Raw genomic sequence first — 94,756 nt, forward strand, 5'->3', positions numbered from 1 at the left:
TAATTTTGTCACCCGGCTCGATGAATAACGGAACCATTACTCTAGCTCCTGTTTCAACGATTGCATTTTTAAGGGCGTTGGTAGCTGTATTTCCTTTTACTCCCGGATCAGCTTCTATAACATCCAGATATACCGACTGTGGAAGTTCAGCGGAAAGAGGGGTTTCATCAACTTCTTTCAGAATGATCGTCACTTCTTCACCTGCTTTCATAAACTGGGAGTTTTCAATCATTTCCTTGTTCAGGTATAATTGAGAGAAATCGTCATTGTTCATGAAGTGGAATCCGTTTTCATCATCATAAAGATACTGGAACTTTCTGGTGATTACTTTTACTTCTTCAATTTTGTGTCCCGCAGAGAAAGTATTATCAATTACTTTACCGTTGGTTACCGACTTTAGTTTTGTTCTTACGAAAGCGGGTCCTTTTCCCGGTTTTACGTGAAGAAATTCAATTACTTTATAAATATCATTGCTGTACTCAATGCAAAGCCCTTTTCTGATATCGTTACTTGTTGCCATTAATAATATATTATTCTTTATTTTGTTTTAAAAGTAAGTACCCGTACATGAATATTGTCTACCAGCTGCTGGCCTAACCTGCCTACAACTTTGCCAGTCGGCGAAATATGTAAACTATTGGTTGGATTGTTAAACATTGCGTTATACCGGTTCAGCTGATCCACATTATTCTGAATCTCTGAATTGTTCTCATGTTTTTTAAAGAATGATTCTTTCTTCATGATTTTCCGCAAAGTATTATTGACATTATTTTTAGCAATACTGTCATTCTGCAGTGTATAGCTTTTCTCTATTGTCTGCTTCTTAGAATTGGACGGTTCAGTTTGCTGCCCGGCTATGATAGCTGAGAACAAAAAGGATAGTGCTAAAAATAAATTTTTCATAAGTGTGCGGGATTTTATTGTTTTATTTTAGCTGCTTTCTTTACCGGTTCCGTATCCTTTTACAATTCCTCTCGGAGAGTTTTGGATAAACTGAAGAATTTCGTCTCTTTCGGCTGTCGGAAGCATTTCTTTTTCAATATGGGAAATGGCCTGGGAAACGTTCATTTTCATCTGAAAAATAGCTCTGTATATTTTCTGAATTTCAAAGATTTTTTCATTGGTAAATCCTCTTCTTCTAAGTCCCACAGAGTTGATACCTGCATAAGACATAGGTTCCCTTGCTACTTTTACATAAGGAGGGATGTCTTTTCTTACGAGAGTACCACCGGAAATCATCACATGTTTCCCGATTTTACCAAATTGGTGTACAGCCGATAAACCTCCCATTACCGTATAATCTCCGATTTCAACATGTCCTGCAATACCGCAACCGTTTACAATGATGACGTGATCCCCGATCACACAGTCGTGTGCGATATGGGAGGTAGCCATAATAAGGCAATTTGCTCCTATCTTAGTGTATCCTAAGGCTTTTGTCCCTCTGTTTACAGTCACACATTCCCGGATTGTGGTATCATCTCCTATGATTACCTGTGTATCTTCACCATCAAATTTCAGATCCTGGGGGATCGCGGAGATTACCGTCCCGGGAAAAATTCTGCAATTCTTCCCTATTCTTGCTCCATCCATGATGGTTACATTAGGACCAATCCAGGTTCCTTCTCCGATTTCCACGTCCCCTGCAATTGTAGTAAAAGGCTCTACAATAACATTTTTGCTGATTTTTGCACGTTTATCTACGGCTGCTAATTGATGGATCATTTAATCAACTTTATTTTTTGCAACTTGAGCCATAAGCTCTGCTTCTACTGCCACTGTATCTCCTACATATCCGTACCCCTGCATATGAACGATACCTCTTCTGATAGGTTCTATCAATTCAATTTTGAAAATAATAGTATCTCCCGGAACTACTTTTCTCTTGAATTTCACTTTATCAATTTTAATGAAATAGGTAGAGTAATTTTCGGGATCCGGAACGCTAGCCAGTACAAGGATACCTCCTGTCTGTGCTAAGGCTTCTACCTGAAGAACGCCCGGCATTACAGGCTCTTTAGGGAAATGCCCTACGAAGAACGGTTCGTTCATCGTCACATTTTTCAATCCTACAACATGAGAATCTGAAAGCTCAAGGACCTTATCGATCAGTAGGAACGGAGGTCTGTGCGGCATAAGCTTCATGATTCCGTTGATATCGAAAACAGGTTCTTTGGTCAGGTCAAAATCAGGAACATTTTTCTTTTTCTGAAGTTTCCACTGGCGGTTCAGTTTTTTGGCAAACTGGGTATTTACGTAATGTCCCGGTTTGTTGGCAATTACCTTTCCTTTGATTTTTACTCCGGCTAAAGCAAGGTCTCCAATTACATCAAGCAATTTGTGTCTCGCGGCCTCGTTAGGATAATTCAGGGTAAGGTTATCAAGAATACCGTTCGGTCTGATAGACACATTGTCTTTACCGAAGGCTTTTTTCAGTTTTTCTGTGGTTTCAGGAGTAAGATCTTTGTCTACGTATACAATAGCGTTGGAGATATCTCCGCCTCTGATCAGCCCGTGATCGAGAAGCATTTCCAGCTCATGCAGGAAGCTGAACGTTCTTGCAGAAGAGATCTCGTCTTTGAATTCTGAAATATTTTTAAGGGTAGCATTCTGGGTTCCCAGTACTTTGGTTCCAAAATCTACCATAGTTGTCACTTCATAAGTATCTGAAGGAATAATGGTAATTTCTGACCCGGACGCTGGATCTGCATAGCTCAGTACTTCTTTGATCACCAGATATTCTCTTGCGACACTCTGCTCTGTCACACCTACACTTTCAATCGCTTCCACAAAGAATTTTGAAGATCCGTCCAGAATAGGCGGCTCGGAAGCATCCATTTCCATAATGGCATTGTCTATATCACATCCTACCAAAGCTGCCAGCAGGTGTTCGCAGGTTGTAATTTTAACACCTAATTTTTCTAATGTTGTTCCTCTTTCTGTTGCCACAACATAATTAACATCAGCTTCAACCTGAGGGTGCCCCTCCAGATCTGTTCTCACAAAAACAAAACCTGTATTTTCTTTGGCAGGCTTAATGGTAAGTTTTACTTCTTTACCTGTATGAAGACCAATTCCGGAAAGGGTTACTTCTTCCCGGAGTGTTTTTTGCATATCACTCATTAGTATTATCTTTTGAGGTATTCTCAAGATTATTTATTCTCTTTACAATTTCAGTGAAATTTCTGAAATGAACATAGTTTCTAAGGTAGTCATTATAACTGATCGCCGGAGATCCGTATAATGTTTCTTTATCATTAACACTGGAGTTCACCCCGCTCTGGGCCTGAATTTTAACCTGATTTCCGATTTTGATATGGCCTACAATGCCAACCTGTCCTCCGATCTGGTTCCAGTCTCCAATAGTTGTAGATCCTGCAATACCCGCCTGAGCTGCAATCACATTGTTCTGACCGATCTTCACATTATGGGCAATCTGGATAAGATTGTCGATCTTTGTTCCTTTTCCGATGATGGTAGAACCGATAGTTGCCCTGTCTATACTGCAGTTTGAACCAATCTCCACATCATCTTCAATAATTACATTCCCCAGCTGAGGTATCTTTTTAAACCCTTCCGGTGTCGGCTGAAAACCGAATCCGTCTCCTCCGATTACCGTATTGGAATGAATCACACAGTTATCGCCGATAATACAGTAGTCATAAATTCTGGCACCACTGTCTATTTTACAGTTTTTACCGATTTTCACCCCCTTACCGATATATACGTGCGGATAGATCTGTGAACCTTCACCTATTTTTGCTTTTTCCGAAACATAGGTAAATGCCCCGATATAGGCTTTGTCTCCAATTACAGCAGTATTGTGGATAGAGGAACCGTTTTCAATTCCCTCTTTTCGTCCCTGCATTTCCTGGTACAGGTTCATCAGGATCTGAAAAGACAGATAAGCATCCTTTACCACGATCAGGGTAGGATTATAAGTATTGTCAGCCAAAAGCTTTTCCGAAACAATGATAACGGAACATTTTGAGGTATCCAAGAAATGAGAAAACCGATCTTGTGCTATAAAAGAAAGATGTCCCGATTCCCCGTTTTCTATTGGTGAAACCCCTGTAATAACCGCGCTTTCGTCGCCTATTATTTTTCCGTCGATAAAACTTGCAATTTGCGAAGCTGTAAATTCCATATTCTGCAAAGATAAGAAATTCTGTAATTCGCAAACATTTTTTGGTTTTCTGAACGTGAATTTTAATAATATTTATGAAATTATTTGTGAAATATCTCTTGGGAAGTTTAAAATATACCGGGTAGTCTTATGTACCATCAGGCCTGATAAAAGCTGATCCTGGGATTCTTCCAGCCGTATTTTTTTTCCGTTTTTCTGGAGCAGATAAATAGGCTGTTTTTCGGTATCATAAGGCAGTAATTTCCGTTTAATTTCATGTACCAGTTCTTTTCCATTATCAATTCCGAAAAATTCATTGGTATTTTTCACTTTTTCCTCAATGAATTTCTGTTCAAACGGATGAGATGAGATAATGGTTTTCGGGAGGTTTCTCTGGGTTACACATTTACACCAGTATGAAAGGATAAAATCATCGGAATCCTGCCACAGTTTCATTGCCTGGATCACATCATTGTCATCAAGCTGCGTGAATCTGTAAATATCTTCATCTGTTGCTGAACTTTTTCCACGGTAAAGAAAGTACTTCAGATTTTCACCTGCCGGGAGTTCCACACCTTGTGAAACCAGATATTTGGCGCGCTCCAGAATCTTCACCAAAAGGAATTCCGCCAAAGCCGACGTTTTATGATAATACACCTGCCAGTACATGAACATTCTTGCCGTGAGAAAGTTTTCAATGGAATAAACGCCTTTTGCATCAATTACCAATTCACCTTCACCACAGACGTTCATCATAGAAATGATCCTTTGGGTATTAATATTTCCTTCGGAAACTCCTGTAAAAAAGCTGTCCCTTTTCAGATAATCAAGACGGTCTACATCCAGTTGGGATGAAATCAGCTGATTGAAAAATTTTCTGTGATATTTTCCCCGGAACATTTCAATTGCAACCGATAGCTGCCCGTTGAACACTTCATTCAGTTTATTCATCAGCAACAGTGACAGTTTCTCGTGATGCCAGTCGTCCATCAGCATACTTTCCAGCGCATGGGAAAACGGACCGTGGCCAATATCATGCATCAGAATAGCCAGCATCGCACCTTTTTCTTCTTCATCTGAGATTTCCACTCCTTTCTGTTTCAGTGTTTCCAAAGCTGTAAACATCAGGTGCATCGCTCCCAATGCATGGTGAAATCTTGTATGGGTAGCTCCCGGAAAGATCAGATTCAGAAGCCCGGTCTGCCCGATCCTTCTCAGTCTCTGAAAATAGGGATGTTCAATAACGTCAAATAAGATTTCGTAAGGGATTTTGATGAAGCCGTGAACCGGATCGTTGATGATTTTAAGCTTGTTCTGCATTGGAAACGTCGATATTAGTAAACAAAGTTAGGGATTTTAATTTTTAGGTATCATTAATTCAGCATTAAAAACCTTTTTGGCTGACTAAAGTCCACCTCTATTGAATAAATTCTACCAATTACATTAAAAGCTTTTTAAATAAAACATTACACTTAAAAAATGATTAAGTGTCAAAAAAACTTTTGTATCTGTTGTTGTTAACAATTATCTTTATAGTTTAATAATCTATTAGTCTTTCATGAGAAAACATCTGTTTTTCATCCTGCTTTTTACAGCACATTTCTTTTCTGCACAGATGTTATCTGAAACTCAAAAACTGGAATCGCTCTGCCGGGTATGGGGATTTTTAAAATACTATCATCCTCATGTTGCGAAAGGCAGTTTCGACTGGGACCGGCAGTTGCTCGAAAAAATAGATGAGCTGGAAACCGTTCAGAATAAAGCCCAGCTGAACCAGCTGTATTTTAACTGGATTAACAGTCTCGGAAAGGTTGATGAATGCCGGGAATGTATGAAAACAGGAAAGGGAAAAACCTATTTTCTCAAAAATTTCGATTTAAGCTGGATCAGAAACTCTGTCATTTTTAATGAACAGGTAAGCCTGCAACTGGCTTTTATTGAAAACAACCGGAATACCGGAAGCAATCATTATATAGGTCGGTACGGGAGAAAAGGATTCTTCAGACATGAGAATTCTTACGGATCGGAATATACTTCAAAACAGGTGAGCCTGCTGGAACTTTTCAGATACTGGAATTTTGTGGAATACTTTTTTCCTTATAAATATGAGACCGACCAGAACTGGAATGATGTTTTAACGGAAATGATTCCCAAACTGATCCGGGTAAATAATGACACTGACTACCATCTCACCCTTGCGGAACTCGTTACAAAAGCTGATGATTCCCATGCTTTTTTATTTTCACCGCTGATTACTGCGAATTTACACGGAAGAAAAAAGATCCCTGTACAATACAGATATGCAGAAGGGAAGCTGGTCGTAACGAAGATCAGTCAGAATTCTTTTCATGAAGAAGTTCCCCTGAAGCCTGGTGATGTGATCTATGATGTTAACGGGATGACGATTCCACAGATGATCAATAGTTTCGGAAAATATATTCCGGCATCCAATTCCTGGGGCAAAATCACCAAAATAAGAAATGTTTTTCTTTTCAGCAATAAAGATTCCATCCGGATTAAAATTGAAAGAAACGGACAAAATATGGAGATCGCTGCAAAAACCTACCTCTTCAAAGATATAATCCAGGAAAAGCCCGATGTTCCGGAAAAATGGAAGTTTCTGGATCCGGATAAGAAAACAGGATATGTACATATGGGCACCATCGAAAAAAAAGATCTTGATGAGATGTACCGAGAACTGAAAACCGGTTCTTCCATTATTTTTGACCTCAGAAATTATCCGAAACAGACCATTATCCCCTTAAGCCGGATGATTCTGCCCAAAAGAACACCTTATTGCCGGTTCAATTTTCCTGAAACAGACTACCCGGGAAAGTTTTATACGGCGGTCAACAGCATTGGCAAAAAAAATTCTGATTATTATAAAGGAAATGTCGTAGTTTTAGTAGATGAAAATACCCAAAGCCAGGCCGAGACCACAGTGATGATGTTGAAGCAGCATCCGAAGGCAAAAGTGATCGGAAGCAATACGTCAGGAGCCAACGGAGATGTTATCATGTTTAAAATTGCCGGGCTGGACACCTGTTTTTCGGGGCTGGGAGCCTATTATCCTGACGGAAGAGAAACCCAGAGGATAGGCATCGTACCTGAAATCATCATAAAACCTACGGTAAAAGGGATTCAGGAAGGAAGAGATGAAGTGCTGGAAAGGGCTCTGGAATATATAAGAACCGGACGTTAGGCTGGAAGGAAACCGGACGTTACCGGCGTTATTTTCATTTAACTAATATTTAACTTTTAATCTTTTGTTTTTGGAAAATTTTAAAAGGATTTGGTCAACATTTTGATACAATAATCATGTAAAAAATAAATTATGTCGGAAAAGATATTATGGATAGATGATGAAATAGATTTACTAAAGCCCCATATCGTATTTTTAGAAAAGAAAGGTTATCAGGTAACGCCTGTTAATAATGTAAATGAGGCTCTGGAACTTATGGATTCAGAAAAATTCGCTTTAACGTTAATTGATGAAAATATGCCCGGAATTTCCGGACTGGAAGCTATTCCTATGATCAAGGAGAAAGACAATGCTCTGAAGATCGTTATGGTGACCAAAAGTGAAGAGGAACATATTATGGAAGAGGCTATCGGGTCTCAGATTGCAGATTATATTCTGAAACCGGTAAATCCCAATCAGATTCTGCTGTCATTAAAAAAGAACCTTCAGCAGGACAATCTGGTGGAGCAGAAAACCATTTTACAGTACCAGCAGGAATTCAGAAACCTTTCTATGGAACTTTCCTATCTGAGAACCTACCAGGACTGGGCAGAGTATTATAAAAAGATCCTGAGCTGGGAAATCAAGTTCGATAAAGTTACGGATAACGAGTTTGCCGATCTTCTGCAGTCTCAGAAAGAAGAAGCCAACATTCAGTTTGCAAAGTTTATTGAAAACAATTACACAGGCTGGCTTACCGATCCGGACAAGCCGATTATGAGCCATACGCTTTTCAAAGAAAAAGTAAAGCCTGAAGTAGAGAAGGAAAAGGTATTGCTGCTCATGGTAGACAATCTCCGCTATGACCAGTGGAAGGTTATTGAACCTCTTTTTACAAAATATTACAATAAGGTATCAGAAGATTATTATTACAGTATTCTTCCTACTGCCACCCAATATGCAAGAAATTCATTTTTCGCGGGACTGATGCCGTCGGAGATTGAAAAACGTTTTCCTGATAAGTGGTTCAATGATAATGAGGAAGGGAATAAAAACGAATTTGAGCGTGATTTCCTTGAAGACCAGATGAAGCGTGTCGGGCTGGGTTCTAAATCGATGAAGTATCTTAAAGTTCTGAACGCCGATTTTGAAAGAAAGATCTACGATGATTTCAACCAGCATAAAAACAATGACCTTCTGGTAATCGTTTATAATTTCATTGATATTCTTTCGCACGCCAAAACAGACAATCATATTGTAGACCAGCTGATCCGTGATGATAAAACATTCAGATCCCTTACCTATAACTGGTTTGAGAATTCCTCTCTGCTGAAAATCATTAAAGCAGCCGCTGAAAACGGTTATAAACTGGTGATTACTACTGACCACGGAACTGTTTATGTAAAGAAACCGAGTAAGGTGGTGGGAGACCGGGAAACCTCTACCAACATCCGTTACAAAACCGGAAAGAGTTTAACGTATGACGACAGTGACGTGTGGGCTATCACTAATCCGGAAAAGCTATTCCTTCCCAAAGGAAATTTAAGTTCGAAGTACATTTTTGCCAAAAACAATATTTTCCTGGCTTATCCTAAGAATTATAATCACTTTGTGAATTATTATAAAGAAACCTACCAGCATGGCGGGATTTCACTTGAAGAGTGTATTATTCCGATCAGCATTTTAGAACCCAAATAGTTTTTTTCATAGTTTATTTAATTTTGGGTCTGAGGGCGGAAAAAAATCGAATGATTTTTTTCCGCCCTCATTTTTTATATTTTGTAAATTACCAAAATAATATTCGCAAAATGACCAGTTACGAAATTTTATTACAAAATCACAATATTCTCACATCAGTACAGGAATTGATACAGAGAAACGAAATTATTTCCGCAATAAAATTAGTAAAGGACAAAACAGGATTAAGTCTCAAAGAATCCAAAGATATCGTAGAAAACATCAGCAAATTTCCTTTTACTAAAACTTTTGATAACAAAGCTAGTCTTTTTAAAGACGAAATATCTGAAAATAATATCGGAGAAGAACTGAGCACACTTCTACATCAAAACAAAAAATTAGAAGCCATAAAACTGGTTATCGACAACACCGGAATGGGTTTGCGAGATGCCAAAAACTTTGTGGAAAGCATCCAGAAGAAAGAAACTATTTTCAACCAGGAATCAATCGAAAGATTTTCTGATATCAGTATAAAAATGACCAACACCAATGGGAATATTATCGTTAAGATAAAAGAAGGAAATCATCCCGAAAAAGTCGTTTATCCCAATGACCGGGATTGGAAAAAGGTAAAACAAATGCTTGGAAACAAACCTGAACTGATTCAATACGAAAATGAATTTCTTAATGGAAAACATCCTGTTCCGCAGAAAAAAAGCAATCTTTTCGTAGAAACAAATTCTTTTGGAAAATGGATTTTATTTCTTGTTTTATTTTGCCTTATTATGCTCTTTATTTATTTTTACGGCTCTTAAAAACTGGCTAATAAATCTTCTATTATTAATTTAAATTCAAAACGATTTATAATCATTAACTTATAAAGAGTACAATCTAAATATGAAATTAATTACATACAACGTCAACGGAATAAGAGCCGCATTTACTAAGGATTTTCTGGGCTGGCTGAAAACCGCTGATCCCGATATCATCTGCATTCAGGAAAGCAAAGCCGGAAACGATCAGATTGATATTGAAAGTCTTGAAAAGCTGGGTTATCACAGTTACTGGCATTCAGCAGTAAGAAAAGGTTACAGCGGAGTTGGTATTGCTTCCAAAACAGAACCTTCCCATGTGGAATACGGATGTGGAATAGAAAGCTATGATAATGAAGGCAGAATCATCCGTGCAGATTTTGACGGTTACTCTGTTATTTCCGTTTATGTACCTTCTGCCAGCAATATTGAAAGGCTGGATTTCAAAATGCAGTTTTGCCACGATTTTCTGGCTTATATCAAAGAATTGAAAAAGACCATTCCTAATCTCATTATTTCAGGGGATTTTAATATCTGTCACCAGGCAATTGATATTCACGATCCGGTTCGCTTAAAGAATGTTTCCGGCTTTCTTCCTATGGAAAGAGAATGGATGACCAGTTTTATTGATGAGTGTGAGCTTATAGACAGTTTCAGGTTTTTCAATAATGAGCCGGATAATTACACATGGTGGAGTTACAGGCAGAATGCAAGAGCCAATAATAAAGGATGGAGACTGGATTATAATTTCGCTACCTATTCCCTGAAAGACAAACTTTCCCGGGCGGTTATTTTAAAAGAAGCTGTACACTCGGACCACTGCCCTGCTCTTCTGGAGCTTGATGTGTAAAATGGTAATAACGATATACAAAAAGCCAGCTGAATCAGCTGGCTTTCTTAATTTAAATCATAAATTTAATCGACAATTTCATATTCCACCGGAATAGTACCGTGATCGGTATCTCCGATTTCATCGAACGCAGCTTTAGAAATATCTAAGGCTCTTGATGCATGGAAAGGTCCTCTATCATTGATCTTCACTATCACCTGTTTTCCATTGTTCAGATTGGTCACTCTAACATTGGTGCCAAAAGGAAGCGTTCTGTTTGCCGCAGTAAACTTTGAATTATCAAAGATCTCTCCGCTGGCTGTTTTTCTACCATTAAATTTATCGTGGTAGTACGATGCATAACTTGTTTTTTTCGCATCTAAGGTATTATTCGTAAATGAATAAATTCCTAAGGTTGAAATCATCATTATGATTACGAGAATGAATCTTTTCATCATTTTGAATTTTATTGGTTTTGACGGAGCAAAAGTATCAGGAATCTTTTAAAGTCCATAAGCGATTTGTTAAAAACCGTTAATTAAAACCAAATATTATGTTAACAACCACTGTAACTTCCTATTATTAGGTGTTTTAAAGAACATCGTTAAAAAGTGTTAAAAAAAATAGCAAAACGTTAATTTAATTAACTAATTTGTGCATAATTTCAAAAACAACAAAATATAAAATACTGTAAATCAACACATTAAAAAATCATCAAAAAAGTAAAATAAAAATTTACATTGACTTGTGAAGATGATAATGTTAAATTTTCTGCCCACCGGTAAGTTACTTATACCCTGTACTAAATAGCTTTAGAAAAGGGAATCAGAGCAAGAAAAGCTTTAAAAAATAAAATTTTTCCGGCCGACCCGTATAGAAATTTAACAGGTTAAAAACCTTCAGTTTTACCTATCCGATTCTTTTTCAGGAATATATTTGATTTAGGTATCAAAATTAGTACCAGAATGACAACCGGCTCAGTCATTCATCAATTCCATTTAAACTGACCCCGAATCCTATAAAGCATTAAATTATCCCATCACGGTTACAATGTACTTACTTTTCGCCGGGTTTAAAGAATGATTTCAGAAAGATTAGCCGTACCATGCAATAATTCCTGTTTTCCCGTTGATTTTATAGGTTTACTGATATATTCCGGCTAAAGCCGGCGGATTGTTTTTTTATTATTTCAGGCGGACTAAAGTTTCACCTCTGTTGAATATATTCTGCACATCATATATTCCCGAAGGCCAGACAAATGGTACATATTTCTTTGGTAAATAAAATTATGGACTTTTAGAAAGCTATTTGAAAAAGTATTTAACTTAAAGATTATTAAAGTGGCTGAAAACTTTTGTGCCTGCTGACTTCGTTGAACCTTCGGTTTATGATTGAAAAGAAATCATTGCTACGGGTATGCACGAATTTTTCTCAGATTTTACAGATTTACTGTATAAGCTTTGGCTAAAGCCGGTGGATTTTATTTTATTATTCAGGCGGACAAAAGCCCACCTCTGTTGAATATATTCTGCACATCATATACTCTCGCAAATCAGGCAAATAATGGAGATTTCTTTGATGTTACAGTTAAAATTATTTCCCGCAGACTTTCAAAAATTATACCGATTAAGAGTGTGAATACAGATCCGGAAGGTTGATCTTCTTACAAAAATAAAAAACCAGTGAGGAATCTCACTGGTTTTATATATTTATTAATGCTGATTATTTTGTGTACTCTACAATATAATCATAATTTCCTGAAGGATATACTACAGAAATACTAGGAGATCCTGTAATGAAGTTTCCGGTAGCTTTGTCATAAGAAAAAACGCTGTTTGCATAAACGTTATTGGTTCCTGCCTGGAAAATAGTTATTCTGTATAAACTTCCGCTAGAAGGAATTACAATAGCTCCTGAAGGGAAAGTTGGCGCTGTTGATGATCCACTGGCATTAAACGTACCTTTTCTTGCATATATGGGAGCTGAAGCAATTGAAGTATTAGTTAAAGTTTCAGCACTTGTAATATTTACTTTAGAAGACTCTCCTATTGGAAGCCATCTTCCTGTTGAGGTAGCATATCCATTAGCTGCCCCCCCCGTAGGATTAGAGAAATAATAATATCCAGGGGTAACAGCCTGTCCTCCTACACCGGAACCGGTAGCAGGTGTATTACCGGCAGTAGAGTTAAATACAATCATACCATCATAAGCAGTAGGGAAAACTCCTGCATTTGTTGTTTGGGTAGTAAATACAAAAGTGGTAAGGTTTGTTCTTGGGAAAACAATTCCTTTACCGTTACTTGTAGAGCCGTTAAACAATGGGGCAGATGCATCAAGGAATGCAGATTGTCCCGGAATCGTATTGCTTATTACGTTATTGGATTTAATCTGAGCAAAAGAACTTGCAGATGCAACCACTGCTGAGAACAAGATCGTTTTAATATATAGTTTCATAATGTGTCCTTATTTAAATTAATTATAATGAATTTAAGCTATACCAGTTAGTTCCATCACAAATATACTCCATAGCAACTCCGTTACCAAGAGGAGCTCCTGCAGATGTAGAATGGATTCCGGTTACACTAAATCCGGTGCCATCAGACACAGCATTGATAAACATAATACTTTTTCCATTTGTCTTTGTAAGGGTAGAAAGATCAAATGTAGTATTGCTGGTTACTACAATAGCATTACCTAAGTCAGCATCAGAGATTGCAGAACCTGTCTGAGTTCTCACTGTTCTACCTGTCGGGACAACAGCTCCACCACCGATAGGCTTCCATTCAGGGGAAGCAGGAATAGTAGCATCGAAATAATAGAATCCCGGACCGGTAATTTTTGCTTTTCTCGCACCAGATCCTGTTCCGGAAGTAATGTAAACAATTGCTCCGTTTTGAGCCGAACCGTAAGTACCTGCTGTATCATCTTTCGAAGTCAGCTCCGCAGCAGTCATTCGGGGAACGAGTAAAGCGTCAGGTCTTGCATTATCGGTAGTATTGGCTACTACATCCAGTGTTGACGCAGGTGCGGTAGTATTAATACCTACACGTCCTTGCTGTGCTTGGGAAAATGCCGAAAGGCAAACGAGCATTGTCGCTGTTAATAAAAATTTTTTCATAAGTTTTTAAAGATTTTAATTACATTATTTTTTCATCAATATTTCCAAATGGAAAATGTATCCCAACTTGCGCCCAAATTTCAGATTACAAAACACCTGATAACTCACTGTTTATTAACCTATATCATGGGTTGCCGTATGAAAGCATTTGATTTTAAAACATTGCTTATTGTGCAAATTTAAGATATAATTTTATAATTTATACATTTTATAGAAAAAAAATAGACTACACCTATTCAAAACCAACACAACAGTATAACAATCAATAAATTACAAAAATTAAGTATAAATTCAGGTGTGTTAAATTTTATTAATCCTGTAATTTATTGAACGATTTATTAATTTTTTAAATTTTTCTGTAAGAATTGATTAAATTAATTCACCATAAAGATCAAACTCTTCTGCCGAAGTTATTTTTACCATAGCAAATTCTCCAATGGAAATGTAGGTTTCTTCTGCAGGTACCAGAACTGTATTGTCTACATCAGGTGAATCATATTCTGTTCTTCCAATGAAATAATTACCTTCTTTTCTGTCAAAAATACATCGGAAAGTTTTTCCTACTTTTTCCTGGTTTTTTTCCCAGGAAATCTGCGACTGCAGTTCCATGATTTCTTCAACGCGGGCTTCTTTTACTTCCTGCGGAATATCATCTTCCAGCACATAAGCTCCGGTATTTTCTTCATGGGAATAGGTGAAGCAGCCTAATCTGTCGAATTTCTGCTCTTTAACCCAATCTTTCAGCTCCTGGAATCTTTCTTCGGTTTCTCCCGGATACCCTACAATTAAAGTGGTTCTGATGGCCATATCCGGAACTTTTTCTCTGAATTTTGCCAAAAGAGCATCGGTTTTCTCGTGGGTGGTTCCTCTTTTCATGGATTTTAAAAGATCGGAATTGATATGCTGAAGAGGAATATCTATATAGTTGCATACTTTAGGCTCTTCACGGATAATATCCAGTACATCTTCCGGGAATCCGCTAGGGAAAGCATAATGCAGACGGATCCATTCGATACCTTCTACTTTCACGAGTTCTTTCAGAAGATCCCCCAGTGCCCGTTTTTTGTAGATATCCAGACCGTAATAGGTAAGATCCTGAGCAATAAGAATCAGTTCTTTCGTTCCTTTTTTAGCCAGTTTCTGAGCTTCTGTCACGAGTTTTTCTATCGGTGTGGAAACGTGGCCGCCCCTCATCAGAGGAATGGCACAGAATGAACACGGCCTGTCACAACCTTCTGAAATTTTAAGGTAAGCGTAATGTTTCGGAGTGGTGGTAAGCCTCTCTCCTACCAGCTCATGTTTGTAATCTGCTCCAAGATGCTTAAGCAGTACAGGAAGATCCCTTGTTCCGAAATACTGGTCTACATCAGGAATTTCCCTTACCAGATCCGGTTTGTATCTTTCGGAAAGACACCCTGTCACAAAAACCTTTTCTACTTCTCCTCTGTTTTTGGCCTCCACATAATCAAGAATGGTATTGATGGATTCTTCTTTTGCATTATCGATAAACCCACATGTGTTGATCACCACGATATCTCCGCGGTCTTCATGTACCACTTCTTTCCCGTTGGCTTTCAGCTGGCTCATTAAAACTTCAGAATCATATACATTCTTGGAACATCCAAGTGTAACGACATTGATTTTCTTCTTCCCTACAGATTTTGTGCGCATCTTTTTGATTTTGAGTGTGCAAAGATACGAAATATTAAAAGAGTATGGATTAAAAAATAAAAACCACCTCACAGAGATGGTTTTCAATACTATATCTAGAAGTTACCTTCCGCGAACAGTGGTAAAGTTTTATCTTTTTCAGAAAGCTGTACTGCATCTGAAGGTAATTTCCAGTCGATATTCAGTTCCGGATCGTTCCAGATGACACTTCCTTCCGATTCTTTATGATAGAAATTATCACATTTGTAAGAAAAGATGGCGGTTTCGCTTAATACCGAGAAACCGTGGGCAAAGCCTCTCGGAACATACAGCTGAAGTTTATTTTCAGGGGTAAGCTCTATTCCGAACCACTTCCCGAATGTAGGGGATTCCCTGCGAAGATCCACGGCTACATCAAAAACTTTTCCTTCAAGGCAGGATACCAGTTTAGCCTGGGCATGTTCTCCTTTCTGCAAATGCAGACCTCTCAGTACTCCATAAGAAGATTTTGAAATATTATCCTGAACAAAATGACCGTTCATTCCCGTCAGTTCTTCAAATCTTTTTTCGTTATATTTTTCAAAGAAATAGCCTCTTTCGTCTTCAAAAACCGTAGGTTCAATAATGTAACAATCTTTTAAGGGAGTTTCTTTTATTTTCATTTTTTATATCTATAAATTATATTCTTTTTTCAGGCTCCATTTTAATCCCAGATAGAGTGCTCCTGCCGGGATAAATATAATCAAAATAACCGTCCAAAGCGGAAATTGTGAATGAATTAAAAATAAATTAACCACTAGCTGAGCCAGAGCATATACAGTGCTTATCACCAAATGGGAAACTTTTTTCTCATTCGCAAAAAGCTGGTAGAGATGTCTTCTGTGCGCTTCAAAAATATTTTCTTTTAAGAGGATTCTTTCAATAATCGTTAAGACCACTTCCATTCCGTAGATGGCCAGCAGCAGGATAAATTTATATTCCCCGGTTCTCATGATCAGCAGGGTAATCAGTCCTATCACCCAGAAACCGATTCCCATACTTCCGACATCACCGGCAAAACATTTGGCTTTTTTTCTGAAATTAAAGAACAGAAATACCAGACATGCCAGTACAGGATACAGGATAAAATCGCGATCTGTAAACTGGATGACCTCCTGGTTGATGTAGGCTAAGGAAGCCAGTGTAACCAGACTGTACATTCCGGTCATTCCGTTGATTCCATCCATAAAATTGTAGGCATTCAGGGTACCGATGATAAGGATAAACAGTATCGGCCACACCCAGAAAGGCATTAAAGTAAAGGCACCTGTGAAATACAGCAGCAGAACAACTGAAATCAGATGAACAGCCAGTCTTATCTTATTGGAAAGAGTACGGATGTCATCAATAAAACTTATGGTACATATGGCAAGAAGCCCAAGACCGAATGACCAGTAGTTTTCAACGGCTGAATTGAAGTTGAACAGAGTAAAAACAATGAATGCCACGGGAAAAATAATCCCTCCGCCTCTTAGGGTAATCTGTGTATGGGCACTTCTGTGATTGGGTTTATCTATGATATTGTATTTATCGGCTATTCTGAAATAGATCAGAATTGAAATAAATAATATCAGAGTGACGAGTATATATTCCATTATTTTTTGAAACTTTTAATAGTAAGTTCTAAACCTTCTTTTGCTGTTGAAGGCAATTGATCAATCTGTAAGGCCGTTTTTATCTTCTGATTGGAGACAAGCAGGTTATTGGTGAGTTTTTTTAATTTTTTTGTATTTAAAGGAAGCGGCAGGAAATCTCCACATTTTGCAATTCCTTTCACCAGAAATTTCGGAAGACTGATATTAGGAATCTTCAGATTTTCCACTTTTTTTATGACTTCAATAATTTCGCCGGTGGCAACAGTTTCATCATCTGCAATATGATAAATACCATTGTTTAAATTATGGTATTTCCGAATGATCTGCTTTATATAAAAGATAAAGTTACCGATAGAGATAAACGATCTTTCATTGTTGAACGAAGCCAGCGGATAGGGAATTCCTTTTGAAATGATCTTATACAGCAGTCCTAAGTTTCCTTTATCTCCCGGCCCGTGAACCATTGGCGGACGAATGATAATAAGCTTCTTATCATCCGGTAAGGTCTGTTTCAACAGCCACTCTTCGGCTTCTCTTTTACTTTTCCCGTAAAGTGAAACAGGATGACAGGGGTCTGTTTCCACTAATGGTTTAGCGGATTCAAATTCTTCCAGTGCGGCCAGTGAACTGATATGAATAAACAGTTCGGCATCTGATTTTCTGAAAGCATCAAAGAGGTTCTTAGCCAGTTCTACATTGGCAAAATAATAATCTTTTTCAGTTGCAGTGCCCTGATGATCATGTGCTTTTCCTACAAGATTAATAAAAACCTCTGTTTCTTTATCCAGATTTTTTTCCCATTCAGGATTCCGTAAAGAAATTTCCCGGACACTAAAATCCTGCTGTAAAGCGCTTACCAGATTTTTGCCGATAAAGCCGGAACTTCCAAAAACAGCTATTTTCATTTACCCAGAGCTTTAAGGGTTTCTTTATTGATTTTCTTTCTGCCGCTGTCAAAGAACCACCCCCATTTGTTAAAATAATAAATGGCAGACTGCATTCCGATTTTTGTAAGTCTCCAGGATTTATGGGAACCTTTTTCAAAATGGTGATAGATATGAACTTCGGGATAGTAAACGGTTCTGTACCCTCCGCTTATCAGCCTTCTGCACAGGTCTGTTTCTTCTCCGTACATAAAGATCCCTTCGTCAAAAAGTCCGATCTGGTGTAAGGCATCAAGTTTTAAAAACATAAAGCATCCTGAAAGATAAGGAACATCCATCACTTTATCGTAGCCGGTAAATCTCATTTCGAAGATTTCATTTCTTTTTTCAACCATTCCTTTGAAAGGGTTGAATCTTCGCCCGATCCAGTCGTAAGGGGTGGGTAATAATTTACACAGACGCTGTATTTTACCGTCAGGATAAAGCACCTTAGGCATTATATTTCCTATTTCAGGATTGTTTTTCAGGTAATCGACAAGTTTCTGCAGGGTTTTCTCATCAAAGTAAGCATCAGGATTAAGTACCAAATGATACCGGCTGTTTTTCTCCATTGCTTTTTTGATCGCAATATTATGTGCTGCACCAAATCCCGGATTGGAAGGATTAAAAATATATTCCACATTCGGATGGCTGGTAATGGTCTTCAGCTCATCCGTGGGAGAATTGTCTACCAGGTATAAAAACAGGGGAAAATCTGTTTCTGAATTGAGGAAACTGTCAATAGCTTCCAGAAGGATTTTCCGGTCATTTCTGTAGCAAACTATGCTGGCGGTTACAAACATTTAACTGGTTTAAAATTAAATAGATTTAAATACATCCAAGTATTTCCAGATTTTTTCAATCTACTTTCCCTTCTGTATTTTGGGCATAAGTTATTTATTCTTCAAATAATATGGGTTACCTGGATATAACAAAATCAAATCCATTAAAAAATTCTAACAGATTTGATTTGAGTTTTTAAGATGAAAACTTCAAAGCTACTTTTCTATGGCTTTAAATACTTACAATTAATCATTCAGGGGTACAAGAGACTGATTAATCTTTATTTTCATTATCATCTTTTTTCTTGTAAATGTGCTGTGTCTTTACAATACGCTTTCCTGTTACACTGCGAACAGTCTGGCGCAGCAGGGCATCAGCTCTCAGCAGAACATTTTTAACAGGCTCTTCCGGTCTTCCATAGAATGAAGTTACATGGAAATATTCTTCTTTTTCAGCTGGTTTCTGCGAGAAATAATAATTTGACACACAACATCTTTTATGATCAACAATCACTTTACTTACAGAATGGATTGATGTTTTATTGGTAATCATTAAAGCCAGACGGTTGAACTTTGAATGAATGGTTCTTTGCGGATGATCCATACCGTTATCCCACAGTTCCAGATTTCCTCCGTTTTTCACGTCCCAATCCGGTGTTACGTAATATAACAGATTAAGAACTCTGTAATTTTCGCGGTCGTTATCATGCGAATTATCCAGGTGCGGGTTAAGGAAATTTCCTTTAGCCATCAGGCTGATTCCTCCTGCGTATAAATTGGAATCGGGTGTCATTTCTTTAAGTCCTGTAATTTCTTCAACGATATCAATTACTCTTTGGTCCTGGAAAGCAAATACAATTTCTTCCAGCAGCGGATTGTATAAATCCATTTGTGCTGCAATTCTTTTATTTTCTCTCAAAGATTTATATGTCGTCATTTCTTCCGGTGTAGGAAAGGCATCATAAATTTCTTTCGCTACATCTTCCGGCAACAGATCGTCTATAACACATGAATTGATACGATCCGGTAAATTAAATTCTTTCTTGTATTCTTCTTTTTTTTCGGCTAACTTTTTTACGATCAGGTCAGCATATTCATTTCTTTTCATGCTTATTTTTTTTAAAATTCTTTTGATAAAATTAATCAAAAATATTATTCCTTTTGTTGACATTCTGATAAATCAAACCAGAGATTTATCATTACCAAAATAAAAAATAAAACTTCGATGTATGTTAAAATAATAATAAGTATTCAGGTAAAGACGAAAATGTCTTTATTCATTGACAATTTACAGGGATTTAAATACCTCCAGATATCTTTGGGCTCTTGTTCTGGCATTTCCAAAAACCTTCAGTCTTTCTTTTCCATTTTCAACCAGTTGTTCGGAGAGTTTTTCATCACTAGCTATTTGTATTAATTTTGATGCAATATCTTCCGGATCGAGAGGGTCAAAATAAAGGGCTGCATTTTCACAGATGGTTGTAGCAAATGAGTAGTTTGATGTCACAACCGGAATTTCCATTTTCATAGCCTCCGGATAATTCGCAGAAAAAGCCTCAATGAGTGTTGGTAAAAAGAGAGCATCAGATTCTGAATATAACTGCGGACAATCCTTTACTTCTATTCTTCCCAGATTGATTATCCTTTTCCTGGCTTCTTCAGTAAAGTTCTGTTCGTATATGGCAGGATCAACTGTAAGGATAAATTTAAAATCCTTTGGGAGATCTTTTTTATTCAGAATAGGGATTACTTCATTCAGTACCGTAAGGTTTTTATGGATCTGAAAAGAGGCTAAAGTCAAGAACCTGTATTCATTTTCTCCCGGTTCCGGCAACAGCTTCTTATTTCCCAAAGCACTTTCTGTTTCAAAATATTTATTGTATGTATTGCTTACGGTAAAGACTTTTGACCGGTCAACCTTTAAAAACCCGGAGAGTCTTTCGGACATATCTTCAGTTTCACAGACAAAATACTTTCCATTTCTTTTCAGGAAGAAACGGTGCATGATTTTGGTAAATTTTATCTGTAATACATTTTTAAACGGTATTTTTTTAAACAGAGGAGATTCCGGATAAACGAGATCCGACTTGGCAAATCCAGAAATATTTTTAGTTTTGGGTGTCCAGCATGCAGGTCCGAAAACCGTGAACATCACATCCGGACTGATCTCATTTTCCAGCTGTCTGAGCCTTTTTCTGATCGACCAGCCTTTTAATCCGTAGATGGGATGACCTTCAAATTCATAGAAGTGAAAATTATCCGGAAAGTCTTTTACATTAATTTCCTTTGAAACGGCCTGACCTAAAAAAACGTGATAGGTGTTTTCTGGAAAGGCAATACATTCATAAATAAATGAAACAGCTACCTGTGTAACTCCGGTCCCGCTTAATGTGGTTGTGTTAATAATTAAATTCATCTGGTGTGGTGATAGGGAAAGCCTTTAAAATTCTTCCAAAACTGATTTAATAATTGTTTTATTGTCTACCGCATTAAACAGAACATGGGAATTCCTGGAATACTGATCAAAGTTCTGATCAATATCAAGAATGATCTGTTTTATCTCTGCGGTATCATTGCTAGTACCAAAGATCTTGCCACAACTGAATTTCTGAAACGGAACAGACAGTCCGGGAATGTTGTTACCGATCATGGGCACGCCATATCCTGAATATTCAAAAATTTTATTGGGGGCACAGAAGATCTGGTTCAGCGAGATAGGATCATACATCAGGATCCCGATTCTTGCCAGTGAAGTGATATACAAATGCTGTGGCGAAGGGATAAAGGATATATGTACCAGACGCGGGCATATCTTTTTGTAATGGTCCAGCATCCCAAAATCACGTCCCATAATTACCGGAATAAAGTCATCTCCGAGTTCGTTTACCGCTTTAAGAATAAAGGTAAGGTCTCTTTCCGGGGAAATCAGTCCCTGGTAGAGTATTATTTTACGGTTGTTTTTTATCAGGCTGTCATACAGATCGGGATAACTGTCTTTCAGAAACTGTCCTGATGCTTTATTATCCAGCAGTTTATAAGGTTTATTAGGAAGAACGACAGGATATTGCGGAGGCTTAAACCACAGGTTGAAAATGGCCGCTCTGTTTTCTTCACAGACAATCAGCCTTTTTGAAGCCGGAATATATTTATTCAGGACATACCGGTAGAATGATGAATGGTCATACATCTCCAGGATATGCATTACATATTTGATCTGACTGAAAATATTACTGAAAAGTAATGGAGCCATACTGTCTGCGTCTACAAACCATACGATGCTGTCTTTATTTTCAGGCAGGGACAGTTCTTTCAGAACTTCTTTTCTGTATTTCAGCCAGGTTCCTAATTTTTGTGTTAAAGATCTTTTCTTCAGAGTAACAAAAGAACCGAGTCCCAAATCTTTAAATTCAACGCCTTTATTTTCAAAATCCTTCTTCCAATAATCATTTACGCCTAATGTTACCAGTTTAACAGAAACGCCCAGATCTACCAGATGCTGAATAACCATCTGGGTAGGCGGTTCATTTTCGATCGTATTTTTGTGAATGATTAAAACCTTTTTCATATGTATTCTTTTGTCATTTTTATATTTCAGGATCTATTCTATAAAGAAATAGCCTCTTCTCATTTATCTGAATCTGAATCTGTATTTTACGAACGGCTGAAGTATAAACAGGATGACCAGGAAAAAAAGTATAGGATAAAGCCCCTGTGTAATCCCGGCCAGAATATCTCCCCTAATGGTAAGCAGGGATCCCAGGAAACACAAAAGCGCAATCAGTAATGACACATAATTGTCGGATAATAAAAAGGTATCCACAACCTTTGTGAGTAATCCTGCATACAGTCCCATCAGCAAAGAATATAAAATAAGGCCCAGGATTCCCCCGTTTGCCCAGCCTTCTCCGGCTACCCCTGCTGCATTCGACCATTTGTGTTCTGCCAGATGCTGATAATCAAAATTCTGTCCTCCGAATTTCACTTCCGTTAAAGCGACCCCGAAACCCACAGGCTTATCTTTCCATAAACTTCGTGGGATGGGATTGAAGAGTACGGCTCTTAAAGTATAATCCAGAGGTAAAAAATCAACGGTTGAGCCGAAAGTATCTATACATTTGTTGTAATCCGTTAATAGCAGATCTCCCTCCACGGAATTGTATTCTTTCTGAGACTGTGAAAAATCCATCTCAGAAATGGTGGTCTGAAGCATTTCAAGGTTATCAATTCTTTTGTTCCGTATTGACGATAACGCCAGGAACATCAGTAAGACAATACCCGCCGGGAACAGAAACTTTATATTGAGAAATAATTTTTTAAAACCAAAACTATTATTCCGGATGCTTACAATGATATTGGCCAGAATAATAATAATCAGCAATGAGATAATGGCCCCTCTTGTTCCTCTTGGAAAGGCAGCAAGTGCTAAGGCAAAAAAGCTGAGGTTGAGGTATAAAGAAGAGGTTTTAAATCTTGCGTTATTATAACTTAAAACGAACAGTATAAGGGACGACAGCGAGTATAACGAAAAAAGAATAATGGTAAGGAATGAGGGCACATCTTCTTTCTCCGGCAACCTGGAATAAAACCGCGTAGCCGCCTTATCAAATGACCCGTAGAGCCATGTATTGAATGAAAAATCCAGAACAACATACAGCAGTACGATCAGAAACAGATAGAACTGCTGCCTGGGCAGCAGGGGTTTTATGGCAAATTTATGAAAGGCTGCATTCTTGTTATTAATAAAATTAACGATCTTTTTATGCGGTCTTCTCCGGACGATAAAAACTGTTGTCATGAAAATAATAAATGAAAGCAACAGCAAGAGTTCCTGATTTTCATCAAGTTCCAGGTCCTGTTTTATTCCGAAAAAGAACAGGAATATCATATTCATGCAAAAAAAAGGATCGGTAATTGCTTTAAATCCTTTGTTTACAACCGTTGCCAGCAAGAAAAATATTGCAAAATATCCTGCAAATGTCATTATTAATTTTTTAGTTTTTTAAGAAGAAATTCTATGATCCTGTCGCTGGATTTACCGTCACCATACGGATTATTGGCCTTTGACATAGAGTTGTAGTGATTCTCATCATCCAATAGCTGGGAAACCCCTTTAACAATCTTATCATACTGTGTTCCTACAAGCTGAACGGTACCTGCTTCCACAGCTTCCGGACGTTCGGTATTGTCCCGCATTACCAGAACAGGTTTTCCTAACCCCGGCGCTTCTTCCTGGATTCCCCCGCTGTCTGTAAGGACCAGATAGCTCTGCTTCATCAGATAGATAAAGGGCAGGTAGTCCAGAGGTTCAATGAAAAATATATTGTCCGGTTTGTCTTCTCCAAAAACCTCGTTAATAGGCTTTCTGACATTTGGGTTTAGGTGCATCGGATAAATAAAATCCACTGAAGGATACAGATTGGCCAAAGCTTTTAATGCCTTACAGATATTGATAAATCCTTCGCCGAAGTTTTCACGGCGGTGGCCTGTAATCAGAACGAGGCGTTTACCATCTTTCAGACGAAGATAATCATAGCCTAAGTTATTCAGCATTTCACCGATTTCCGCTGACAGCTGCCTGTTGTTTTCTATTTTCTGAACCACCCACTGCAGTGCATCAATCACCGTATTTCCTGTTATTGCAATGTTATCATCCGACACATTTTCATTCAGAAGGTTCCGGCGGCTAAGCTGGGTGGGTGCAAAATGATATTCTGCAATCCTTCCGGTCAACTGTCGGTTGATCTCTTCAGGCCACGGGCTGTAAATATTATGAGTTCTTAAACCGGCTTCTACGTGAGCTACGGGTATTTTCTGATAGAAAGAAGCCAGTGCAACGGCCATAGAAGTGGTTGTATCTCCGTGTACAAGAACCACATCCGGCTTTACTTCACTGAGTACATCACGCATTTTAACCAGCACAGTGGACGTTACGTCATATAAATCCTGTCCTTCTTTCATAATGGAAAGATCAAAATCCGGCACGATTTCGAATAATCTCAATACCTGGTCAAGCATTTCCCGGTGTTGCCCGGTAACACAAACAGAAGTTTCAAAGGTATCGCGGTACTGCTGGAATTTATTGACCAGCGGTGCCATTTTTATTGCTTCCGGACGCGTACCGAATACGATAAGAACTTTTTTCATATTAAATTATAATTTTAAAGGTGATAACCCCCTGTACAACTGAATGGATGAGGTAGCTCAGCAAAAATGCATAACTTAATCCCAACGCACCCAGATGCATATATTCTACAAATATATAAGCTATTGTAAGAAAACAGATTCCCCAGAACAGATTTACACCAAATCCGAGCCACATTTTGGCTTTACTGGCTATAACCTGCCCCAATACACTGTTAATCGTCTGAAGTATGGCAGCCACAAGCAGAATCCGTAGCGGAAGATAGCTGGTAAAACTGCTTCCGTACAGTTTAAGGATAAACGGTGCCAGAACTATAATAATCAGCGTTAAAACAGTTACTACAACACAGTTTACTAAAAGATTCAGCTTCAGCAGTTTATTATACTGTGTTCCGGAGTCTTCTGATAAGGTATTGGAAAGCATCGGTAAAATAATCGCTCCTATTGAATTGGGAATAAACAGCACCATCAGATACCATTGTTCCGAAACATCGAAAATAGCCATTTCTCCAAATCCGTTGGTTCTTACCAGTAAAGCTTTGCCCAGCCATATGACAGGCATTGCTACAAAGGTTGACAACATGGCGGGAAGAGAGAATTTTATAAAAATATTTTTTATTTCCGGGGTGAATGCTTTGATATTTTTAAATACGGAACCAAAATGCCTGTTGATGGAAATCTGATTAAGCCCTACGAATATAGCCGCTGAAATTCCCAGAAAAATAATGACTCCGTCTGCTCCCCAGAAATAGGCTCCGAGTATGATTAAAAAAAACTGGGCGACACCGTAAATTAAATTATTGATTCCTAATCTTTTGAAATCCTCAAATCCGGTTAAAGTTCCGCTCTGTGCGCTGGAAATCGTACTGAAGAAGAGGGCGATAACTGTCAGTTTCAATGAGTATGATAATTCCGGTGAACCAAAGGATGAATCGGAGATCTGCCTGTTAAAAAGAAGAACAACAACTGATATGACCAGTCCGAAAATTAAGGCTACCTGATTAGAAGCCTTATGGATCTGATACGCTTTTTCCCTGTTACTGTTCCTGTAATACGCCACATAGCGTGCCGCAGTAAGCCCCATCCCCATACTGGAAAAAACCATAAACATGGTAATGGTAGAGCGCAATACCCCTATTTTACCATATTCTTCTTTCCCGATAATCCTGGCTACAATGATAAAAGCGACCAGCATTAAAGTCTTACCGGATACTGTCCCGATCAAAGACCATGAAGCACTTTTAACAAACCTCTGAATATGTGGTAAAGCCAGTATATTATTTATTTTATTCTTCAATGTGTTCTGTTTGATTAACAAAGAGTGATAGATCTGTCTTAAAAATTATTAAAATGTTTTCCGCTTTATATTTCTATTCTAAATAAAAGTGTTTCTTCACAAATATAGATTACTTAATAGCCGGTTATCAGAATATTAAGTAATCTATGTTTATAGTTTTTTTCCGTTATTATTTTGGAACTGCTGCCAGCTTCAGAGTTTAAAACCGGTCTTTTAATCTATCGAACCAGCTTTTTTCTTCAGCAGCGTATCCGTAGCCGTATTTATTACCATAACCAAAATAATCTCGGTCTACATCGTTCAGAACAAATCCGACATTTTTGATTTTTCCGCTTTCAATATTGCTGTTGGCAAATTCAACGAGTGCTTTTTCTGTATACTGAGAACGTGTTACGTAAAGGGTAGCATCGGCCATTTCCGCGAACAGGAATGTATCTGTTACCAGCATCAGCGGAGCTGTATCCAGGATGATATAGTCATACTGGGTTTTCAGCTGTTCCAGTAGTATTTCGTATCGGCCGTTAGTTAAAAGCTCAGTAGGGTTTGGCGGAATACTTCCTGAATAGATTACATCCAGATAAGGATTAAATGTAGAGACATGAATAATATCCTGCAGTGAGGTCTGGCTGTCATATAAAAACTCTGTAAGCCCTCTCAGTCCTTTTCTTGCAGGATTGTATCTCTGCAGCTGAGGATTTCTGATATCGGATCCGATGATGATTACCTTCTTATTCGGTGTGGCCATAGCCAACGCTAAATTAACCGATATAAAGGTTTTTCCTTCTCCTTTTACGGTAGAGGTAACAAATACCACCTTAGCCTTCTTTTTAGGAAGCATGAAATTCATATTCGTGATCAGGATTCTGAAGGCTTCTGCCATTGGAGACAGGTCATTCATCTGTATCAGCTCAGGCTGTCCTTTTACCAGTCTTGGAATTTCGCCGATAACCGGTTTTTCATCAGCCAGTGTTTCAAGATCGTGTTTTGTTTTAACTTTATTGTTTAGTAATTCTCTAAAATAAATGATCAGGAATGGCAGTAATAATCCACATACAAGAGCTCCGAGGAACACCATCATCTTCTTAGGCGCTACCGGCTTTGGTGAAGCGTAGGCATAATCAACAATTCTTGCTTTATCCGCAGTTACGGCTAATGAGATAGCAGTTTCTTCTCTTTTCTGAAGCAACAGAAGGTACAGGCTTTCTTTGATCTGCTGCTGTCTTTCTATATCTCTGAAAAGTTTTTCCTGAGTAGGGATCTTCTGTATTCTTGAAGATACTTTATTTTGTTCCGAAAGATATTGGTTTTTAGCAAACTGAAGTCCTGTTCTGCTTTTATTAAGGCTTTCCATCACGGAAGACCGCATCGCGGAGATCTGATTATTCAGGTCTATCACCAATGGGTTCTGAGGGGTTGCATTTTCCAGCAATCTGTTACGCTCGATCACCAGCTGGTTGTATGTTGCGATCCCATTGGCCGCTTCCTGGCTCTGAAGGCCTACGTTGGTAGGAAGTACCTGCCCGTTCCCCTGCTTGGTCATAAATCCGATCAGGGCATTGGTAAGATCCAGCTGAGAGTCTACCTCAATCTGTTTTGCACGGGCTTCGGCAGAACTTTCCAGTCCTATTTTGGCTTCAGTAGCAAGATCCGTGATCTGATTGGAGCTTTTAAAACGTTCTTTACGGTTTTCCACCTCACCTAAATCGTTGGCAATGATATTGATTCTCTCATCAATAAACCGGCGTGTAATCTCAGACTCTGAGTTCTTATCTTTTATTGCGTCATTATTGTAAACCTTTACCAGGTTATTAAGGATGTCTTTGGCTTTATCTGTATTCTGATAGTTCATAGACAGGCCGATAACGGTTGCATCTTTATTTACCAGACTTACGGCCAGTATTTTCTGAAGTCTGTTTACGGTTCCTTCTTTATTGGAATAGCTGAATGTAAAGTCTTCAAGCTTACCTGCTTTTGCTTTGTTGAACTTCGGGTTCTTTACAATCATGATATTAGCATACGGCAGACTGATGGTCTTACCGTATTCGGAGGTAATTTCTTTGTGCAGTTCTTCCGACTTTAAGGTAAAACTGTTTTGTGAAAGCTTGATATGAAACGGTTCATTAGGAAGATCTACAAATGGTTTTTCATTAATTACCCTGATCTCAAAAGGAGCTGTATCATTATATAATTCTACTACTTTCACTCCCTGCTTGGCAAAGATGGTGGTCTGAAGGTTCAGGGTATTCACTACATCCTGAATCAGTTTTTTGGATCTGAAAATTTCTATTTCATTTTCGATACTGTTGGTACCCATTCCCTTCAATCCGGAAAGATCCTGCAAAACCGAAAAATCTCCTCCAACTGAAGGTGTACTTTTGGCATCTTTAATAAGAACTGTTGACTTTATATTGAAAACGGGAGTTGTAAATTTTAAATAGACATAAGCAAGAAACAGGGTAATAACGGGCATAATGATAAACCATACCCAGTATTTAAAGTAAGGTTTAATGGTTTCCCGTATATTGATTTCTTTATTTAATGATTCGTCTGTTGTTGAATTATTCATTTAAAATAATATTGTATTATGGATATGAAAATAGCAATTGATGTAAAGATAATTTATTTAAAATTATAATCTGGCATCCACCATATTTCGGTCTAGGCATGATTTGGTGTCAAATACTATTGTATTTTCATTCTTTAAATTTTCCAGATTCATGGTAAGGAATTCTTTATGAGAAACAGCAATAATAATTGAATCGTATGGGGTACGATTACTCAGATCATTCAGTAGATTAATCCCATATTCTTTTTTCACTTCGTCACTGTTGGCCCACGGGTCGTAAAGTTCTACCTCAATGCCATAATCAAGAAGTTCTCTGTATATATCGAAAACTTTAGTATTCCGGATATCCGGGCAGTTTTCTTTAAAAGTAACTCCCAGAATCAGTGCTCTGGAGTTTTTAATTATTCCTCCCTTTGCAATCAATAGTTTTACTACTTTGGAAGCAATAAATTTGGCAATGGAATCGTTTACACGGCGGCCGGATAAAATGACATCCGGATGATACCCCAGCTGTTCTGCTTTATGAGCCAGATAATAGGGATCCACAGATATGCAGTGACCGCCTACCAGCCCCGGTTTGTATTTCAGGAAGTTATATTTTGTACCGGCAGCCTCTAATACATCAGTGGTGTCAATTCCTATTCTGTCGAATATCAGAGCGAGTTCATTTACAAATGAAATATTAACATCTCTCTGTGCATTTTCTATGGCTTTTGAAGCTTCTGCAACTTTAATATTCGGAGCAAGGTGTGTTCCTGCGGTAATTATTTTTTTGTATAAGTTATCAACTTCTGTCGCAATTTCAGGGGTAGAACCGGAGGTTACCTTCATTACGGAAGTCAGGGTATTGATTTTATCTCCGGGATTGATTCTTTCAGGGGAATAGCCTACGAAAAAATCTTCGTTGAATTTCAGACTGGAGTACTGTTCTAGTACAGGTACGCATTCTTCTTCCGTACAACCAGGGAAAACCGTAGATTCATAAATGACGATATCTCCTTTTTTTATAATTCCGCCCAGCATTTTTGATGCGGAAAGAAGTGGTTTAAGATCGGGAGCATTATATTGATCGATAGGCGTAGGAACAGTTACAATATAGATATTGGAATCTGATATTTCAGCCAGGTCGTCAGTGGCTTTATACCCGGTTTTTCCGGATGATGTCTTATAGGCATTCAGCTTTCCGGTAAGTTTCCCGCTATCAGCTTCACAGGTAATATCAAAGCCTTCATTAAGCTGTTTAATTCTCTCCGAATTGATATCAAAACCCAGTACCGGGAACTGATCTGCAAATTCGAGTGCCAATGGAAGACCTACATATCCCTGACCAATAATTGCTATTTTATAAGACTTCATTATTTTTTATTGATATTATTGATTGCAACTTTGGCAAAAAGTTTCATGTTAGTTTTTATTTTTTGATCAGGCTTACGACTACTGCTGCTGCTGTAATTGCGATAGATGCCGCCGTTAAATACAGAGTGGTATTCGGGTTTTGTTTTGACTGTATATCTTTGGTGTTGTTGGCAGGCACAATAATGGCATCTCCCTGTTTAAGATTATAAAATGGAGAATTGATAAGGTTAGCATCCTGCAGGTTTACTTTCCCGTGAGTAACAGTACCGTTTTCTGTTCTTATTACCAGAACATCTTCTCTTTTTCCGTACATGGTAAGATCTCCTGCCAGACCTAAAGCGTTCCAAATTGTTCCCTGGCCATTGGCAATGGTATAATCCCCCTGTCTGTTTACTTCTCCAAGAACGGTTACTTTAAAGTTGGCCAGCCTGATATTTACTGTCGGATTAATGACATATTTTTCCATTCTCTCCTTAAGTTCAGCCTTTAGGTCTATTAAAGTTTTTCCGGTTGTATTGATGGCTCCCAGAATCGGAAAGTCGATATTTGAATTGGAATCTACAATATAAGTAGGGCCTGCTATTGAAGTCATTCCCTGGTTCGGTGTATTTCCTCCGGCAGTAATGTTGCTCTGAATCATCTCTGATGACGAATAATTCTGATTGAATGGTTTTACCACATCCATATCTTTTGCCGTAATAAGAATTACCAGCTGGTCTCCAACCTGAATGGTGGAATTGGAGTTTTTTGCAGATGACTCTATTGCTACATTTTCTATATTCTGCATATAGTTCAGATCATTGTGAGTTTTCTGGTTGGTTTTACAGGAAACCAGTACCAATGCGCAAAATATAGTTAAAACTTTACCCTTCATATCTTAAAAATTGTACAAATATACATTTATATTTTTTTATTTATCCAAAATCTCATAGATCGAATTATTGCTTCTGAATTCAGGAACAATGGACTTCAGAATCTTTACCACTTCTACTTTATCTTTCATTACGGAAGCTTCTGTAATGAGGTTGGTCAGGCTCTCTATTTCTATAAATTCCATTGTAGGATCTTTAGAGATCATAATCTTTTCATTATGGGTAGGCAGTGTTTTTGCATTGTCGCTCAACAGTTCCTCATAGAGTTTTTCACCCGGCCTTAATCCGGTATAGATGATTTTAATATCAATATTAGGTTCAAACCCTGACAGCTTAATCATTCTTCTTGCCAGATCCAGGATTTTCACAGGTTCTCCCATATCAAAGACAAAGATCTCTCCACCCTGCCCCATTGTTCCTGCCTGAAGAACAAGTTCGCATGCTTCCGGTATGGTCATAAAATACCTTACAATATCCGGATGGGTGATGGTAACCGGCCCGCCGGCTTCAATCTGTTTTTTGAAATGAGGAATAACCGATCCGTTTGATCCCAGTACGTTTCCGAACCTTGTCGTAATAAATTTGGTTGTGTTTCCTTCCACATGCTGTAAAGACTGTACGAAAAGTTCAGCTGCTCTTTTGGAAGCTCCCATCACATTAGTAGGATTCACCGCTTTATCGGTAGAAATCATAACAAACCTGTTGACTTTATAACGGCTGGACAGCACGGCTATATTTTTGGATCCCAGAACATTGACACGGATCGCCTCATTAGGATTTTCTTCAACCAAAGGAACATGCTTGTAAGCCGCCGCATGGTACACCATAGAAAAGTTATAGGTCTGGAACAGCGGTTCCACTCTATGGATATTGGAAACATCGGCCAGAACAAATTTGAACCTGATGTGGGGAAATTTCTCTTTCATTTCCAGTTCTATATCATACAGTGGTGTTTCTGCCTGATCCAGAACAACAATTAATGCCGGATTAAACTGGGCAACCTGTCTTACGATCTCACTGCCGATAGAACCGGCCCCGCCTGTTACCAGTACATTTTTATTGAAATGCCTGCTTTTTACCTCTTCATTTTCTATTTTGATCGGTTTTCTGTTAAGAAGATCTTCAATCTGAAGATTCCTGATGGATCCTCCCAGATCGCTGTCCCTCAGTTTCTGTACAGAAGGTGCTTTGAATATATTGAGGTCTTTTTCTAAAAATAAGTTCACCCAGGAATTCATCTCGTCTTTAGACATCATTTCTTTAACGATGATCACCCCGTCTATGATAAGATCTTCTTTTGTGGCTTCTTCTATCTTTCTTTTTTCGTAGATAGGTTTTCCCAATAAGGATGCTCTTTTGGAGTCTGTTCTCTGAGTCAAAAAGCCTACCACCTGATAAGGAAGGCTTGGGTTATCCAGAATGGCACGGGCAATGGCAATAGACTGCTCATCGATTCCCAACACCAGAATTCTTTTTTTCAGAGTACTTCTCCTGTATTCTCTTACGATATGGAAAAATTCTTTTACATAAAGCCTGAAAAGAAAAAGCCCCATAAAAGAGATAATGAAATACAGAACCAGAAAAGGAGTCAAAATAAATTTCCCTCCTGTGATCCAGAAATAAATAAGATTGACCACTCCCACCACTGTCATGGTACAAAAACATGAGATCAGGAGTTTAAAAAGATCAATAAAAGTAGAGTGTCTTATAATTCCTGCATAGGTCTTGAAAAAGTACATAAACATAGTGTTTATCACAATAATAAAGGTAAAAACTACACTTTTATCTTCGTGATAAACAAATTCTTTCTGGGTAATTTTCTCTATGGTATAAGTAGAAAGAAACAGGGATATTACCAGAACAATAATATCTATTACAAGTATTATCCATCTGGGGAGATATCTTACATCCGAGAGATTGACAACATTGTCTCCTCCAAATATTTTTTTCCTAAAAGAGCTGTACATTGTCTGTATTTGTGTTCATATTTAAAACGGCTAAAACCAATTTTTTAATTAATATTAATTCTTAAGCATGGTTACAAAATTAAAATAAAATCCCATCTTTATTCAATTTTAATAAATAAATTTAGGGAATTTCATATTCTGAAGATTTCAGCAATTCTTTCTCTGCAACCGTCCGTTAAATTGGTTCCTGACGGCAGGCACAATCCACGGTCAAAAAGTGTACCAGAAAGATTATTTCCAAAAAACTCATATCCTTTATAGAGAGGCTGAAGATGCATAGGTTTCCATAGGTACCTGGTTTCTATATTATTCCGGGAAAACTGCTCTCTAAGCTTTTCTTTCGTAAAATCATTTCTCAGGATAACCGTATTGAGCCAGTAGTTGGAAAAAAAATCCCTGCCAGGTTCGGAAAACAGTTCTATATTTTCATGATCCTTCAGACAGGACTGATAAAAATCATGATTTTCTCTCCTTCCTGTGATCTTTTCATCAAGCGTTTCCATCTGCCCCCTTCCTATTCCGGCTGAAATATTATCCATCCTGTAATTATATCCTATTTCAGAGTGAGAATAATAGTCTTTATCATCTTTGGCCTGTGTGGCCAGAAAAAGAGCTTTCTTTTTATCTGCTTCACTCCTGGAAATCAAGATTCCTCCGCTTCCCGTGGTGATAATTTTATTTCCGTTAAAACTGATAACGGAAAGATCTCCGAAAGTTCCGCACAGCTGTCCTTTATACCTGCTGCCCAACGCCTCTGCACTGTCTTCAATGAGCGGAATTTCATATTTCCGGGAAATGCTGAGTATTTCATCTGCCTTGAAGGGCATTCCATATAAAGAAACAGCAATGATTGCCTTCGGTTTTTTCCCTCTCTGAATACAGGATTTCACAGCGTCTTCCAGTGTATCGGGACATATATTCCATGTCTCTTTTTCACTGTCTACAAATACGGGAACAGCTTTCAGATACAGGACGGGATTGGCAGAAGCCACAAAAGTAAATGACTGGCAGATCACAAAATCTCCTTCTTCCACATTCAGTAATCTCAGGGCAAGATGAATAGCAGCTGTTCCGGAAGACAAAGCTGTAACGTGGGAATGATTCCCTAAATATTTCTCCAGACCGTTTTCAAACTCATCTATATTCGAGCCGTATTGGGAGATCCAGTTGGTATCAAATGCATTTTGTATATATTGAAGCTCGTTCCCTCCCATATGGGGCGGTGAGAGCCAAATTTTCTGTTTTTCCAATATCTATTTATGTTTCTCCAAAAGTATCATTTATTTTTTCATATTCAAAGCCTCTGCTCATCAAATATCTTATGGTTTTCACTTTTTTTTGATATTCTTTTAATCCTTTTTGCTTTGAAGCATAATCTTCGTAAATTTTCCTGATCATTTTTTCATAATCCTCTTCATCTATTTCATCGAAACAGGTATTGATAAGTCTTTCGGAAATCTGCTTCTGTTTCAGATTCATTCTGATCTTATTCCGGCCCCAGTGTTTGATATAAAATTTACCTCTGATATAGCTGCGTGTGAAACGTTCTTCGTTCAGAAAGTTTTCCTTCAGAAGATACAGCATGATCTCTTCTTTTGCTTCATCAATCAGTAAAAACTCTTTCATTTTCTGTTCCACTTCGGCATGGCAGCGGTCCTGGTAAACACAATAGTTCACCACTTTCTGCCTGATTTCCTCAAATGTGAAAGATTTCTTCTCCATAATAATGAAAAAAGAATGGACAGGTGCCCATTCTTTATATTGTATTTCAAATGATCATTAATAGTTGAACAAAGCCTTTCCTTCCATCAGTTCATTCACTTTCTTTTTAACGGAAGCAAGAACTTCTTCATTTTTGATATGGTCTACTACCTCAGAAATCAATCCGGCAATAGTATCCATATCGTTTTCTTTAAGACCTCTTGTGGTGATAGCGGCTGTTCCCAGTCTGATACCGGATGTGGTAAACGGTGACTTGTCATCGAAAGGAACCATATTTTTGTTACATGTAATATCAGCAAGAACTAAAGCCTTTTCGGTTTCTTTACCGTTTACGCCTTTATTTCTAAGGTCTACAAGCATTAAGTGGTTATCCGTACCTCCGCTCACGATATCAAATCCTCTGTCGATCATTGCTTTTGAAAGGGCCTGGGCATTGGCTTTAACCTGTTTAGCATAGGTTTCAAACTGCCCGTCCAGCGCTTCACCAAAAGCAACTGCTTTACCGGCAATAACATGCTCCAGCGGACCTCCCTGAATTCCCGGGAAAACTGCTCCGTCCAGTACCTGGCTCATCATTTTGGTTTCTCCTTTCGGGGTTTTGTGGCCGTATGTATTTTCGAAATCCTTCCCCATCATGATCATTCCTCCTCTTGGTCCTCTTAAAGTCTTATGAGTTGTAGTGGTCACTACATGGCAGTGCTCAAATGGAGAGTTTAGCAGTCCTTTTGCCACTAAACCTGCAGGGTGAGCAATATCCGCCCAAAGTGTCGCCCCGATCTCGTCGGCAATTTCTCTGAATTTAGCATAATCCAGATCTCTTGAATACGCTGAGAAACCGGCAATAAGCATTTTCGGTCTTTCTCTAAGGGCTACTTCTCTCATCTGGTTGTAATCAATAAGTCCTGTTTCTCTTTCTACTCCGTAAGAAACCACCTGATACTGGATTCCGGAGAAGTTTACTCCTGAACCGTGAGTAAGGTGTCCTCCCATAGAAAGATCCATTCCCATGATTTTGTCTCCGGGTTTCAAAACCGCAAGATAAATGGCAGCATTGGCCTGAGATCCGGAATGCGGCTGAACATTTACATAGTCCACCCCGAAAAGTTCCTTCGCTCTGTTGATCGCCAGTGTTTCAACCTCATCTACTACTTCACAGCCCCCGTAATATCTTTTACCCGGGTACCCTTCCGCATATTTGTTTGTCAGTACGCTTCCCATTGCTTTCATTACGTTTTCAGAAACAAAGTTTTCTGACGCAATAAGTTCTAATCCATGGGATTGTCTTTGTCTTTCCTTTTCAATCAGGTCGAAAATAATATCCATTATACTTTTAGTTTTTGAAATTTTCCACCCCAAATGTACGGAATTTCCGTTGAGATTTCAACATCAGAAAATATGATTTTACACTTGATTCTTTTACAGATTATGGGATTATGCCATCAGATTAAAGGTTTTCTTTAACAAACTTCTCACAATAGCTTTTAATCCTGTTGCGGACCTTCTCAAACTGCTGTTTGATTTCCGTCTCTGTTCCGGAGGCTTTTGCAGGGTCCGGAAAATTCTGATGGAAAACTTCTGCACTGCCGGGAAGATACGGACAATTCTCTTTCGCATGGTCGCAGACTGTAATCACAAAATCAAAGGCTATATCTTTGTACCGGTGTATTGCATCAGAAGTCTGCTGTGAAATATCCAGACCGTCATTTTTCATGGTTTCTATGGCTGCAGGATTTACTCCGTGTGCTTCAATTCCGGCACTGTATATTTCAGCCTTACCTTTGGAGAAATGTTTTAAATACCCTTCTGCCATCTGGCTTCTGCAACTGTTTCCTGTACAGAGTACGAGAATCTTTTTTTTCATTTTTATTCAATGGTATCAACAGCAGCCTGATTCCGGAGAACAGCACGAATTCCCCCTGTTGTTTAATGTATTGAGATCCAGCTTTTGCTTCTGTGGCGGAATCCCGCACGAATCTTCTGCCAGGCAGGCGGTAAGTTTATTTTTCAGAACAAAATTTTTCCCGTTGAATTCCAGATCAAATCTGCCAATGGTATTTTCCTGATATTCGACTTCAATTTCAAAATCCCCTATTCCCAGTTTATCTTCAGAAAGACGGATAATATCCAGCAATTTTCCAGGTTTAAGCCTGTGCTCATAATCATCGGCATCCCAAAGCTGAAAATTTACCCGTTCTTCTTTTCTGATGGTTCCACCACAGTCGATAAATCTTTTTGTAACGATTCCCACTTCTGTCACATGAAAATGTCCGGGTACAAATGTTCCGTTTTCCAGTTGGAATTCTACATTTTCCAACGCCGGCAAAATCTTTTTAATCTCTGATAATTTCATACAGTATTTATTTTAATTGTTATAATGCAATATTACGATATTTGGATATAAAAAATTTTAGCAGCAGTTCTGCTCCTTAACTGCTACGATGATGTTTGAAAAATAAGTATTCAGGATTTCAAAAGATTTTTCATCAATACAGTAGCATATTGAATTTCCTTCAATACTTCCTTTAATCAGTCCGGCATTTTTCAATTCCTTCAGATGCTGGGAAACAGTAGGCTGGGCAAGAGGCAGCTCATTAACGATATCTCCGCAGATGCATTCGTTTACTTTGAGAAGGTATTCAATAATGGCTATTCTTGCCGGATGTCCGAGTGCCTTTGCAATAACGGCCAGTTTATTTTGTTCGTCGGTAAAGAAATCTGTTTTGGTAGCTCCCATAGTCTATAATTATATCGCAATATTACGATATTAAAATTATCCAGCAAAATTTTTTATGAATATTAATCATTTGAAGCTTATGTAAAACATATGAATAAGATGAAACAGAAGCAAAACAGGTTTCAGATTTATATTCACCTGATCAGTTCTTCCATCCTGCATCCGGTTAAAACTCTTCTTCAGTAAGTTCCTTATTCACCATTGCTCCTGTAAAATTTCCCTGTGCAATGGCATTGGCCACAGACCTCATCATGGTAACATTATCTCCACAGGCAAAAAGCCCGGGAATATTGGTCTTCTGCAGAAAATCAACCTTAATAAATCCCTGTTCTGTCAGTTCACAGCCAAGCTCCGAAACATCAACGTTCTGTGTAAAAGGTATTTTGGCATACAGGGCGTTCAGGGAAATTTCTTTACCGGTTTTAAAGATTATTTTTCTGATATATCCGTTTTCATGGGCAATGCTTTCAACCTGATCTTCAATCAGGGAAATCTTATTCTCAGCCAGTTTTTCCTTTTGCTCTCCTGAAAGTACAGACTTCCCGTTGGTGAATAAAGAAAGATCTTTCGTAAGATTGTATACCAGTTTTGTAAAGTCGTAAGCCATATCTCCGTCCGCAAGAATTCCGGTAGCTTTATTTCTCACTTCATACCCGTGGCAGTACGGACAGTGCAGAACAGAAATTCCCCAGCACTCTGCAAAACCGGGAATATCCGGCATCATATCTTTTACCCCTGATGCAAGAATCAGTTTTTTAGCATGAAAGTTCTTCCCTTCCCGGGTCTCAATACTGAAATCTCCGTTTCTGCTGATCTTTATGACCGTTCCTTCATGAAATTTTACCGTGCTGTACTTCTCAACCTGCTCCCTGGCCAATGCAGCTATTTCTTTCGGTGTCTTACCATCATGGGTTATGAAGTTGTGTGAGTGCGGAGTCTGTCTGTTGCAGGGTTTACCGTTATCTATGATCAGTATATTTCTCAGTGATCTTCCTAATGCCATTCCTGCTGACAATCCGGCGTAGCTCCCTCCTATAATGATAACATCAAAGATTTTATTCTCCATTGTAATTGAGTTTTAATAGTGATTTAAGTATCTGTTTGTGTGTACAAAGTTAAATCAAAATTCCATTAATGCAACAATGTCGCAATAAAATTTCATATCTTTGTCTTATGAATAAGCGGAATACCAAAACAAAACAACTGATCCTGAATTCATTAAAAGATTCAAAATCAGCGGTAAGCCATGATATTTTACAGAAAGAATTAGGGAGTGAAATAGACCGGGCTACGATTTACAGGATCCTGAACAGTTTCTGTGAAGACGGTATCGTGCATAAAGTAATAAGCGATGACGGAAAATCTTATTTTGCGCCCTGCCGCGGGTGTTCGGGAAAGCATCATAAACACAGTCATTTTCATTTCAGATGCCTCCAGTGCGGAACAATAGAATGTATGCCGGAAGAGGTGGGTATTAAAATGCCGGAAGGTTATCAGCCTGTGAATTTTAATGGGATCATCTCCGGCTACTGCCCGGAATGTTCTTTATCAAAATAATCTTTATGCCTGAATTTATTGTTTCTGAACCTTTAAGATCTGTTTAAGCTTTAAGATGGGCTAAAGAAAAACAGAAGCTGGACTAAAGTTTTATAAGACTTTCAAAAGTCATTATCTGAGAGCAGCCTGCACCTTTCAGTTTCTGCTTTCTGAATACTCTCCTTTTACTTCATTTATTTCATCACGGAGCCTGTCCCTGATATCTGTTTTTGCATTTTCAAAGCTGAAAATCACGGTTCCTTTTTCTCTTGCAAACGGGTTAACAATGGAATCTGCTTTTCCGGAAATTTCAAAGTAAGGTCCTGTTTCTTTAAGTTCGTCATTATCTGAAGACTGATTTTTGATCCTGATCAGATGATCATACCGCTTACTGAGATCGAACCAGTTGACATAATCTGCATTAAAGGAAACCGCCTGTATGTTCTGTTTTGAATAATAATTAACAGCTCCGGCCTGCCCGTAATTGTCACAGAGAACAAGGGTTTTCCCGGATTTCGAAAGCCGTGCATATTCTTTATCTGTTTTCTCTGCCAGTTCTTTCCAGCCCAGCATATCGGCAAAATCCTGTGGCAGCGGATGATCTTTTCCGTCTTCCCAGCGAAGAAGCCCCAGTTTTTTATACCGGTCCGGATGATGAATGATATATTCCGGACTTTTATTGGGAAATGCTACCTGGTATAAAGGGATAAACAGAAAAACAGGAATCAGCACGCTGACAGGTTTGAGTGCTTTTTTCCAGCCATCTGCAAGAAGGTAAGCCAGATAAACAGCCCCGAATGCTATAAATGCAGGATAAAGCCCGGCTGCATAATAATCTTTTGCCCTGAAAAACAGAAACAATCCAATTGTGAATACATAGGCCCAGAAGAAGAATCTGAATTTTTCAAACGGTTTATAAAACAGCAAAGCATACAGCCCGGCCAGGATCACAAAAACAGATCCGATGAAGAAAAGCAGCTGGGATTTTAAAAACTCCATACGGCTTACATTCACCAGCTGTGTTTCTGAAAGTTCCTTCATATGGTGGATGACAGGAAAGTTATTATGATACTGCCACAACAGGTTGGGAGTGATGACAGCAAGGGACAGCAGTGCAGCTCCGTAGAGATGAGGCTGAAGAAAAACGGTTCTCTGCCGGGTCAGCAGTAAAGCCGGAATAATCCCCAGCACGGAAAAGGCAATATTATATTTATTCAGGAAGCCAATTCCGAAAATCACTGCGCCGATGTATAGCCATTTTACTTTTTCAGAATTAAAATACCTGATCAGGACGTAATAAAGCATTGTCCATAACAGCACTTCAAGGGACGTCGGCTGAAAAAGCATATTCATCCGGAGAAATACAGACAGTAAGATCCCCGTGGAGGCTAATATTCCGGCATACAGATTTCCCTTCAGCTCCTCTATGATTTTCCACACGACAGCGATCGTCAGGGCTCCGAATAAAGCCGGAAAAAATTTCACCCAGAAAAAAGATCCTCCCAATATTTTGATCAGCCAGGCCAGCCATGAATTCACAGGCGGTACGGAAAGGTATCCCCATGCCAGATGATTTCCCTGGTCAATGTGCAGATATTCGTCCCGGTGCAGTTCATATTCAGGACTGATTAATGTATACTGCAGGGTGAATTTGACAATGATAAATAAACAGAGAACAGGGTAATTTTTCTTCATAGACGGTTATTTAAAATATTTCAAATTTCTGAAGGTTCATTTCTGCCTTTATACCAGCAATCTTTTCACTCCAATACTTAACTGCATCCGATTTATCAGGACATTCTTCAATCGTTCTGTCCTGACATGCGGTTATCTGTTGTTGGTATTCACTCAGGATATTCCTTAAATACTGTTCGTAATCTTTCGGATTCTTTGGAATATAGCCGATCCCGTAGCAACCGCAGGTATGGAATATTTTCCCTGTCCTGAAAAGACCTTCTATGATTTCCCATTCTTTGACCGCTGCTTTTTTAGGGGCTTTAAATTCTCTCCCCAGATCCGCCATGATGCTGCCGCATTCCGGGCATTTTACAGGCCTTGATTCTATTTCCTTTATCAGTAAATCCAGCTCTTCTTTTTTAGCTTTCATAAAAAGATGCCCGATTTTTCTCACACTGCCGTCAGGAGCATGATATAGATTTTCTTTTTTTATTCTTTTAAAAATATCATAAAAATCCGGCCGTTTAAATGATTTTCTGCATTTAAAACAAGCGTAATGAATTTTATAGCCTTTTCCTGCGTACCTGCACATGGTTTTAATTTTGAATTCAAATATATTGATTAGTTTTCAGAAAAACAGCCTGTTGGAAACGGTTAAAAAACTCTTTCCAATAAAAAAATCCTGAGCAAGTTTCCCAGGATTTCATTGTGTAACTATATAATGTCGTTTACTATTTTTTCTTCTCTTTAAGCTCTTCTTTGTCTTTATCGGAAGGGTTCCATACTTTCACTTCGGCATTTTTGTCGATTCCGGAAAGGATCTGTACGTTGATTCCGTCACTGGCTCCCAGCTTTACATAGACTTTTTTGAATTTGCCGTCTTTCTGCTTCACTTCTACAAAAGGAGAATCTTTCCCTTTGATCTTCTCATACTGAATAAGGGATTCATCCAGTAAAAGGGCGTTTTTCTCAGATTTCAGTACAATTTCTCCGTTGGCAGAGAATCCGGCTCTGATATATTCGTTATTCGGGTTTCTTACATCTCCTTCCACCGGGAACTTGATGGTTCCGCTGTTGTCTTTCCCTTTTGGGGCAATCATGGTAAGCTTACCCGGAAATGTTTTGTTCTGCAATGCACCGATCACGATCTTCATATCCATTCCCTGCTTCAATTTTCCGGCCTGTGCTTCATCTATATCTCCCTGGAAGATCAGTGAATTCAGGTCTGCAATGGAGCAGATGGTAGTCCCTGCGTTGAATGAGTTAGCCTCAATTACCTGGCTTCCTACTTTTACAGGAACTTCAAGTACGGTTCCTGAAGCTTTGGAACGGATCTGGGTAGTTGCCAGCCCCTGAAGCTCAGGAGTAGCACCGGTTTTTACGATCTGTAATCTCTTTTCAGCGGTTACAAGCTGCTGTTGGGCATTTTTCAGAGTCTGCTGCTGGGAATAAAGCTGCTGCTGGGAATTCAGATATTCCTGCTTTGAGGCAACTCCCTGTTTGTACAGCTTTTCCTGCATTGCAAACTGTTTCTGCATATTGTCAACATTCAACCTGGCATTATTGATCTGAAGCTGAGAATTAACGACTTCCTGCTGTGCGTTGTTCACATCAGCGATATTAGGGATAATTCTAACGGTAGCGATCAGCTGTCCTGCCACTACTTTATCGCCTTCATCTACCAGAATTTTATCGATGATCCCTGCAATATTCGGTTTGATCTCAATTTCTTCTTTCGGAACAATTTTACCTGTCGCCATTACCTTGTCTTCCATATCCTGAATGACAGGTTTCCTGGTAAGGAAGGCTTCAGCCTGCTGGGAATTGGATTTTACAAGATACCCGATCCCTGAGAACAATGCCACTGCAAATAAAAGCCCCAGTACAATATAAATGGCTTTTTTCAAAGTGAATTTCTTTTTCATATACCTAGTTTATTTTTTACTATTTAATGGTTTAAAAGGTTGAAAATTAAAATACCTGATTAGCATTTAAAATTTTCATTTTTTATTTTCAAATGATGATTACTCCGTCCTCAATGCTTCAATCGGTCTGATTTTTACCGCTCTCTGTGCCGGGATCATTCCGATAATCAATCCCAGGATCACCATTACGGTCATGGCACTGAATACGTTTCCATAATTAACCGTCGGGTTATAGAACGGGAAGGTATCCTGGTTCTGGGTTGCCATATTAAGAATGATGAGAACAAAAATCCCGAACATGAATCCCAGCAGCCCCGATGACAGGGTAATGACAACACTTTCCAGCAGGATCTGGTTTCTTACTTCAGCGGGTTTTGCACCTAAGGCTCTCCGTATTCCGATTTCTTTGGTTCTTTCTTTTACCGTGATCAGAAGGATATTGGAGATCGCAATCACTCCTGCCAGGATGGTAAGGGTTCCCACGATAATAGTGAGAAGCTGCATTCCGGTAAGGAAGCCCGTCAGTTTTTTAAATTCTTTCCCGATATTGAAGCTCATAAAGGCATTGGTATCTTCGGGAGATACTTTATTTTTATCTTTCAATACCTGTTTCACTTCTTCCTCTACAATACCCAGGTCTGCCGTTGGCTTGCCTACAATAGCAAACAGATCGATCTGTTCTCCGGCATTATACATTTTGGTATAGGTAGAAAGTGGAATATATGCACTCTGATCGCTTTCAAAACCTCCTCCTTTTTTCACACGGAACACCCCGATCACATTAAAGAACATTCCTTTTATATTAATCGGTTTCCCGATAGGATTCTCATTTTTCTTGGAATCGAATAGATTTTTATAGATTTCTTCCCCGATTACCACAACATTTTTATTACCCATCACATCGGCATCGTTAATGTAACGTCCGAAAATAAGTTTCTTTTCAGAAATTTTATTTCCTACCGGATAGTCTCCCGTAAGGCCATAGGTTGCTTTTTTCCCGTTTCTTGACATCAGCTCTCCCGGAGTTCCGGTAAAACTTCCCCTGGAATTCTGCGGCGAAATGTAATCTATTGCGGGAACTTTCTGTTTCAGCATATCCATATCAGACAGCTTCAGGTGAAGCTGCCGTCCTTTCGGAAACCCATCATAGGGAATGGAGGTATTTCCTGCAAACAGGAAAATGGAATTGGTAGCAAATCCTGAGAACAGTTTGTCAAAACCGTTTTCCATTCCTTTTGCCGCTCCAAGAAGGCTCACATATAAAAACATTCCCCAACCCACACCAATCATGGTAAGGAAGGTCCGGAGCTTATTATTTCTCAATGAATAATAAATTTCCTGCCAGGTGTCTTTTTTAAATAAAATATTCACTTCTCTGAGTTGTATTTTTATATTTTCTTTACTATCCCAATTACTTTTACTCGGTTCTCAATGCTTCGATCGGTTTGATCTTTGAAGCTCTGTACGCCGGCACAAATCCTGCAACAAATCCGGAGAAAACCAATGCTATAAAAGCCATAATAATTTCTGCCATACCTACACTCGGATTTACAATGAAGAATTCTTCCAGACTGTCTCCCAGCAAGCTAAGGGTCAGAACCCCCACACCAACTCCTACAATACCTGAAATTACGGTAATCACAACACTTTCCTGCACGATCAGTCCTACAATGCTTCCCGGTTTGGCTCCGATCGCTTTACGTACACCGATCTCTTTGGTTCTTTCCTTCACGATATACACCATGATATTACTGATCCCGATGATCCCGGCAAGCAGTGTTCCCATTCCGATGAATCCTACAATGACTGTAAGTACAAACATAAACTGGAAAGTTCCTTCCATATTCTTGGCATTATTCCATACGCCCACTCCGTTTTCATCATCAGGAGAGACATTTTTTCTTGATTTAAGCTTGTCTTTCAGTTCATCTCCGTATTTAATCGCTTCCTGAGGAGTCAGCTTTTCGTTGTAGGCAATATATATCGTATTGACGGTATCTGAGCCTTTCTTCATCTGCTGAAGGGTGGTAATAGGAACCGTAATATGTCTTTCGTCCCTGTCCCCGCCATCATCAGAAAATACACCTACCACTTTGAACATGGTTCCGTTGATATCGAGATCTTTCCCCACCGGACTTCCGTTTTTGATAAGGTCTCTCTGCACCATTCTTCCGATTACTGCAATATTCTGTTTCCTGTTCAGATCCATCGGAGTCAGATAACGTCCTTCTATAACTTTTCTGTTTTCAATGATCTGTTCTCCCGGCTCCGCACCGTTTATCTGGTACATTCCGCTTTCTTTACCGTACTTCACCATCATACTGGCCGTATATCTCGGGCTGGCATCCTCTACTTTATCTTTATCGGTATTAACCAGGAAATCGTAATCGTCATTATCCATCGTTACATTTCTGTCCGACTGAAGGCCTCTATAAGCCACTGTGGTTTTTCCTGTGTAAATAGTAATCAGGTTTTGGGCATCCCTCGCAAATCCCTGTGTAAAGGCATTCTGCAATCCTTTTCCAATTCCGAACAGTACGATAAAGATAAACAGTCCCAAAGCTACCGTAAACCCCGAAAGCACCGTCCGGAGTACATTACTTCGGATAGAACTGAATATTTCCTGCCAACGATCTAGGTCAAACATTTTTTATAAGTATTAAAGATTGAAAATTCAAAGAATTGAAAGACAGTCTTTCAATTTTCAAATTATCTCATTTTCAAATTTTCAAATCAGCCCACTCTATAAAACGATCTGCTTTATAAACTCATCACTCTCTATAATTCCGTCTTTCAGTACAACGTTTCTTTTGGTTTGTGCCGCTACGTCAGGTTCGTGGGTTACCACAATAATGGTTTTCCCTTCATTATTAATATCCTGAAGCAGTTTCATGATATCGTGGGTCGTTTTGGAATCCAGTGCTCCGGTAGGCTCATCTGCCAGAACAACTTTAGGATCTGTAATCAAAGCCCGGGCGATCGCTACCCTTTGCTTCTGCCCTCCGGAAAGTTCATTGGGAAGGTGATTGGCCCATTGGGCAAGACTTACTTTTTCCAGATATTCCAGAGCCTTCTGATTGCGTTCTTTTCTGGGAACATTCTGATAATACAGCGGAAGCGCTACATTTTCCAAAGCGGTCTTATAGCCGATCAGGTTGAAAGACTGGAAAATAAAACCCAGGAATTTACTTCTGTATTCGGCGGCTTTTACTTCAGATAAATGTTCGATCGGAACACCATCCAGCTCATAGGTGCCTGAATCTTTCTCATCCAGAATTCCGATGATATTAAGAAGTGTGGACTTCCCGGAACCGGAACTTCCCATAATAGAAACAAATTCGCCTTCAGAAATATTGAGATTGATTCCCTTGAGAACATGAAGCTTACTTTTTCCGGTGTCGTATGATTTATGTAAATCCTGAATTACTAACATTGAGTGATCTATGATTTTATACCCAATAAGTAGATGATATTTTCAATTTGTTACAAGAACCTGAATTTATTCAAATATTTTATTGTTTAACAAATTAAACCTTTATTCATAGTTGATTACAAAATATTGTTTAACTGTAACTTCAGATTTCCATATATTTTTTGGTGATAACCCTGTCTAAGCCATTATCTGTGCTACTTTCATGTAAATGTGGAAAACTTTTAGGGTTAAAAGTCAGCCAATTAGTATTTAGGGCTTTCAGAATCAGTTCTTTTTTTCGAACTTTGTACTTAGTTCTTTACAAGAAACTGACGCTTATTAAAGTGAATAACTTTAAAACATAAGCACCAAATACACAGAAAGTTAACTGTTGTATCAACGTTATCCACAGTGATGTAAATTATTTAATTTTAAAGATATTTTAATATGGGAATTTTTGATAAAAGAGTAAGTTACAAGCCATTTGAATACCCTGAGGTTCTTCAATTTGTAGAAGCGATCAACAAATCGTTCTGGGTACATTCGGAAGTAGATTTTACTGCAGATGTTCAGGATTTTCATTCGCAACTTGAACCGCACGAAAAAAATGCTGTGAAAAACGCTCTTTTAGCTATTGCACAGATCGAGGTGTCTGTAAAGACATTCTGGGGAAACCTGTACAATCACCTTCCGAAACCTGAATTCAACGGACTTGGAGCTACTTTTGCAGAATGCGAATTCCGCCATTCCGAAGCATATTCCCGTTTGCTGGAAGTGTTGGGCTACAATGAAGAGTTCCTTAACGTTATCGAGATCCCGGCTGTAAAAAAGAGAATCGACTTCCTGTCGAATGTTCTGAAACATGCCAACTCTACCACTCCGAAAGAATACGTATCATCTCTTTTACTCTTCAGTATCCTGATAGAAAACGTATCGCTTTTCTCACAGTTTGCCATCATCCTTTCTTTCACAAGATTCAAAGGATACATGAAAAACGTTTCCAATATCATTGCATGGACTTCCGTAGACGAGCAGATCCACGCCAACGCAGGAATCTATCTGATCAACAAGATCCGCGAAGAACAGCCGGACCTTCTTACCGACTCAGATATTGAAGACATCTATACTCTGGTAGACCAGTCTATCGAACTGGAAGGAGAAATCCTGGACTGGATCTTTGAACTTGGAGAACTAAGCGTTTTCTCAAGAGAAGATCTTCTGAACTTCATGAAATACCGTGTAGACGACAGTCTGAAGAAAATCAACATGGATACCCGCTACAACGTTTCTCCTGAACAGTACCGCCCGATGAAATGGTTCGAAGAAGAGGTTTTTGCCAATTCTATGGACGATTTCTTCGCCAAAAGACCGGTTGATTACACAAAACACGATAAGAGTATCACCGCCAACGATCTGTTTTAAGGAATAAAACGAGGCGCGAGCGAAGCGAGCGTCGGAACAGTTAGTATCAGCGACACTATTCTGGGAATCCTTTTTCTCAAAATAAAAGCACAACATCCAAACGCACAGCAGATGATCAATGTAATGGTAACCTACACCGTAAATCCTGAATTTGTTTCAGAAAATAAAGCCAACATCCGGAAGTTCCTGGATGATTTTCAGAATCTGAACCAGGAAACATTTGAATATAAGGTGTATGTAAAACAAGACGGTGTTACCTTTGTACACTATTCCAATTACATCAATGAAGAGGTTCAGCATGAGGTTTTAAACATCCCGTCTTTTAAAGAATTTCAGAGATTAAGGGATGAAAGCGGACTGAACGGGTCCCATAAAGTAGAAATTTTACAATCAATATAACAACAAAATTCCGGAGTATACACCGTACTCCGGAATTCGAAAATATAACATCTATGGAAGAGCAAAATTCAAATATCTGGTGGCTCAACGAAGAGTCTGAGCAGATGCTGAACAGAGGATACCTGCTGAAAGGAGAAACAGTAGAAGGAGCTATTGACAGAATTACCACTGCAGCTGCTAAAAAACTATATAAGCCGGAATTACAGCCAGCTTTCAAAGAAATGATCACGAAAGGATGGATCAGTTTCTCCTCTCCTGTATGGGCCAATATGGGAACACAGAGAGGTCTTCCTATTTCATGTTTCAACGTTCACATTCCGGACAGCATTGAAGGCATTACCCACAAAATGGGTGAAGTGATCATGCAGACGAAAATCGGAGGAGGAACTTCAGGATATTTCGGAGAACTTCGTAACCGAGGTACCGCAGTAACGGATAACGGTAAGTCTTCGGGAGCTGTTTCTTTCATGAAATTATTTGATACCGCTATGGATGTAGTCTCCCAGGGCGGTGTAAGAAGAGGGGCTTTTGCTGCCTATCTTGATATTGATCACGGGGATATTGAAGAATTTTTATCCATCAAAGATATCGGAAGCCCGATCCAGAACCTGTTCACAGGAATCTGTGTTCCGGATTACTGGATGCAGGACATGATTGATGGGGATATGGATAAACGTAAAATCTGGGCACGGGTTCTGGAAAGCCGTCAGCAGAAAGGTCTTCCTTATATTTTCTTTACCGATAACGTCAACAGAAATAAACCTCAGGTTTATAAAGATCTGGGCATGCCGGTGAACGCAAGTAACCTTTGTTCCGAGATCATGCTTCCTTCTACCAGAGAAGAATCTTTCATCTGCTGTCTGTCTTCTATGAACCTAGAACTCTATGACGAGTGGAAAGATACGGATGCGGTGAAGCTTGCCGTGTACTTCCTGGATGCTGTTTTAACTGAATTTATCGAAAAAACAGAAGGAAACTATTACCTGCAGGGAGCCAGAAACTTTGCTTTACGTCACAGAGCACTTGGGCTGGGGGTACTGGGATACCACTCCTATTTACAGAAAAATATGATCCCGTTTGAGAGTTTTGAAGCGACTCAATTCAATGCAAGAGCTTTCAGACACATCAAAGAACAGGCAGAGCAGGCTTCAAGAGAATTGGCCAACATATACGGTGAACCGGAATTACTGAAAGGATACGGTTTAAGAAACACCACAACTATGGCTATTGCTCCTACCACTTCAAGTTCTGCAATCTTGGGACAGACTTCTCCGGGAATCGAACCTTTTGCTTCCAATTATTATAAAGCAGGTCTCGCGAAAGGAAACTTTATGCGTAAGAACAAATACCTGGCAAAATTACTGGAAGAAAAAGGTCTGGATAACGAAGAAACATGGAGAACCATCATGCTGAATCACGGTTCTGTACAGCACCTGTCTGAACTTACTGACGAAGAAAAAGCAGTATTCAAAACATTCAAGGAAATCTCTCCGATGGAGATCATCTCCCAGGCTGCGCAAAGACAGCAATACATAGACCAGGCACAGTCTCTGAACCTTCAGATTCCGTCTACAATGCCGGTAAAAGATGTTAACTATCTTTATATTGAGGCATGGAAAAAAGGAGTAAAAACACTTTACTACCAGAGAAGTTCTTCCGTTTCGAAAGAAATGATGGTGAACTTCGTATCCTGTTCTTCCTGTGAAGCATAATTCACAATACCAAACATTTACATAAAAAAGCACGCTGTTCAGCGTGCTTTTTTATGATATATAAAATTTAACATATTTTAACATACTTTATATTTTTATTAAATAAATCTTCAACCATGTACCAATACTGAGAATAATCAACGTCCATTCTCTGACAGGTGAATCAAATTTTCCTATTTAAGGAATAATACTATCGCCATATCATAATTTTATTTACATTTGTCTATCATCACAATAATTTAATTATAGAAAAAAATAATAAAATTTCTGAACCGCAATAATATTAAAATCAATTATTTAACATAATTAAATTTTGGTTAATCATAAAAAATAAACACAAATAAAATTTAAATCCCTATTATACTTACAAGAGAAGACATAACACAATCTTCAGATCATTAATATCTTATCGGTTCCAGATTACCGTTAAGATCAAAACACAAAAAAAAATATTTCGACATGCACAAAATTATTACCTTAGTTTTGGTAATGGCCTTTTACTCCATTACTGCCCAGGTGGGTATTAACACCTCTACACCTGACCAAAGTGCGGCTTTAGATGTTAACAGCACTTCAAAAGGAATTCTTCTTCCCAGAATCGTTTCCCTTACATCAGTGACCAATCCCGCAACAGGACTTGTCATTTTTGACAATAATAAAAAGTGTATCAGCCAGAATGTGGGAACACCCACAACCCCTGACTGGGTATGCCTTTCTCCTTATGCGTCCAGATTTTTCTATATGCCCAGCGTAGTTTTTGATACCACAACAGCAGCTACCGGGCAGACAAAAGACCTGTATAACTTATACAAAAATCAGTTTTCAAATGTTGCAGCCAATGCCAGAAGTACTTCAGCCCCGGCTTCGATCCCTTTCTTTCCGGATGCTGCTGATCTTTATTACTATGTAACTGGCTACGATCCGGCCGTATTCAAAATCAACAGCATCAGCAGCACCGGCGTGCTGAACTATGATATCCTGTCGAATGCTACCCCGGCCTCTTTCATCAATATTGTTTTTGTTGTAAAATAAACAGCCATGGAAAAGAATTGTAAAAGACTGTTCCTGATAAGTCTGTTCTTCACACTGCTGCCCTATTTCACCTACGCACAGGCAGACAGCACGGAAGTAGCCAGCATCTATGGATTCTATTCATACTCAAATTCGCTGATGAATGCTTCTGCGGCATCTGAACTCAGCATCCAGGGCAATGCATCACATACTTCAACAGGAATACGGCTCACTCCGGCCAGTACAGGACAGTTCGGGGGATTATTTATTAATGGAAGAACCTTCACATCGGTCAACGGGCTTCATGTTGAATTTGAATATGATATGAAAAACGGGACATCATTAAACGGAGTTTATGGAGACGGTCTCTCATTCTTTCTTTATGACGGCTCTGTAACCAACCCCGTTATCGGATCGCCGGGTGCCGGACTTGGATATGCTTACAACAGAACAAGAGAGTTATTTGCTTCCCGACGTAAAGCCGGGCTTACCGGAGCTTACCTGGGTATTGCTCTGGATGAATTCGGAAACTTCAAATCCAAACGTTTTCAGGGAGATGCCAGAGTAAACGGAATCACGGGAGTAACCTGGGCAACGGGAGCTAGCCATATAACATTGAGAGGAGCAAAAGGAGCTGCTATAAATACTACCGGTTTAGGAGACGGATATACAGGCTATCCGGTTCTGACAACCCGCACAACTTTAAGTAACTCAGGAAATGTAGGCAGAATACTTCGGACAGACAGAAGTTATGCAGCTACTACCAATACACTTTCATCTCTTTTCGAGCTCAGAAACAACAACGGAGAATTCAGGAAAGTATACCTTGATCTGATCCCACATTTCACAAGTCCTGCCACTACGGACGGGTTTGACATAAAAGTGGATATCCAGACGGCACAGAACGGAATACCCGTTAATGTGATTAATTATTACCATTACCCCTCTTCAGTGCCTTACACCGAGAATGCCAATCCGCAGACAAGTGATTTTAATAACTCAGATACAGAGGGAGCCGCAACTAATCAGACCCTGAATGCAACTGTTCCGGCATTCCTGAAGTTAGGTTTTGCTGCTTCAACAGGGGCCGCGTACCAGGAACATGTTATCAGGAATGTAAAACTTACACTTCCCTATTCGGCAGTAGCCAGTGATGATGTTGCATCAACCTGTAAATCCCAGCCGGTTTCTATTCCGGTTTTTGATAACGATATAGCATACAAAGGTCCGATCAGCATTGTGACACCACCCGTAGGAAGCAAAAACAATATCGATTATTCCACCTTCAGTTTTACTAAAAATAATGAAACAGATCTCACGCTGTACCGGAAAAAAGTAACACCGGAGGGAACATGGAGCTATAACAAATCCACAGGTATAGTCACATTCAGTCCTTCAGGCGGATTTACCGGAACTGCTACAATGACTTATTCCATTAAAGGAAAAACCTTAAAAGACAGCAACGGAAAGATCGTGGAACCTTACGGAGATACCGCATACAGATCTATTCCTGCAACTATTACGGTTAACCTGAAAACATCGGGATGCATCTATTCTGTTATTTCAAACAAAATGGTAACACAGGGTATCAAATAAAACACAAATTCACCATAAAAAAGGCTGCAGATTTTGTCCGCAGCTTTATTTTGTCCTATAATGTAAAATAAACTTTACATTTCGTAAAATATTCTTTACATTTGTAGTCAATAAAAAAACTAATTTATATGAAAACATTACCTCTTTTACCTAACAGATTCAAAAAAACAGGGTGGCTGATCTTTATTCCATCCCTGGTATTGGGCATATTATCACTTACCCATATTTTCAGCTTTCCTGAAGTTTCTTTACCTGTTTTCTATAATTCAGGATTTCCTTTAAGCAATGAGGATGCAGGTCTTTTTAAAAAAACAGAGATAGCGCTCTTTCCCAATCTGTTTGGAATATTAATTATCATTGGTGGTATCCTGATTGGATTTTCAGAAGAAAAGACCGAAGATGAATACATATCCAGCCTGCGTCTGAGATCGGTATTCTGGAGCCTCATCACCACGTACTCCCTTATCCTGATCTTATTTCTGACTGTCTTTGGAAGTGCTTTCCTTACTGTGATGATCCTCATTATATTCCTACCGTTGATTCTTTACATTTTCAGGTTTAATTATTTACTGATTAAAGGATGAAAAATACCATTAAGATAGAAAGAGCCTTAAAGAATGTTACTCAGGAAGAACTGGCCAGAGAAATAGGCGTATCCAGGCAGACCATTAACGCAATGGAATCCGGAAAATACAGCCCCTCAACAGTTCTTGCTTTGAAAATCGCAAGATACTTCAACAAAAAAGTAGAAGATATTTTTGAACTGGAAAATGATGACTGATCTTGAATTAACCTCAGTCAGGCTTAAGAAATTATAAATAAAAAGGCGAAGAAGGAGACCGGAAAATCAAATTAAATAAAATCTGATCCATATTTACTCTTAATGACTTTCATTGTTTCCCTCTTCCATCTTCAAACCTGCATCTATCAGATATTCTTATCCTGAACTGAAGTCAAATTATATTGCTGAAACAAAACCACAGATCCTTTTCTGTGGTTTTGTAATTGAAAGCTGGTAAAAAAGCCCGACGAAAAAAATCCGGGCTATGAATAAATTATAAGTAAAAAATGAAAGATTAATTATTAAAAATTATATCGTACTCCCAGCTGAGTCTGGAATCTTGACGCGAACTGATCAATAGGGTAAGGAAATCCCGGTGTTTTGAAGTTATAGGTTTGGATCTCCCGCTAAAGGCTAACTGTTGTTTTTACCAATAAATAACAATCCAATTATTTCAACAAATGATTAAAAAATTTAACACAATACATCTTTTTCAGTTAAATTTTATATAGATTTTATTCTATAAACAGCTAAAAATCAATGGATTTAAAATAGAAACAGTATATTTACACCATTAAATTACAGATGGTGAAAACCGGGATATAATCTGATAACTAATAATTAAAAAACTCAAATATGAAAAAGCTATTTCTTACCTTATCGGTAGGTGCATTCTCTGTCACTTACGCACAGAACCTGAACTTTTCTGATGTAAAATTCAAAGCCCTGCTTTTAAGTTCTTCTCCCGCCAACGCAATTGTAAAAGATTTTAACGGAAACTCCATAGCCATTGATGCTAACAATGATGGTGAAATCCAGCTATCAGAAGCCCAGCAGGTAAAAATACTGAACTTAAGGATGGATCAGACCCAGATGTATATTGACCCGGCTGGAAACACTTATGATCCGGACAATATAAAGCAAAGCTATTATACCAGCCATCTACCGGACGGGATTTCCGATGCCCTTCTTTTCCCTAATCTTGAAGAATTGTACTTCCGGGATGTAAAAACCGCCAATATCAGTTTTGCCAACAATACAAAGATCAGAAAAGTACAGGGAAGACCTTTTTATTACGATTTCACACAGCCCGTACCGCAAACTCCTGCTGCAATAAACCTTTCATTCGATAACTGTTCCGGGATCAGCGATATTGCTGACGTCATTGCTTTTCCTTCCAATTCCAGCCCGTGGATAGCCCCTGAAAATACCTTAACCCTTAAAAACTGTCAGCAGATTAACCCCGATGCGGTAATCAATTCGGCGGATCTTGAAGAAATATCTATTCAGAATTCAAATATCAGGACCCTTACATTCAATTCCTGCAGGTATCTGAAAAAAATAACAGTCCCCAATCTGAATACGCTGACCAGAATTTCAGTTCTGGGAACAACCGAAATAACTCCCCAAAATATTCAGTTAATTGCCAATAACTGCACGGCCCTGGAGGAAATTAAAGCAGATACCGATCATTATCATTCTACAGGGTCCTATTTTACTTCAGTGAACCTCAACGGCTGTACTTCCTTAAAGAAAATCATGGGACTGAACGCTCCTGTCATCGATTTCAGCTCTGCAGGATTAATCAACCTGGAAGAACTGGACTGTTCTTTTTATAACAGGTATGTTTACAATACAACAACAGGGGTCTATTTCGGAAAAGTAACTTCTTTAAATCTTTCCGGGCTTCCCAGGCTCAGAATTTTAAAAGCCTCTAATCAGAAAATAGCCCATAACATCAATTTCAGTACCGCACAAACCCTGGAAAATATTGATATAACAAACTCCTGTGGTTATATGAATACGGTAAACGTAAGCAACCTCTCCCATCTCCATACTCTGAAAACAGACCGTACGGAAACCACAAACACTCAGGGTAATGCAGATCTGCAGAATATTATCGCTAAAAACTGTGTTGCCCTGACGAATTTCAAGTTTAAAAACAACAGTGATCTGAGAAAGCTGGATCTGGAGAACTGCCCCGGCCTGCAAAAACTGTCTATTAATTATAATTATGACGACGGTGCATTCCCGAATCTGGAGGAAATTAACCTTAAACAATGTACCGGATTTAAAGATATATCCATCAACTATACCAGGATATCGTCTCTGGATACCAAAGACTGTACAGCATTACAGTCACTGGAACTTACACAGCTCGATCTGCTGACATCTCTGAATATCACCGATAACAGCAATCTGGAATCCCTTTTCCTGGCCTCACTGCCTGTATTGACAGGAGTAGATACTTCAACGAATATCAATCTGAAAAATCCGGGCTTCGTGAATTGCCCAAAGATTACCCAGCTTAATTTTTCCGGCTCATCTCACCTGGAAGGACTCAGTCTCATGAATATGCGCGACCTCACCCATGTGAATTTAAGAAACGGTTCCATAGAAGATTCTCACGATTACTCCGGCTACAACCCGAATCTGTCAATATGTGTGGATGATGCCCAGCTGAGTGAAGTACAGGCAATGTATCCGGACATTAATTTTACTACGAATTGCGGAAGCTTTTTAGCCAACAGAGAATCAAAAGCCACCGAGGGAACCGTAAAAATCTCTCCCAATCCGGCAAAAGACATAGTACAGATCAGATATGATGCTCCTGTAAAGAATGTAACGATCATCAGCTCACAGGGAGCGGTAATTTTTAACAGGAATTTCAATAAGGAACGCATCGACATTGACCTTTCAGCGTATCCGAGTGCTGTTTATCTTTTCAGAATAACCACAGAAACCGGACAGTTTTCGGAGAAAGTGATCAAAAACTAATCATTTGCAATCGTATTTCAGCAAGAAAATCATAGAACCTTCTATGATTTTTTTGGTTTATATTTGTGTTTATTGTTTAATGTTTTAAAACTAAAGATATGAAATTCGGACAAGTAGAAGATCCTTCAAAAATAGATTTCACATTACCCAAAGACCACCCGAGAACCAAAGATATTTTAAGCCGCAATACCAACGGACTGGATACGGTTTCCGTGGGATGTGCCAAGTGGAATAAAACCGATCTGAAAGGATTTTATCCCAAAGGGACTAAAGATGAACTGACGTATTACGCCACTCAGTTCAACTCTATTGAACTGAATGCTACATTCTACGGAATGCCTACCCCGGAGCAGGTACAGACCTGGAAAGAAAAAACTCCCGAAAATTTTAAATTTTTCCCAAAAATCACCAATACTGTCTCTCATTTCAGAAGACTGATTGATGTAACTGAACCGGTAACCCATTTTGCCCAGGCCGTTATGAATTTCGATGAAAAACTGGGAATGGCATTTCTTCAGCTACATGATAATTTTAAACCGAAAGATTATGACAGGCTGGAAAAGTTCGTAAAAGACTGGCCGAAAGAAGTTCCTCTGGCTATTGAGCTCCGCAATACCGAATGGTTTACCGATGAAGAGATCTTAAATACCACCTGCGAGCTTTTTGAAGCCCACAACATCACCAACATCATTGTAGATACCGCAGGAAGAAGAGATATGCTCCATATGCGCCTGACGACTCCGAACGCTTTCATCCGCTATGTGGGAGCCAATGCCGAAAGTGATTATAACCGGCTGGATGACTGGATGGAACACTTAACCCGGTGGAAAAAAGAGGGTCTTCAGAACCTGTATTTTTTCGTTCATCAGAATGTGGAAAAAGCCTCCCCTCTGCTGTCTGCTTACTTCATCAAAAAAATGAATGAAGCCTGGAAAACAGATCTGCATATTCCCCATATGGCCGCTGAAGGTACGGGTACACTTTTTTAATAAATAAAATTTACATCAGAAAACAATCTTATAAAAATAAAATATCCCAAAAACACCTATTTATATTAAAAAAATTAGTATTTTAGGGTATACCGATGTTCCCCATAGAACGGAGTATATTTTAAAATACGAAATGTCATGGAAAAAAAAATTTGCACCATCAGCATTGCCAGCAATTGGCTGGGCGATGAATACACTTTCTACGAAGATCATAAAATAAAAAGGGTTTTTGATAATCACAGTTTGAGTTCAAACCAGACCGAGTGGCTGGAAGCCCGGCAGATCAGCAAGCAGAATAAAGATAAACTGATCAGGAGCTGTCCTGAAGAACACAAGGAACAGGTTATGCTTATTCTGGACTATCCCTGATTCTATATGAGTAATAAAGTAATGAGCAACAGGCAATAGGTAATAGATAGCTGATATATATTACTTATTGCTTATTTTTTCTTAGCAGAAGCACCAGATTCAGGAACAGGAGAAGAAAATCCAGGGTAACCCAGATTCCCAGTTTTGCATTTTCATAATTATAGGCATCTACCTGCTTTTTGGCCATATCGGAAAGTTTCACACTCTGATTGATGTAATTCTGTACTTCCACGATCTGATCCATGTTTTTGTTGGGAACGGAATGTTGGGAAAAATACACCATATTTTTTTTGCCCAGATATCCTATGATCCAGTATTCATCAGACTTATCCATTTTCAGGTATTCGATCCTGTAATATTCCGGACGGATTTTTCCGATGTGTTTGGGGAGCAGTTCCCCGTTGACACCATGATCTACACTGATGAGATAAAAATCCAGTGTCTGAGGAAGTTTATTGATAACCTGCAGTCCTACGGAATTATCTACAAACCCTACTGCACTTTTCTTGATAAACCAATACGTAAAAACGGAAATAGAGGAAACTACCGTAAGAACACGGAAGAGTTTTGCCCATTTTGCCATCCTTCCCGATTTTATTTTAAACAAAACCAGGGAAAGCACACAAGCCCAAAAGATCACAAAAATGATAAATTCCATACTGCAAAGATACAGATTTCGCCTGAGTCTGGTAAAAGAGAAGATAAAGACCGGATAAAAGGAAGCTTATGAAGTCTGAAACAAAGAAAATTCAGTAATCATACTTATACCGTTGGAACATTATAGTACGACGGATAATAACAGCGGTACCTTCCTTCTTCCGGCCTTGATCTAAAATATTATATTAGTCAACATTCCATTCTTTATAGAACTGATCCAGAAATGTCTGCATAAAATCATGTCTTTCCTGAGCCAGTTCTTTACCTTTTTCTGTATTCATCATATCTTTTAAAAGCAGTAATTTTTCATAGAAATGATTGATGGTGGTTCCGTTCGATTTTTTGTACTGATCTTTGGTCATTTCCAGATTGGGTTTAATTTCCGGATCATATATCGGATTGTTCTTATAGCCTCCGAAGTTGAATGTTCTCCCGATCCCGATGGCTCCAATGGCATCAATACGGTCTGCATCCTGAACTATTTTAAGCTCAACGGGAGGATTTGCAGGAATTTCGGCCCTGTTTTTAAACGAAATATTTTTAATAATAAATAGAACCTGTTCTATCACGTCTTCAGGAACCTGCTGTTCTTCTAAAAATGCTCTCGAAATTTTCGGGGCAATAGTTTCATCTCCGTTATGAAATTTAGGATCTGCAATATCGTGCAGTAATGCAGACAGCTCTACAACATCCCGGTTGCAGTTCTCTGCTTCCGCTATTTTTTTTGAAAGTTTCCATACTCTTTCGATGTGATACCAATCATGCCCGGCTTCCGCTCCTTCCAGTTTTTCTTTTACAAATGCTACGGTGTTTTCAATTACGCTTTTCATGAGTTTCTTAATTCGTTTAAAATAATACTCCAGAGTTTCTGATTATAGCTTCTGAAAAAATTAACATGTCCGATTTCTTTTTTATCAGATTCGGAGACCTTTATCAGTCGGTAAGTAGGCTTAAGATTGGGATAGGTATCGTTTAAAAGGCTCAGAACACCTTTTTCCGTGAGCCACGCATCATCTTCAGCCCGGATCACGAATGTTTTCTGGGTTAATTTTTTAGAATGATCATCAGTTTTCTCCAGCAGTCTGTTTGTTGATTTCCTGTTTAAAATTAAGGTTCTCCAGTCAAATGCGCAATTTTTCGGAAGACTTTCTCCCAAACCGAACCAATGGGCTGGAAAATACCCAAGCAATCCGGTGGTTACAGGCTGTGCAATCCCAAACCCGAGGTAGGCTTCAATTTTCGTTTTTCCTTTCAGATTTCCGACAAAGGCATTTTGCGTTCCTACAAAAACCAGTTCATCAAACATCACTGAATCTTCGTTCATTCCGAGGATCAGTGCCCCTACCGAATGGCCGAGACAATATTTTGTATAGTCAGGGTATTCGGTTTTTATATATTGTGTTATTGTTTTATAGTCTACTGAACCCCATATTCTCATGGAAGCTTCGAAACCTTTCATTTCGGCAGGCTTGGAAAGACCTATTCCTCTGTAATCATAGGTAATCACCGTAAATCCATGTTCAGCAAAATACCGGGCAAAAGAAAAATATACCTGCTGCTTCACTCCCGTTGCCGAATTGATAAGAAGAAGGTTTCCGTTACTTTTTCCGGGCCGGAAAAGGTGTGCAGTAAGGCGTATGTGATCTTTTGTGGTAAGTGAAAGTTTTTCCATAGACTAAAAAGAAAAAATCCACTATAAAAGTGGAAATTTTAGCGGTTATTTTATATAAAATATCAGATTTTCGATATGTGGCAAATAGCTTTACAGGAAATCCGACATTCTCGGCAACCCTGTCTGGGAACCTTTCCCTCTGGAAACCCTCGAAGAAACTTCATTTCCGAACTTCACGCATTCTTCAATAGAATTCCCGTGACACAGAGCGATAGCAAATCCTGAAGTAAAGGCATCTCCCATTCCCATTTTGTATACGGTCTCGTCTTTATCATTACGGTAATACTTCATTTCCGTGCCGTCAAAATAGATTGTGGAATTTGTATCGTCTCTTACAAAAACTTTGTTGAAATACTTTTTAAGCACTTCCTCTCTCTGTTCTTCACCGAAAAGAATGTACAGTTCATTGCTTTTAGCCACAATGAAATCCACATTTTCAATAAGCTCATTACTGATCTTCATTGCCGGAGAAGCATAAAGACCAACTTTTTTACCATATTTTTTGGCTTTTCTTACCGTATATTCCACCGCTTCCATAGCTACTTCCAGCTGTACCAAAACAAGGTCTGCCGTATGAAAATAGCGGTCTGCTTCTTCTATATGTTCTATGCTCAGACACTTGTTGGCCGCAGGAACCACCACAATAGCAGCATTTCCGTTACAGGTTGTCACGTAGGCTGTTCCTGTTGCTTCACGGTCTGTTTCATGAACAAAACCTACGTTTACACTCTCACTTACCAGATTTCTCATGATCTGCTGTCCTAAAGGATCCATTCCCACGCAGCCTACAAAATACACACTGGCTCCGAGCCTTGCCGTTCCTACTGCCTGGTTGGCTCCTTTGCCTCCGAAATAGCTGTCTGAATTGACGGCGAGAACCGTTTCATTCGGCTGGGGAAGTTTTTCAGTTTCTAAAACCAGATCAATGGATGAGCTGCCTACAACAATAATTTTGGGTTGTTCAGATGAGAATTTCATTGGTGTTTTTTCATTAATTTAATAAAAATTTTTTCCGGAAATATGGTCTCAAAAATAGCTAATTTAATTAACTTATTTCAATAAATTCTGTAATTATCTTGACCGGTTTTCCAGCTTTGTCATACGCAATATAGCTGGCGTAAAAACCTTCTCCGTATCCTGTTTCAAAAGCAAAGATAGTGCCCGGATGCTGTTCGGCAGGTTTCAGGAATGCATACTGATCTATGGCTCCCTTTTCATCAAAAAAATGTTCATGGAAGAATTCTTCATAGATCCCCATGAAATCTGCACCTTTGCTGTGATAGAGTCTTTTTTCAAGGTCGTTAAGACTGTTCTGGGTATCTGCATCCATAAAGCATCCCATCCCGCTTTCCACGGGATAGCCGAAGACTTCCTCTTCTGTAAGATCCTTAACGTCCTGTCCGGATGTTACACCCATTTTCCAGTCGGCAACTGTTTCTTTACTGAAAATAATTTCCGCATAGGCTACACAGTTACTTTCCCTTTCTTTATGCAGCAGAACAGAGAAGTTTCCTTTGGGAAATCCGGTAGAAAAAGGCAGCATATCATTGGTGATCAGAGGATCACAGGCTATCAGTTTACCGCTGGAAAGGTAGATCTTTCCCACTTCAAAGCTTTCAAGCAGAGGACTTTCTACAAACTCCTTCGAGAAAAGCTTTTTTATATTTTCTATGTGTGTCATTTTTAATTCTTCTTTTTAAATTGTCAGGCTGAACACGTTTTGTGCCCAGCCTGACATTTTGATAAAGCTATGGTGTAAGTTACAAACTTTTCAGTTTCTCTTCCAAAATAGCTATTTTATCCTGAGCATCTTTCTGCTTCTTACGTTCTCCTTCCACTACTTCGGGCTTGGCATTGGCCACGAACTTTTCATTGGAAAGTTTCTTTTCCACAGAGATCAGGAATCCTTTCAGATATTTCAGTTCTTCTTCTGTCTTTGTTTTTTCTTCCCCTAAATCCAGGCTTTCGCTTAAAGGAATAGAAATTTCAGTAGCACCTACCAGGAAGGTAAAGCTTGGTTTATCTGTTTTGGTTCCGAAATGAATCTCAGAAACATTGGCCAGTTTCCTGATCACGGCTTCGTTCGCAAATTCTGATGCATTGGTATAGATTTCAGCCGCTTCTCTTGGAGAAATTCCTTTGGTCTGGCGGTAATTTCTAACTCCCGAGATCAGTTCTTCTGCCGTTTCAAACTTTCGGATCACTTCTTCACTGTATTCCCCTGCTTTTTTCTGCTGGGCAATAATTAGTGCGTCTTCCGTAGTCCTTTCTGCGATGATCTGCCATAATTCCTCTGTTAAGAAAGGCATGAACGGATGTAAAAGTTTCATCAGGTCTTCAAAGAATGCAATGGTTTTGTCATATACTTCTTTGGAAAGACTTTCTCCATAATTCGGTTTAACCGCTTCAAGGTATGAACCGCAAAAATCATCCCAGATCAGTTTATAAATCAGATGCAGTGCATCAGAAATTCTGAATTTCTCAAACTGGTCATCAATTTCAGCAATGGTTTTATTCAGTTTGTTTCCAAACCATTCTATGGCCTGATTATCTGCTGTATTGGCTGGCTTATCTTCTTTATTCAGATTATTGATCAGACGGAAAGCATTCCAGATCTTTGTCATAAAGTTTCTTCCCTGAATCATCAGATCTTCATCAAAAAGAAGGTCGTTTCCGGCTGCGGAACTCAATAAAATTCCTACACGAACTCCATCTGCCCCATATTTGTCAATCAATTCGATAGGATCCGGAGAGTTACCTAAAGATTTAGACATCTTTCTTCTCTGCTTATCCCTTACGATTCCTGTGAAATATACATTTTTGAAAGGAACTTCTTTTCTGTACTCCAGTCCTGCCATGATCATTCTGGCTACCCAGAAGAAAATAATATCCGGACCTGTTACAAGATCAGAGGTCGGGTAGTAATAATTGATGTCCTTATTTTCCGGATCAAGCAGCCCGTCGAATACAGACATCGGCCACAACCATGAGGAGAACCAGGTATCGAGTGCATCGTCATCCTGTTTAAGGTTTACCATAGACAATCCGGCATTCCCGGTTTTCTTTCTGGCCAGCTCCAGAGCTTCTTCTCTGGTTTCAGCCACTACAAAATCTTCATCTCCCGTTCCATAGTAATATGCAGGAATCTGCTGTCCCCACCAAAGCTGGCGGGAAATGTTCCAGTCGCGGATGTTTTCCATCCAGTGCCTGTATGTATTTTTGAACTTTTCAGGATAGAACTTTACCTCATCATCCATCACCACATCCAATGCCGGTTTGGCAATTTCAGACATTTTCAGGAACCATTGTACGGAAACTTTAGGTTCTATAACGGCTCCTGTTCTTTCGGATGTTCCTACTTTATTTACATAATCCTCGGCTTTCAGCAAAAGATCATTTTCCTGTAATTCTTTAGCAATCTGCTTTCTTACATCAAATCTGTTCTGACCTGCGTAATGAAGGCCGTATTCATTTAGGTTTCCGTCATCATCCAGCGCATCGATCATTTTCAGCTGGTGCTTCTGCCCGATTTCATAGTCGTTGGTATCGTGGGCAGGAGTAATTTTCAGCGCACCTGTTCCGAATTCAATATCCACATATTCATCTTCAATGATCGGGATCACTCGGTTAACGATCGGTACAATTACATTTTTACCTTTCAGGTGTGCGTATCTTTCATCATTCGGATTGATACAAACGGCAGTATCCCCGAAAATGGTTTCAGGACGTGTAGTAGCCACCGAAAGGAATTCTTCCGATCCTTCGATCTTATATTTAAGGAAATACAGTTTCCCGTTCTGCTCTTTAAAGATCACTTCTTCATCTGAGATGTTGGTCTTCGCTTCAGGGTCCCAGTTAATCATTCTGTATCCTCTATAAATCAGTCCTTTATTATAAAGATCTACAAAGCTTCTGATCACCTGTCGGGAAAGTTTGTCTTCCATTGTGAAACGGGTTCTGTCCCAGTCACATGAGCATCCCAGTTTTTTCAGCTGCTCCAGGATTGTCCCTCCGTATTTGTTGGTCCAGTCCCAGGCATGTTTTAAAAATTCTTCACGGGTAATATCAGACTTGCTGACCCCTTCAGACTTCAGTTTAGCAACAACTTTGGCTTCAGTAGCGATTGAAGCGTGATCTGTTCCCGGAATCCAGCAGGCATTGAAGCCCTGCATTCTTGCACGACGGACCAGAACATCCTGAATGGTATTGTTAAGCATATGCCCCATGTGCAAGATCCCCGTTACGTTTGGCGGAGGAATTACAACAGTATACGGCGGCCTGTCATTCGGTTCTGAATGGAAGTACTTGTTTTCCATCCAGTAATTGTACCACTTTTGTTCTGTTTCCTGTGGATTGTACTTTTCTGAAATCTGCATAAATTCTGTTTCTTTAATTTACAATTTGCAAAAATAGTCTAAAGAAAAAAAATTTTAAGTATGAATTAAAATAATTTTTAACTTTGTTTCTCAAAATTTATCTAACAAACATATTAACATTCAAGAATATGAAAAAATTAATTGCAGGAATTGCATTATTTGGAACATTTGCTTTGGCATCTGCACAGACAATTACGTTTGACAGAACTGTTTACGATTATGGTACTATCAAAACCAACGCTGACGGTACAAGATTCTTTACTGTAACGAATACTGGTGACAAGCCTCTGATCATTTCAAATGTAAAACCTTCTTGCGGATGTACGACTCCTGAGTTCAGCCAGGATCCGATTATGCCGGGAAAAACAGCTAAAATCAAAGTTGGATACAATACTTCGGCGAACGGACCTTTCAATAAAATGATCGAAGTTTTCTCTAACGACCCGGCTAACAGCAGAAGTGTAATCCACATTCAGGGTAATGTAGACCCCAATGCTCCTGAGCCTAAGCCATTAACAGCTGCTGAGCAAAAAGCTGCTGCAAAGGCAGAGAAAAAAGCTGCTAAACTTGCAAAAAAAGCTGCCGCAAAGTAATCTCTACTAAAAAAATAAGGAAACCGTCTTCACTGGAGACGGTTTTTTTATTACATTTATAGTACAACAGGCTTATTTAATCCTAATCTGTAAAAGTTCATAACCTTCTTTTAATCATTAATAATATATGGATACCAATTTCTCAGACGACTTCCTGGTAAACGGAAAATTTTCAATAAAAAAAGCTTCAACAGCCTATCAGGGAAAACTTACCAAAGACGAAGGCACACAAATGCTGATCAAAGAAAAAGAAAAGCTCCGTGAGCTTCAGGAAAAGCTATATGCTGACGGCAGCCAGTCTCTTCTGGTTGTTCTCCAGGCTATGGATGCCGCCGGTAAAGACAGCCTCATTGAACACGTTTTCGGAGGAGTGAATCCGCAGGGATGCAATGTAACCAGCTTCAAAACACCAAGTTCCAAAGAGTATTCCCATGATTTTTTGTGGAGACATTATCTGGCTCTCCCCCAGAAAGGAATGATCGGGATTTTCAACCGGTCGCATTATGAAAGTGTTCTGGTCTGTAAGGTACATCCTGAGTATAACCTCAGCGAAAAAACCTGGTCTTCGGTAAAAGATTTTGACGGTAAGTTCTGGGAAAACAGGTATGAAAGTATCCGGAATTTTGAAAAACATCTTTCCCAAAACGGAACAACGATCGTGAAGATATTCTTAAACGTTTCTAAAGACGAACAAAAGAAAAGACTCCTGGACAGAATTAACGAGCAGGAAAAGAACTGGAAATTTTCTACGGGAGATCTTCCCGAAAGAGCTTTATTCAGCCAGTATATGGAAGCTTATGAAACGGCTATCAATGAAACCTCAAAAGATCACGCTCCCTGGTATGTGCTTCCGGCAGACAATAAATGGTTTGCAAGAGTGGCCGCTATACAGATCATTATTGATACCCTGGAAAAAATGAATCTGAAATATCCCCAGCTGAATGAAAAAGAAAAAGCAGGACTGGAAGAAGCTAAAAAAACACTTGAAAGTGAATAATCCACAAATATAACATACTAATTCATAGTTAAATAAATTAGTTAAATTTTACATAAAAAAACCCTATTTAGTGAATAATATATTGTTCATGTCAGTTTTTTTTATAATTTTATCAAAAATTAAGAACACCAAATCTTATTAACTATTAACTATGAAAAAAATATTATTATCAGCAATCGCTGTAATATGTCTTGTTTCCTGTAACAATGAGAGTACCGCTGCGGATACCGTACAAAGTATGAAAACCCCGCAGATGGAAAACTTCGACAAAGCTTTCAGAAGCCTGGGAGATCCACAAAACCGCCCTACCGAAGAAGAGAAAAAAAGAAACACCTCTGAACTGAGTGACAGAAGAAAAGCGCTTCTGGTTCCGGCTTCCAAAGAACTGATCCTTTCCACCGGAGTAACTGAAACCGAACTGATGAGAAAAACAGGCGGCGATATGGGACAGATCATTGTGTGGGCTACCCAGATCTATATGAAGAAAAGTGACGAAATCCGTAAGAATATCAAATCTGAAAAATAGGTCATGAAAAAGCTTTTATCACTATCAGGAATTCTGTTTATTTCTTTGATGTACGCACAGAACGGACCTCTCATCATCATGAATCAGTCTGTGAATTATGATTACCGGGGAACTATTTTCGCCAATAATTTTGCAGGAGCAGGCTGCAACCCGGTTGTAGCGTCCTATGATCCTTCCATGATCCTGGTACCGGCCGGGAATACGGTACAATACAACAATTACCGGGACCAGTACCTTCCGGGATCTCCCAGTTCCGTGACTACCTGGTCTGTTCTTCTGGCCACAGGAGGAACCCCGAGTTTACGCCCCTGGAACCATCCCAGTCTGATACCGGGAGGAGTTATTTCCAACAATACCAAATGGTCTATGTCTAAGTTTCAGATGTTTCATGCAGGAACACTTACCCCAGAGACCTATTTTTATGGAAATATCGGTGATGCTGCCAATCCATGTGTAAGCAATACAGATTACATCAATGCACTTCCTATGGGAGATGCATCGTGGTTTACCGTCACATCCGGCGGAACGGTATATACTTACCTGCTCATCAACTAATCTCCGGTATATATGAAAAAAATATCATTGCTTTTATCAGTAACGGCAGGAGTTCTCGTTTCTGCCCAGAGTACCCCACTGGTCATCCATAATTACAGTCAGTCTGATGCGGTGGGCAGACTCAGCACGGCACCACCGGGTGGAGGTCCGGGAGCTTATATGTATGCTTCTCCTAATCCGCCTTACGGGAGCTATACCATTCCTGCAGGAGGTTTTACCCAATACAATTCTTTCAGTACTTCCGGAACAGTGCCTTTCCCTATCCTCAACTGGTACGTTTCAGATAATACCAATCCTGCCAACAATGGAACCTATGCCTATAATCACCCGTTTATTTCTACGGTGATGAATGCTGCCAATGAATGGGCAGGCTTTCATTTTGTACTTCATGATCCGGCAACAGGAAATACGGATGAATATAAACTGGGAGACCCTTCCATTTATCCGGGATTCAGTAATTCGATTACGGGTTCTTTTTCCGGTGCTGACTGGTTTACCATTACCACACCCAGCGGCCCCACCACTTATCTGGAGATCTATTAAAAGAACGACAGTTTAGCGGTCTATTTTATCAACAATCATATGGAAAGCCTGATTACCGGCCTTCCCAGGGATCATATTACCCATTTTAAAAATAATATAGAGCTTATTACAATAAAAAGAATTATGAAAAAGTATTTTTTACCGGCAGTATTTGCCACGTTAATGCTGATCTCGTGTAACAACGAAGGTAATGCTGTAAATACGGCAGAAAGCATGAAAACACCACAGATGGAAAGCTTCGACAAAGCTTTCAGAAGCCTGGGAGATCCTCAAAACAGGCCTACGGAAGAGGAGAAAAAGAGAAACACCTCGGAACTGAGCGACAGGAGAAAAGCGCTTCTCGTGCCGGCTTCCAAAGAACTGATCCTTTCCACCGGAGTAACTGAAGCCGAACTGATGAGAAAAACAGGCGGCGATATGGGACAGATCATTGTATGGGCTACCCAGATCTATATGAAAAAAAGTGATGAAATCCGAAAAAATTTAAAATCCGAAAAATAAAATATCATGAAAAAAGTTTTAGCTTTATTAAGTTTGGCTGCCTGTTCTTTGGGGTATGCACAGGGAGGAACTCTTATTCTTAACAACTATTCCAAATTTGACTTTTACGGATACATTATTGCCAATAACCCCGCAGGAAACTTCTATCCTAATGTATCGTCCGCAAATCCTGACATGGTAAGGGTTCCTTATGATTCTCATATGGGTAATGGAAAAGAGCTCAGATACGATAATTACAGGGACCAGTATCCTTCGTCGCTATATCCTATGGCCACATGGTCCGTAGCTTTAGCGAGCGGAAGTTCAAGCATTACCCCGAGACCGTGGAACCACCCTTCTTTAGCTCCGGGGCTTACGATTTCAAACAATACAAAATGGGCTACCACAAAGTTTGTTATGTATTATCCCGGAACAACGGATCTTGCTCCGGATAACTTCAACGGAGCCATAACCCTTTTCAATAATTGTTACAGTGCACCGAGCAGCTTTACCACCACCTCAGGAAACAGTGCAGAAATATTTACTGTAACCAGCGGAACAACTACAATAACCTATATTCAGATTTTCTGATGTTATCCGGATCTAAACAAAATATATCTTGATTATTATGAAAAAACATTTTTTATCGGCAGCATTTGCCGCTTTAACGCTGATTTCATGTAACAATGAAGGAAATGCCGTAAATACGGTGGAAAGCATGAAAACACCGCAGATGGAAAACTTCGACAAAGCTTTCAGAAGCCTGGGAGATCCACAGAACAGACCTACCGAAGAAGAGAAAAAGAGAAATACCTCGGAACTGAGCGACAGGAGAAAAGCGCTTCTCGTGCCGGCTTCCAAAGAACTGATCCTTTCCACCGGAGTAACTGAAACCGAACTGATGAGAAAAACAGGCGGTGACATGGGACAGATCATTGTATGGGCTACCCAGATCTATATGAAAAAAAGTGACGAAATCCGAAAAAATTTAAAATCCGAAAAATAAAATATCATGAAAAAAGTATTAGCCCTATTAGGTTTAGCTGCTTTTTCTTTGGGGTATGCACAGGGAGGAACCCTCATCATCAACAACTATTCCAAGTTTGATTTTTCCGGGTTTCTTATTGCCAATAACGCACTGGGAAACTGCTACCCTTATGTAACGTCTGAAAATCCCGACATGGTCTCCATTCCGGCTGATTCTCATATGGGAAATGGAAAAGCGCTTGTGTACAAAGATTACCAGAGTCAGTATAATACCTCTATGTATCCTATGACCAGATGGTCTGTGAGTACTTCAAGTACTTCCACTACATCACAGTTATGGAGCAGTATGCTGATAGCACCCGGAGGAGTGATCTCCAATAATACAAGATGGTCTGCTACAAAGTTTGTCATGTATTATCCCGGAACTACCAACCTTGCTCCGGATGGTTTCAGCGGTCCGATAGCCCTACCGAACAGCTGTTATAATGCACCAAGCAATTTTACGACCGCCTCGGGAAACAGTGCGGAAATATTTACCATAACCAGCGGAACAACTACGACCACTTACATTCAGCTTTTCTGACGCAGCAGAATCTTAAGCAAAATAACTCCTAATCAATAATTATGAAAAAATATTTTTTACCGGCAGCATTTGCCGCTTTAATGATGATCTCGTGTAACAACGAAGGAACCACAACCAATACAGTGGAAAACATGAAAACCCCGCAGATGGAAAACTTCGACAAAGCTTTCAGAAGCCTGGGAGATCCACAGAACAGACCTACGGAAGAGGAGAAAAAAAGAAATACTTCCGAACTGAGTGACAGGAGAAAAGCGCTTCTCGTACCGGCTTCCAAAGAACTGATCCTTTCCACCGGAGTGACTGAAACCGAACTGATGAGAAAAACAGGCGGAGATATGGGACAGATCATTGTGTGGGCTACCCAGATCTATATGAAAAAAAGTGACGAAATCCGTAAGAATATCAAATCGGAGAAATAATCATCTGCTTCTCATTAATGCTTATTCTCATCAATATTTTAACTCTAAAAAACATCTTTAGTTCTATGAAAAAATTAACCATTATACTTAGTATTGCAGCAGGAATCTCTGCTTCGGCACAATCAACTCCTTTACAGGTAAATAATTATAATCCCGACTATATTGCAGTGGGCAGACTGATGACCAAAAGTCCGACTCCTTACGGCCCTTATATGTATGCAATCGGTACCTATCCTTCTACCAACTACACCATTCCTATTAACGGAGACAGCTATTACGAACATTTTAATACTTCCGGAACGGCCAACATCCCGATCCTGTATTGGAATTACACGGATCCTTTAAACCCTGCCAATACAGGTACCCACCCTTACAATCACCCTCTCATTAATGCTGTCAACTCTACTAATGAATGGGAAGGTTATGCCTTCAGTCTCAGGGATAGCAACGGGCAGTCCGTAGATTCTTTTGAAGTAGGCGATCCGGTACTTTCAGGAGGGTTTTTACAATCAAGTCAGAGCGGATATAATACGCCGACTTTTGCAGAATGGTTCACGATAACCTCCGGTGCAGGCAATATCACTTATCTTCAGATTTATTAATCCCAATGATAAAATAAAAAAGTATGCCGTGGTATATAGGTTACCCTTACGGAAACTATGCAGAGATGTTCAGAATCGGAGATATAATCTATATCGGTCTTTATTAATAAATAAAATGAATCTTTTTCACAAATTGATCTTGTGACCATGTTGAAATAAGACGCAATTCTTTATTCAACATTAAAAAATAATTCTACAATAACTATGAAAAAACATTTTTTACTGGCAGCATTTGCCGCTTTAACGCTGATTTCGTGTAACAACGAAGGAAATGCCGTAAATACCGTAGAAAGTATGAAAACTCCACAAATGGAAAGCTTCGACAAAGCTTTCAGAAGCCTGGGAGATCCACAGAACAGACCTACGGAAGAAGAAAAAAAGAGAAATACTTCCGAACTGAGCGACAGGAGAAAAGCGCTTCTGGTACCGGCTTCCAAAGAACTGATCCTTTCCACCGGAGTGACTGAAACCGAACTGATGAGAAAAACAGGCGGAGATATGGGACAGATCATTGTATGGGCTACCCAGATCTATATGAAGAAAAGTGACGAGATCCGCAAGAATATCAAATCTGAAAAATAAAATATCTTACTATGAAAAAGCTTTTAATATTATCAGGATTGATGATGGCTTCACTGGCCTATTCACAGGGAGCGATTATTGTCAATAATTATTCGAAATATGATTTTTACGGCAGTTTGATAGCAGGAGGCACTTCAGCGGCCAACGGATGCTACCCACGTGTTGGAAATACAGGATCCATCAATATGCCCGCTGATGCCCATATGGGAAACGGACAGGAACTTATGTATAAGGATTACCAGTCTCAGTTTACCAATTCTCTCTATCCTATGGGCAGCTGGGAAGTTTATCCGAATTCTACGGGCCATACCGTCATGTCATGGGATGATCCGAATCTGGTACCCGGAGGTACAATTTCTACCACTACACAATGGTTTGCTACCAAATTCAGCACATCATTGCTGGAGTTCCGTGCTAATTTAGTATTGGCTACACCATGTAATCCTAATTCTATGGATACCTATGCTACACCTTCCGGCAACGAATTCGCGGAGATGTTTACCATTAACGGGGTAACTTACCTGCAGTTGTATTCTTTATAGAGTTTAAGTACATTATTTCTGGCTGTTATCAAAACGCGGACCAGTGAGTTTACCATAAGACCGGAGCCAGTCCGGTCTTTCTGTGTATGCTTATTTTATCAACTTTCCTTAAGTAAAAGATACGATGGTAAAAAAGGACTGCTTCACCCGTAACAGGATTATTATTCAGAATTTCATCTGTATCGGAAAGGCTTCAGAATTGAGAAAAAAATACGAGAAAATCTATAAGCCGGATTCTGTACTTCCTGAGAAGTGCCTGTTATTTATCTGCGTCTTACATTGCTGCAAAACTTGAGCTGATTACCCCTCGGCTTTCAGGACGAGCCGCCCCTATTTTCATTGCTGAAAAGAACCGATATACTTATCATTGCACCACAAAGAGTTTACCTGGTTTCACTACAGCCGAACTGTACCTGCTTTCTGTTGCACTTGTCCTACCCTCACGGGTGACGGATGTTATCCGCTTTGCTGCTCTACGGTGTCCGGACTTTCCTACCTCCCGAAAACGGGAAATCAACAGGCCGATTTTCTCGCGGATGCAAAGATACAGGATAATTTGAAAATACAGCCATGCTCTGATTTGAAAATTAAACTAAAAAAAGGAAAGTATTAAGGGATTTCCCTGATTATTTCATGAATTTCAATAAAAATTCTCAAATTAACCCGTTTTCAAATTAATAAATTACTGCATTATTATTATCTTCGTGCCATTATAAATCTATGAGTTCGAGAGAAAAAGAATTTGCGCAGCTTATTAAAGATAATCAGGGTCTGATTATTAAAGTTTCGCGTCTTTATACCAATTCTCTCGAGGATGAAGAAGATCTTTTTCAGGAGATCGTCCTCCAGCTCTGGAGAAGCTATGATTCTTTTAAAGGAAATTCCAAGATTTCTACATGGATGTACCGTGTAGCCCTCAACACAGCCATTACACTTTTCCGGAAAAAAAGCAAAAGCCTTCCCACCAATGAACTGGACATCAACCATAAAGATTTTGTGGAAGATGATGATGAAAAACAGCAGCAGATCTCTCTTCTGTACACAGTCATCAAAACACTTCCCAATGTAGAAAGAGCGATTGTAATGATGTATCTTGACGACCTGCCCTATAAGGATATTGCAGAAAACCTCGGAATTACCGAGGTGAATGCCCGTGTGAAAATGAACAGATTAAAGAAAACCCTTAAAGAACAGATGGAAAAATATGCCTGATTTTGATTTAGACAGCTTTAAAAAAACATGGCAGGAGCAACCTGTTCAACCGAAATACGACAGCGCTGAAATTCTTCAGATGCTGAACAGAAAATCACGCAATTATGTGAAATACATTTTCTGGATCAGTGTCGTGGAATTTTTATTCTTTTCCGTACTTGGACTGTTTTATTTTTTCCAGGGCGATGAATCTGACAGTTTCCGCAAAATTCTCGAAAAACTGGGAGCACAGGAATCCCCTGAGCTGGAGAGCAATTTCGACCTTGCCTATTTAGCTATAAAAGTCATCAGCCTCCTGATTACCGCCTATTTTGTTCTGAAGTTTTACCAGAATTACCGCAAAATAAAGATTGAAGAAAACCTGAAAGGACTGATTATCCGGATCATTAAGTTTAAAAAGACCGTGAATGCTTTTATCCTGATCAGTATTGTCATTCTTGTGGCTTTCACCCTGGTTTTCTCCGCGTTTCTCTTCTACATTCTGAATTCCCAGAATATACAGCCTTCCAATTCCAACCTTACTATCGTGATTGTGGGGACTATTGTCAGTACGGTTTTATGTGTGCTGCTCATCTGGCTTTACTACCGGCTTGTCTACGGAATCATCATCCGGAAACTCGATAAGAATTTAAAACAGCTTAAAGACATAGATACTCAGGAAAATTAACGGATACAGGCCGTAGTTCAGGATTTATTCATTAATTTTATTCCACCAAATCTTGAACTATGTCATTATCTTACGTCAATGGAGCTTCCTCTATTCCTTTACTGGGACAAACCATTGGAGCTAATCTTAAAAATACCGTTGAAAAATATCCGCTTCAGGAAGCATTGGTGTGCGTTCATCAGGAGTACAGAGCCACTTACCAGGAGTTTTATAATCAAACCACCGCCGTTGCAAAAGCCCTTATTTTCCTGGGTGCAAAAGCCGGAGACAGGATCGGAATATGGTCTTCCAACCGTTATGAATGGGTACTTCTTCAGTATGCCACTGCACGTATCGGAACGATTCTGGTCAACATTAATCCTGCCTACCGAACACATGAGCTGACGTATGTCATCAACCAGTCTGAAATACGTTTTATTTTCTCTTCTTTAAACTTTAAAACCAGTAATTATAAAGAAATGGTAGAATATGCCAGAGAGGTTTGCCCTTCCCTGGAACACGAAATTTTCTTTGATGATAACTGGGAAGATTTTCTCAATAACGGACAGGATATTTCCGATGATACCCTGCACAGCTTCGAAGAACACGTACAGTTTGATGATCCTGTGAACATTCAGTACACCTCCGGAACCACAGGGTTCCCGAAAGGCGTAACACTTTCCCATCACAATATTCTGAATAACGGCTATTTCATCGGTATACGCTTAAAATATTCATCTACGGACAGGGTTTGTATTCCAGTTCCTTTTTATCACTGCTTCGGAATGGTGATCGGCAATATCTGCTGTACCGCCCACGGTGCCTGTATGGTGATTCCCAACGACAGCTTTGATCCCGATCTTACTTTAAAAGCTGTTTCTGATGAAAAATGTACATCTCTGTATGGGGTGCCTACTATGTTTATTGCAGAACTGGCGGTAAAAGATTTCGAAACGTACAACTTTTCAGATCTGAGAACGGGGGTAATGGCAGGATCGGTCTGCCCGCCGGAAATCATGAAAAAGGTAGAAAGCCTGATGAATATTAAAGAAATGAGCATCTGCTACGGTATGACAGAAACGTCTCCCGTTTCTACACAAACTCTGATCGGTACTCCTTTAGAAAAGCAGGTCAGTACCGTAGGAACCGTCCAGGATCATCTTGAAATAAAGATCATTGATGAAAACGGAAAGATCCTGAACCGTGGAGAACATGGAGAACTCTGCACCAGAGGTTATTCTGTTATGCTGAAATACTGGAATGATCCGGAAAACACCCGAAAAGTCCTTGATGATGCCCGTTGGATGCATACCGGAGACATGGCTGTAATGGATGAGGAAGGTTATATTACCATTTCCGGAAGAATCAAAGATCTGATCATCCGTGGCGGCGAAAATATTTCCCCTAAAGAAATTGAAGACTTCTTATATACCTATCCCAATATCCTCGACGTACAGATCATTGGCGTTCCCAGCGAAAAATTCGGGGAAGAGGTTATGGCATGGATCAAGGTCCGGAAAGGCAGTGAGGTCAACGAATCAGAACTTCTGAACTACTGTAAAGGAAGAATTGCCCATTATAAAATTCCCAAATACTGGAAATTTGTGGATGAATTTCCGATGACCATTTCCGGGAAAATACGGAAGGTTGAAATGCGGGAGATTTCGGTGAAAGAACTGGGCCTGGATGGTTTTAAACGTTCGTAATGCCTTTGCGGATTTTTCATAGCTTTATGCTGAATGGATTGTTTTCTTTTATTTAGGCGGACTAAAGCCCACCTCTATTGAATAAATTCTACAAACGAACATAAAGATTTTTATTAAGAACTCTTTTTTGTTTTTTTGTCTCGCAGATTCTGCAGATTTCTTATTCCTGAGTAAATAAAAAATCGTAGATTATGCACAACGTTTTTAGCTTAAAAATCACTAAAGTGTACAATCTTTTGTACCTCGTATGTTTGTATTATAAATTTAAGAGGTCCTGGAACACAATAATAAAGGCTGTCTTCTGAGGACAGCCTTATATATTTTAGAGTTCTTTTCTTAATCTCGCGACCGGAATATTGAGCTGTTCACGGTATTTGGCGATGGTTCTTCTGGCGATGTTGTAGCCCTGCTCTTTAAGGATTACTACCAGCGCATCATCGGTAAGTGGTTTTCTTTTATTCTCTTTATCGATCACCTCCTGAAGGTGGGTTTTAATTTCTTTGGTAGAAACCTCTTCCCCATCATCATTGGTAAGGCTGTCTGAGAAAAGATCTTTCAGGTAAACGATTCCGTTCGGGGTATCGGCATACTTGCTTTTTACCACCCTTGAAATGGTAGAAATATCGAATCCGGTAATATCTGCGACGTCTTTCAGAATCATTGGCTTGAGGGACTTTTCGTCTCCTGTAATGAAATAATCTTTCTGAAATTTCACAATTGCCGTAATGGTCTGAAGCAGGGTATTCTGACGCTGGTTGATCGCATCAATATACCATTTGGCGGCATCCAGTTTCTGTTTGATAAACAATGCTGCCTGTTTGTGTTCCGAAGAGTTTTTATCGTGTGAATACGTTGTCAGAATGTCTTTGTATTCTTCAGAAACTCTTAAAGTAGGGGCATTTTTGCTGTTAAGCATCGGGATAACCTGTCCGTCTTTCACCTGGATCACAAAATCAGGGATGATCTCCTGATTGATCGTAATGGTTTGCGTATCAAAGTTTCCTCCCACTTTGGGTGAAAGTTTGGAGATTTCCTCTAAAGCATCTTTAAGATCCTCTTCTTCAATATCATATTTCTGAATGATCTTATTGTAATGTTTGTTGGTAAGGGCATCAAACTGATGTCTGAGTATATTGGCAGCTAAGGAAACGGCTTTATCAGAGCTTACTTTCTTCTCGATCTGAAGCAGAAGGCATTCCTGAAGTCCGCGCGCGCCTACGCCCGACGGATCCAGTTTCTGAACATAGTTTTCCAGAATATCGTCTACTTTTTCTTTAGTCGTATAGATTCCCTGTGAAAAAGCAAGGTCATCCACAATAGACTTGATCTCTCTTCTCAGATAACCGTCTGTATCCAGATTTCCGATGATATATTCCGCAATTTTCAGATCTTCTTCACTGATGTTTACCAGATGAATCTGCTCCATCAGGTAGTCATACAGGGACTGTCCTTCCGTCAGAAGGCTTTCGTTATCAAATTCCTCGTCATCCGGCGAATAGTTGCTGGATGCTGTTTTATAGCTTGGTTCGTCGTCGTACAGGTACTCGTTTACATCAAAATCCGTTTCAATGCTTTCCGTGCCTTCATCCTGATAGGCGTCTTCCAGAGAGGAATAATCATCTTCTTTGGAATCTTCCTTTACAATTTCCAAAGCAGGATTTTCTTCAAGCTCTCTTTCCAGCTCCTCTTCAAACTCCAGGGTATGCAGCTGAATAAGCTTCATCAACTGAATCTGCTGAGGGGCAAGTTTCTGTCCTAATTTGAGTTGTAAGTGTTGTTTAAGCATATTAGTATTTGTGTTTTAACATAACATATTCTACGAATTTAATAAATTTATTTGATAAAAAACACAATTAGCATGATTTTTGCATTATAGTTAACTACATAATAAACTATAAAAAAATAAAAAAGCCTTAATTTTTACGTTAAGGCTTTTTTTATTGTTCTAGAATTCAGCATTTTTCGGGGTTCTCGGGAAAGGAATCACGTCTCTGATGTTCGTCATTCCTGTTACGAAAAGAATAAGTCTTTCCAGTCCCAAGCCGAAGCCTGCATGCGGTACAGAACCGAATTTACGGGTATCAAGATACCACCAAAGTTCGTGCTCATCCACGTGCATATCTGCCATTTTCTGTTTTAATACGTCTAATCTGGCCTCTCTTTCGGAACCTCCGATGATTTCCCCGATTCCAGGGAAAAGAACGTCCATTGCGGCAACGGTCTTATTATCATCGTTCAGCTTCATGTAGAACGCCTTGATCTCCTTCGGATAGTCGAATAATACGACCGGGCACTCAAAATGCTTTTCTACAAGGTATCTTTCGTGCTCAGACTGAAGATCTGTTCCCCATTTTTCAACAGGATATGCAAATTTTCCTTTTTTATTTTCTTTAGAGTTTAATAAGATTTCAATAGCTTCTGTATAACTTACACGCTTGAAACGTTTAGTAATTACATTCTGAAGTTTTTCTATCAATCCTTCTTTCGCTCTTTCTTTTTCCGGTTTTGATTTTTGTTCTTCTTCAAAACGCTTGTCAAGGAATTCAAGATCGTCTTTACAGTTGTCAAGAACATACTGGATCACATATTTCAGGAAGTCTTCCGCCAGATCAATGTTATCTTCAAGGTTGTTGAAAGCAACTTCAGGCTCAATCATCCAGAATTCCGCAAGGTGTCTTGTCGTGTTTGAATTTTCTGCACGGAAAGTAGGTCCGAAAGTATAAATTCTTCCCAGTCCCATTGCTGCAGTTTCTCCTTCAAGCTGTCCGGAAACCGTTAAGTTGGTTTTTTTACCGAAAAAGTCCTGTGAGAAATCAATTTCACCGTCTTCCGTTCTTGGCATATGGTTAAGATCGAAGTTAGTAACCCCGAACATTTCTCCTGCTCCTTCTGCATCTGCTCCTGTAATAACCGGAGTGTTGATATAGAAGAACTGGTTCTTGTTAAAGAATGAATGGATGGCAAAACTTACCGCGTGACGGATTCTGAAAACAGCCCCGAATACATTGGTTCTGAATCTTAAATGCGCCTGCTCACGAAGTTTTTCCAGACTGTGCTTTTTAGGCTGCAAAATCGTACTCTGCAATTCTTCGGTAAAGTTATCTCCTAAAATAATGATCTTTTTAGCGATAATTTCCACAGATTGTCCGGCTCCCTGGCTTTCCACCACTTCTCCTACAACTTTAAGAGATGAAGCTGTACTGATCTTTTTGATAAGCTCTTCGTCAAAATTTTCGAAATCAACAACAATCTGCAAATTATTAATCGTAGAACCATCATTTAGGGCAATAAAGCGATTAGCACGGAATGTTCTTACCCATCCGTAAACTGTAATGTCATGATGTAATACTTTCTTGTAATCCTGTAGGATTTCTTTAATCGTTTGCTTTTTCATTAGTTGATAATAAATTTTTGTATAAAAATTAATGACTGCAAAGTTACAAAAAAACAGCGCAACTTGATGATTGCGCTGTCTTTAAAAAAATCATTTAAGAAGCATTTAAATTTTCAGTTCAGGAAAATCGCTTTTTTTATCTGTTAGTTTTGTTGATTTTCGGATTTAATTTCACTTTAATACCGGTCTGAACTGTTGTAAAACTCTCATTAATCTGAAGCCACATCACATCACTTTAAATAAATTTGTCTGAGTTTTCATGGAGTAGTTTTAATAATAAATGGTTACTAGTTTTTGAATGTTCAGCTTAATGTTTAAACCATCATCCCAATTATTTTTACATTTCACTTCCACATTTAAAATGCATCAACGGGATTGAGCGGTTTCTGTTTTTTATTTAAGCTCCTTAAATGATTACGGTCTGCATATCAATCTTTAAACAATTATGTCATTACTTTTATTTTTATATTCTGTTCGCATCTTCAAAAAAAATACTTGTGTCTTTACCTGAAACAAAGATGCAGTAAAGCAGGGTGATTATGCAAGCAGATAGTTTATAGATTCATAAATTTATAGGGATAAAAACATGAATTTATAAATCATAAAACACTGAAAACAAAATAATTAACATTAATCCGAATTGATATTTTCAATTTCTTTCAGATAAATGGAAAGCGGGGTTCCTGTTCTTTTTTTAAAGGCTAAAGTGAAAGCCTGTTCATTATTGTATCCTAATTCTTCCGCAATAAAAGGAATTTTATAAGACCTGAATTTTTTATCATTGGCCAGCCTGCTGATCGCATAATCAATACGGAGATCGTTGAGGTAGGTGGCAAAATTCTTTCCTTTGTAGCTATTGATGATTTCCGATAAATACCTGGAATTGGTCTTTACTTTTTTGGCGAGACTTCCCAGGGTAATGCCTTTGTTCAGAAACTGTTCTTTATCTTCGAAAATTTCAAGCTCCTTTAATACCGCCCGGGCAATATCCTCAGAAACGGTTTTGGCTGTTTTATGGTCTTCGGCTTCTTTATCCTGTTCTGAAAAATCTTCTGATATCATTTCATTTTTCGGTTCCGTTTCCCAGCTTTTTTTATTTTTATGGGCAGACTGGATCAGATCCTGTGCAATCTTTCTGTATTTCTTTCCTGTTTTTTTATACCTGAAATAAAAATTGATAAATAACAGATGGGAGACCACTAAAAGACTGAGCACTATATAAAAGAGATTTTTTCTGTCTCTAAAATCATTGGCGGCGGCGGCTTCCTGCTGCTGTTCAGGAACATCATACTTTCCCGGAAGCTCACGGGATATATCAAGGAATTGAGTATCCAGAGTGCGGTCAATTTCCAGAAAACGGTCTACGTAATACAGCTGCTTTTCCCTGTTGCCGGTTTCTTTATAATACCTGATAAGATAGGTGTACGCTTCTTTAAGTTCAGGATACACATAATCTGTTTTAAGAACCAGAGAATCTATCCCGGCAAAACATTCTGCGGCTTTCTCTTTTTCCTGAAGCCCGGCATAGGATTTTCCTAAATGTAAAAGGGTATAATTCTGATTTTTCCGGGTAGAATTCTCCGGGGCAAAGAAAAAGTTTCTGCACTGTAAGAGGTTATCTGCGGCGGTCCGGAATTTTTTTAAGTGTAAATGATAAAAGCCCAGCAGCCCCAGATACTGATGATAGCTGTAATCATTCTTATTTTTCCGGGCAGTCTGTAAGCCTTCCCGGATCAGGGTATAGGCGGAATCCATTTTACCGGTCGCTATGTAGGCATCCGCAAGACCGAGCCTGAGAAAGTTACGCTCGGCATCATTCATATCATCCGCTTCATACAGATAGTGTCTGAAAGTACCGGCTGTTTCCTGGTATTTCCCTGTATAATGACTCAAGGTGGCAATACCGATATGCGCCAGTGCCGTCTGTTTTTTATCTTCTTTTTCTTTGGAAGATTTCAGGATCAGGATATAATTATTCAGGGCAGTCTGAGGGGGGCCGTTAAAAAATTTTTCTTCCAGCTGCTGATCAATATTCTGTTTTCCCGTGATTTTTTTATCAGCTGTATTTGTCTGTGCATTAACGAAGACGCTACCTGCAATTAATAACAGTATCCAATATTTTACTTTCATTGCTCCTTCAGGGTATCTCACAAAAATATTATTTTATTCGGCAGATTCATGATATCTTTTTATTCTTCCTTTACGGACAGAGGATTTGTAAGAAGATTAATTCCCTGTCAAGTTACAAAAAACAGCGTAAAGTATGATTACGCTGTATCATTGATCAATTATTTAAAAGAAAAATCTATGCAGCCGCCGGGTCAGTTAAAGAAGATGGTCTTTTTTCTCTGTTTTCCGTTCCGGATCCTCCATGCATGATAAGAGCTGGGTACGTCATACTGCCATTTCGGGAGCAGCAGAACAATCAGGATGACATCTACATGGGAGATAAAACCCAATATTACGGTAAGATAAAACGCCCAGCCCGCCTGTTGGAATCCTATTAAATACGTAAAAGCGATCAGCAGGCTCAGTCCCCACATTTTTGACAAGAACGCATGTGTACAGGTTTCTTTTCCGAATTTCCAGAGACTCACGATATAGCAAAGAGCTTCCATCAAAAAGATGAGAAGAATCCCCTGCCATTCGTTTTTAATGATTTCCGGGTTCAGAAAATAAGCGGCGAATCCCAGTGAAAGCCAGAACACCAGATCGGTCTGGCTGTCCATTCTGCGTAATTTTTCGGAAGACACACCTGCTTTCCGGGCTATAATTCCATCGAAAATATCAGTGAATAATCCAACATACATCAAAATCAGGATCATCAGCCTGGCTTTTTCCCCTGCCGAATACGCTATGAAAAGAATAACAGGCGCAAGGAGAAATCTTATGGCAATTAAAATATAGGGTATTGTTTTCATGGTTTTAAAAATTAATGACAGGTAAGCTTCTTTTTCCGTTTTTGTTCCATAATCCCAGCTGAAGACCTTTCATTTTCCTGGAAATATTGACGAGGCCGATCTGTATTCCGGTCATTTCTTCTGCTCTGTTGTATATTCCGGCCTGGAATCCTTTGAATAGTTCCGCATTATTTACCGGAGCAACCGTTAATCCTTTAAAGTCTTTTTCATAATTATAAAATCCGGAAAACATCACACCGTTTCCTTTATCAATATAAGTACCCAGACCCGTTACAATAATTCCGTTCATCGTGTTTCCAAAATTATAAACCGAAACCGAAACACCATTGTGATTCACTATGCTGCCATATCCGCTGCCGGAAACAGTAAGACCGTTGACAATAAGTTCGGGCTGCTCTTTTCTGTTTTTTGCAGGATCATAAAACATCCATACAACAGGTCCCAAAGGAACCGGTTCCAGATTGAGCCCGTTGATTTTCCGGGTATTGTTTTTATCCAGAACACCTCCCAAGCCTAAGGCAACACCGTTTACTTTATCAATTTTATTTAATGGGGTTAAGGTGGCAAAACTCGTTCTTTCCCTGCTTAAACTTTCCTGAGCCGGAGCCAGGCTGCCTAAGAAAAGACCTGTTATTAAAAGTATTGTTTTCATATTCTTTATGGTTTTATTTTTTATTCAAAACTATTGGCTTAATTTTTTCAGATATTCATAGTGGGAAATCACTGCCTGAAAGATGCTTTTTTCATGATAAGGAAGCCTGTTTCTTACAGCCGCTTTTTTAATAGCCGGAGTAATGATGGTATAGACCGTATGCGGAAGACCGGGAAAAAGATGATGGGCAGCATGGGAATTGAAACCTCCGAAAATCCAGTTGGCCAGCCGGTTTGCAGGATGGTAATCCAGAGAGACGGCTAACTGGTGTTCATAATAATCATACGGCAGATACCCGTTTTCATCCGCTTCGGGGAAATCTGTTTCAAGACTCAGATGAGAAATGATCAGGGTGAGCACAAAGAACAGGGAAATCGTAAGATGCATGATGATAAAAGACAGGATAACCGTCAGTATCGGAATAGAAGTAAAAAAAGCGGGAATTACCAGCATATAGCTGAAATAAGCAGCTTTCAGTACGATAACTTCTGTAACAGATATCCAGGAATGGCTCTGGTTTCTCAGATTGGCCAGGTCTTTTTTTCTGAGGTATATAAAATCTTTAATCAGGATCCAGTGTAAAGTATACAGACAATACAGTAAAGTAGCATATAAATGCTGATACTGATGCAGTTTTCTTTTGGGCTGTTTAGCAGAAAGCCTTATGAATATATTATCATCAATATCTGCATCGCAGCCGTCTACATTCGGAAAAACATGGTGTGAAGCAATATGTCTTTTTTTCCACAGTCTTGCATTGACTCCCTGGAGATTAAAGGTGATATAATAAATAATCCCGTTCAGCTTTTTATACTTTGAAAAAGTATTATGCACACAGTCGTGGGAACAGTTGAAAGCAAGAAGTATCCCCGACAGTCCCAACAGGATATAATTGATGATGACTGCATAAGTCTTATTTCCCATATAAGGATTAAAAAGATTGGCATACAGCAGGATAAAAGTCATAGAATAGCATATGAATTTTATGATCATCAGCTGTTTCGCTTTGTTAACGGTTTCTTCGGTAAGCAATACTTTTACTTCTTCACGCAGTTCCGGGTAAAAAGCAGAGGTCGTTTTTCTGAATTTTATTTTTGTTTTCATGATGATCCGGTTTAAAAAACAATGTTGAATCCAAAGGAATATCTGAATCCTTTTACAGGAAAATGTTTATAAGTGTTATATTCAAAATTATAGCCCGCTTCTCCGGTAAAGAAATGGCAGAATGTAACCCCGAATTTGGGTGATGCGGCATACGGAGAAACGCCTGCTCCTGCGTATAAACTGGTAATAAGATCTTCATCACCGAAAGCTTTGATTTTTCTGAAATAATCGAATTCCGGGATGACCAGCAGTTTTCTTTCATCCCACCAGTTGAAATGTCCTCTCAGGCTGTAATAGTTTCTGGTATCTTCAGACGGTAATTTCATTCCTACCGATAAAAAGGTTTTATCTCCTAATGACGTTCCTTCTATTCTGGTGCTGAGTATTACGGCTACAATTTTCCAGCCTTTATCATTTCCCAGCTGGGATTTCCCCCAACTGAAAAAAAGTAAAAATGCTCCCAAGACTATATTTTTCATCGCTGACTGTTTTAAAATGATGTTTCAAAATTATCTGTGAAAAACACCAATCCGAATGCGAAAAAAAATTAAAATAAATACCTACATTTGTGAAAATCACAAAAACCATGCATCAGGAACTTTTACTCAGGGAAATACGAAGAAAAATAGGCGAAAAATCATTGAATGACGAAATCGCCAACATCCTCAATATAAGTTATGATGCCGCCCACAGAAGAACTTCACTGAAAGCCAAATTCAGCTTTGAAGAAGCGCTGGAACTGGCGAAATACTATCAGATTTCTCTGGATCAGTTTATGACATCGGATCATCAGATTCTGGTACAAAAAACCTCAGCGGTAACTGAAACGGGAGATCTGCAGTCTTTTTTTCAGAACAATCTCAGTGTTTTTGAGAATTTACCGCTTTCTGACGGGATTACAATTTACTATTCGGCAAAGGATATTCCTTTTTTCTACACGCTTTCCGATACCCTGCTTTCCCGTTTCAAAGTATACGTCTGGATGAATCTGCTGAATGCCAAGGAGGTTTTTGTTCCTTTCCTTCAGTTTTCTCCGCCTTATTTCGAAGCAGATACCCAGGAGTTAAAGAAAAAATATGAAGCACAGAATGTGGTGGAACTGTGGAATGATATGACCGTTTCGAGTATTTTACAGCAGATTTCATTTTATTCCGATACCGGGCTTTTGCAGAAAAAGGATGCACAGATCATTCTGGAGGAATTGAAGGAACTGATAGAATATATTGAACAGAAAACGGAAAGCAATCCCAAATTTCATCTGTACGAAAATGAGCTGATGCACCTTTCCAACGATATCTTCTTCCATCATCCGCAGCAGTCTCTTTTTGCCATTCCTACCAATATGTTTGGATACATCCTGATTAAAGATGCCAAAACCTGCAACGAAACCCTGAATTATTTTGAACATCAGATTAAAAATTCAAAATCCCTGAACACCTCGGGAAACCGTGACAGGAAGATATTTTTTAACAGGATGTACGAACAGATTGACCGCCTTCAGACACAGCTGAGCGAATAAAACCGTATCTTCCTTCAAACTGATCTTATGAAAACCCGAATTATCCTTTTATGTTCACTTTTGCTGCTTCAGTCCTGCTATTCGCCGAAAACAGATACTGAAGAAGATAAACATCCTGAAATCCCGGAATTTCCAAATTTTTCAGATCCGTCTGTGTATGCAGAAAAAGTAATGGAACTTCCTCTATCCCAAAGCAGCAATTGTTATTATCAGCAAAAAGGAGATTATTTTTTTGTCTACAACTTTCCCGGACTGGATTATGCCTCCAATAATCTCTGCCGGATCTTCATTATCAGAAACGGTAAGCCTGTTATTTCAGAAAAATGGAAAAATATTCCGGGGACCAATAACTTTGCATTTATCGGGGATCATGCAGACCTCTATGTGAATAACAGGAAATACCTGGCTCCCGATTATACACGGAAAGAAATTTTTCCTGTTTATAACCTTAATGATATTCAGGATAAGTATGATCACCTTTTACATCCGGGAGAAAATGAAAAAGATTCTGCCGTATTACATAAGATTGCTGCGGAACAGAAACAGTTTCAGGACAATATTTTAACCCGGATCAGGGAGATCCGCTATATAGATGATGAAGCCAGTCCGGGAATTATGAATTTCCCTTCCTCATCTGCGTCCTATTTCTGTAATCCTGATTCTGAAAATCCTTTTTACATCATGCCCAGTTTTCTGGAAGAACCGCGGGCTGCATTTGAAATGAGGGATATCGGCTACAAGGATTCCCTTTACGGGAAATTACGTCCGAAAATGGTATTGGTTCCGCGGAAAAACAGGCTTACACGCGAGATCAGCAAACAGCATACAGATTCTACATCTTTTGAAACAAAAGACAGAATTGTGACCGGAAATGCCTGGTTCAGCCGTGGCAATCATTATGTAGCCAGCTTTGGCTATTATCCCGTTTATATGTATTACTATGATGTACAAATCAGGAATAAAACCGTCAAAACAAAGGAAGATAATACCAAAATAGCCATCTTATCCATTGCAAAAGCCAGTACAGGGAAATATTTTTTAGTGAAAAACCTGAAAGAAGGAAAGTTTCAGATCTATTTTTTGAAAAATTAAATTATTCGTCCTTTTTGGAAGGAACCAAAAACACATCAATCAGCCCTTCGGGAAGTTCGGTTTTAATGTATCTTTCTTCACGGTTGACTTCCATGATCCAGTCTTTGATGATTGGGATCACGACTTCTTTTCCGTCTAAATTGGTGATGAAATAGTTCTGTGCAGTCTGATCATTGACAGATCTTATCACTCCGCAGTTATGGTTATCCTGATCAAGGATATCAAAACCAATGATTTCGTGATAGTAGAACTGTTTTCCGGAAAGCTTAGGCAGCGTGGCAAGCGGCAGGTAAACACTTTTACCCAGTACCTGATCTACTATGGCTTCTGTGGAATTTTTAAGGAAAATATTAAGAGCATCGTTTTTGCTCCAGGATGATCTTTCAATAAAAAAAGGAACCAATAATCCGTTGATTTCAACGAATATTGATTCCAATTTATTGTAAAGCTCGGGCTGATCGGTATCCAGTTTAAGGATAACGTTACCCGCAAGTCCGTGTCTGCGTGTGATCTTACCTAATAAATAGCAGTCTTCTTTACGCATACAGCGGTTGTTTTTTAAGCTTCAGTGTTTTCTTCAGTTTCAGCAGCAGGAGCTTCTCCTTCTGCAGCTTCAGCAACTTCTTCAGCAGGTGCGTTAGCAGCTTCTTCAGCAGCCTTAGCATCAGCTTCAGCCTGTGCAGCCGCAGCAACTCTGGCTTCGTTCACTTTTGCTTCAGCTTCTAAAGCAGCTTTCTTAGCATCAGCTTTAGCAGTAGCCAAACCTTCTACTTTACCTTGTACTTTTGATTCTTTAGCTTCTAACCAAGCGTTGAATCTCTTTTCAGCTTCAGCTTCGTCAAAAGCACCTTTAGCTACCCCACCTTGTAAGTGTTTTTTGTAAAGGGCACCTTTGTAAGAAAGGATTGCTCTTGCAGTATCAGTTGGCTGAGCACCGTTGTTTAACCACTTTACAGCAGAATCAACGTTCAAATCGATAGTTGCAGGGTTAGTAATTGGGTTGTAAGTTCCTAGTTTCTCGATGAATCTACCATCTCTTCTAGCTCTAGAATCTGCAACCACGATGTGGAAGAAAGGCTTACCTTTTTTACCGTGTCTTTGTAATCTGATTTTTACTGACATAATGTTGTGAATTTTACGGGAACTCGTCCCAGTTAAATATTTAAGAGTGCAAAGATAAATAAAATTTCTGATGTAACAAGATAAAATCTTAAATTGTTATAGTATTAAACGGTCAGGCAGTCTGTTCATGAAAAATTTCTGTGATTTCCGTTCAAAGCATTTTAAATATTTTAGCAAAAATTTTACATTTAATGAAACATTTATTCCTCCTTATGTTAGTCTTCCTGGGCTGTAAAAATCTATACAGCCAGTCCAGAGAAGAAAAAATTGATAAACTCATCCGTTCTTATGAACATCTTTCCCGTTTTAGCGGAAGTGTTCTTGTGGCAGAAAAGGGAAAAATAATTTTTGAGAAAAGCTATGGCATCAAAAATTTCCAGACCGGGGAGAAAAACACCAATCAGAGTATTTACAGGATCTACTCTACGACCAAATCATTCACAGCTACGGTTGTTTTATTGCTGGATAAACAGGGAAAATTGTCTTTACAGGATAAATTATCCCAATATTTTCCTAAATTTCCCAAAGGAGACAGCATTACCATTGAACAGTTGCTGACCCATACCTCCGGTATTCAGAACAATGCCAATCCTGCGCAGACCAAAGATGAAGAAACCTTTTTGAACTTTATTTCAGCTCAGCCTCTGGATTTCTCTCCCGGCAGCAAATGGAGTTACAGCAACTCCAATTACTACTTATTAGGATATATCATCAGCAAAACGGCAGGAATGTCTTATCAGCAGGCCATAAAAAAGTATATTCTCGATCCTTTAAATATGACCAATACAGGTTTTGGATTTAAAGATTTAAAAGATAAAAACAAAGCAACGGGCTATGAGCTTTTATCCGGAAACAATTTCAGGGAAGGGGTAAACTATGATTATGACCACCCTCACGCTGCGGGTGCCATGTATTCTACGGTAGAGGATCTTTACCGATATGAAGAAGGACTTAAGAATTTTAAAATCCTGGATAAGGAAACCTTAGAAAAAGCACAGGCATCTTTCCACAATTACGGATATGGATATGGCTGGACAGTTGAATCAATACAAGGCAAAACGGTGATCGGACATGGCGGTGCAGGTCCCGGTTTTTTATCCTTCTTTTCAAGAATTCCCCAGGATGACATTACGGTGATTGTATTAAGTAATATTTTCGACGGCGGTGTTCCGGAAGTATACAAAGGAATCATGTCTTTACTGTACAACCATCCTTATCATCTGCCTAAAAATGTAAAGATCAGCCCCGAACAGCAAAACCGGATAAAAGGTTTATACCGGTCTGCGGACAGGAATATCTATATTTCTGCAAAAGACGGATTAGTAAGTTATTTTGATTCTAAAGACAGTTCCGGAGACACCTTCTTTCCCGAAAATGAAAAAAAGTTTTACGTGATCAATTATGAGAATGATAGAATCTATTTTGAATTTGAAGCAGGCAAAAACGGAGAAATCAGTTCTTTAAAAATAACAAAAAACGGAAAGCTGATCCGGGAAGCTAAAAAAATAAACAATTCTTTTCTCTGGGGAGCAGTAGGAGATTCCACACCAAACGGGTGGAACGGACCGGATGTAAAATTAACACCCAATTCCAAAAATAAAAATATTCTGGAAGCCAGAAATGTCACATTAAAGCCAGGTGAGCTGAAATTCCGGACCAATAACGAGTGGGCCCTGGAGCTGGGTATCAATGATACCAACCATCTGGTAAAATATGGAAATAATATTAAAATAACGGAAGCAGGAACTTATGACATTATTTTGGACATGAACAATGAAATTAATCCGGTTTATCAGGTGATTAAAAAGTAATGATAATTTCACAGGAACAATTCTCCGTCCGGCATTGATACAGGTTTGAAACCGCAAAATGGACGAAAACTTATGAAAGGAAACCTAACTATACATGTTGGTTTCCTTTTACTTTTTTATGATATTAAAAGCCCGGGGCTAATTTTATCACAGATTCTAAAACTTATAATGAGGTTCAATATCTATAACCAAAAGTAAATTCCAGTCTGCTTCACCGGCTACCCCTCCCTTTTATTTCAAAATTTCTTAACCCGGTTCCGGATTAATTAAGCTTTCCCATATAGAAAAGTCCCAGACATTTCTGGTTTTCCTCAATCGTCAGGGATTCTTTCAGATAGTCTACGATTTTCGGTGAACTCCAGTAGCAGCCTATTTCATTAGCTGTACAGCTCAGATACATATTCTGTACGGCCATTGAGACAGCTGCAATTTCTTCCCATTCAGGAACCATTCCGCTGAAATTAACGACAATGGATACTACGGTGTCTGCTTTATTGATCTTAAAACCTATATCGTTGTATTTCTTTTCCAGGAAAAGCTGTTCAGGCTGGGTGGCTTTATAAATGGCCTGCATTTCAGAAGCCAGTTTTGCTTTTTCCTCACCTCTGAAAACTTTGAACCTCCACGGTTTTGTCCGTTTATGATTGGGAGCAAATGTTGCTGAGCTGAGAATCTCATCAATCAGTTCCCTGGAAATTTCCGTATCGGTATAGTCTTTCGGAAATATGCTTTTTCTCTGCTCTATGATCTCTTTTAAAAATTCTGCTTTATTCATAGATACAAATTTACAACATGAAACCCAACGCCCCGCATTTATTTATATCTGATTTTTCAAAAGAAGGTCCGGATTTTTATATGCTTTATACCCGGTTGTTACAAAGGTCCCGGCTATCAGAATCCCCAACGCTGCTGAGATGCATTTTATATAGATATTTTCACCGGCAGGCCCCAACAGGTAAAGAATGACAAAACTGAAAATATAAATCATTCCCGCAGCTGCCCATCTCCTGTCCGGATCCGGAAAAGCTTTTACAGAAGTTGACCGGTTGTAACTGAACAGAGGCATCAGCTTATGTTTGTCCCATACAATCAGTACCAGTACGGCAATCATCATCAGAGAAGTAATCATCCAGGTTCTGGTAAATGCAAGGCTGATGGTAATGATCCATACATTGCTCAGTATAGCCAGGAACATAAGAGCCCCGGGCAGAGCGAAGCGTTGTGTCATGAGTAACACTCCTGCCACTACCTGTGCGAGTCCTAAAAAATTCCAGTAAAAACCGGACTGATATAATGCTTCGAAAAAATATCCGATGGGATGGTCCGTAGAAATACGGGTAAACCTCTCTCCCATCAGTTTTACCAGCCCTGAAGGCAGAAAGGCAAATCCTGTGAGGTATCTTAAATGTATGATTATCCACTGATTGAATCGGTTGGTTCTGAGTGTTTCAAATTTCATAGTTCTAGTGTTTTGCAATGCAAGGTACTAAAATATTCTAAACACACAAATTTACGATCACTTTATATAAGCACTTTATATTTGTTATTTTGATTTCGGCATATTTAAACTTAAAGCACCTCAATGATTTCCTGATGGATATTATTCAGAGTAAATGCATCACCGGATTTCATTCCCATCATCTTTCTGGCCATAGGACTTTCCGGGGAAATGGCATAAAAACGGTCGCCCTCAAAAAAGAACTCTCCTAAAGAAACCGAAATATAGAAACGGGCTTTATTGGTAATCACAAGGGAGCCAAGCTGCACTTTTTCCGTCGCGTTGTTCAGTACTTTCGCCATATTTTTTCTCAGGTCATTCAATGCCCCCATCTGGCGCTGCATCTGATAAATTTCTTCCTGCATTTCTTCCCGGATACTGTCATATTTAGGCGTTTTTTTTATATCACGGCTTGCTTCCAGTGTAAATTCGATGAAGTTTTTAAGCTTTTCAATTTTCTCTGTAATTACCGCTTTAACGTGGTTTCTGATATCACTTTTTTCAAATACGGTCTTCTCCATACATCTATTCTTTACATAAAGATATATTTTTTTACTGAAAGAATTAAGCCATTCTGATCTTAACGACTGATTATTTTAACAGGATTGGCTCTTTTCTTCCGGGAAAACTCAGATTCTGCCGGTATTATCGCATAAATTTCATATATTGGCCTAAAAAATATGAAGATAGGTTTAGTGATCTGGGCTTTTATTCTTATACTTCCGTTAAGCTCATGTACTTCTGATGAAGAATCCCAAAGACAGATAAATTCAGCATTCAAAGGTGAATATTCCGGAACTTTCAGCGGAGATGAAAACGGCAGCATTTCTTTCACGGTATCCAAAGAAGGAACCATGAATGGCGAACTGGAATTTTCATCCGGCAGCACGAAAGAACCCATATCCGGCTATGTGAATTCCAGCGGAAAATTTGACATGAATACGAAGAATAATTTTCAGTTGTCCGGTTATCTGCAACAGACCCATACTACCGGAATATGGAAAAGAGGCCCGTTATCCGGAACATTCGGTTTTAATAAAAAACAGCAATAAATACTTTTATTCTGTATACGTTACAATAAAAAAGAGACTGTAAAAGTCTCTTTTTATGATTACTGTTCAGACAGTTTCTTCAGGTCTCCAAGCCCCTGGTTAAACATTTTCTCCATATTCATATCAAACATCGGTTTCATCACCTTCATCATGGCATTCAGTTCATTGTCCATCGTCCAGGTCACTTTGGTTCCGTTTCCTTCAGGAGTTAAAATAAAAGCAGCTTTGGCATCTCCTTCAAAAGGCCGGATAAAATGTAATTTTGTGACTAATTTCTGATCCTGTACTGTTTCGGTAACAGACTGCTCTCCTTCGCTTCCGTCTCCCTTCCAGTGATAGGAATCCCCCGTTTTGTCGCCTTCACCGGAATAGGTGATCTTAATGTTTTTAACTTCTTTGGAAAAAGGATCCCAGGTATTGTAGCCTTTCAGCGAACCTACATGCTGCCATACTTTCTCTTTCGGAGCATTAATGACCACAGATTTTTCAAAATGATAATCTTTACTGAAGGCCAGCATTGCAATCACGGCATATACAATAAATAACAGGATAAGCACGCCAAGAATTTTTAAGATTGTTTTCATAGCTGATGATATTTTAAGTTTGTTTGTATCTGATAAGGATCAGTCCTGTCATCAAAATTAACTATTCTGTTTCTCCGGCAGCTTTCCATATGACAAGATTATTAAAGTTAAAGCATTTTTGTCATATCCGGATATCCGGGCATTATTTTTGTGCGTTTCAGCTGTGATTCACAGATGAATCCTTATTTTTACTTTAAATAAAATTGCAAAATGAATATTTTAACTGAAACTTTTAATACGCCATATCACGCAGCCCCATTCAATGAGATCAAAAATGAAGACTTTCTTCCCGCTTTCAACGAACTGATCAGGCGGTCTGAGCAGGAAATTGATGCCATCGTGAATAATCCTGAAGCCCCGACTTTTGAAAACGTTATTGAGGCCCTCGCCTACTCAGGTGAGCAGCTGGATGTGGTTTCCAATATATTTTTTAATTTAAATTCTGCCGAAACCAGCGATGAAATTCAGCAGATCGCCCAGGAAGTTTCCCCTGTACTGACGGAATACTCTTCCAAAATTTCCCAGAATGAAGCTCTTTTCAGCAAGATTAAAAAAGTATATGATGAAAAGGAAAAATATAATCTCAATGGTGAGCAGGAGATGCTTTTAAATGAAACTTATAAAGGTTTTGTAAGGAGCGGTGCCCTGCTGAATGAGGAAGACAAAGAAAAATTAAAGAAAATCAGTATGGATCTGTCTCTGAAATCTCTTCAGTTCGGACAGAATGTGCTGGCTTCCACCAATGCCTATTTCAGACATATCACCGATAAAAACGACCTGGCCGGAATTCCTGATGCCATTATGGAACAGTTTGCCGAAGAAGCCAGAGAAAGAAATCTTGAAGGCTGGGTAGTTACTTTACAGTATCCAAGCTACATCCCGTTCATGACGTATGCCGAAAACCGTGAACTGAGAAAAGAACTTGCCCTGGCCAATGGTAAAAAATCCTTTGATGGCGGTGAGTTTGATAATCAGGATCTCATTAGGGAACTCCTTTCTCTAAAGCAGCAGAAAGCCGGGCTTTTAGGCTATAAAGATTACGCCGATTATGTTCTTGAGGAAAGAATGGCCAAATCGCCGGTTAAGGTTTTTGATTTTTTAAATGAACTTTTAACGAAAGCTAAACCTTATGCCGATCAGGAAATCGAAGAACTGAAATCTCTGGCCAAAGCTGACGGAATTGAAGAAATGCAGAGTTATGACCATGCTTTCTACGCAGAGAAGCTCCGCAAAGCCAAATTTGACCTGAACGACGAAGAACTGAAACCTTATTTTCCGCTGGATCAGGTACAGGAAGCCGTGTTCGGACTGGCAGGGAAACTTTTCGGATTGACCTTTGAGGAAAGAAATGATATTCCGAAATACCATGAAGAGGTAAAAGTGTACGAGGTAAAAGAAATTACAGCAGTTTCCGGTTCCGGGAAAATAGAATCTGAATACAAAGCATTGTTATACGTTGATTATTTTCCAAGAAAAGGAAAAAGAGCCGGAGCATGGATGACCAGTTATAAAAACCAGTATAAGAAAAACGGTGAAAATTCCCGTCCGCATATTTCCATTGTCTGCAATTTCAGTAAGCCGACGAAAAATGCACCAAGTTTACTTACCTTCCAGGAAGTGACTACTCTGTTTCACGAATTCGGGCATGCTCTTCACGGAATGATGGCTGATACCCAATACCCGAATCTTTCCGGAACTTCCGTAAAATGGGATTTTGTGGAATTACCGTCACAGTTCCTCGAGAACTTCTGTTATGAACCTGAATTCTTAAAAACGTTCGCCAGACATTATAAAACCGGAGAAGTACTTCCTGATGAAAAGATGGAAAAGATCGAACAGTCCAAAAACTTTATGGAAGGTTACCAGACTCTCAGACAGCTTGGCTTCGGGCTGCTGGATATGAGCTATCATACAAAAACAGCAGAACTGGAATATGAAAGCGTAAAAGAATTTGAAGATAAATACACAAAGCCTACCACGCTTTATCCCATCAATCCTGAAACAGCCATGAGCCCAAGTTTCTCCCATATTTTCCAGGGCGGATATTCTGCCGGATACTACTCTTATAAATGGGCGGAAGTACTGGATGCCGATGCTTTCCAGTATTTCAAGGAAACCGGAATCTTCAATCCTGAAACGGCCGCAAAATATAAGATCCTGCTTTCTTCCGGAGGTACGAAAGATCCTATGGAGCTGTACAAGGATTTCAGGGGAAGTGAGCCTAAAGTGGAAAGTCTATTGAAAAGAGCATTCGGATAAGCCAACAGCAGGATCATGAAACAGGAACTTAATACCTTAGGAGAAGTTTTTATAAAGACTTTAAAGATCAGTCTCGACCAGCTGACTCCCGAAAGCATTGACGAAATTTTAAACAGCAGGGATGAGCCTGAGTTTTCATCTTTATGGATGCAGGCTTATGAAACCGTGGAAGAAAAAGAAATGGATGAAACACTGCGGGATCAGATCGACGAAATCAGGAAGGAAATCTTTTTATTCACCTTCAGAACAGCCAATTCTTCTGATCTTCCGGCCTATATTTCTGAAGATTTTGAACTGATCAGTTCTTATTATGTTCATCAAATTCAAAATCAATGGGTAACCGATCTGCTCTTTACGTATCTCAATCATCATATTCCGGGCAAAGAGTTCATAAAAACGGATAAAACAATGGAAGCCCTGATGCTTCAGGTATAAAAAGAAGAATACTTTAAACCGCACGGCATTATTGCTCTGTTCAGATAAAAATTACAGGCTGTTTCATTTGAAGCAGCCTGTTTTATTTTATAACAGAAGTATTGTTCTTTATCATTAATAGAAAGGAATCTGAATTTTGATACTATTGAAATATCTTTATCCAGGTTCTTTTACCTTACAAATAATTCGGAAAAACCTTTACTAGCCCTTAATTACGAACTATTCATTAAAAAACTGCTGAAAAATTTCATTATTAAAGGCAATGGTTTCTCGCTCAGATCTCAATTTCATTATAAAGTTATTAAAAACACGACACGTTCTGTCGCTTTGAAGCCATAGCTTTGTCTGAAGAGGATGGTCTTTATTTCTGTGCCAAAAAAAGCATAAAATTAATAAAATAAATAACATTAAATCCCCGTTCAATTGTTATCACCGTCTTAAAAAGCGTTAAATTTATACAGGTATTACAAAGATTAATATTAACTTAAAAAAACATCAATACATGAGAAAAAGCTATGCAGGCGTTCTGGCTGTATGTGCTGTCCTTACTTTTCCTGCTCAGGAAGTAGTATGGCAGAAAGACCTCAGATCCACTACCCAGGATTTCTTAAGCCAGATTACCACCACCATCGATCAGCAGT

General features: G+C 39.0%; 93 protein-coding genes and 1 other RNA gene (1 of these 94 running past the window's edge). 37 read left to right on the top strand and 57 right to left on the bottom strand.

Going from position 1 to position 94,756, the window contains the following annotated elements; all coding sequences use genetic code 11:
* The 6 genes from efp to AC106S_RS22425 all read right to left on the bottom strand — a co-directional run.
* Positions 1-520 carry the 5' portion of an elongation factor P gene (efp, locus tag AC106S_RS22400; protein ID WP_482442068.1) on the bottom strand. Its footprint begins 44 nt before the window's first position, so 520 of the gene's 564 nt are visible here — the first part of the coding sequence; the start codon lies at positions 518-520; the stop codon falls past the left edge of the window.
* Between the two features lie 17 nt (positions 521-537).
* Complete coding sequence (locus tag AC106S_RS22405) at positions 538-903, bottom strand: hypothetical protein (RefSeq protein ID WP_482442069.1); 366 nt, start codon at positions 901-903, stop codon at positions 538-540.
* A gap of 27 nt (positions 904-930) precedes the next feature.
* A complete protein-coding gene (gene lpxA / locus AC106S_RS22410) occupies positions 931-1,725 on the bottom strand; it encodes an acyl-ACP--UDP-N-acetylglucosamine O-acyltransferase (protein ID WP_062701872.1) in 795 nt (264 codons plus the stop codon).
* Entirely contained in the window at positions 1,726-3,123 is a 1,398-nt protein-coding gene (locus AC106S_RS22415; protein WP_482442071.1) for a bifunctional UDP-3-O-[3-hydroxymyristoyl] N-acetylglucosamine deacetylase/3-hydroxyacyl-ACP dehydratase, read from the bottom strand.
* Positions 3,116-4,147 carry a UDP-3-O-(3-hydroxymyristoyl)glucosamine N-acyltransferase gene (lpxD, locus tag AC106S_RS22420; RefSeq protein ID WP_482442073.1) on the bottom strand — a complete coding sequence of 344 codons (1,032 nt, stop codon included), beginning with the start codon at positions 4,145-4,147 and terminating at the stop codon, positions 3,116-3,118. Before lpxD ends, AC106S_RS22415 begins: the two co-directional genes overlap by 8 nt.
* A 72-nt stretch (positions 4,148-4,219) precedes the next feature.
* Positions 4,220-5,446, bottom strand: coding sequence for an HD domain-containing protein (locus AC106S_RS22425; protein ID WP_482442075.1), 1,227 nt, complete (start codon positions 5,444-5,446; stop codon positions 4,220-4,222).
* Between the two features lie 238 nt (positions 5,447-5,684).
* Here AC106S_RS22425 and AC106S_RS22430 point away from each other — a divergent pair, with 238 nt between their 5' ends.
* The 4 genes from AC106S_RS22430 (at position 5,685) to AC106S_RS22445 (ending at position 10,646) form a co-directional block, all read left to right on the top strand.
* Positions 5,685-7,328 (top strand): S41 family peptidase, encoded by a 1,644-nt coding sequence (locus tag AC106S_RS22430; protein WP_482442077.1) that lies wholly within the window; start codon positions 5,685-5,687, stop codon positions 7,326-7,328.
* 132 nt (positions 7,329-7,460) lie between these two features.
* Positions 7,461-9,005: a T9SS response regulator signal transducer PorX gene (gene porX / locus AC106S_RS22435; protein WP_482442079.1), complete on the top strand. Its 1,545-nt coding sequence runs from the start codon at positions 7,461-7,463 to the stop codon at positions 9,003-9,005.
* A 110-nt stretch (positions 9,006-9,115) separates the two neighbouring features.
* Complete coding sequence (locus AC106S_RS22440) at positions 9,116-9,799, top strand: hypothetical protein (protein WP_482442081.1); 684 nt, start codon at positions 9,116-9,118, stop codon at positions 9,797-9,799.
* A gap of 82 nt (positions 9,800-9,881) precedes the next feature.
* Entirely contained in the window at positions 9,882-10,646 is a 765-nt protein-coding gene (locus tag AC106S_RS22445) for an exodeoxyribonuclease III (protein ID WP_482442083.1), read from the top strand.
* 65 nt (positions 10,647-10,711) lie between these two features.
* Here the strand turns inward: AC106S_RS22445 and AC106S_RS22450 are convergent, their stop codons facing one another.
* From AC106S_RS22450 to AC106S_RS22570, 25 genes are all read right to left on the bottom strand, one after another.
* Entirely contained in the window at positions 10,712-11,083 is a 372-nt protein-coding gene (locus AC106S_RS22450) for a septal ring lytic transglycosylase RlpA family protein (RefSeq protein ID WP_482442084.1), read from the bottom strand.
* A 1,264-nt stretch (positions 11,084-12,347) separates the two neighbouring features.
* Complete coding sequence (locus tag AC106S_RS22455) at positions 12,348-13,079, bottom strand: hypothetical protein (RefSeq protein WP_482442086.1); 732 nt, start codon at positions 13,077-13,079, stop codon at positions 12,348-12,350.
* A gap of 22 nt (positions 13,080-13,101) precedes the next feature.
* Complete coding sequence (locus AC106S_RS22460; protein WP_482442088.1) at positions 13,102-13,743, bottom strand: hypothetical protein; 642 nt, start codon at positions 13,741-13,743, stop codon at positions 13,102-13,104.
* 369 nt (positions 13,744-14,112) lie between these two features.
* The gene (gene rimO / locus AC106S_RS22465; RefSeq protein WP_482442089.1) at positions 14,113-15,414 is read right to left on the bottom strand and encodes a 30S ribosomal protein S12 methylthiotransferase RimO; all 1,302 of its coding nucleotides are present in this window, start codon (positions 15,412-15,414) and stop codon (positions 14,113-14,115) included.
* Between the two features lie 95 nt (positions 15,415-15,509).
* A complete protein-coding gene (rfbC, locus tag AC106S_RS22470) occupies positions 15,510-16,055 on the bottom strand; it encodes a dTDP-4-dehydrorhamnose 3,5-epimerase (protein ID WP_482442090.1) in 546 nt (181 codons plus the stop codon).
* A 9-nt stretch (positions 16,056-16,064) separates the two neighbouring features.
* Positions 16,065-17,027, bottom strand: a complete 963-nt coding sequence (locus tag AC106S_RS22475; protein ID WP_482442091.1) for an MraY family glycosyltransferase — start codon at positions 17,025-17,027, stop codon at positions 16,065-16,067.
* On the bottom strand, positions 17,027-17,932 hold the full coding sequence (locus AC106S_RS22480) for an NAD-dependent epimerase/dehydratase family protein (protein WP_482442092.1): 906 nt from the start codon (positions 17,930-17,932) through the stop codon (positions 17,027-17,029). Before AC106S_RS22480 ends, AC106S_RS22475 begins: the two co-directional genes overlap by 1 nt.
* Positions 17,929-18,753, bottom strand: a complete 825-nt coding sequence (locus AC106S_RS22485) for a glycosyltransferase family 2 protein (protein ID WP_482442093.1) — start codon at positions 18,751-18,753, stop codon at positions 17,929-17,931. Before AC106S_RS22485 ends, AC106S_RS22480 begins: the two co-directional genes overlap by 4 nt.
* Positions 18,754-19,006: 253 nt before the next feature.
* Complete coding sequence (locus AC106S_RS22490) at positions 19,007-19,840, bottom strand: 2OG-Fe(II) oxygenase (RefSeq protein ID WP_482442094.1); 834 nt, start codon at positions 19,838-19,840, stop codon at positions 19,007-19,009.
* Between the two features lie 180 nt (positions 19,841-20,020).
* Positions 20,021-21,148 carry a glycosyltransferase gene (locus tag AC106S_RS22495; RefSeq protein WP_482442095.1) on the bottom strand — a complete coding sequence of 376 codons (1,128 nt, stop codon included), beginning with the start codon at positions 21,146-21,148 and terminating at the stop codon, positions 20,021-20,023.
* Positions 21,149-21,172: 24 nt separating this feature from the next.
* Entirely contained in the window at positions 21,173-22,297 is a 1,125-nt protein-coding gene (locus tag AC106S_RS22500; protein ID WP_482442097.1) for a glycosyltransferase family protein, read from the bottom strand.
* Between the two features lie 63 nt (positions 22,298-22,360).
* Positions 22,361-23,713 carry an oligosaccharide repeat unit polymerase gene (locus AC106S_RS22505; RefSeq protein WP_482442098.1) on the bottom strand — a complete coding sequence of 451 codons (1,353 nt, stop codon included), beginning with the start codon at positions 23,711-23,713 and terminating at the stop codon, positions 22,361-22,363.
* A 2-nt stretch (positions 23,714-23,715) separates the two neighbouring features.
* Positions 23,716-24,876: a non-hydrolyzing UDP-N-acetylglucosamine 2-epimerase gene (gene wecB / locus AC106S_RS22510; RefSeq protein WP_482442100.1), complete on the bottom strand. Its 1,161-nt coding sequence runs from the start codon at positions 24,874-24,876 to the stop codon at positions 23,716-23,718.
* A 1-nt stretch (position 24,877) separates the two neighbouring features.
* Positions 24,878-26,170, bottom strand: a complete 1,293-nt coding sequence (locus AC106S_RS22515; RefSeq protein WP_482442102.1) for an oligosaccharide flippase family protein — start codon at positions 26,168-26,170, stop codon at positions 24,878-24,880.
* A gap of 199 nt (positions 26,171-26,369) precedes the next feature.
* The gene (locus AC106S_RS22520; protein WP_482442103.1) at positions 26,370-28,736 is read right to left on the bottom strand and encodes a GumC family protein; all 2,367 of its coding nucleotides are present in this window, start codon (positions 28,734-28,736) and stop codon (positions 26,370-26,372) included.
* A 63-nt stretch (positions 28,737-28,799) separates the two neighbouring features.
* Positions 28,800-30,095: a nucleotide sugar dehydrogenase gene (locus tag AC106S_RS22525; RefSeq protein WP_482442192.1), complete on the bottom strand. Its 1,296-nt coding sequence runs from the start codon at positions 30,093-30,095 to the stop codon at positions 28,800-28,802.
* Positions 30,096-30,147: 52 nt separating this feature from the next.
* Complete coding sequence (locus tag AC106S_RS22530; protein ID WP_482442104.1) at positions 30,148-30,966, bottom strand: polysaccharide biosynthesis/export family protein; 819 nt, start codon at positions 30,964-30,966, stop codon at positions 30,148-30,150.
* A gap of 36 nt (positions 30,967-31,002) precedes the next feature.
* Positions 31,003-32,931, bottom strand: a complete 1,929-nt coding sequence (locus tag AC106S_RS22535) for a polysaccharide biosynthesis protein (RefSeq protein WP_482442105.1) — start codon at positions 32,929-32,931, stop codon at positions 31,003-31,005.
* 131 nt (positions 32,932-33,062) lie between these two features.
* Positions 33,063-34,145, bottom strand: a complete 1,083-nt coding sequence (locus tag AC106S_RS22540; protein WP_482442194.1) for a DegT/DnrJ/EryC1/StrS family aminotransferase — start codon at positions 34,143-34,145, stop codon at positions 33,063-33,065.
* A 43-nt stretch (positions 34,146-34,188) separates the two neighbouring features.
* The gene (locus tag AC106S_RS22545; protein WP_482442106.1) at positions 34,189-34,653 is read right to left on the bottom strand and encodes a regulatory protein RecX; all 465 of its coding nucleotides are present in this window, start codon (positions 34,651-34,653) and stop codon (positions 34,189-34,191) included.
* 57 nt (positions 34,654-34,710) lie between these two features.
* Positions 34,711-35,979 (bottom strand): serine hydroxymethyltransferase, encoded by a 1,269-nt coding sequence (gene glyA, locus AC106S_RS22550; RefSeq protein WP_482442195.1) that lies wholly within the window; start codon positions 35,977-35,979, stop codon positions 34,711-34,713.
* Between the two features lie 118 nt (positions 35,980-36,097).
* Positions 36,098-36,514 carry an arsenate reductase ArsC gene (locus AC106S_RS22555; RefSeq protein WP_482442107.1) on the bottom strand — a complete coding sequence of 139 codons (417 nt, stop codon included), beginning with the start codon at positions 36,512-36,514 and terminating at the stop codon, positions 36,098-36,100.
* A 15-nt stretch (positions 36,515-36,529) separates the two neighbouring features.
* Entirely contained in the window at positions 36,530-37,003 is a 474-nt protein-coding gene (locus AC106S_RS22560; RefSeq protein ID WP_482442109.1) for a DUF6428 family protein, read from the bottom strand.
* 57 nt (positions 37,004-37,060) lie between these two features.
* On the bottom strand, positions 37,061-37,387 hold the full coding sequence (locus tag AC106S_RS22565; RefSeq protein WP_482442111.1) for an ArsR/SmtB family transcription factor: 327 nt from the start codon (positions 37,385-37,387) through the stop codon (positions 37,061-37,063).
* A 166-nt stretch (positions 37,388-37,553) separates the two neighbouring features.
* Positions 37,554-38,453: an NAD(P)/FAD-dependent oxidoreductase gene (locus AC106S_RS22570; RefSeq protein ID WP_482442113.1), complete on the bottom strand. Its 900-nt coding sequence runs from the start codon at positions 38,451-38,453 to the stop codon at positions 37,554-37,556.
* A 107-nt stretch (positions 38,454-38,560) separates the two neighbouring features.
* Between AC106S_RS22570 and AC106S_RS22575 the strand changes: the two genes are divergently transcribed.
* Positions 38,561-38,944: a Fur family transcriptional regulator gene (locus AC106S_RS22575; RefSeq protein WP_482442114.1), complete on the top strand. Its 384-nt coding sequence runs from the start codon at positions 38,561-38,563 to the stop codon at positions 38,942-38,944.
* A gap of 135 nt (positions 38,945-39,079) precedes the next feature.
* Here the strand turns inward: AC106S_RS22575 and AC106S_RS22580 are convergent, their stop codons facing one another.
* The 6 genes from AC106S_RS22580 to AC106S_RS22605 all read right to left on the bottom strand — a co-directional run bounded on the left by AC106S_RS22580 (position 39,080) and on the right by AC106S_RS22605 (position 45,958).
* Positions 39,080-40,618, bottom strand: coding sequence for a glycosyltransferase family 39 protein (locus AC106S_RS22580; RefSeq protein WP_482442116.1), 1,539 nt, complete (start codon positions 40,616-40,618; stop codon positions 39,080-39,082).
* A 10-nt stretch (positions 40,619-40,628) separates the two neighbouring features.
* Positions 40,629-41,030 carry a hypothetical protein gene (locus tag AC106S_RS22585; protein ID WP_482442117.1) on the bottom strand — a complete coding sequence of 134 codons (402 nt, stop codon included), beginning with the start codon at positions 41,028-41,030 and terminating at the stop codon, positions 40,629-40,631.
* A 301-nt stretch (positions 41,031-41,331) separates the two neighbouring features.
* Positions 41,332-42,525 (bottom strand): efflux RND transporter periplasmic adaptor subunit, encoded by a 1,194-nt coding sequence (locus tag AC106S_RS22590; RefSeq protein ID WP_482442118.1) that lies wholly within the window; start codon positions 42,523-42,525, stop codon positions 41,332-41,334.
* A 99-nt stretch (positions 42,526-42,624) separates the two neighbouring features.
* A complete protein-coding gene (locus tag AC106S_RS22595) occupies positions 42,625-43,896 on the bottom strand; it encodes an ABC transporter permease (protein ID WP_482442119.1) in 1,272 nt (423 codons plus the stop codon).
* A gap of 46 nt (positions 43,897-43,942) precedes the next feature.
* Complete coding sequence (locus AC106S_RS22600) at positions 43,943-45,172, bottom strand: ABC transporter permease (RefSeq protein WP_482442120.1); 1,230 nt, start codon at positions 45,170-45,172, stop codon at positions 43,943-43,945.
* A gap of 96 nt (positions 45,173-45,268) precedes the next feature.
* Complete coding sequence (locus AC106S_RS22605; protein ID WP_482442122.1) at positions 45,269-45,958, bottom strand: ABC transporter ATP-binding protein; 690 nt, start codon at positions 45,956-45,958, stop codon at positions 45,269-45,271.
* 426 nt (positions 45,959-46,384) lie between these two features.
* Here AC106S_RS22605 and AC106S_RS22610 point away from each other — a divergent pair, with 426 nt between their 5' ends.
* From AC106S_RS22610 to AC106S_RS22655, 10 genes are all read left to right on the top strand, one after another.
* A complete protein-coding gene (locus tag AC106S_RS22610) occupies positions 46,385-47,359 on the top strand; it encodes a ribonucleotide-diphosphate reductase subunit beta (RefSeq protein WP_482442123.1) in 975 nt (324 codons plus the stop codon).
* A gap of 111 nt (positions 47,360-47,470) precedes the next feature.
* Positions 47,471-47,758 carry a hypothetical protein gene (locus AC106S_RS22615; RefSeq protein WP_482442124.1) on the top strand — a complete coding sequence of 96 codons (288 nt, stop codon included), beginning with the start codon at positions 47,471-47,473 and terminating at the stop codon, positions 47,756-47,758.
* Positions 47,759-47,802: 44 nt separating this feature from the next.
* A complete protein-coding gene (locus AC106S_RS22620) occupies positions 47,803-49,470 on the top strand; it encodes a ribonucleoside-diphosphate reductase subunit alpha (RefSeq protein WP_309428346.1) in 1,668 nt (555 codons plus the stop codon).
* A 459-nt stretch (positions 49,471-49,929) separates the two neighbouring features.
* Entirely contained in the window at positions 49,930-50,502 is a 573-nt protein-coding gene (locus tag AC106S_RS22625; RefSeq protein WP_482442125.1) for a hypothetical protein, read from the top strand.
* Between the two features lie 6 nt (positions 50,503-50,508).
* Complete coding sequence (locus AC106S_RS22630; RefSeq protein ID WP_482442126.1) at positions 50,509-52,077, top strand: hypothetical protein; 1,569 nt, start codon at positions 50,509-50,511, stop codon at positions 52,075-52,077.
* A gap of 128 nt (positions 52,078-52,205) precedes the next feature.
* Positions 52,206-52,661: a hypothetical protein gene (locus tag AC106S_RS22635; RefSeq protein ID WP_482442128.1), complete on the top strand. Its 456-nt coding sequence runs from the start codon at positions 52,206-52,208 to the stop codon at positions 52,659-52,661.
* Positions 52,658-52,858: a helix-turn-helix transcriptional regulator gene (locus AC106S_RS22640; protein ID WP_482442130.1), complete on the top strand. Its 201-nt coding sequence runs from the start codon at positions 52,658-52,660 to the stop codon at positions 52,856-52,858. The genes AC106S_RS22635 and AC106S_RS22640 overlap by 4 nt, the downstream gene beginning before the upstream one ends.
* A gap of 636 nt (positions 52,859-53,494) precedes the next feature.
* Entirely contained in the window at positions 53,495-55,636 is a 2,142-nt protein-coding gene (locus AC106S_RS22645; protein ID WP_482442131.1) for a T9SS type A sorting domain-containing protein, read from the top strand.
* 98 nt (positions 55,637-55,734) lie between these two features.
* Positions 55,735-56,625, top strand: a complete 891-nt coding sequence (locus AC106S_RS22650) for a DUF72 domain-containing protein (protein WP_482442132.1) — start codon at positions 55,735-55,737, stop codon at positions 56,623-56,625.
* A 138-nt stretch (positions 56,626-56,763) separates the two neighbouring features.
* Positions 56,764-56,994 carry a hypothetical protein gene (locus AC106S_RS22655; RefSeq protein ID WP_482442134.1) on the top strand — a complete coding sequence of 77 codons (231 nt, stop codon included), beginning with the start codon at positions 56,764-56,766 and terminating at the stop codon, positions 56,992-56,994.
* Positions 56,995-57,058: 64 nt separating this feature from the next.
* Here AC106S_RS22655 and AC106S_RS22660 read toward each other — a convergent pair whose 3' ends face one another.
* The 6 genes from AC106S_RS22660 to AC106S_RS22685 form a co-directional block, all read right to left on the bottom strand.
* Entirely contained in the window at positions 57,059-57,577 is a 519-nt protein-coding gene (locus AC106S_RS22660; RefSeq protein WP_482442135.1) for a hypothetical protein, read from the bottom strand.
* Positions 57,578-57,836: 259 nt separating this feature from the next.
* The gene (locus AC106S_RS22665; protein WP_482442136.1) at positions 57,837-58,481 is read right to left on the bottom strand and encodes an HD domain-containing protein; all 645 of its coding nucleotides are present in this window, start codon (positions 58,479-58,481) and stop codon (positions 57,837-57,839) included.
* Positions 58,478-59,323, bottom strand: a complete 846-nt coding sequence (locus tag AC106S_RS22670; protein ID WP_482442137.1) for an alpha/beta hydrolase family protein — start codon at positions 59,321-59,323, stop codon at positions 58,478-58,480. Before AC106S_RS22670 ends, AC106S_RS22665 begins: the two co-directional genes overlap by 4 nt.
* 90 nt (positions 59,324-59,413) lie before the next feature.
* Positions 59,414-60,301 carry a ribokinase gene (locus AC106S_RS22675; RefSeq protein ID WP_482442138.1) on the bottom strand — a complete coding sequence of 296 codons (888 nt, stop codon included), beginning with the start codon at positions 60,299-60,301 and terminating at the stop codon, positions 59,414-59,416.
* A gap of 67 nt (positions 60,302-60,368) precedes the next feature.
* On the bottom strand, positions 60,369-61,004 hold the full coding sequence (locus tag AC106S_RS22680) for a DUF4241 domain-containing protein (RefSeq protein ID WP_482442140.1): 636 nt from the start codon (positions 61,002-61,004) through the stop codon (positions 60,369-60,371).
* Between the two features lie 79 nt (positions 61,005-61,083).
* The gene (locus AC106S_RS22685; protein ID WP_482442142.1) at positions 61,084-63,699 is read right to left on the bottom strand and encodes a valine--tRNA ligase; all 2,616 of its coding nucleotides are present in this window, start codon (positions 63,697-63,699) and stop codon (positions 61,084-61,086) included.
* A gap of 128 nt (positions 63,700-63,827) precedes the next feature.
* Between AC106S_RS22685 and AC106S_RS22690 the strand changes: the two genes are divergently transcribed.
* From AC106S_RS22690 to AC106S_RS22750, 13 genes are all read left to right on the top strand, one after another.
* A complete protein-coding gene (locus tag AC106S_RS22690) occupies positions 63,828-64,292 on the top strand; it encodes a DUF1573 domain-containing protein (RefSeq protein ID WP_482442143.1) in 465 nt (154 codons plus the stop codon).
* Between the two features lie 127 nt (positions 64,293-64,419).
* Positions 64,420-65,289, top strand: a complete 870-nt coding sequence (locus AC106S_RS22695; RefSeq protein WP_482442145.1) for a polyphosphate kinase 2 family protein — start codon at positions 64,420-64,422, stop codon at positions 65,287-65,289.
* Between the two features lie 151 nt (positions 65,290-65,440).
* On the top strand, positions 65,441-65,815 hold the full coding sequence (locus tag AC106S_RS22700; protein WP_482442146.1) for a hypothetical protein: 375 nt from the start codon (positions 65,441-65,443) through the stop codon (positions 65,813-65,815).
* Positions 65,816-65,818: 3 nt separating this feature from the next.
* The gene (locus tag AC106S_RS22705) at positions 65,819-66,370 is read left to right on the top strand and encodes a hypothetical protein (protein WP_482442148.1); all 552 of its coding nucleotides are present in this window, start codon (positions 65,819-65,821) and stop codon (positions 66,368-66,370) included.
* Between the two features lie 12 nt (positions 66,371-66,382).
* Entirely contained in the window at positions 66,383-66,913 is a 531-nt protein-coding gene (locus tag AC106S_RS22710; protein WP_482442149.1) for a hypothetical protein, read from the top strand.
* A gap of 39 nt (positions 66,914-66,952) precedes the next feature.
* Complete coding sequence (locus AC106S_RS22715) at positions 66,953-67,414, top strand: hypothetical protein (protein WP_482442150.1); 462 nt, start codon at positions 66,953-66,955, stop codon at positions 67,412-67,414.
* 6 nt (positions 67,415-67,420) lie between these two features.
* Positions 67,421-67,984, top strand: a complete 564-nt coding sequence (locus tag AC106S_RS22720; protein WP_482442151.1) for a hypothetical protein — start codon at positions 67,421-67,423, stop codon at positions 67,982-67,984.
* A 37-nt stretch (positions 67,985-68,021) separates the two neighbouring features.
* Complete coding sequence (locus AC106S_RS22725; protein ID WP_482442153.1) at positions 68,022-68,399, top strand: hypothetical protein; 378 nt, start codon at positions 68,022-68,024, stop codon at positions 68,397-68,399.
* A gap of 6 nt (positions 68,400-68,405) precedes the next feature.
* The gene (locus AC106S_RS22730) at positions 68,406-68,963 is read left to right on the top strand and encodes a hypothetical protein (RefSeq protein ID WP_482442155.1); all 558 of its coding nucleotides are present in this window, start codon (positions 68,406-68,408) and stop codon (positions 68,961-68,963) included.
* Between the two features lie 41 nt (positions 68,964-69,004).
* Positions 69,005-69,382 carry a hypothetical protein gene (locus AC106S_RS22735; protein ID WP_482442156.1) on the top strand — a complete coding sequence of 126 codons (378 nt, stop codon included), beginning with the start codon at positions 69,005-69,007 and terminating at the stop codon, positions 69,380-69,382.
* Positions 69,383-69,447: 65 nt separating this feature from the next.
* The gene (locus AC106S_RS22740) at positions 69,448-69,984 is read left to right on the top strand and encodes a hypothetical protein (protein WP_482442157.1); all 537 of its coding nucleotides are present in this window, start codon (positions 69,448-69,450) and stop codon (positions 69,982-69,984) included.
* Between the two features lie 204 nt (positions 69,985-70,188).
* The gene (locus AC106S_RS22745; RefSeq protein WP_482442158.1) at positions 70,189-70,566 is read left to right on the top strand and encodes a hypothetical protein; all 378 of its coding nucleotides are present in this window, start codon (positions 70,189-70,191) and stop codon (positions 70,564-70,566) included.
* Between the two features lie 11 nt (positions 70,567-70,577).
* Complete coding sequence (locus AC106S_RS22750; RefSeq protein ID WP_482442159.1) at positions 70,578-71,108, top strand: hypothetical protein; 531 nt, start codon at positions 70,578-70,580, stop codon at positions 71,106-71,108.
* 209 nt (positions 71,109-71,317) lie between these two features.
* Here the strand turns inward: AC106S_RS22750 and rnpB are convergent.
* Positions 71,318-71,641: RNase P RNA component class A (gene rnpB, locus AC106S_RS22755), an RNA gene on the bottom strand.
* 187 nt (positions 71,642-71,828) lie between these two features.
* Between rnpB and AC106S_RS22760 the strand changes: the two genes are divergently transcribed.
* Genes AC106S_RS22760 through AC106S_RS22770 form a run of 3 tightly spaced genes read left to right on the top strand, consistent with a single transcriptional unit; the run spans position 71,829 to position 74,672 of the window.
* The gene (locus AC106S_RS22760; protein WP_062702945.1) at positions 71,829-72,320 is read left to right on the top strand and encodes an RNA polymerase sigma factor; all 492 of its coding nucleotides are present in this window, start codon (positions 71,829-71,831) and stop codon (positions 72,318-72,320) included.
* On the top strand, positions 72,313-72,987 hold the full coding sequence (locus tag AC106S_RS22765; RefSeq protein ID WP_482442161.1) for a beta-carotene 15,15'-monooxygenase: 675 nt from the start codon (positions 72,313-72,315) through the stop codon (positions 72,985-72,987). Before AC106S_RS22760 ends, AC106S_RS22765 begins: the two co-directional genes overlap by 8 nt.
* A gap of 59 nt (positions 72,988-73,046) precedes the next feature.
* Positions 73,047-74,672, top strand: coding sequence for an AMP-binding protein (locus AC106S_RS22770; protein WP_482442162.1), 1,626 nt, complete (start codon positions 73,047-73,049; stop codon positions 74,670-74,672).
* A 322-nt stretch (positions 74,673-74,994) separates the two neighbouring features.
* On the opposite strand, the gene rpoN is transcribed toward AC106S_RS22770, so the two are convergent.
* The 7 genes from rpoN to AC106S_RS22805 all read right to left on the bottom strand — a co-directional run bounded on the left by rpoN (position 74,995) and on the right by AC106S_RS22805 (position 83,222).
* Complete coding sequence (gene rpoN, locus AC106S_RS22775) at positions 74,995-76,458, bottom strand: RNA polymerase factor sigma-54 (protein WP_482442163.1); 1,464 nt, start codon at positions 76,456-76,458, stop codon at positions 74,995-74,997.
* Positions 76,459-76,617: 159 nt separating this feature from the next.
* Positions 76,618-78,066, bottom strand: coding sequence for an asparagine--tRNA ligase (gene asnS, locus AC106S_RS22780; RefSeq protein ID WP_482442165.1), 1,449 nt, complete (start codon positions 78,064-78,066; stop codon positions 76,618-76,620).
* A 630-nt stretch (positions 78,067-78,696) separates the two neighbouring features.
* Positions 78,697-80,217 carry a helix-turn-helix domain-containing protein gene (locus AC106S_RS22785; protein ID WP_482442166.1) on the bottom strand — a complete coding sequence of 507 codons (1,521 nt, stop codon included), beginning with the start codon at positions 80,215-80,217 and terminating at the stop codon, positions 78,697-78,699.
* Between the two features lie 170 nt (positions 80,218-80,387).
* Entirely contained in the window at positions 80,388-80,987 is a 600-nt protein-coding gene (locus AC106S_RS22790) for a CDP-alcohol phosphatidyltransferase family protein (RefSeq protein ID WP_482442167.1), read from the bottom strand.
* A gap of 4 nt (positions 80,988-80,991) precedes the next feature.
* Positions 80,992-81,639, bottom strand: a complete 648-nt coding sequence (locus AC106S_RS22795; protein WP_482442168.1) for an LA_2272 family surface repeat-containing protein — start codon at positions 81,637-81,639, stop codon at positions 80,992-80,994.
* A 30-nt stretch (positions 81,640-81,669) separates the two neighbouring features.
* On the bottom strand, positions 81,670-82,743 hold the full coding sequence (locus tag AC106S_RS22800) for a fatty acid desaturase family protein (RefSeq protein ID WP_482442170.1): 1,074 nt from the start codon (positions 82,741-82,743) through the stop codon (positions 81,670-81,672).
* A gap of 11 nt (positions 82,744-82,754) precedes the next feature.
* Positions 82,755-83,222 (bottom strand): hypothetical protein, encoded by a 468-nt coding sequence (locus AC106S_RS22805; RefSeq protein ID WP_482442171.1) that lies wholly within the window; start codon positions 83,220-83,222, stop codon positions 82,755-82,757.
* 89 nt (positions 83,223-83,311) lie between these two features.
* Between AC106S_RS22805 and AC106S_RS22810 the strand changes: the two genes are divergently transcribed.
* Positions 83,312-84,262 (top strand): helix-turn-helix domain-containing protein, encoded by a 951-nt coding sequence (locus tag AC106S_RS22810; RefSeq protein ID WP_482442172.1) that lies wholly within the window; start codon positions 83,312-83,314, stop codon positions 84,260-84,262.
* A 27-nt stretch (positions 84,263-84,289) separates the two neighbouring features.
* Positions 84,290-85,354, top strand: a complete 1,065-nt coding sequence (locus tag AC106S_RS22815) for a hypothetical protein (RefSeq protein WP_482442173.1) — start codon at positions 84,290-84,292, stop codon at positions 85,352-85,354.
* 1 nt (position 85,355) lies between these two features.
* Here the strand turns inward: AC106S_RS22815 and rimM are convergent, their stop codons facing one another.
* Positions 85,356-85,898, bottom strand: coding sequence for a ribosome maturation factor RimM (gene rimM / locus AC106S_RS22820; RefSeq protein WP_482442174.1), 543 nt, complete (start codon positions 85,896-85,898; stop codon positions 85,356-85,358).
* Between the two features lie 14 nt (positions 85,899-85,912).
* Positions 85,913-86,476 carry a 30S ribosomal protein S16 gene (locus tag AC106S_RS22825; protein ID WP_482442175.1) on the bottom strand — a complete coding sequence of 188 codons (564 nt, stop codon included), beginning with the start codon at positions 86,474-86,476 and terminating at the stop codon, positions 85,913-85,915.
* 191 nt (positions 86,477-86,667) lie between these two features.
* On the opposite strand from AC106S_RS22825, the gene AC106S_RS22830 reads away from it, so the two are divergent.
* Positions 86,668-88,287, top strand: a complete 1,620-nt coding sequence (locus AC106S_RS22830) for a serine hydrolase (protein WP_482442176.1) — start codon at positions 86,668-86,670, stop codon at positions 88,285-88,287.
* Between the two features lie 262 nt (positions 88,288-88,549).
* On the opposite strand, the gene AC106S_RS22835 is transcribed toward AC106S_RS22830, so the two are convergent.
* The 3 genes from AC106S_RS22835 to AC106S_RS22845 all read right to left on the bottom strand — a co-directional run bounded on the left by AC106S_RS22835 (position 88,550) and on the right by AC106S_RS22845 (position 90,306).
* The gene (locus AC106S_RS22835) at positions 88,550-89,062 is read right to left on the bottom strand and encodes a nitroreductase family protein (protein WP_482442177.1); all 513 of its coding nucleotides are present in this window, start codon (positions 89,060-89,062) and stop codon (positions 88,550-88,552) included.
* Between the two features lie 42 nt (positions 89,063-89,104).
* Positions 89,105-89,746: a DoxX family protein gene (locus tag AC106S_RS22840; protein ID WP_482442178.1), complete on the bottom strand. Its 642-nt coding sequence runs from the start codon at positions 89,744-89,746 to the stop codon at positions 89,105-89,107.
* 110 nt (positions 89,747-89,856) lie between these two features.
* Positions 89,857-90,306: a hypothetical protein gene (locus AC106S_RS22845; RefSeq protein ID WP_482442180.1), complete on the bottom strand. Its 450-nt coding sequence runs from the start codon at positions 90,304-90,306 to the stop codon at positions 89,857-89,859.
* Between the two features lie 159 nt (positions 90,307-90,465).
* Between AC106S_RS22845 and AC106S_RS22850 the strand changes: the two genes are divergently transcribed.
* Positions 90,466-90,837, top strand: coding sequence for a hypothetical protein (locus AC106S_RS22850; RefSeq protein WP_482442181.1), 372 nt, complete (start codon positions 90,466-90,468; stop codon positions 90,835-90,837).
* Between the two features lie 59 nt (positions 90,838-90,896).
* Here the strand turns inward: AC106S_RS22850 and AC106S_RS22855 are convergent, their stop codons facing one another.
* Entirely contained in the window at positions 90,897-91,421 is a 525-nt protein-coding gene (locus tag AC106S_RS22855) for an SRPBCC family protein (RefSeq protein ID WP_482442182.1), read from the bottom strand.
* Between the two features lie 210 nt (positions 91,422-91,631).
* On the opposite strand from AC106S_RS22855, the gene AC106S_RS22860 reads away from it, so the two are divergent.
* Both AC106S_RS22860 and AC106S_RS22865 read left to right on the top strand, forming a co-directional pair.
* The gene (locus tag AC106S_RS22860; RefSeq protein WP_482442183.1) at positions 91,632-93,680 is read left to right on the top strand and encodes a M3 family metallopeptidase; all 2,049 of its coding nucleotides are present in this window, start codon (positions 91,632-91,634) and stop codon (positions 93,678-93,680) included.
* 15 nt (positions 93,681-93,695) lie between these two features.
* Positions 93,696-94,115, top strand: a complete 420-nt coding sequence (locus AC106S_RS22865; protein WP_482442185.1) for a hypothetical protein — start codon at positions 93,696-93,698, stop codon at positions 94,113-94,115.
* The last annotated feature ends 641 nt before the right edge of the window (positions 94,116-94,756 follow it).

It is taken from the genome of Chryseobacterium sp. FR054 (assembly GCF_056844565.1).

Bases quoted from the DNA above. Each gene is read 5' to 3' on its own strand.
- AC106S_RS22405 (WP_482442069.1), bottom strand. From the start codon at position 903: ATGAAAAATTTATTTTTAGCACTATCCTTTTTGTTCTCAGCTATCATA.
- lpxA (WP_062701872.1), bottom strand. From the start codon at position 1,725: ATGATCCATCAATTAGCAGCCGTAGATAAACGTGCAAAAATCAGCAAA.
- AC106S_RS22415 (WP_482442071.1), bottom strand. From the start codon at position 3,123: ATGAGTGATATGCAAAAAACACTCCGGGAAGAAGTAACCCTTTCCGGA.
- lpxD (WP_482442073.1), bottom strand. From the start codon at position 4,147: ATGGAATTTACAGCTTCGCAAATTGCAAGTTTTATCGACGGAAAAATA.
- AC106S_RS22425 (WP_482442075.1), bottom strand. From the start codon at position 5,446: ATGCAGAACAAGCTTAAAATCATCAACGATCCGGTTCACGGCTTCATC.
- AC106S_RS22430 (WP_482442077.1), top strand. From the start codon at position 5,685: ATGAGAAAACATCTGTTTTTCATCCTGCTTTTTACAGCACATTTCTTT.
- porX (WP_482442079.1), top strand. From the start codon at position 7,461: ATGTCGGAAAAGATATTATGGATAGATGATGAAATAGATTTACTAAAG.
- AC106S_RS22440 (WP_482442081.1), top strand. From the start codon at position 9,116: ATGACCAGTTACGAAATTTTATTACAAAATCACAATATTCTCACATCA.
- AC106S_RS22445 (WP_482442083.1), top strand. From the start codon at position 9,882: ATGAAATTAATTACATACAACGTCAACGGAATAAGAGCCGCATTTACT.
- AC106S_RS22450 (WP_482442084.1), bottom strand. From the start codon at position 11,083: ATGATGAAAAGATTCATTCTCGTAATCATAATGATGATTTCAACCTTA.
- AC106S_RS22455 (WP_482442086.1), bottom strand. From the start codon at position 13,079: ATGAAACTATATATTAAAACGATCTTGTTCTCAGCAGTGGTTGCATCT.
- AC106S_RS22460 (WP_482442088.1), bottom strand. From the start codon at position 13,743: ATGAAAAAATTTTTATTAACAGCGACAATGCTCGTTTGCCTTTCGGCA.
- rimO (WP_482442089.1), bottom strand. From the start codon at position 15,414: ATGCGCACAAAATCTGTAGGGAAGAAGAAAATCAATGTCGTTACACTT.
- rfbC (WP_482442090.1), bottom strand. From the start codon at position 16,055: ATGAAAATAAAAGAAACTCCCTTAAAAGATTGTTACATTATTGAACCT.
- AC106S_RS22475 (WP_482442091.1), bottom strand. From the start codon at position 17,027: ATGGAATATATACTCGTCACTCTGATATTATTTATTTCAATTCTGATC.
- AC106S_RS22480 (WP_482442092.1), bottom strand. From the start codon at position 17,932: ATGAAAATAGCTGTTTTTGGAAGTTCCGGCTTTATCGGCAAAAATCTG.
- AC106S_RS22485 (WP_482442093.1), bottom strand. From the start codon at position 18,753: ATGTTTGTAACCGCCAGCATAGTTTGCTACAGAAATGACCGGAAAATC.
- AC106S_RS22490 (WP_482442094.1), bottom strand. From the start codon at position 19,840: ATGAAAAGAAATGAATATGCTGACCTGATCGTAAAAAAGTTAGCCGAA.
- AC106S_RS22495 (WP_482442095.1), bottom strand. From the start codon at position 21,148: ATGAATTTAATTATTAACACAACCACATTAAGCGGGACCGGAGTTACA.
- AC106S_RS22500 (WP_482442097.1), bottom strand. From the start codon at position 22,297: ATGAAAAAGGTTTTAATCATTCACAAAAATACGATCGAAAATGAACCG.
- AC106S_RS22505 (WP_482442098.1), bottom strand. From the start codon at position 23,713: ATGACATTTGCAGGATATTTTGCAATATTTTTCTTGCTGGCAACGGTT.
- wecB (WP_482442100.1), bottom strand. From the start codon at position 24,876: ATGAAAAAAGTTCTTATCGTATTCGGTACGCGTCCGGAAGCAATAAAA.
- AC106S_RS22520 (WP_482442103.1), bottom strand. From the start codon at position 28,736: ATGAATAATTCAACAACAGACGAATCATTAAATAAAGAAATCAATATA.
- AC106S_RS22530 (WP_482442104.1), bottom strand. From the start codon at position 30,966: ATGAAGGGTAAAGTTTTAACTATATTTTGCGCATTGGTACTGGTTTCC.
- AC106S_RS22535 (WP_482442105.1), bottom strand. From the start codon at position 32,931: ATGTACAGCTCTTTTAGGAAAAAAATATTTGGAGGAGACAATGTTGTC.
- AC106S_RS22540 (WP_482442194.1), bottom strand. From the start codon at position 34,145: ATGGGAGGGAACGAGCTTCAATATATACAAAATGCATTTGATACCAAC.
- AC106S_RS22545 (WP_482442106.1), bottom strand. From the start codon at position 34,653: ATGGAGAAGAAATCTTTCACATTTGAGGAAATCAGGCAGAAAGTGGTG.
- AC106S_RS22555 (WP_482442107.1), bottom strand. From the start codon at position 36,514: ATGAAAAAAAAGATTCTCGTACTCTGTACAGGAAACAGTTGCAGAAGC.
- AC106S_RS22560 (WP_482442109.1), bottom strand. From the start codon at position 37,003: ATGAAATTATCAGAGATTAAAAAGATTTTGCCGGCGTTGGAAAATGTA.
- AC106S_RS22565 (WP_482442111.1), bottom strand. From the start codon at position 37,387: ATGGGAGCTACCAAAACAGATTTCTTTACCGACGAACAAAATAAACTG.
- AC106S_RS22570 (WP_482442113.1), bottom strand. From the start codon at position 38,453: ATGGAGAATAAAATCTTTGATGTTATCATTATAGGAGGGAGCTACGCC.
- AC106S_RS22575 (WP_482442114.1), top strand. From the start codon at position 38,561: ATGAATAAGCGGAATACCAAAACAAAACAACTGATCCTGAATTCATTA.
- AC106S_RS22580 (WP_482442116.1), bottom strand. From the start codon at position 40,618: ATGAAGAAAAATTACCCTGTTCTCTGTTTATTTATCATTGTCAAATTC.
- AC106S_RS22585 (WP_482442117.1), bottom strand. From the start codon at position 41,030: ATGAAAGCTAAAAAAGAAGAGCTGGATTTACTGATAAAGGAAATAGAA.
- AC106S_RS22590 (WP_482442118.1), bottom strand. From the start codon at position 42,525: ATGAAAAAGAAATTCACTTTGAAAAAAGCCATTTATATTGTACTGGGG.
- AC106S_RS22600 (WP_482442120.1), bottom strand. From the start codon at position 45,172: ATGTTTGACCTAGATCGTTGGCAGGAAATATTCAGTTCTATCCGAAGT.
- AC106S_RS22605 (WP_482442122.1), bottom strand. From the start codon at position 45,958: ATGTTAGTAATTCAGGATTTACATAAATCATACGACACCGGAAAAAGT.
- AC106S_RS22610 (WP_482442123.1), top strand. From the start codon at position 46,385: ATGGGAATTTTTGATAAAAGAGTAAGTTACAAGCCATTTGAATACCCT.
- AC106S_RS22615 (WP_482442124.1), top strand. From the start codon at position 47,471: ATGATCAATGTAATGGTAACCTACACCGTAAATCCTGAATTTGTTTCA.
- AC106S_RS22625 (WP_482442125.1), top strand. From the start codon at position 49,930: ATGCACAAAATTATTACCTTAGTTTTGGTAATGGCCTTTTACTCCATT.
- AC106S_RS22630 (WP_482442126.1), top strand. From the start codon at position 50,509: ATGGAAAAGAATTGTAAAAGACTGTTCCTGATAAGTCTGTTCTTCACA.
- AC106S_RS22635 (WP_482442128.1), top strand. From the start codon at position 52,206: ATGAAAACATTACCTCTTTTACCTAACAGATTCAAAAAAACAGGGTGG.
- AC106S_RS22640 (WP_482442130.1), top strand. From the start codon at position 52,658: ATGAAAAATACCATTAAGATAGAAAGAGCCTTAAAGAATGTTACTCAG.
- AC106S_RS22645 (WP_482442131.1), top strand. From the start codon at position 53,495: ATGAAAAAGCTATTTCTTACCTTATCGGTAGGTGCATTCTCTGTCACT.
- AC106S_RS22650 (WP_482442132.1), top strand. From the start codon at position 55,735: ATGAAATTCGGACAAGTAGAAGATCCTTCAAAAATAGATTTCACATTA.
- AC106S_RS22655 (WP_482442134.1), top strand. From the start codon at position 56,764: ATGGAAAAAAAAATTTGCACCATCAGCATTGCCAGCAATTGGCTGGGC.
- AC106S_RS22660 (WP_482442135.1), bottom strand. From the start codon at position 57,577: ATGGCAAAATGGGCAAAACTCTTCCGTGTTCTTACGGTAGTTTCCTCT.
- AC106S_RS22665 (WP_482442136.1), bottom strand. From the start codon at position 58,481: ATGAAAAGCGTAATTGAAAACACCGTAGCATTTGTAAAAGAAAAACTG.
- AC106S_RS22670 (WP_482442137.1), bottom strand. From the start codon at position 59,323: ATGGAAAAACTTTCACTTACCACAAAAGATCACATACGCCTTACTGCA.
- AC106S_RS22675 (WP_482442138.1), bottom strand. From the start codon at position 60,301: ATGAAATTCTCATCTGAACAACCCAAAATTATTGTTGTAGGCAGCTCA.
- AC106S_RS22680 (WP_482442140.1), bottom strand. From the start codon at position 61,004: ATGACACACATAGAAAATATAAAAAAGCTTTTCTCGAAGGAGTTTGTA.
- AC106S_RS22685 (WP_482442142.1), bottom strand. From the start codon at position 63,699: ATGCAGATTTCAGAAAAGTACAATCCACAGGAAACAGAACAAAAGTGG.
- AC106S_RS22690 (WP_482442143.1), top strand. From the start codon at position 63,828: ATGAAAAAATTAATTGCAGGAATTGCATTATTTGGAACATTTGCTTTG.
- AC106S_RS22695 (WP_482442145.1), top strand. From the start codon at position 64,420: ATGGATACCAATTTCTCAGACGACTTCCTGGTAAACGGAAAATTTTCA.
- AC106S_RS22700 (WP_482442146.1), top strand. From the start codon at position 65,441: ATGAAAAAAATATTATTATCAGCAATCGCTGTAATATGTCTTGTTTCC.
- AC106S_RS22705 (WP_482442148.1), top strand. From the start codon at position 65,819: ATGAAAAAGCTTTTATCACTATCAGGAATTCTGTTTATTTCTTTGATG.
- AC106S_RS22710 (WP_482442149.1), top strand. From the start codon at position 66,383: ATGAAAAAAATATCATTGCTTTTATCAGTAACGGCAGGAGTTCTCGTT.
- AC106S_RS22715 (WP_482442150.1), top strand. From the start codon at position 66,953: ATGGAAAGCCTGATTACCGGCCTTCCCAGGGATCATATTACCCATTTT.
- AC106S_RS22720 (WP_482442151.1), top strand. From the start codon at position 67,421: ATGAAAAAAGTTTTAGCTTTATTAAGTTTGGCTGCCTGTTCTTTGGGG.
- AC106S_RS22725 (WP_482442153.1), top strand. From the start codon at position 68,022: ATGAAAAAACATTTTTTATCGGCAGCATTTGCCGCTTTAACGCTGATT.
- AC106S_RS22730 (WP_482442155.1), top strand. From the start codon at position 68,406: ATGAAAAAAGTATTAGCCCTATTAGGTTTAGCTGCTTTTTCTTTGGGG.
- AC106S_RS22735 (WP_482442156.1), top strand. From the start codon at position 69,005: ATGAAAAAATATTTTTTACCGGCAGCATTTGCCGCTTTAATGATGATC.
- AC106S_RS22740 (WP_482442157.1), top strand. From the start codon at position 69,448: ATGAAAAAATTAACCATTATACTTAGTATTGCAGCAGGAATCTCTGCT.
- AC106S_RS22745 (WP_482442158.1), top strand. From the start codon at position 70,189: ATGAAAAAACATTTTTTACTGGCAGCATTTGCCGCTTTAACGCTGATT.
- AC106S_RS22750 (WP_482442159.1), top strand. From the start codon at position 70,578: ATGAAAAAGCTTTTAATATTATCAGGATTGATGATGGCTTCACTGGCC.
- AC106S_RS22760 (WP_062702945.1), top strand. From the start codon at position 71,829: ATGAGTTCGAGAGAAAAAGAATTTGCGCAGCTTATTAAAGATAATCAG.
- AC106S_RS22765 (WP_482442161.1), top strand. From the start codon at position 72,313: ATGCCTGATTTTGATTTAGACAGCTTTAAAAAAACATGGCAGGAGCAA.
- AC106S_RS22770 (WP_482442162.1), top strand. From the start codon at position 73,047: ATGTCATTATCTTACGTCAATGGAGCTTCCTCTATTCCTTTACTGGGA.
- rpoN (WP_482442163.1), bottom strand. From the start codon at position 76,458: ATGCTTAAACAACACTTACAACTCAAATTAGGACAGAAACTTGCCCCT.
- asnS (WP_482442165.1), bottom strand. From the start codon at position 78,066: ATGAAAAAGCAAACGATTAAAGAAATCCTACAGGATTACAAGAAAGTA.
- AC106S_RS22790 (WP_482442167.1), bottom strand. From the start codon at position 80,987: ATGAAAACAATACCCTATATTTTAATTGCCATAAGATTTCTCCTTGCG.
- AC106S_RS22795 (WP_482442168.1), bottom strand. From the start codon at position 81,639: ATGAAAACAATACTTTTAATAACAGGTCTTTTCTTAGGCAGCCTGGCT.
- AC106S_RS22800 (WP_482442170.1), bottom strand. From the start codon at position 82,743: ATGAAAACAAAAATAAAATTCAGAAAAACGACCTCTGCTTTTTACCCG.
- AC106S_RS22805 (WP_482442171.1), bottom strand. From the start codon at position 83,222: ATGAAAAATATAGTCTTGGGAGCATTTTTACTTTTTTTCAGTTGGGGG.
- AC106S_RS22815 (WP_482442173.1), top strand. From the start codon at position 84,290: ATGAAAACCCGAATTATCCTTTTATGTTCACTTTTGCTGCTTCAGTCC.
- rimM (WP_482442174.1), bottom strand. From the start codon at position 85,898: ATGCGTAAAGAAGACTGCTATTTATTAGGTAAGATCACACGCAGACAC.
- AC106S_RS22825 (WP_482442175.1), bottom strand. From the start codon at position 86,476: ATGTCAGTAAAAATCAGATTACAAAGACACGGTAAAAAAGGTAAGCCT.
- AC106S_RS22830 (WP_482442176.1), top strand. From the start codon at position 86,668: ATGAAACATTTATTCCTCCTTATGTTAGTCTTCCTGGGCTGTAAAAAT.
- AC106S_RS22835 (WP_482442177.1), bottom strand. From the start codon at position 89,062: ATGAATAAAGCAGAATTTTTAAAAGAGATCATAGAGCAGAGAAAAAGC.
- AC106S_RS22840 (WP_482442178.1), bottom strand. From the start codon at position 89,746: ATGAAATTTGAAACACTCAGAACCAACCGATTCAATCAGTGGATAATC.
- AC106S_RS22845 (WP_482442180.1), bottom strand. From the start codon at position 90,306: ATGGAGAAGACCGTATTTGAAAAAAGTGATATCAGAAACCACGTTAAA.
- AC106S_RS22850 (WP_482442181.1), top strand. From the start codon at position 90,466: ATGAAGATAGGTTTAGTGATCTGGGCTTTTATTCTTATACTTCCGTTA.
- AC106S_RS22855 (WP_482442182.1), bottom strand. From the start codon at position 91,421: ATGAAAACAATCTTAAAAATTCTTGGCGTGCTTATCCTGTTATTTATT.
- AC106S_RS22860 (WP_482442183.1), top strand. From the start codon at position 91,632: ATGAATATTTTAACTGAAACTTTTAATACGCCATATCACGCAGCCCCA.
- AC106S_RS22865 (WP_482442185.1), top strand. From the start codon at position 93,696: ATGAAACAGGAACTTAATACCTTAGGAGAAGTTTTTATAAAGACTTTA.